The organism is Microbacterium sp. G2-16M (genome assembly GCF_055809115.1).
Map to the genome: position 1 here is coordinate 1130995 of NZ_CM147897.1, position 115343 is coordinate 1246337.

Below are 115343 nucleotides of genomic sequence, written 5' to 3' on the forward strand. Positions count from 1 at the left end.
CGGCGCGGTCACGAACGCGTACTACGACGCGATGCAGCAGCGCGAGCAGACGGTCTCGACCTACATGGGCAACGAGCTGGCCATTCCGCACGGCACGAACGAGACCAAGGACACCATCCTCGACTCGGCGCTGTCGTTCGTGCGCTACGACGGCGGCGTGGACTGGGGCGGCGAGCCGGTGACGTTCGTGGTGGGCATCGCCGGAAAGGGCGACGAGCACCTCGAGATCCTGTCGCAGATCGCGATCATGTTCTCCGACGACGACGAGGTCGCCAAGCTGAAGGCGGCCGGCACGCCCGAAGAGCTGTTCGCCCTGCTGTCCAGCGTCAACGAATCATGAAGGCCGTCCACTTCGGCGCCGGCAACATCGGGCGCGGCTTCGTCGGCCTGCTGCTGCACGAGGGCGGGTACGAGCTGGTCTTCTCGGATGTCGCGGCCGCCCTGGTCGACGCGATCAACGCGGCCGATTCCTACACCGTGCACGAGGTCGGCGCCGGGGGCCGGGATGTCACCGTGACCGGATTCCGCGCGATCAACAGCGCGGAGCATCCCGACGAGGTCGCCGACCAGGTCGCGACCGCCGAGGTCGCCACCACCGCGGTGGGCCCCACGATCCTGCGCTTCGTCGCACCGCTGATCCTCGAGGGGCTGCGCCGCCGGGCGGCCGACGCGGCGCCGCTGCAGGTGATGGCGTGCGAGAACGCCATCAACGCGACGGACGTGCTCCGCGACGAGATCGTGGCCGCCGCCGGCGACGAGTGGACGTCGCTGTCGGCGCGCGCGGTGTTCGCGAACACCGCCGTGGACCGCATCGTGCCCGGGCAGCCGGAGGGCGCCGGGGTGGATGTCACGGTCGAGCCGTTCTTCGAGTGGGCGATCGAGCGGCCGCCGTTCGGTGCGCACCCGCCGACCATCCCGGGTGCGCACTTCGTCGACGATCTCGCGCCCTACATCGAGCGGAAGCTGTTCACGGTCAACACCGGGCACGCGACCACCGCGTACTACGGCGCCGTGGCCGGGATCGAGCGGATCTCGGACGCCCTGGCCGAGCCGGGCATCGCCGCGCGGGTGGCGGCGACGCTCGAGGAGACCTCGGCGCTGCTGGCGGCCAAGCACGAGTTCGACCCGGCCGAGCTGGCCCAGTACCGGGCGACGATCCTCGACCGGTTCCGCAACCCCGCGCTGCCGGACACGGTCTGGCGCGTCGGCCGTCAGCCGCTGCGCAAGCTGTCGCGGCACGAGCGGTTCGTGGGCCCGGCGGCCGAGGCCGCCGAACGCGGGCTGCCGGTGGGCGCGCTGGTGCAGGCGATGGCCGCCGCGCTGCGGTTCGACTCCGCCGAGGATCCGCAGTCCGTCCAGCTGCAGCAGATGCTGCGCGACCTGGATGCAGATCAGTTCACGACCGAGGTCACCGGGCTCGCGGCATCCCACCCCCTGTATGGGCCCGTGCGCGAGATCGTCGCCGAGCAGCAGGTCGGCTTCTGAGGGACCGGAAGGGTGCTCGCCCGGCCGGCCTTCCCGGCCCGGGGCGTGCAGCCGGCCGGCCTTCCCAGTCCGGGCGTGCACAACTCCGGAACAACGCGCGCCCGAGTGGCCGATCTCCGGCGTGTCGGGCTGCCGGGGGCGAAAAGTCCGGAGTTCTGCGCGGCCACGCCAGGGCAGGGAGCCAGCCAGCTCTCCCGGCCCGGGGCGTGCCGCCGGCCGGCCTTCCCGGCCCGGGGCGTGCAGAACTCCGGAACAACGCGCGCCCGAGTGGCCGATCTCCGGCGTGTCGGGCTGCCCGGGGCGGAAAGTCCGGAGTTCTGCGCGGCCACGCCGGGGCGGGGAGCCACCCGGCTCTCCCGGTCCGGGGCGTGCTGTCGGTCGGCCTTCCCGGCCCGGGGCGTGCAGAACTCCGGAACAACGCGCGCCCGAGTGGCCGATCTTCGGCGTGTCGGGCTGCCCGGGGCGAAAAGTCCGGAGTTCTGCCCGGCCACGGCAAGGCGGGGAGCCAGCCGGCTCTCCCGGCGCGGGCCGTGCTGCCGGCCGGTCTTCTCGGCCCGGGGCGTGCAGAACTCCGGAACATCGCGCGCCTGAGTGGCCGATCTTCGGCGTGTCGGGCTGCCGGGGGCGAAAAGTCCGGAGTTCTGCCCGGCCACGCCAGGGCAGGGAGCCGGCCATCGTTTCCTCCCCAGGGCTGCGATGTGCGCGACATGTCCACAGATTGCCGATCCGCGCCCCACGGCGCGGAGCGGACCGGTGTCATGGGGTCATGGCAGCAGCGACGGCGAAGAAGACTCCGCGCGAGCTGGCCGCCGCCATCCTGCCGGCGACGTTCCTGGGACCGGCCGCGCTCGCCGAGCAGGGAATAGCCCGGCGTCAGGTCGCCGCCCTCGTCGTCGGTGAGCAGCTGATCCGCCTGCGCAACGGCCGCTATGTCGGCCCCGACACGCCGGCCGAGCTCGTCCGGGCCGGTCGCCTCGGGGGTCGGCTCGACTGCGTCTCGCTGCTGAGCTCGCTGGGGATCTTCGTGCACACGCACGACGCCCTGCATGTGCAGGTGCCGCCGAAGGCGAGCCGGCTGCCCGTTCCGGCGCAGGGCGTCATCCGGCACTGGCGGCCGAGTTCACGCCGACGCGGCGCCCTGGCCGCCGATGTCGTCGAGGCACTGGCCCAGGCCTGCCGGTGCCAGCAGCCCCGCCATGCCCTCGCAACGATGGACAGCGCCTGGCATCACGGGATCGTCGACGAGAAGAAGATCAACGCCGTCTTCGCGCGGCTGCCGCGGAGGTTCCGGCGGCTGCGCGGCCTGCTCGACAAGAAGGCCGAGTCCGGACCCGAGACGCTGGTGCGGCTGATGCTGCGCGGTCTGGGGTGTGATGCGGTCGTGCAGGTCAGGATCCCGCGTGTCGGTCGCGTCGACATCGTCGTCGACGGATGGCTCATCGTGGAATGCGACAGCGAGGAGTTCCACTCGGGCTGGACGGCGCAGAAGCGGGACCGGCGGCGAGACCTGGAAGCGGCCGCGCAGGGGTACACCACGATACGGCTGCTCGCCGAGGACATCCTGTACCATCCCGAGCGCGTCCTCGCCGCTCTGAAGGCCGTCCTGACGACCGCACCGCACCGCCGCTGAGCACGGCCGCGTCGCCCGCGGCGCCAGCCGCGGGCGTGCAGAACTCCGGAAATCTATGCCACCGAGCGAGAGTGCCCCGGCGTGTCGGCGGCCGACGCCTCGAATCTCCGGAGTTCTGCACACCGCCGCCGCCCAGACACCGCCGCCGGCCAGGGCGCCGGCGCGCAGAACGCCGGCGCCGGCCGCCCGCGTGCGGAAATCGGCGCCAGCCGCGGGCGTGCAGAACTCCGGAAACCTGTGCCACCGAGCGGGAGTGCCCCGGCGTGCCGGCGGTCGACGCCTCGAATCTCCGGAGTTCTGCGCGCCGCCGCCGCCCAGACCGCGCCGCCGCCGCCCCGACGCCGCCGCGGCCAGGGGCGCCGGCGCGCAGTGTGTCGACGCCGGAACCTCCCGCTCTCGCCGGGGCGGTGGGATGCCGCTAGTCGCCGAACCCGGTGGCGATCACGTCGATCAGCTCGGCGCGCTCCTCGACCGGCAGGAACGCCGCCGCGGCGGCGTTGAGCTGGAACGCCTGGATGTCTTCGAGGTCGTAGTCGAACGTCTCGGCCAGCAGCGCCAGCTCGCGGGTGAGCGAGGTGGCGCTCATCGTGCGGTTGTCGACGTTGACCGTGACCGCGAAGCCGAGCTGGTACAGCAGGTCGAACGGGTGGTCGGCCAGCTCGGTCCCCCAGGCGGCGATCGCGCCGGTCTGCAGGTTCGATGAGGGCGAGAGCTCGAGCGGGATCTCGCGGTCGCGGACCCAGCGCGACAGGTCGCCGAAGCGCACCTGCACGTCGTCGCCCTCGCGCCCGGCGAACTCGAGGTCGGCGGCGATGCGCACGCCGTGACCGAGCCGCAGCGCCCGCCCGTCCAGCAGCGCCGAGCGGATCGAATCCAGCCCGGCGGCCTCACCGGCGTGCACCGTGGCGGGGAAGAACTCGGATGCCAGGTAGTCGAACGCCTCGCGCAGCCGCGACGGCGGGAAACCGTCCTCGGGCCCGGCGATGTCGAACCCGACGGCCCCGCGGTCGCGCCACGACACGGCGAGTCGGGCGATCTCCAGCGCCCGATCGGTGTGCCGCATGGCGCTGATCAGCTGCCCGACCCGGATGTCGCTGCCGGCCGCGGCGGCCGCATCCTCGCCCTGCGCGATGCCCTCCTGCACCGCGGCGACCGCGTCGTCCAGGCTGAGCCCGGCGCTCAGGTGCTGCTCGGGCGCCCACCGCACCTCGCCGTAGACCACGCCGTCGGCGACCAGGTCCTCGACGAAATCACGCGCGACCCGGGTCAGCCCCTCCCGCGTCTGCATCACCGCGAGGGTGAGGTCGAACGTCTTCAGATACTCGACCAGCGAACCCGAGTCGCTCTGCCGGGCGAACCACGCGCCGAGCGCGGCGGCATCCGGTGCGGGCACGTCGATGCCGGCCGCCTCGGCGAGCTCGATGATCGTCGCCGGGCGGACGCCGCCGTCGAGGTGGTCATGCAGCGAGACCTTCGGCAGGCTGCGCAGCGAGACGCCGCCGATCAGTGTGTCGCCGTTCTGGTCGATGGGCATGATTCTCCTTGCCGGGTGTGGGGATGCCGCGGCCGCCGGCCGCGGCCGGTCACGCCGTGATGCGCTCGATGACGATCGGGCGGTGTGCGGGCGATGTCGCCGCAGCCTGCTCGGCGGTGCCGGGGGTGATGTCCCAGGCGCCCTCGAGCGACTGCAGAGCGCGCGGGATGCGCGCCGCATCGTCGGCGCCGAGCGTGAACAACGGCTGACCGGCCGCCACGATATCACCCGGTTTGACGTGCAGGTCGATCCCGGCCGCATGCACCACCGGATCCTGCGGTCGGGCGCGCCCGGCCCCCAACCGCCAGGCGGCCACACCGAAGTCCCAGGCATCCAGCCGACTCACGACTCCCGCGGCGTCCGCGGTGACCGTCTGCGTCTCTTGCGGGGTGGGCAGCGCGCCATCCGGATCGCCGTCCTGCGCGCGGATCATCCGCCGCCAGACATCCATGGCCCGGCCGTCCCGCAGGGCGGCCTCGACGTCGGCGTCCGGCTGCCCGGCCAGGGCGAGCATCTCGCGGGCGAGAGTGACGGTGAGCTCGACGACATCCGCCGGTCCCCCGCCCGCCAGCACCTCGACCGACTCGCGCACTTCGTTGGCGTTGCCGATCGCGCGGCCCAGCGGCGTGTCCATGTCGGTGATCAGCGCGGTGGTGGCCACCCCCGAGTCGCTGCCGAGCGCGACCATCGTCTGCGCGAGCTCCCGGGCCTTCGCGAGGTCGTGCATGAACGCGCCCGAGCCGACCTTGACGTCGAGCACGAGCGATTCGGTGCCCTCGGCGATCTTCTTCGACATGATGCTGGACGCGATCAGCGGCACCGCCTCGACCGTGCCGGTCACATCCCGCAGCGCGTACAGACGCTTGTCGGCGGGTGCCAGGCCCGAGCCGGCGGCGCAGATCACGGCGCCGATCCCGCGCAGCTGCGCGCGCATCTCGTCGTTCGACAGCGCCGCGCGCCAGCCGGGGATCGACTCGAGCTTGTCCAGCGTGCCGCCGGTATGTCCGAGCCCGCGACCGGACAGCTGCGGCACGGCGACGCCGAAAGAGGCGACCAGCGGTGCCAGCGGCAGGGTGATCTTGTCGCCCACGCCCCCGGTGGAGTGCTTGTCGACGGTGCGCTTGCCGAGACCGGCGAAGCTCATCCGCTCGCCCGAGGCGATCATCGCCTCGGTGAGCACCCGGATCTCGTCCCGCTCCATGCCGTTCAGCAGGACCGCCATCGCGAACGCCGCCATCTGGGCGTCGGTGACGTACTCGCGGGTGTAGGCGTCGACCAGCCACCGCAGGGCGTCCGGGGCGATCCCCGTCTTGTCGCGCTGGGCGCGGATGATGTCGACGGCGTCGAACGGCTCGGTCATCGTCGTCTCTCCCCTGTCGTTTCGTCTCGCTGGCGCTCGCTCAACGACCTACCTCCCGATGACTCTCCCCTGTCGTTTCGTCTCGCCGGCGCTCGCTCAACGACCCGCCTCCCGACCCCGCGCCGTCGTTCCGTCTCGCCGGCGCTCGCTCAACGACCCGCCCTCCGCGCTCAACGGCCGGCCCTCTCCAGGTCGCGCGGGCCGAACGCGTCCGGCAGGACCTCGTCGATGGTGCGGATGCCCGAGACGGTGTCCAGCAGCATCCCGGGGATCGCGTGCTCGAACAGGAGCTGCCGGCACCGGCCGCACGGCATGATCGTCTCGCCGTCGCCGTTCACGCAGACGAACGCGACCAGCTGGCCGCCGCCGGACATGTGCAGATCCGAGACGAGCCCGCATTCCGCGCAGAGGGTCACGCCGTACGACGCGTTCTCGACATTGCAGCCCTGGATGAGTCGGCCGTCCGTGACCAGTGCCGCGGCGCCCACGCGGTATCGCGAGTACGGCGCGTACGCGCGCTCGGACGCCTCGCGCGCGGCCGTGTGCAGCGCGTCCCAGTCGATGTCGGTCACGTTCTGCTCCTCGGGTGGCGGATGCCGCGCCCGCGGCTATCCCTTGACATACGGTTTGCCGTCGGCGGCCGGGGCGGTGATCTTGCCGGCGAACCCCGCGACCGCCAGGATCGTCACGATGTAGGGCAGCATCAGCATGAACTCGCTGGGGATCGGCGTCTTCAGCACGGTCAGCAGGTTCTGCAGGTTCGTGGCGAACCCGAACAGCAGCGCGGCCAGGGTGGCCTTGATCGGATCCCAGCCGCCGAAGATCACGGCGGCCAGCGCGATGAAGCCGAGGCCGGCGGTCATGTCCTTGGTGAAGTGCGGCACCGAGACCAAGGTGAAGTACGCGCCGCCGATGCCGGCGATCGCGCCGGCCAGCAGCACGTTCCAGAAACGGGTGGGGTTCACCTTGATGCCGACGGTGTCGGCCGCCTGCGGGTGTTCGCCGACCGCGCGCAGGCGCAGTCCCCAGCGGGTGCGGTACAGCCCCCAGGCGACGACGGCGACCACGATGTACATCAGGTACACGATGAAGGGCTGATTGAAGAACACCGGACCGATGACCGGGATGTCGCCGACCAGCGGGATCTTCCACTTGGGGAACGTCGCGGCGCTGTTCAGAGTCTGCTGGTTCGGGGCCAGCAGGGCGCCGTACAGGAACCCGGTCAGTCCCGAGACGAGGACGTTGAGCACGACGCCGACGATGATCTGGTCGACGAGGTACTTGATCGCGAACGCCGCGAGGATGAACGCGACGAACACGCCGCCGAACATGGCGCCCAGCAGTCCGACGAAGGGGTTGCCGGTCATGCTCGACAGCAGCACGGCGCTGAACGCGCCCAGCAGCAGCTGCCCCTCGATGGCGATGTTCACCACGCCGCCACGTTCGCCGATCACGCCCGCCAGCGCGCCGTAGACCAGCGGCACCGACAGCGACAGCGCACCGGCGAGCGTGCCCGCGACGGGGACGACTCCTCCGTCCTGGGCCGCCCAGGTCAGGAACCCGAACATGCCCAGCACGGCATACACGATCGGCAGCCAGAGCCCGGTGCGGCGGTAGCCGACGGCATCCCACCAGCTCCACGCGGTCAGGACGACGAGGATGACCCAGCTGATCCACACCGTGAGGGCGGACGGCACCGAGATGTCGGCGATCGAGAACGAGACGCCGTCCCCGATCCGGAACAGGCTCTGGCCGGTGACCGGCGAGAGCAGGAACAGCAGTCCCAGCAGCACGGTCACGAGCGTGAGGGTGATCGGCAGCTTGAGATTCCGGATGCGCACCACGCCCAGTTCGAGCGGCGGAACCGCGGCGGTCATCGCGGTCATGAGGCCACCGCCTTCGTCTGGGCCGCCGCCCGTTTGCGGGCGCGCCGGGCGCGTGCTCGCGGCGGGAGTTCGGAGTCGTCCTTCGGCAGGAAGAAGATGGCCCGCACCAGCGGCGGGGCGGCGATGAACAGCACGATCATCGACTCGACGACCAGCACGATGTCGACCGGGATGCCCTCGGCCGCCTGCATGGTGAACGATCCCGCCTTCAGCGCGCCGAACAGCAGTCCGGCCCAGAACGTGCCCCAGGCACGGCTGCGACCGAGCAGCGCCACGGTGATGGCGTCGAAGCCGATGCCGGCGTCGATGCCGCCGTCGAAGCCGCTGGTGACCGACCCGAGGATCTGGTTCATGCCGGCCAGACCCGCCAGCCCACCGGCCAGGAGCATGGCGTACACGTACATCCGCGGCACGCTGATGCCGGCCGCACGGGCGGCGTGCGGGTTCTCGCCGACGGCCCGCAGCCGGAACCCGAGGCTGGAGTGCTCGATGAGCCACCAGACGATCAGGGTCGCCAGGATGACCACCGGGAAGCCCCAGTTCAGCAGCGGGAACTGCGGTCCGAGCAGCGACGGGAACTGCGCCGATTCGGGCGTGGCGGCCGAGATCGGCTGGTTCTGCCCCGGCTTGCGCAGCAGGCCCGGGGTGCGCACCAGCCAGCTGACCAGGTACAGCGCCACGAAGTTGAGCATGATCGTGAGGATCACCTCGTGCGCGCCGGTGCGCGCCTTCAGCAGGCCGGCGATGCCGCCCCAGAGGGCGCCGCCGACGATGCCGGCCACCAGCGTCAGCGGCAGGTGGATCCACATCGGCAGGTCGAGGTTGAACGTCACCAGCGCGGCGACCGCGCAGGCGATGAGCATCTGGCCGCGCGCGCCGATGTTGAACAGGCCCGCACGGAAGGCGAGCGCGACGCCGAGGCCGGCCGCGATCAGCGGCGCGGCGAAGCCGAGCGTGTTCGTCAGCGGCCGGATGAACTTGATGAACGAGTTCGCCCCGGGGTTGACCACGGCGCCCTGGAACAGGGCGTAGTACGCGCCCGAGACCGACTGCCAGATCGCGACGAACGTGTCGCCGGGGCGGGAGAAGAAGTAGCCGAACGCCTTCTGCACGTTCTCGTCGGTGACGGCGATGAGGATCCCGCCGACGACCATCGCCGCCACGATGGCGAGGATGGTGGTCACCACTGATCCGCGCAGGATCTCGCGGATCAGCTGGTTCGAGCGCGGCGCGGGCGGGACCTCCTGCGGACCGGGTGCGGACTGTCCGGTGAGCGGTCCGGATGCCGTGGGCAGCTGTTCGGGGGGCAGGCCGACGTTCTCGGGTCCTGCGCCGGGGACTCGGTCGCTCATGCGGCGTCCTCCGTCGGGGTCTCGCCGGCCATCATCAGGCCCAGCACGTCGCGCGGGGTGTCGGCCGGGACGATCCCGACGATGCCGCCGCGGTACATCACCGCGATCCGGTCGGCGAGGGCGGCGACCTCGTCGAGCTCGGTGGACACGACGACCACCGGGACACCGGCATCCCGCGTCGCGACGATGCGCTTGTGGATGAATTCGATCGAGCCGACGTCGACGCCGCGGGTGGGCTGGGTGGCCAGCAGCAGCTTGAGGTCGCGGCTGAGCTCGCGGGCGATCACGACCTTCTGCTGGTTTCCGCCGGACAGCGATCCGGCCGGGCTCGCCGGCCCCTGGGTGCGGATGTCGAACTCGGCGATCTTGTCGCGGGCGAACGTGTCCAGGTCGCCGCGGCGGATCGTGGCGAAGGACTGGAAGGCACGGTCGCCGCTGCGGTCGAGGATGAGGTTCTCGGCCACCGAGAATGTGCCGACCAGCCCGTCCTCCTGCCGGTCCTCGGGCACGAACCCGACGCCCTCGTCGAGCACCTCGCGCACGCTCTGACCGACCAGCTCGGTGCCGTCGAGCACGATCGAGCCCTCGACGCGCTCCTGGAGGCCGACGATGGCCTCGCTCAGCTCGGTCTGGCCGTTGCCCTGGACGCCGGCGATGGCCAGCACCTCGCCCGGGCGCACGTCGAAGTCGACGCCGTCGACCACCACGGTGCCGTCGGCGCTGAGCACGCGCAGGCCCCGCACCTCAAGTCCTCCGGTGCCGATCTTCGGCGGATCCTTGTGCACGGTCAGCTCGACCGCCCGGCCGACCATCATCGAGGCCAGCTCGGTGTTGCTGGCGGTCGGACTGGCCTCGCCGATGACCTTGCCGAGCCGGATGACGGTGATGCGGTCGGCGACCTCGCGCACCTCGCGCAGCTTGTGCGTGATGAACACGATGGCCGTGCCCTCGTCGCGCAGCTGTCGCATGATCCGCATGAACTCGTCGGTCTCCTGCGGGGTCAGCACCGCGGTCGGCTCGTCGAAGATGAGGATCTTCGCGTCGCGGGCGAGCGCCTTGACGATCTCGACGCGCTGCTGCACGCCCACCGGAAGGTTCTCCACGAGCGCGTCCGGGTCGATGTGGAAGCCGAAGCGGTCGGACACCTCGCGCACGCGGCGGCGGGCGGCGGCGAGGTCGAGGATGCCGGGACCCTTCGTGTCCTCGTTGCCCAGCATCAGGTTCTCGGCGACCGTGAACACCGGGATGAGCATGAAGTGCTGGTGCACCATCCCGATCCCGGCGGCGATGGCGTCGCGCGGTCCGGTGAAGTGCTGCGGCACGCCGTCGAGGAGGATCTCGCCCTCTTCGGCCTGGTACAGCCCGTACAGCACGTTCATCAGCGTCGATTTGCCGGCGCCGTTCTCACCGAGGAGCGCATGGATCTCTCCGCTGCGCAGCTCGAGATCGATGTGATCGTTGGCCACCAGGCTTCCGAAGCGCTTCGTCACGCCTCGCAGCTCGAGCTTCATACTGTGCACCCTATCCGCATTGCCGGTCCCCACGAAGGAGGGCGGCCGGGCCGGATGCCAGGCATCCGATCCGACCGCCCGCGCCCATTCGACTACTTGGGCGAGTTCACCGAGGTGACCTTGAGGTCACCCGAGATGATCTGCTTCTTCAGCTCGTCCAGCTTGTCGGTCAGGCCGCTGGGCAGCTTGCTCTCGAAGTCGTGGAAGCTGGACAGGCCCACGCCGCCGTTCTCCAGGGTGCCGATGTAGGGCGCCACGTCGAACTTGCCGGTCGCCGCGGACTGCACGGTGTCGTACACGGCCTGGTTGATCTGCTTCATCACCGAGACCAGGGTGATGTCCGCCACCGACGGGTCGGCGACGGCCAGGTCGGAGTCGACGCCCATCATCATGGTGTCCTTGCCGCTGTCCTTGATCGCCGCTGCGGCGCTCTGGTAGATCGGGCCGCCGACCGGCAGGATCACATCGACGCCCTGGTCGAGGATGCCCTTCGCGGTCTGCTTGGCGGTGTCGTTGGCCGCGAAGCCGCCCGTGAACGAGCCCTTCTGCGAGTCGACGTCCCAGCCGTAGGTGGCGACCTTGGCGCTGTTGTCGTCGTTGAACTTCTTGACGCCGTCGATGAAGCCGTCCATGAAGATCGAGACCGACGGGATCTGCAGGCCGCCGAACGTTCCGACCTTGTCGACGCCGTCCTGGTGCGAGACCGCGGCGGCCGCGTAGCCGCCGAGGTAGGCCGCTTCGACCGTGTTGAACAGGATCGGCTTGATGTTCGGGGCGTCGGGCTTGCCGTCCGGGATGTCCTTGCCGTCCTTGTCCTTGGCACCCGTGTTGTCCGCGCCGTCGTCGATGATGGCGTAGTTGATGTCGGGGTTGGCCAGGGCCGACTTGACCGTGTCAGCCGACAGCTTGAAGCCGACCGAGATGATCAGCGTGCAGTTCTGGCCGACGAGGCTCTCGAGGTTGGGGGCGAAGTCGCTCGCCGAGTCCGACTCGACGTCGACGGACATGACGCCGAGCTCCTTGGCGGCCTTGTCGATGCCTTCCTTGGCCGACTGGTTGAACGAGCGGTCGTTCCAGCCGCCGTCGTCCGAGACGATGCAGGGCTTGAAGCCGGCGACGGCGGTCTGGCCGCCCTCGGTCGGGGTGTTGGCCTCGGGTGCCGTGCCGCAGCCGGCGAGCGCGAGGAGCAGGCCGGCGGCGGCGGTGACGCCGACGAGCTTGCGAGCAGAAGAGATGGTCAACTCGACCTCCACAGAACGGGCCGCAGGGTTACGGCGATTCTTCACAAGTTACCCACTGTGACGCTCGAATTGCGCATTCCGCCCCCGTGCGCGGGCGAATGGTTATCAACCCGCAACGATCGGAAGCTAGAGCACGTCGCCGCGACCGGTGAGCTTGAGCGCGTCCACGACGCCCTTGACCCGCTGCGCGTTCTCGCTGGTGGTCACCAGCAGCGCATCCGGGGTGTCCACGACGACGATGTCCTTCACGCCGATCAGCGAGATCACCCGCGTGGTCTGGCTGACCACGATGCCGCTGGCCGCGTCCGAGAGCACCCGCGCGTTCGGACCGAGGATCGCCAGATCGTTCTTGCGCCCGTGCGAGTTGAGCTTGGCGAGGCTGGCGAAATCTCCCACGTCGTCCCAGTCGAAGTGCCCGGGGATCACCGCGAGCCGGCCGCGCTCGGCGGCGGGCTCGGCCACCGAGTAGTCGATCGCGATCTTCTCCAGCGTCGGCCACACCCGGTCGACCACCGGACCCCGGGCATCCCGGTCGTCCCACGCCTCGGCGAGATCCATCAGCCCGGCGTACAGCTGCGGTCGGCTCTCGGCGATCTCGCCGAGCAGCACGTCGGCGCGGGAGATGAACATGCCCGCGTTCCACAGGTAAGAGCGATCCGCGAAGTACTGCTGCGCGGTCTCGAGGTCCGGCTTCTCCACGAACCGCTCCACCAGAGCCGCCTCGGGGGCGCCGTCGACGAGGAGCTCATCGGCCTTCTTGATGTAGCCGAATCCGATCGAGGCCTCGGTGGGCGGGATGCCGATGGTGCAGATGTATCCCTCGCGGGCGACCTGGATCGCCTGGCGCACCGCCCAGTCGAACAGGTGCGGCACCGCGATCACGTGGTCCGCGGCGAACGAGCCGACGATGACGTCCGGCTCACGCCGGGACAGCACCGCCGCGGCCAGGCCGATCGCGGCCGTCGAGTCGCGCGGCTCGGATTCCAGGAGCACGTTGCGGTCGGCGATCGCGGGCAGCTCCTTCTCCACCGCGGCGCGGTGGGCGCGACCGGTCACCACCGCGATCCGGTCCGGTCCGGTCAGCGGCTCCAGCCGGTCCCAGGTGTCGCGGAGCAGGGTGTGCCCGGAGCCGGTCAGGTCGTGCAGGAACTTCGGCGCGTCGGCACGGGAGAGCGGCCACAGCCGACTGCCGATGCCACCGGCGGGGATGATCGCGTAGAAGTCGGAGACGGGATCGGCCATGCCCCCAGAGTATCCGGGGCCAGTCCCCTGACACAGCCCGCGATGCACCTCCGGTTAGGCCCGCCTAAATCGCCCGACCCACAGCGGGGGAATAGGATGGGGGCGCGCCTGCGTGACGCCGAGGCCTTCCGGCCCCGAAGGGGCATCGACCCGCCCCACCTCGAGTTCGACCCAAGGAGGACGGACGTGTCTGCACCAGCACGCGTCACACCGACGGTGGCCGAGACGACATCCCGAACACCGCGGGGAACGCTGTACCGCGGTCGCGAGGGCATGTGGTCTTGGGTGCTGCATCGCATCACCGGCATCGGGATCTTCTTCTTCCTGCTGGTGCACGTGCTGGACACGGCGCTGATCCGGGTCGCCCCGGACGCATACGACGCCGTGATCGGGACCTACAAGAACCCGATCATGGGCGTGGGCGAGATCATCCTGGTCGCCGCCATCGCCTACCACGCGTACAACGGACTGCGGATCATCATCGTCGACTTCTCCGCCAAGGGCGCGAAGTACCAGCGCCAGCTGTGGTGGGGCGTGCTGGGCCTGTGGTTCATCACCATGGCCGGATTCGTCCCGCGCCAGCTCATGGTCATCGTCGCCGAGATCACCGGGGGGCACTGACATGACCAGCGACACCATCGCCGATCCGCGCACTCCGCTCGCGCCACGCCGCAAGGGCCTCAACCTCGAGAAGTGGGGCTGGGCGTACATGCGCGTCTCGGGCGTGCTGCTGGTGGTGCTGATCTTCGGCCACCTGTTCGTGAATCTCGTCATGGGCGAGGGCGTGCGTCAGATCGACTTCGCCTTCGTCGTGGGCAAGTACGCCACGCCGTTCTGGCAGTGGTGGGACGTGCTGATGCTCTGGCTCGGCCTGATCCACGGCACGAACGGCATGCGCACGATCGTGAACGACTACGTCACGCACAACGGCACCCGCCGCGTGCTCATCTGGGCGCTGTGGATCGTCGCGGGGCTGCTGATCCTGCTGGGGACCCTCGTGGTCTTCACCTTCGACCCCTGCATCCCGCCGGTGCCCAGCTCGCTGGCCGGCATCTGCCCCGCCTGACCCGCACGAACGGCCCGAGAGAAACGAAGGCAGCCCACACGTGAGTACCTCCACATCCGGCGACGTCGTCAAGGACGGCGTGCACTACCACCAGTTCGACATCGTCATCGTCGGCGCCGGCGGCGCCGGCATGCGAGCGGCGATCGAAGCCGGCCCCAACGCCAACGTGGCGGTCATCTCCAAGCTGTACCCCACCCGGTCGCACACCGGCGCGGCGCAGGGCGGCATGGCGGCGGCCCTGTCCAACGTCGAGGAGGACAACTGGGAGTGGCACACCTACGACACCGTCAAGGGCGGTGACTACCTGGTCGACCAGGACGCGGCCGAGATCCTGGCCAAGGAGGCCATCGACGCGGTCATCGACCTGGAGAACATGGGCCTGCCGTTCAACCGCACGCCCGAGGGCAAGATCGACCAGCGCCGGTTCGGCGGGCACACCCGCGACCACGGCAAGGCGGCGGTCCGCCGCGCCTGCTACGCGGCCGACCGCACCGGCCACATGATCCTGCAGACGCTGTACCAGAACTGCGTGCGGCTGGGCATCAACTTCTTCAACGAGTTCTACGTGCTCGATCTGATCACCGTGGACGATGCCGACGGCAGCACCCAGATCGCGGGAGTGGTCGCGTACGAGCTGGCCACCGGCGAGCTGCACGTGTTCCAGTCGAAGGCGATCATCTTCGCCACCGGCGGGTTCGGCAAGATCTTCAAGACCACCTCCAACGCGCACACGCTCACCGGCGACGGCGTCGGCATCATCTGGCGCAAGAAGCTGCCGCTGGAGGACATGGAGTTCTTCCAGTTCCACCCGACCGGCCTGTACGGCCTCGGCATCCTGCTCACCGAAGGCGCCCGCGGCGAAGGCGCGATCCTGCGCAACGCGTCGGGTGAGCGCTTCATGGAGCGCTACGCCCCCACCATCAAGGACCTCGCACCCCGCGACATCGTCGCCCGCAGCATGGTCCAGGAAGTGCTGGACGGCCGCGGTGCGGGCCCGCACAAGGACTACGTCTACCTGGACTGCACGCATCTGGGCGCCGAGGTGCTCGAGACCAAGCTGCCCGACATCACCGAGTTCGCCCGCACCTACCTGGGCGTGGACCCCGTGGTCGAGCCGGTGCCGGTCATGCCCACCGCGCACTACGCGATGGGCGGCATCCCGACCAACAACGATGCCGAGGTGCTGCGCACCAACACCGACGTCGTGCCCGGGCTGTATGCGGCCGGCGAATGCGCGTGCGTGTCGGTGCACGGATCGAATCGCCTGGGCACCAACTCGCTGCTGGACATCAACGTGTTCGGCAAGCGCGCGGGCAACAACGCGGTCGAGTACGTCAAGACGGCCGAGTTCGTGCCGCTGCCGGAGGACCCGGCCGCCGAGGTGCGCACGCTGATCGAGACGCTGCGCGACAACTCGGGCACCGAGCGGGTCGCCGCGCTGCGCAAGACGCTGCAGAACGACATGGACCTGAAGGCCCAGGTGTTCCGCACCGAGGAGTCGCTGACCGAGGTGCTGGGCACGATCGAGGAGCTGCGCGAGCGGTACAAGAACATCCACGTCGACGACAAGGGCAAGCGGTACAACACCGATCTGCTCGAGGCCGTCGAGCTGGGCTTCCTCCTGGACATCGCCGAGGTCGTCGTCTACGCCGCCCGCAACCGCAAGGAGAGCCGCGGCGGCCACATGCGCGACGACTACCCGAAGCGCGACGACGACACCTACATGAAGCACACGATGGCGTACCTGACCGGTGACCCGCACTCGTCGGACGCCACCGACCACATCACGCTGGACTGGAAACCCGTGGTCATCACGCGCTACCAGCCGATGGAGAGGAAGTACTGATGTCCGCCGCAGTCGTCGAGTCGGAACAGCCGGCACCGGCCGGCGAGGCGCCGATCCAGTCCTTCCTGGTCACGTTCATCATCCGCCGGTTCGATCCCGAGGTGGATGCCGAACCCCGCTGGGTGGACTACGACGTGGAGATGTACCCGACCGAGCGCGTGCTGGACGCCCTGCACAAGATCAAGTGGGAGCAGGACGGGTCGCTCACCTTCCGCCGGTCGTGCGCGCACGGCATCTGCGGTTCGGACGCGATGCGCATCAACGGCCGCAACCGGCTCGCCTGCAAGACGCTGATCAAGGACCTGGACATCTCCCAGCCGATCTACGTCGAGGCGATCAAGGGCCTGCCGCTGGAGAAGGACCTGATCGTGGACATGGACCCGTTCCTGGACGCGTACAAGGCGGTCCAGCCGTTCCTGGTCGCCCACTCCGCACCCCAGCCGGGTCGCGAGCGGCTGCAGTCCGCCGAGGACCGCGCCCGCTTCGACGACACCACCAAGTGCATCCTGTGCGCGGCGTGCACCTCGTCCTGCCCGGTGTTCTGGACCGACGGCCAGTACTTCGGCCCGGCGGCCATCGTCAACGCGCACCGGTTCATCTTCGACTCGCGCGACGACGCCGCCGACGTGCGCCTGGACATCCTCAACGACAAGGAGGGCGTGTGGCGGTGCCGCACGACCTTCAACTGCACCGAGGCGTGCCCCCGCGGCATCCAGGTCACCCGTGCCATCGCCGAGGTCAAGCAGGCCGTCCTGCGCGGCGGGCGCTGATCTTCATCCCCTCTGTGCGAGCGCTTGGCGGTTTCCGCCGGGCGCTCGCTAATGTGTGAGCTGTGAGTCAGACGCGGGCACGGGCGACGGCGGCAGACGCACGCAAGCGGGCGCTGCAGGAGCCCGGCACGCCCGACGAAGAGACGTTGCGCGAGCGGTGGGATGCCGCCGCCGCAGCGCTGCGGGAGCGGTTCGACGATCCGCTGACCCGTGCATCGGAGATCACCCGACGCACGCTGGCGTGGTTCCCCATCCGGGTATGGCGGCATTTCCTGCGCAACAACGGATTCCTGCTGGCGGCGAGCATCAGCTACCAGTCCCTGTTCGCGATCTTCGCGGTCGTGTACGTGGCGTTCGCGGCGGTCGGGATCTGGGTCGGGGGCAGCCCCGCGGCCGTCGACCGGATGATCCACCTCGTCAACAGCTATATTCCGAACCTGATCAGTCCCCCGCAGGACGGCGGGCTCATCGCGCCGGACGCGGTGACGGAGGTCACCCGCAACGCCAGCGGTGTTCTGGCGATCACCGGCGCCGTCGCCGTGATCGTCGCGATCTGGACGGCGATCGGATTCGTCACGTTCACCCGTCGCGCGGTGCGCGACATCTTCGGGCTGCCGTTCGACCCGCGCAGCTACGTGTTCCTGAAGGCGCGTGACTTCGTCGCCGGCGCCATGTTCGGTCTCGCGCTCATCGTCGGCGCGGTGGTCGGCAGCATCGCCAGTGGCGCACTGGACGCGCTGCTGCGGCTGGTGGGACTGGATGAGCGGTCCCTGTGGATTCAGGTCGCAGTCAAGCTGCTGTCGGGAGTCATCGGGTTCATCATCACCGGGGCGGCGCTGGCCGGACTCTTCCGCTTCCTGACCGGCACCTCGCTTCCCTGGCGACGGATCTGGCCCGGGGCGATGCTCGGCGGCGCGGCGATCGCCGTCCTTCAGCTGGGGGTCGGCCTCCTGTTCGCCTACACACCGTCGAATCCCCTGCTGACGACGTTCTCGGTCATCATCGCCCTTCTGCTGTGGTTCCGTCTGATCGGCATCGTGATCCTCGTCGCCGCGTCGTGGATCGCCGTCTCCGCGACGGATCGCGACATCCCGCTCGCGACGCCGAGCGAGGCCGACCGCGCCCTGGCCGAGCATGAAGCGCAGCTGCTGGCCGCGCATGTGCGGCTGCGTGATGCTCGCTCCGCGCAGGATTCGGCGCCGTGGTGGCATCGCCGGCGCGCAGCCCGCGATGTGCGCGAAGCGGAAGACGAGCTCGCCGAGATCGAGTCGTCCGCACCCCCGCCCGCTCGCTGAGCGTTGTCGCACGTCACGGTTATGGTGGAACGCGTGCCTGCTCCCGAACGTGTCCCCGACAGCCTCCGCATCGCCTCCATCAACGTCAACGGCATCCGCGCCGCCGTGCGCAACGGAATGCTCGACTGGCTCGAATCCGCCGACATCGACATCATGGCCCTTCAGGAGGTGCGCGCCACGGCCGAGCAGCTGCACGCGGTGCTGCCCGGCTGGGAGATCGTGAACGATGAGGCGGTCGCCAAGGGGCGAGCGGGCGTGGCGGTGGTATCGCGCGTGGCACCACAGGCGGTGCGCACCGAGCTGGGCGACGACAGCGTCGACTCGGCCGGTCGATGGCTCGAGACCGACTTCGACTTCGGCGGCAGCACCCTGACCGTCGTCAGCGCGTATGTGCACAGCGGCGCGGTCGGGACCCCGAAGCAGGACGCGAAGTGGGTCTTCCTGGACGCGATGGAGCAGCGGATGCCGCAGCTGGCCGCCGACGGCGCGCTGGCGCTGATCATGGGCGACCTGAACGTCGGGCACCGCGAGCTGGACATCCGCAATTGGCGCGGGAACGTGAAGAACGCGGGCTTCCTGCCGCGCGAGCGGGCGTACTTCGACCGGTTCCTCGGCGAGGCCGGTGCCCCCGTCGACGGCGTGGACGGATCCACCGGCACGGGCCTGGGCTGGGTCGACGTCGGCCGCCGGTTCCACGGCGAGGTCGATGGCCCGTACACCTGGTGGTCGAGCCGGGGCAAGGCGTTCGACAATGACACCGGGTGGCGCATCGACTACCACCTGGCCACGCCCGCGCTGGCCGAGCGGGTGCGCGGCTACTGGATCGGGCGCGCCGCATCCTGGGACACCCGGTGGAGCGACCACGCCCCCGTCGTGGCGGAGTACGCGGTCTGATCCCGCCGAGGCACGCGGCCGTGGTTCCTCCCCGCTCCGGCGTGCGGGAGTCAGGGCTGGAAGGCGCGCCGCATCATGTCGATCAGCGCATGCACGGCGTCCGCGAGGTCCCGTTCGCCGGATCGGCGCGTGATCAGCCACGTGTCCATCGCCTGCCCCATCCCCAGGGCGAGGGCGATCAGCAGCTCGTCGGGCAGGTCGGTGCGCACGGCGCCGATCCGCTGCCCCGCCGCCACGGCCTCCATCAGCCACGGGAGGGTCGCCTGCTCGGCCTCCTCCTCCGCGGCGCGCATCGACGGGGCGGGGCCGGTCAGCCAGTCGCGCAGCAGCGCACCGGTCGCGGGAACCTCCTCCAGCTCCAGCAGTCGCATCAGCCGCAGGTAGTACTCCTCGAGGCGGCCCCAGAACGCGTCCGCATCCACCCCGGCGAACGTCGGCGCGGGGCCGCCGTCGTGCACCAGCCGCTCCACCTGTCGACGGATGACGTCGGCGTACAGATCCTCCTTGCCGTCGAAGTAGTAGTAGAGCGACCCCTTGGACAGCTCCGCCGCGGCGATGATCCGGTTCAGCGACGCCCCGCCGAACCCGTGCGCGGCGAATTCGCGCAGCGCAGCATCCATGATCGCGTCCTGCCGGTCGGCGGGCAGTCGCTGGAAGCGGGGGCGGGCCATGTCCACCATTCAACCGCGATCCGCCGCCGGACAGGCGGAAGGACGCCCTTCTGACCGGGTGCGTCGGGGTGGTCTACTGTCGCGAGCCGATCTCGGCGATGGGCGCGCTGCGCATCGCCGTCCGCGTCGCGATCGCGAGCGATATCAGCCCGATCACGCTCAGCGAGCCGACGATGGCCGCACTCTCCACGAGCGAGATGTCCGGCAGAGGCCGACCCGCGATGCCGAAGCTGATGCCGATCAGCGGCGGCACCGCGATGGCCACCCCGAGCACCGCCGCCAGCACCACGACCATCACGGACTCCGTGCGCATCATCGCCCGCACCTGACGCCGGGTCGCCCCGACCAGCTGCATCAGCGCGAATTCACGCCGCCGCTCCCCCGTCGCCATCACCAGGGTGTTCACCACCGCGATGGCGATGTAGCCGAGGATGACCGCGAGCGCGATCAGGTTGACCAGCGAGTTCGCAGCGCGCGCACCGTCGCCCGCCGCGCGCAGTCCGCTGCGGTCCGCGACGGTGAAGCCGGCGGCATCCAGTGCCGTCTGCACGTGCGCCGTCTGCCCCGGCTGCGCGTCGACGAGTGCATAGTCGCTGAGGCCGGTCGTGGTGTGGGCGCGCAGCGCGGCATTGGTCATCGTCACATCGCCGAACCCCAGCCCCCGGGTGTAGATCGCGACGACCTTCGCTGTGACCGCCGACCCGTCGCCGAGACGCCCCTGCACCGTGTCGCCGAGGCCCACACTCGACGCAAGGGCGGCATCGGAGCTCAAGGCGACGGTGTGCGCGCCGGTCAGCGATTCGATCGATCCGGCCACCACGCCCAGATCCATCGTCGCCGACGTCGCGGCCGGATCGACCCCCTGGACCGAGTACTGCTCGGATGTCGGGTCGCCCAGCTGGACGAAACGGAAGATCATCTCGCTGAGCGCCACGGGGTTCGCGGCCGTCACACCCGACGTCCGCGAGATGGCCGCGAGCGCGTCGGCTCCCAGACCGGATCCGCCGCCGGTCACCATCAGATCGGCCGTCACGCCCGCGTGCGACTGGGTGGCGGCCTCGGCCGCGATGATCGACTGCGTGCCGGCTTGCACCAGGCCGAGGCCGATGCCGAGGGCCAAGGGGACGATCGCTGCGGCCAGTCGCCGCGAGTTGCTGCGCGCATTCGCGGCCGCGAGGAAGGCGGACGGCGACCTCAGGTGCCGCAGCGGCCCGCCGAAGAGCGTGACGGCACCGCGCACGAGGCGAGGACCGAGCAGGCCGACCGCGACGATGAGCAGCAGCGCGGCCGCCACGGGCCCGGCGACGGCGATGGTGCCGGGGACGAACAGCGGAACGGCGCTGAGGAGCACGCCGATGACGGCGAAGACGACGCCGGTGATCAGGCGACCGCGCCCGAGACGGGACGGGGTGGTGGATGCCTCCCGCAACGCTTCGATCGGATTGATGCGCGCCGGGCGCCGAGCCGCGACGGCGGCGGCGAGCTGGGATGCCGCGACCATCACCGCGACGGCGACCAGCGCCGGGAGCGGACCGAACGTCAGGGCGAAGTCCGAGGGGATGACGCCCGCCTGCGCGAAGCCGATCCGCATCGCGCCGGCCAGCAGGAACCCCGGGATCACGCCGGCGAGCGCGCCGGCGCCCGCGACGATCAGGACCTCCTGGGCGACGAGTCGATGGATCTGCAGGGGCGTCGACCCGACGGCGCGCATCAGGGCGAAGTCGCGCCGGCGGCGCTGGATCGACAGCGAGAGCGTGCCGGCGACCACGAACAGCGCGATGAGGATGGCCGTGCCGGCGAATGACGAGCCGATCTCCACCAAGGTTGCTCGTGCGGCACCGGCATCCAGGAACTCGGCGGCGCCGCGGTCGTCGCCCGTGTACGTGACGACGTCGGGCACTCGTGCGCGGATCTGGTCGGCCAGTGCGCGCGGTGGGACGCCCGGGCGGGCGAACACGCCGATGATCTGCACGGCCGCGGCGTTGGACGCCAGTGCCGATGCCGCCGCATCCGTGAGGAAGACGTGCTGGGCGCGCGACGGCTGATCGCCCGTGGTGGCCGCGGCGATCCCGACCACCCGATAGTCGCGGCCGATGCCGCCGTGGGCGAGGACGACCGTCGCCCCGAGCTTCGTGCGCGCCCCCCGGCTGCGGTCGAGGACCACTTCGTCCGCGGCGCGGGGAGCATGCCCCGCGCTGATCCGGTACGGGGTGAGCGCTGCGGCGCTCCAGCCGTGGCCTTCGACCCGAGATCCGGACCAGGTCAGCGGCACGGTCGCGTCCGCGACGACGTGCGCCGTGTCCGGAAGCGACCGAACAGCCCCGACCGCGTCGGCGGGAAGCGGCACGCGCTCGGGAAGCGCGTACGTCGACCCCTCGGGGGTCCGCCACGACTGCTCGGCCCCCACGATCACGTCGGCGGCGGTGTAGCGCTCCGGGACGACCCCGCCGCGTGCGCCGGACTCGATCAGGACGCCGAGCCCGGTCGCCAGCATCGTCGCGGTGAGAACCGCCACGAAGACGCCGGCGAGTGTCCCTCGCTGCTGCCGGATCATCGCCCGGATGAGCGCGTTCACCACGTCCCCCAGGCGGTCATGCGATCGGCGATCTGCTGCGTCGTCGCTCCGACTTCGGAGCCGACGAAGGCGCCGTCGGCGAGGAAGATGACGCGGTCGGCGCGTGCGGCGACGGCCGGGTCGTGCGTGACCATGATGATGGTCTGGTCCAATTCGCGGGTCATCTGCGCGAGCAGGTCGAGCACCTGTCGGCCGGTCCGCGAGTCGAGTGCGCCGGTCGGCTCGTCGGCGAAGACGGCATCCGGTCGTGTGATCAGCGCACGCGCGATCGCCACCCGCTGCTGCTGGCCGCCGGACAGCTCCGCGGGCCGACGCCGTCGAAGCTCGTCGAGGCCGACGGCGCGGATGATGCGGTCCAGCCAGGCGCGCTCCACGCGCCGGCCGGCCAGCAGCAGGGGCAGCGTCACGTTCTGCTCGACCGTCAGCGCGGGAAGGAGGTTGTAGGCCTGGAAGACGAACCCGACATGCGTGCGCCGGAACTTCGCGAGCCGGTTGGCCCGCATCCGCGAGATGTCGGTGTCGCCGATCCAGACCGAGCCGCTCGTGGGGGTGTCCAGGCCGGCGGCGGTGTGCAGGAAGGTGCTCTTGCCCGAGCCGGACGGTCCCATGATGGCGGTGAACGATCCCCGATCCAGGACGAGATCGATGCCGCGCAACGCCACCACCGCCGACGGGCCGGTGCCGTACTGCTTGACGACCGACTCGAGCCGCACGGCGCGGCCGTCGGAATCGGCTCGCGCCGCTGTCACTGTCATGATGACTTCCTTCGTAGCGGTGGTGCGCGGTTTGCGCCCACGTGGTCGATCGAGCACCAACATGAGGCACCCCTCCGACTGTCCGGGTCAAACCGGAGGGATGCCTCATGCATTCCCGAACCGAGGTAGATTTGGTCCATGAGCACGGTCGAAGGCACGCAGCGGCCGCGGCGCCGTGATGCGCAGGAGCGCCGAGACCGCCTCCTGGCCGCGGCCCGGCGCGAGTTCGCCGTGTCCGGAGTGGATGCCTCCCTGGAACGGATCGCTCGCGATGCCGGCGTCGCCATCGGGACCCTCTATCGCCACTTCCCGACCCGCCTGGACCTGCTCCTGGCCGCGCTCGAGCCTCGGCTTCGCGAGTTCGTCGACGGGTCCGAGCGGGCGCTGACGATCGAGGACCCGTGGGAAGGGTTCGCCGCGTATCTGGAGAACCTGTTCCGCGTGCAGGCGGGGGACCGCGGTTTCAACGACTTCCTCTCCCGTCGCTTCCCGGGCAACGCGCACACCGAGCGCATCCACGACGAGATGTGTCGGCAGATCGATGATGTGCTCACGCGGGCCCAGCAGGCAGGCCGGGTGCGCGCCGACCTCAGACGGGCCGACATCGTCACCCTGATCTGGTCGAACGGCCGGATGATCGATGCCACCCGCACCGGAGCGCCCCAGTCCTGGCGGCGTCAGCTGGCTCTCATGCTCGACGCCTATCGGGCCGAGCGGGCCCATCCGCTCCCCGAGCCGCCCCTGTCGGAGGAGCAGCTGTACGACGCGATGGTCCGGCTCAGCACTGAGGGCTGAGCCGCCCGGCTCACGCGGGCGGCGGCGGCAGCTCGATCGGATCGCGCAGGCTCCGGCCCATCACGAGTCCCGCGACGAACGGGATCCCCATGAAGCCGAGCACGGCGTTGCGCAGCATCAGCTGGAGCCGGCTGCGCGGGGCGAAAGCCGATCCCAGCCCGATGGCCGCATCCTGCTTGCCGCGGACGACCGGCGCCAGTCGCCGCTCGGTGGCTGCGAAGGCCGCGGCGTGGTCGCCGTCCGAGCGGGCGAGCTCGGCGGCCAGCACGTACGCCTCGATCATCGCCAGCGCCGATCCCTGCCCGGCCAGCAGCGACGGGCAGGCCGCCGCGTCGCCGATCAGCGCCACCCGGCCGCGGCTCCATGACGGCATCAGAATCTGGCTGGCCCGATCCAGGTAGAACGTGCGGGCGTTCGGCAGCTGGGCGAGGATCGCCGGCACCTCCCAGCCCACGTCGCGCAGCCGCATCCGCAGCAGTTCGTGCTGCGCGGGCAGGTCATCGACCGGCACGGCGCCGTCGTGGCGGAACATGAAGCAGAACATCGTGGTGTCGTCGCGCAGCGCCACCCGCAGCGATTGCACGCCGACTTCGGTGTGCGTGACGGCGACCAGCTCGTCCCGCGGCCGATAGCCGTGGACGTCGAACACGCCGACGGCGATGCCGAGGTCGCGCTCGTAGTCCTGCTCCGGTCCGAACGCCAGCGTGCGCACCCGGGAATGCAGTCCGTCCGCCCCCACCACGAGGTCGAAATCGCGGGTCCCGCCGCGCTCGAATCGGACGTGGACCCGGTCGCCGTCGTCGTCGAGGGCCCGCACGGTGTCGTCGAAGATGGTCTCCACCTGTCCGTCCAGCGCTTCGTGGATGGCTGACGCGAGGTCCGAGCGCGCGATGCTGACGTAGCGTCCTCCGGCCATGTCCACGAGGCGGAGCGGATCGAAGTGGGCGCGCCGTCTGCCGTCGGCGGAGACTTCGCGCATCTCCTCCATCCGGTAGCCCAGCTCCATCAGCCGGGGGACGATGCCCATCCGCTCGGCGACGTCGAAGCCGGATCCCCAGAAATCGAGCAGATAGCCGCCTTCCCGCGGTCGCGGCGCGCGCTCGAGCAGCGTCGGCTCGTGTCCGGACCTGCGCAGCCAGTAGGCCAGGGTGGGGCCGGCGATACCCGCTCCGACGATCAGCACCTTCACTCGGATCACCTCTTAGACCAACGGTTCGACCGATGGTCTAAGAATAGCTCCGCCCGGCGGCGAGCGCCACGGGGGGCCGGGCTCCGGACGCGTCCCGGACCGCATGGCAGAGGGCGCAGCATCCGCTCAATAGACTTGTGTGGTGAACAAGCCCCGTCTCTACTCAGGAATGCAGCCGTCGGCCGACTCCCTCCAGGCCGGAAACTACATCGGGGCCCTGCTGCAATGGCGCACCCTGCAGGACACCTACGACGCGTTCTTCTCGGTGGTCGACCTGCACGCCATCACCCAGCCGAACGACCCGGCCGAGCTGCGGGCCAAGACGCGGCGCACCGCCGCGCAGTACATCGCCGCCGGCATCGAGCCGTCGCGGTCGACGCTGTATGTGCAGTCGCACGTGCCCGCGCACGCCGAGCTGACCTGGATCCTGTCCACGATCACCGGGTTCGGCGAGGCCGGCCGGATGACCCAGTTCAAGGACAAGTCGCAGCGGTACGGGGCCGACCAGACCACGGTCGGACTCTTCACCTACCCGGTCCTGATGGCCGCCGACATCCTGCTGTACCAGACCGACATCGTGCCGGTCGGCGAGGATCAGAAGCAGCACGTCGAGCTCACCCGCGACCTCGCGGAGCGCTTCAACACGCGCTACGGCCGGGCGTTCGAGGTGCCGACGCCGGTGATCCAGAAGGACACCGCCCGCATCTACGACCTGCAGAACCCGACCGCGAAGATGTCGAAGTCCGCTGAATCGGATGCCGGGGTGCTGTGGCTGCTGGATGACCCGAGCGCCTCGGCCAAGAAGGTCATGCGCGCGGTGACCGACTCGGAGGGCTCGGTCCGCTACGACCGCGAGAACAAGCCGGGCGTCTCGAACCTGCTGGTGATCTATGCCGCCCTGACCGGCCGGCAGATCCCCGCGATCGAGGACGAGTACGCCGGCCGCGGCTACGGCGACTTCAAGAAGGGCCTGGCCGAGGTCGTGGTGGACGAGTTCGGGCCGGTGCGCGAGCGCGCGCTGGCGCTGCTGGACGACCCGGCCGAGCTCGACCGCGCACTGGCCGCCAACGCCGCGCGGGCGTCCGAGGTGGCCGAGCGCACCCTGGCCGACGTGTACGAGAAGGTCGGTCTGCTTCGTCGCGTCGTGCTCTGACCCCGGCATCCTGCCGCGCCTCGGCGTGGCGTCGGCGTGAGGTCGGCGTGGCGTCGGGCCGTTAGCCTGAATGGATGGAACCGATCGTCCTGCGCACCGCGCGCCTCGAACTCGCCCCGCCCTCCCTCGCCGACGCCGCGGCGATCACGGCGGCGGCGCAGGATCCCGAGGTGCCGCGCTGGACCACGCTGCCGTCGCCGTACACGCGCGAGCACGCGGAGGAGTTCATCGAGCATGCCGCGCACGGGTGGGATGCCGGAACCGAGCTGAACTGGGCGATCCGGCGCGACGGCGTCTGGATCGGGATGCTGGGGCTCGCGCACCTCGAGCGCGGTCAGGCCGCCGAGATCGGATACTGGATGGCAGCATCCGCTCGCGGCCAGGGGCTGCTGACCGAGGCCGCGCGCGCGGTCATCGACGTCGGCTTCGCTCAGCTGGAGCTGGCACGGATCGAATGGCGCGCGGTCGTGGGAAACGTCCCGTCGGCGCGCACGGCGCGCGGCCTCGGCTTCCGGTACGAGGGGATGCTGCGGCGGGGCCTGTCCGATGTGCGCGGTCGGCACGACGGCTGGATCGCCGCGCTGCTGTCCGGCGACGACCGGACCCCGGTCGACTGGCCCGTCCTGCCCTGACGTCTCTGCCCTGGCCTCTCGCCCGGGACGTCTCGCCCTGGAGGTCTGGCGCGGTGGCACCCGTCACCATCCGGTGAGCCGTCAGAAGTGGTCGGAATCGCCGCGAAGATTCCGACCGTTTCTGCCGAGTCATGCTTCGACGGGGATCGACGGCGAGGGGATGTCGGCCGCGCATGGCACGCTGGAGGGATGGCCGACGCACCCGACGACACCGCACTGCGGGCCGAGGCGCTGGAGGTGCTGCGCACCCTCGTCGGCGCGCCGACCGCCGACTTCCACGCTGGGCAGTTCGAGGCGATCGCCGCGCTGGTGCGCGACCGGCGCCGGACGCTGGTGGTGCAGCGCACCGGGTGGGGCAAGTCCGCCGTCTACTTCGTCGCCACCCTGCTGATGCGCCGACGCGGTGCCGGACCGACGATCATCGTCTCGCCGCTGCTCGCGCTGATGCGCGACCAGGTGCAGGCCGCCGCCCGCGCCGGAGTGCGCGCGGTGTCGATCAACTCGGCGAATCCGACCGAGTGGGCGCAGGTGAGGGCCGCGCTCGAGGCGGACGAGGTCGACGTCCTGCTGGTCTCGCCGGAGCGGCTGAACAACCCCGGCTTCCGCGACGAGCAGCTGCCGGCACTCGTGCGCCGGATGGGGATGCTGGTGATCGACGAGGCGCATTGCATCTCGGACTGGGGTCACGACTTCCGCCCTGACTACCGGCGCCTGCGCGAGCTGGCGGCGACGCTTCCGTCCGGCGTCCCGGTGCTGGCGACCACCGCCACGGCCAACGCCCGGGTCGTCACCGACGTCGCGGAGCAGCTGGGCGGTGCGGGGCACGAGGTGCTCACCATCCGCGGCACGCTGGCCCGGTCGTCGCTGCGGCTGGGCGTGCTGCGACTGCCCGCCGATGCCGCTCGCCTCGGCTGGCTGATCGCGCACCTGCGCGACCTGCCCGGCAGCGGCATCATCTACACCCTGACGGTGGCGGCCGCCGACGACACCGCCGCTGCGCTGCGCGAGGCGGGGTACGACGTCCGCGCGTACACCGGCCGGACCGAGACGGCCGAGCGCGAGGACGCCGAGAACGCCCTGAAGGCGAACACGGTCAAGGCGCTCGTGGCCACCAGCGCCCTGGGCATGGGGTTCGACAAGCCCGATCTCGGGTTCGTCGTGCATCTGGGGGCGCCCTCCTCCCCCGTCGCCTACTACCAGCAGGTCGGCCGCGCGGGGCGCGCCACCGAGAACGCCGACGTGCTGCTGCTGCCCGGCCGCGAGGATCCGGCGATCTGGAGCTATTTCGCGCACGCCTCGATGCCGACCCCGCAACGCGTCACGCAGGTGCTCGAGGCCCTGGCCGGCGCGGACAGGCCCCTGTCCACCGCGGCGCTGGAGACCCGCGCCGACCTGAAGCGGTCCACGCTCGAGGTGCTCCTGAAGGTGCTCGACGTCGACGGCGCGGTGCGCCGTGTGCAGGGCGGATGGGTCGCCACCGGCGCCGATTGGACGTACGACCACGCGCGCTACGACCGCATCGGCCAGGCGCGGCAGGACGAGGCCGCCGCGATGCTCGCGTACGAGACCACCGACGGATGCCGGATGCAGTTCCTGCAGTCCGCCCTCGACGACCCCGACGCCCAGCCCTGCGGACGCTGCGACCGCTGCGCCGGCGGCTGGTACCCGGTCGAGGTGCCGGCGGATGCGGCGACCGCGGCATCCGCCACCCTCGACCGCGTCGGGGTCGAGCTCGCACCCCGCTCGCTGTGGCCGACCGGGATGGCAGCTCTCGGCATCCCGGTGTCCGGCCGGATCGCGGCCGGACGCAACCTCTCGCCCGGTCGCTCGCTCGCCCGCCTCACCGACCTCGGCTGGGGCAACCGCATGCGCGAGCTGTTCGCGACCGGGGCACCGGACGCGCCGGTCGACTCGGCGCTCGTGCAGGCGTGCACGCGGGTGCTCGCCGAATGGGAGTGGGAGCTGCGGCCCGCCGCGGTCGTGTCGATGCCCTCCCGCAGCCGGCCCGCGCTCATCGCCTCGCTCGCACAGGCACTCGCCGGCATCGGCCGCCTGCCGTACCTGGGTGCGCTGGACGCGGTCGACGACGGGCCCCGCGGCGAACCCGGCGGCAACAGCGCCTATCGGCTCGCCGCCGTGTGGGGCCGCTTCGCGGTGCCGGATGCCGCGGCCACCGCGCTCGCCTCGCTCGGCGGACCCGTGCTGCTGGTGGACGACGTGGCCGACAGCCGCTGGTCGCTCACGGTCGCGGCCGGGGCGCTGCACGATGCCGGTGCGGCCGGCGTGCTGCCGTTCACCCTGGCGCAGCGCTGACGCCCGCCGAGCCGCCCCACCGGACGTCGGGCGCAGGTGGCAGGATGGCTCCATGCCGGAGATGCCCGAGGTGCAGGGTCTGGCCGATTTCCTCGACGGCCGCATCACCGGCGTGCGCATCGTCCGCGCCACGGTCGCCAACATCGCGGCGCTGAAGACCTACGACCCGCCGATCGAGGCGCTGCGCGAGGCATCCGTGACCGGCGTCAGCCGACATGGCAAGTTCATCGACATCGCCACGGACGCCGGCCATCTCGTCTTCCATCTCGCCAAGGCGGGCTGGCTGCGCTGGTACGACACCCTTCCGTCGACGATCATCCGGCCGGGACGGACGCCGATCGCGCTGCGGGTCGCGCTGTCGGACGGCTCGGGGTTCGACCTGACCGAGGCCGGCACGAAGAAGTCGCTCGCCGTCTACGTCGTCCGGGCACCGGAGGACGTGCCCGGGATCGCCCGGCTGGGTCCGGATCCGCTCGATCCGGCGTTCACCCGCGACGTGTTCACCGGCCTGCTGGCCGGCAAGCGCACCCAGATCAAGGGGCTGCTGCGCGACCAGGCCGTGATCGCCGGGATCGGCAACGCCTACTCGGACGAGATCCTGCATGCCGCGCGCATGTCGCCGTACGCCCTGGCGGCGGGTCTCGGCCCGGACGACGTCGATCGCCTGTATGGGGCGATGATCGAGACCCTGACGGATGCCGTGGCCACCGCATCCGGCAAGCCACCCGCCGATCTGAAGGACGCGAAGCGCCGCGGCATGCGCGTGCACGCGCGGCGCGGCGAGGCCTGCCCGGTCTGCGGTGACACGGTGCGCAGCGTGTTCTTCGCCGACCGCAGCCTGGAGTACTGCCCGACCTGCCAGACCGGCGGCAAGCCGCTCGCCGACCGACGGCTGTCGCGGCTGCTGAAATAGCCGCGACCGGGCGATCACGTGTCGTGCGTGCCCATCAGCGTGCGGGCATCGTCATCCACCCAGTCCAGCGACTTCGACACCGCCTTCTGCCACATCCGGTAGCGCCGCTCGCGCTCGTCGGCGTCCATCGTCGGCTCGAACCGGCGGTCCTCCTGCCAGAGCGCGCGCAGCTCGTCGAAGCCCGACCACACTCCGGTGGCCAGGCCCGCCGCGTACGCGGCGCCGAGCGCCGTGGTCTCGACCACCCGGGGGCGCACGACCGGCAGCCCGAGGATGTCGGCCTGGAACTGCATCAGCGTGTCGTTGCGGGTCATGCCGCCGTCCACCCGCAGATCCGGCAGTGTCTGCCCGGTGTCGCCGACCACCGCCTCGATCACGTCCCGCGTCTGGAACGCGGTGGATTCCAGCGCGGCCCGGGCGATGTGCGCCTTGTTCACGTACCGGGTGAGCCCCACCAGGGCTCCCCGCGCATCCGGCCGCCAGTACGGCGCGAACAGCCCCGAGAACGCGGGCACGAAGTAGGCGCCGCCGTTGTCGTCGACGGTGGCGGCGAGGGTCTCCACATCCTCGGAGCGCGAGATGATGCCGAGGTTGTCGCGCAGCCACTGCACCAGCGATCCGGTCACGGCGATCGACCCCTCCACCGCGTACCGGGCCGGCTCGTCGCCGCACCGGTAGGCGACCGTGGTGATCAGGCCGTGCTCGCTGCGCACCATCTCCTCACCGGTGTTCACGATCAGGAAGTTGCCGGTGCCGTACGTGTTCTTCGACTCGCCCACCTCGAACGCGGCCTGCCCGAACGTGGCCGCCTGCTGATCCCCGAGGATCCCGGCGATCGGGATGCCGCGGGCCACGCTGGGCAGCTGCGCCTCGCCGACGACCTGGGACGACGAGCGGATGTCGGGGAGCATGGCGCGCGGGATGTCCCAGACCTGCAGCATCCGATCGGACCAGTCGAGGCGCTCGAGGTCCATCAGCAGGGTGCGTGAGGCGTTCGTGACATCGGTGACGTGCACGCCGCCGCGCGCGCCGCCGGTGAGGTTCCAGATCACCCACGTGTCCGGGGTGCCGAAGAGCAGGTCGCCGGCCTCGGCCGCCTCGCGCGCGCCGGGCACGGTGCGCAGGATCCAGGCGATCTTGGAGGCCGAGAAGTAGGTCGCCAGCGGAAGCCCGGTCACGTCGGCGAACCGCTGGGTGCCGGCCGGGTCGTCGGCGGCGAGCGCGTCGATGCGCTCCTGCGTGCGGGTGTCCTGCCAGACGATCGCGTTGCAGATCGGGCGGCCGGTGCGACGGTCCCAGACGATCGCGGTCTCGCGCTGGTTGGTGACCCCGATGCCGGCGACCTCGCGGGCGGTCAGCCGGGCGCGGCTGAGCGCGTGCGAGACGACCCACTCGGTGTTCGTCCAGATCTCGACCGGGTCGTGCTCCACCCATCCCGCGTGCGGGAAGATCTGCTCGTGCTCGCGCTGGGCGACCGCGACGATCTGCCCCTGCGCGTCGAACACGATCGCCCGGGTCGAGGTCGTCCCCTGGTCGATCGCCAGGACATGTCCGGCCACGCTGCCTCCTTCGCCGATCCGTCAGGTCAGGCTATCGCGGGCTCGCCCTCCGCCCCGGCGCCGGTGGCCGGCGACGGCGTGGCCGCGTGCACGGCCGCGACGGCCCGGGCCACCTCGGCATCGCAGGCCGCGGCATCCCACCCCAGCACCGGCGCGACGGCGTCGGCCACCTCGCGCGCGGCGTCCTCGCTCGCCTGCCCGGTGAACGCGATGCTCGTGCGGCGCATCAGCAGGTCCTCGAGGTGGTGCACGGCCTCGGTGCGGGCCAGGTGGCGCAGCTCGCCGGTGCTGTACTCGGCGACGGCGCGCAGCGCGTCGTCGTCGGGGTCGCCGCCGATCGCGGCGATCACGTCGGCCGCGATCGTCCCGTAACGCGACAGCAGCACCCCGGCCCGCACCGGGCCCACCGCCGTCCCGTGGTCGGCGATCCACTGCTGCCGGGCGCGCTCGGTGACCGGGAACCCGCGGCCGCCGCCGATCGGCAGCCCCCGGGTCGACCGTCGGCGCGGCCACCCGAGCGCCTGCAGCGTGCGATCGGTCAGGTGCTCCGCGGATGCCCGGAAGGTGGTCCACTTTCCGCCGACGAGACTCAGGATCGCAGCATCCGCCCGGCCGGGCAGCCGCTCCTGCTCGATCCGGTAGTCGCGCGAGACGAACCCGGGGGCCAGGTCGCCATGGCCGGGCAGCGGGCGCACGCCGGCATAGCGGTAGACGATCTGGTCGCGGGCGACCGGGATGCCGGGCAGCACGTGCGCGATCAGCCCGAGGAAGTAGTCGACCTCGGCGTCGGTGCACACGATCGGGTCGGCCATGTCGTGCTCGAGATCGGTGGTGCCCACCAGCACCCGCCCCTTCAGCGGGTAGATGAGCACGATCCGTCCGTCGCGGTGCTCGAAGAACAGCTCCCGGCCGCCGGTGGCCGCGAGCAGATCGGGGTGGTCCAGGACGATGTGCGAGCCCTTCGTGCCGCCCATGTAGCGGGTGGGCTCACGCAGCTCGGCGTTGGTCAGGTCGACCCACGGGCCGGTCGCATTGACGACGACGGATGCCGTGAACCGCACCTCGTCGCCGGTGTCGGCATCGCGCAGCACGACGCGGCCGTCGTCGAGGCCGACCGCCGCGGTGTAGTTGGCCGCGCGGGCGCGGTCCGCCCCGCCCTCCGCCGCGCGGGCCGAGGCCACGCCGTCGCGCAGCACGTCCAGCGCGAGCCGCTCGGGGTCGCGCAGCGACGCATCCCAGTACGTCGCCGTGTACTTCACCTCGGGGTTCAGGTGCGGCATCCGCCGCAGCGAGCCCCTCCGCCCGTGGAACGCGTGCCGCGGCACCCGGCCGCCGCCGCGCGAGAACGAGTCGTAGATCACGAGGCCGATCTTGATCAGCACGGCACCGCGCTCGCGCGGCGCCCCCACGCCATGGCGCAGGAACCTCAACGGTGCGGAGAGCACGCCGGAGAACGTGGAGAAGATCGGGATCGTGGTCTGCAGCGGCCGCACGTAGTGCGGCGCGGTGCGCAGCAGCATGTTGCGCTCGGTGACCGCCTCGTGCACGAGCCGGAACTCGCCGTTCTCCAGGTAGCGGATGCCGCCGTGGATCATGTGGCTGGAGGCCGCAGAGGCGCCCCCGGCGAAGTCCCCACGCTCGACCAGGGCGACATCCACACCCTGCAGGGCGAGGTCGCGGAAGGTCGCGATGCCGTTGATGCCGCCGCCGACCACCAGCACGTCCGCGTACGGCCGCGCCCGCAACCGCGCGAACCCGTCCCGATCCAGCGTTCCCGTGCCGTCGTCCATGCGTCCCCCTGCCTCCAGGCTATGTCGGTCTGAGGCGGGAATGATCCAGGTGCACGCGCGTTGGGTAGACTCGGAGCGTTAACGTGCTCCGGGGTCGGTGAGAATCCGAACCGGCGGTGACAGTCCGCGAGCCGCGGACGCGCATCCTCGAGATGCCGACGCGGTTGACCCGGTGCAATTCCGGGACCGACGGTGATGCGATGGTCCGCCATCGCGAGTCCGGATGGGAGGCAGCACGCGCAGCGCATCATTCGATGTGCTGCCGCCGCCCGTCCCCGGAGCCACCAGGCCAATCGGGAGTGCGGATGCCGGCGAGCAGGATCGAGCAGGACGCCATGCGTCGTGCGCTCGAACTCGCCCGGCGCGGCCCCCGCGGCGTGAACCCGCAGGTGGGTGCGGTCATCCTCTCCCCGGACGGGCGGATCCTCGCCGAAGGCTGGCATCACGGCGCCGGCACCCCGCACGCCGAGGTCGACGCGCTGTCCCACCTGCAGCCCGGACAATCCCGCGGGGCCACCGCGGTGGTCACCCTCGAGCCGTGCAACCACACCGGCCGCACCGGCCCGTGTGCGCTCGCCCTGATCGAGGCCGGCGTCGCCCGCGTCGTGTTCAGCGCCGAGGATCCCGGCCTCCGCTCCGGCGGCGGTGCCGCCCGGCTGCGCGCCGCGGGGGTGGATGTCTCCGGCGGCGTGCTCGTCGACGACGGCGTCGCCCTGATCGAGGACTGGCTGATCGCGACCCGGCTGGGCCGTCCGTTCATCACGGTGAAGTGGGCGCAGAGCCTGGACGGCCGGGCCGCGGCATCCGACGGCACGAGCCGGTGGATCACCGGACCGGCCGCGCGCGCCGACGTGCACGAGCGGCGCGGCGCCTCCGACGCGATCCTCGTCGGCACCGGCACCGTGCTGGCCGACGACCCCGCCCTCACCGCCCGCACCCGTGACGGCCGACTGACCGACGACCAGCCCGTCCCGGTCGTGCTGGGCACGCGCCCGATCCCGGCGGACGCGGCCGTGCACCGGCATCCGCACCCCCCGCTGTTCTACGACGACCTGCGCGCCGCCGTCGACGACCTGCACGCCCGCGGCATGCACCGGCTGTTCGTGGAGGGCGGCCCCACGGTCGCCAGCGCGTTCCTGCGCGCCGGACTGGCCGACGAGGTCCTCGCGTACACCGCACCGGTCCTGCTCGGCGGCGACCGGATGGCGATCACCGACGTCGGCGTGGACACCATCGCGGCGGCACGCCGATTGCGCGTGACGTCGATCGAGAAGCTCGGCGACGACCTGCTGATCGTCGCGCACCCCCGCCCGGACGCGCCCCGGGCCGAAAGGAGATCGTAGATGTTCACCGGAATCATCGAGGAGATCGGGCAGATCACCGCCGTCGAACCGGCCGGTGACGGCACCCGTCTCACGGTGCACGCCCCGACCGCCGTCACCGACGCGGGGCACGGCGACTCCATCGCGGTGTCGGGGGTGTGTCTGACGGTCGTCGACCGCGGCACGGACTGGTTCACCGCCGACGTGATGCGCCAGACGCTGGACATGTCGACCCTGGACGAGGCGGCCACCGGCCGGCGGGTGAACATCGAGCGCGCCCTCACCGCCGACGACCGCCTCGGCGGCCACATCGTGCAGGGCCACATCGACGGCACCGGCGAGATCCTCGACGTGCGACCGGGCGAGGGGTGGCGGGTGCTGCGGATCGGGATGCCGGCGGCCCTGGCCGACCTCGTCGTCGACAAGGGGTCGATCGCGGTGGACGGCGTCTCGCTCACGGTGAGCGCGGCGAGCCCCGCCACGGCCGCCGAGCCCTGGTTCGAGGTGTCACTGATCCCCGAGACCCTCGAGGCGACCACCCTCGGCGAGCGCGCACCCGGCGAGCGCGTGAACCTCGAGACCGACATCCTGGCCCGGCACGTGCGACGCCTGCTGGCCTTCTCCCCGACCGCGGCCGTCCCCGCCGCATCCGCATCGACCGAAGGGGTCGCATGATGAGCCTGTCCACCATCCCCGAAGCGCTGGAGAGCCTGCGCGCGGGCCGCCCGGTGCTCGTCGCCGACGACGAGAACCGCGAGAACGAGGGCGACGTCATCCTGTCGGCCCAGCTGGCGACGCCCGAATGGCTCGCCTGGACGATCCGCTACTCCAGCGGCTACCTGTGCGCACCGATGCCCGCCGAGTGGGCCGACCGGCTCGATCTGCCGCCGATGGTCGCGCACAACGAGGACTCGCGCGGCACCGCCTACACGGTGAGCGTGGACGCCGCCGACCGCATCTCGACCGGGATCAGCGCCGCCGACCGCGCGCACACGCTGAACGTGCTCGCCAACGCGGAGGCCACGCCCGCGTCGGTGATCCGCCCCGGGCACGTGCTGCCGCTGCGCGCGGTGGACGGCGGCGTGCGCGAGCGCAGCGGCCACACCGAGGCGGCCGTCGACCTGATGCGGCTGGCGGGGCTGACCCCGGTCGGCGCGATCGCCGAGGTCGTCGCCGACGACGGCGGCATGATGCGACTGCCCGGACTCATCGAGATGGGCGAGCGCGAGAACATCCCGGTGATCACCATCGAGCAGCTGATCGCGTACCTGGACGAGCACGAGCCGCGCACCGAGCCGCCGGCGCACAAGCGCCGCGTGAGCCTGCGGGCCGAGGCATCCGTCCCCACCGCGCACGGACGGTTCCGGTTCCTGGCGTACAAGGACCGGATCACCGGCACCGACCACCTGGCTCTGGTCTCGGGCGACCTGTCCGACGAGGCGCCGCTGGTGCGGGTGCATTCGGAGTGCCTGACCGGCGAGGCGTTCGGATCGCTGAAGTGCGAGTGCGGCCCGCAGCTGCAGGCGGCCCTGGATGCCGTCGCCGCCGAGGGCGGAGTGGTCGTCTACATGCGCGGCCACGAGGGACGCGGCATCGGACTGATCAACAAGCTGCGCGCGTACAGCCTGCAGGAGGGCGGACTGGACACGGTCGACGCGAACCTGGCCCTGGGCCTGCCCGCCGACGCCCGCGACTATGCCGCCGCGGCGGGCATCCTCGCCGACCTGGGCGTGCAGCGGGTGCGGCTGCTGACCAACAATACCGACAAGGTGACGCAGCTGCGCGCGCTGGGCCTGGACATCGTCGAGCAGGTGCCGCTGCTGGTCGGCGTCGGGCCGAACAACCACCAGTACTTGGAGACCAAGCGCGACCGGATGGGCCACATCATCGACGCGGACGACCTGGCCGAGGCGCTGGCCGGGATGCATGGGTCGGACGGCGATGCGCCGCAGCACGAGGGAGCGAACGCGTGAGCGGAACGGGAGCGCCCTCGGCGCGGCCGGTGGACGGGACCGGGCTGGACGTCGTGGTGATCGCGGCGGCCTGGCACGAGACGATCATGGACGGGCTCATCGCCGGGGCGCAGCGCACGCTGGATGCGGCCGGCGCCGCGCACCGGCTGGTGCGCGTGCCGGGATCGTTCGAGCTCGCGGTGGCGGCGCAGGCCGCGTTCGCCGGCGGTGCGGATGCGGCGGTCGCGCTGGGCGTGATCATCCGCGGCGGCACCCCGCACTTCGAGTACGTCTCGGCGGCGACCACGGACGGCTTGAATCGCGTCGCGCTGGATGCCGGCCGTCCGGTCGGCTTCGGGGTGCTGACGTGCGACGACGAGCAGCAGGGGCTGGACCGCGCCGGCCTCCCCGGATCACAGGAGGACAAGGGCGCCGAGGCCGCCGAGGCCGCGATGCGGATGGTCGGTGTGCTGCGCGGGCTGCGCGGCTGAGCCTGCCTGGTTGATCCTGCATGGTTGAGCCTGTGCAGTCGAGGTCTCATCGGTCGAGGTCTCATCGCCGGTCGAGGCCATCCGGCCGCGCCCGGTCGAGAATCGCCGAGACCGGGGATCCTCCGCCAGACCAAGGGCATCCCCGTCGGTCTGACGAGGATGCCCCGGTCTCAGCGTCCGGCGGCGCCGGTGCCGCGCGTCAGGGCTTCCAGATCATCAGCACGACCACCACGAGCAGCAGCAGCGTGGCGATGCCGCTGCTGCCGGCGATCGCGCCGTAGCCGGCCGGCTTGGCCGCAGCATCCGCGCCCGCGGCCTCGGCCTGGTCCGCCGCCTTGTTCATCTGGGGCACCACGACGAAGACGGTGAGCACGAACGCGATCACGTAGGCGATGATCGACCACAGGATCCACGGGGTGGTGAAGCTCAGGTTGTACTCCTTGGGCGCCATCCCCATCGCGCCGAAGCCGAAGATGAAGGTCAGCAGCGACAGCCAGGAGAAGAGCACGGTCGACTTGGCCAGCGACCGCGCCTGGCCGGCGTTCCCGGAGCGGAGCGTACGCAGCCCGGTCATCGGGATGATCGCCATCGGACCGACGATGAAGACGGCGCTGGCGACGTGCAGGATGCTCATGACAGTGTCCATGCCCCAAGCTTACGTCACACTGAAGGTGCCCGCCGCCCCTCCCGTCTCCCGTCCCCGTCTCCCGTCCCCGTCTCCCGTCCCTATTCCCGTCCCGTCCCTATTCCCGTCCCGTCCCTATTCCCGTCCCGTCCCTATTCCCGTCCCGTCCGTGAGCCGTCAGAAGTGGTCGGAATCACACGCGGGATTCCGACCGGTTCTGACGAGTCACATCCGGGGGCGGATGCCGGCGGCCGGCGCTGTGGATAACTTCGACGCGGGTGAGGGGCGACGCGACATGCTGGGGGGATGCCCCGGCGTCCCGCTCCTCTTCCCGATCCCTTCCCCGGGCGGTCGTTCTCGGTCGCGACCGCACGTGCCCACGGCATCCCGCGCGGCCGCACGCGGGCGCAGGATCTCACCCGCCCGCACCGCGGCGTCCGGTCGCCCGCCGGCGTGGCGCTGCCCTTCGGGCACGAATGCGCGGCGCTGCAGACGCGGCTGCCGGCATCGGCCGCGTTCAGCCACGTGACGGCCGCCCGGCTGCACGATCTGCCGCTGCCGCTCGCGCTGGAGAGCGCGGATGTCTTCGACGTGATGGTGCCTCGCGGGCGGGCGCCGCGCGGCAAGCGGGTGCGCGGCCACGAGTCGGCGTTCGACGAGAAGGACGCCGACACGCGGACGCGCGTGCCCGCCACCACACCGGAGCGCACGTTCTGCGACCTCGCATCGATGCTCACCCTCGCCCAGCTCGTTGCCGTCGGCGATGTGATCGTGCGCCGGGACGGGTCGTCCGCGCGCACACGACTGACGGCGGCGGTCGCGTCCCATCCGCGCCGCACGTACCGGCGACGGCTCCTTCGGGCTCTGCAGCTGCTCGACCCGAAGTCCGAATCGCCGAAGGAGTCCGAGCTGCGCGTATTGATCATCGAGGCCGGTTTCGCTCCGCCCGCGGTGAACCGGGACGTGGTCGACGGCGATGCGGCGTTCGTCGCCCGCGTCGACCTCGCATATCCCGACCTGAAGATCGCGATCGAGTACGAGGGCGACCAGCACCGCGAAGACCGGACCCAGTGGCGGAAGGACCTGGCGCGCCGCCGCCGTCTGGAGGCGCTCGGATGGGTCTATCTCGCCGTCACCCAGGCCGACCTCGACGATCCCGAGGACTTCCTCGCCGACCTGCGCACCGCCCTGGCCCGCCGGTCGTGACTGCCCTGTCGTAACTCGTCAGAAACGGTCGGTATCGCCGCACGAATTCCGACCACAACTGACGAGTCACGGACGGGGATGCCGGGGTGAGGGCACCGCGGGGGCGCGGGGGTGAGGGCACCCCGGGGGCGCTGGGGTGAGGGCACCCCGGGGGCGCGGGGGTGAGGGCCCACGGGGCCAGGGGGTCGGGATGCCGGGGGCCCGTCAGTCCAGGAAGAGGGCGCGCAGGCGCTTGGTCGTGAAGACCAGGCCGACCGCGATCATCACGAGGTAGTAGAGGACGTGCCAGATCATCGCCGTCGTGAACGCGCCCGTCGTCAGAGCCCGGATCAGCTCGACGCCGTGCCACAGCGGGAACGCCATGATCACGCCCTGGATCCAGTCCGGGTAGATCGAGATCGGGTACAGGGTCGCCGAGAACAGGAACATCGGCAGCAGCACGATGTTCACCCAGTCCATGTGCTGGAACGTCTTCATGTAGCTGGTCACGGCCATGCCCAGGCTCGCGAACCCGAACGCCACCAGCAGCACTGCCGGGATCGCGAGGATCGCCGTCGCCGCCAGGTTCAGCCCGAACGCCTGCATGATGATCATGAATCCGCATGCGTACAGCAGTCCGCGCAGCAGCGCATACAGGATCTCGCCGAACGCGACATCCAGCGGGCCGAGCGAGGTCGCCAGCATCCCCTCGTAGAGCTTGCCGTAGTTCAGCTTGAAGAACACGTTCCAGGTCGAGTCGTAGATCGCGCCGTTCATCGCCGAGACCGCCAGCAGTGCGGGCGCGATGTAGGCGGCGTACGACACGGATCCGCCGCCGGGCACGTCCACGTCGCCGATGAAGGTGCCCAGCCCGAGGCCCATGGATGCCAGGTAGAAGACCGGCTCGAAGAAGCCGGACAGGATGACCACCCAGCTCGAGGAGCGCGCCGCGATCAGCCCGCGCTGCACGACGGCGCCGGGGTTGCCCGCCCACAGGGCGCGCACGCCGCCGCGCCGCGAGCTCACCTCGGGCCGCAGGTCCTGCGCCACATCCGTCATTTCGCCAGCCTCCGGGTGAACGCACGACGCACCAGCAGGTAGCCGCCGACGGTGAGCACGAGCAGGTAGGCCAGGTGCACCACGAGCATCAGCGCATCGACCGGCCCGCCGAACGTGGCCATCCGCCCGAGCTCGGTGGCGTGCCACAGCGGCGAGACCCAGCCGATCCACTGCAGCCAGACCGGCAGCACCTGAAGCGGGTAGAACGTGCCCGAGAACAGGAACATCGGCATGAAGACGAAGCGCTGCACGAGCGCGAACTGGCCCTTGTCCTCTTCGAGGGATGCTGCGTATGCCATCAGCGGCATACCGAAGGACAGACCGGCCAGCATGCCCACCGGGATGGAGATCCAGCCCGTCGCGGGGGCCGGCACGGTCATCAGGGGGAAGACGGCTCCGAACACCCAGATGAACAGGTAGTAGGCGGCCGCCGCGAACAGCATCCGCGCCGAGGCCGCGAGGGTGACGCCGTTCGCGATCTGCGGCGACGACAGCGGCGAGGCGTTGAATCCATAGAAGTAGCGCCGCCACTTGAACCCGGCCATCACCGGGTAGGTGAACTCCTCCGACGCCACCGAGATGGTGGCCGTCATCAGCAGCGCAGGCGCCACGAACACCAGGTACGACACGCTTCGGCCGTCGCCGACCGGAATGTCCTGCTGGATGAGCGCGGCCAGTCCGATCGCGAGGCCGAACAGGTAGACCAGCGGCTGCCCGAGCGCGCCGACCACGATCGTCCAGCCGTACGCGCGCATGGCGCGGAGCATGTGCTCGGTGGCGTACCAGGAGCCGAACCGTCGCGGCAGGCGGCCGCGCTCCAGCGCCTCGGCCCGCAGCTCGTCCAGCGACGGATGCACGCGGGCGACAGCATCCGATCCCCCCTGAGCCGGCCGCAGGGTCATTCGATCAGCGACCTTCCGGTCAGCCGGAGGAACACGTCCTCGAGGCTCGAGCGGCGCACCAGGCTCGTCAGCGGCTGCAGGCCCAGCGCCGTGACGCGGTCCAGCGCCGCCTCGCCGTCGCGGGCGTAGATGAGGATGCGGTCCGGCAGCACCTCGATGCGTTCGCCGATGCCGTCCAGCGTCGCGGCGACCTCGCTGTTGCGGCTGGCGCCGAAGCGCAGCTCGAGCACCTCGCGGCTGGAGTGCTCGCGGATCAGCGACGACGGCGTGCCCTGGGCCATGATCCGCCCGTGGTCGACCACGATCAGCCGATCGCACAGCTGCTCGGCCTCGTCCATGTAGTGGGTGGTCAGCACGAGCGTGGTGCCGCGCTCCTTCAGCCGGAACAGGCGGTCCCACAGGATGTGCCGCGCCTGCGGGTCCAGGCCTGTCGTGGGCTCGTCGAGCAGGAGGATGCGCGGGTCGTTGATCAGGCCGCGCGCGATGGTGAGGCGCCGCTTCATGCCGCCGGAGAGCTGATCGACCTTGCTCTTGGCCTTGTCTGCCAGCTGGGCGAACTCGAGCAGCTCGTCGGCCTTCTGCGCGCACACCTTGCCGGGCAGGCCGAAATACCGCCCGTAGACGTAGAGGTTCTCGCGGGCGTTCAGCTCGCCGTCGAGGTTGTCCTCCTGCGGGACGACGCCCAGCCGCGAGCGGATCTCGGGGCCGTACCGGTCGGGATCCAGACCCAGGATCTCCAGCTCGCCGGAGGTGCGGGTCGACACCGCGCCGACCATCTTCATGGTGGTGGACTTGCCGGCGCCGTTCGGGCCGAGCAGACCGAACGACTCGCCCGGCGCGACCTCGAAGTCGAGGCCGTCGACGGCGAGGAAGCCCGCCTTGCCCTTCACCTTGTAGGCCTTGACGAGGTGGGCAGCGCGGATCACGGGGGCGGGCACCGCACTACTCTAACCAAGACCGCCGACACGGATCGGCCGTCGTGCATGACGCCGGATGACACGCGGATGCCGCGGCCGGCGCGGCGCCGTTCTACCATCGCACGGTGACCACTCCCCCGTATCGTGCCGACATCGTCGGAAGCTTCCTGCGCCCCGCCTCCCTGAAGACCGCCCGCCGCCGCCACGCTGACGGCCAGCTCGACGATGCCGGGCTGCGCGCGGTGGAGGACGCCGCGATCGACGACCTGGTGCGCGCCCAGCGCGACGCCGGCCTGCAGCCGGCCACCGACGGCGAGTTCCGGCGGTCGTGGTGGCACTTCGACTTCCTCGGGTTCCTCGGCGGCGTCGACATCGTCGAGCTGGACCACGGCATCCAGTTCCAGGGCGTGCAGACCAAGCCGCGCGGCGTGGAGGTCTCGGGCCCCATCCGGTTCGACGCGCAGCATCCGTTCCTCGACCACTTCCGGTACGTGCGGGATGCCGCGGCCCGCACCGGAGCGACGCCGAAGTTCAGCATCCCGGCCCCGACCGTGCTCGACTTCCGCCTCGAGCCGGGGCATATCGCCGAATCGGCATATGACGGACGGGACGCCATCGTCGACGACCTGGTGCAGGCGTATCGCGACGCGCTGGGGGCCTTCTACGACGCGGGAGCGCGGTACCTGCAGCTGGATGACACCGCGTGGGCCTATCTGTGCTCGGACGCCGAGCTGGCCAAGGCCCGCGAGCGCGGCATCGACACCGACGGCATCGCCGAGCGCTACGCCGACATCCTCAACCGGGTGCTGGCCGGCAAGCCCGACGACCTCACCGTCACCACGCACGTGTGTCGCGGCAACTTCCGCTCCACCTGGATCTCGTCCGGCGGGTACGAGCCGATCGCCGAGCAGCTGCTGGACGTGGTGCAGTACGACGGCTACTTCCTCGAGTACGACAGCGACCGCGCCGGCGGGTTCGAGCCGCTGCGGTTCCTGCCGGCCGGCGACAAGACCGTGGTGCTGGGCCTGGTCACGACCAAGACCGGGCAGCTGGAGGACCCGGACGACATCACGCGCCGCATCGACGAGGCGACCGCGTACGCGCCGCTGGAGCAGCTGGCGCTGAGCCCGCAGTGCGGGTTCGCCTCGACCGAAGAGGGCAACGAGCTGTCCGAGGACGAGCAGTGGGCCAAGATCCGCTCGGTGGTCGACATCGCGGCGGATGTCTGGCGCTGATCGCGCGCACGACCCGGGGCTGGATAAGCTGACGACAGTCTCACGACGTCGTCAGGAGTGATCAGATGGCCGGCAACACGGAATACGACCCGAGCGAGCTGCAGCGGGTCTTCGAGAGCAGCTTCACCTGGGCGGCCGCGTTCGCGCGGAACACGCACCGCTACGCGCGTCGCCCTGCCCTCACCGATCCGCCGACGGGCCGGTCGTGGACGTACGCCGAGCTCGGCGCCGTCACCGGGCGCCTCGTCGCAGGGCTGCGATCCCGGGGCGTCGGCGTGGGCGACATCGTCTGCCACCAGCTGAAGAACACCCCCGAGTTCGCGTTCCTGTACATCGCCGCGCAGGGCCTGCGCGCGGTGAGCTCGCCGATGAACTTCCGGCTGGCGCCGGCCGAGACCGCGCACATCCTCGACGGCGCGAAGCCCGCGGTGTTCGTCTACGACGGAACGGATGCCGCGAACGTCACGGCCGCGCTCGAGATCGCCGCGCACCGACCCCGCATCCTCGCGGCCGTCGGCGGCGGATCCGACGGGCTCGTCGAGGGTGCGATCCCGTTCGAGGACCTGATCGCCGCGGACGCGGCATCCTTCCACGCCCCCGAGGGCGCGAGCACCTGGGACGAGACCAGCCGGCTGTACACCAGCGGGACCACCGGCATGCCCAAGGCGGTGCCGCTGACGAGCCTGAACGAGATGCTCACCGCGCACGACGTGACGATGCACTTCCCGCTCGGACCGAGTGACAAGACCATGAACATGTCGCCCTGGTTCCACCGCGGCGGCAACTACTGCGCCGGTCCGAACACCGCGTTCTTCGTCGGTGCCGAGGTCGTCACGCTCCCCCAGTTCGACCCCGAGATCGTGCTCGATGCCGTCCAGGAGCACCGCCTCACCTATGTGGTCGGGGCACCGACCAACCTGGAGCGCCTGGCGGACGCGCAGGAGGCACGGCCCCGCGACCTGTCCAGCCTGCACGGCATCGTCACCATGGGCGCCCCGCTCAGCCACGATGCGGCGCTGCGCTACCAGCGCGTGCTGACCCCGCGGATCGCCAACGGGTACGGCACCACCGAGGCGTTCTGGAACACGTATCTGCGACCGGACGACCTGCCCGCGGCCGCCGGTGCCGCCGGCCGCGCCTGCCTGGACGACGACGTCGCCGTGGTGCGGGTCCAGACCGACCGGATCTCGGCCCCCGACGAGCTGGCGCGCAAGGACGGGCACGAGATCGGCGAGATCATCATGCGGTCGGTGAAGTCCGGCTACGCGTACCTGGGCAACCCCGACGAGCAGGCGGAGAAGTTCCGCGACGGCTGGGTCTACCCCGGCGACCTGGCCAGCTGGGACGAGGACGAGATCGTCACCATCGTCGGCCGCAAGGACGACATGATCATCTCCGGCGGCGAGAACGTGCACCCGGTCCAGGTGGAAGAGGTGCTCGCCTCGCATCCGTCGGTGGCCGACTCGATCGTCGTCGGACTGCCCGACCCGGAATGGGGCGAGCTGGTCGTCGCGTACGTGCAGCCGCGGGATGGTGCGCTGACGGATGCCGCGGCCGCGGCATCCGAGCTGGACGCCCACCTGCGCGCCAGCGTGAAGCTGGCCGACTACAAGCGGCCGCGACGGTACACGTTCGTGTCAGAGCTGCCGTACACGGCGACCGGCAAGAAGCAGCACTTCAAGCTCAAGGAGCAGGCGTCCGCCGACGCCCAGGAGGGTCGGTTCGTCTCGCCGTAGCGCGGATAGCGCGGGTGGCGTCGAGGATGTCAACCTGAGTTGACATCCTCGAAAGGTGTCAACTATGGTTGACAGCATGAGTGACGAAGCACGCACGGCGATCGGCGCAGCCGAGGGCGGTGAGCCGCTGGCCGAACTGCGGCGACTGCGGGCAGCACGGGCCGAGCTGGCCCGCGCCGAGGCCGAGCAGGTGCGGCGCGCGCGCAACCAGGGCTACTCCTGGGTGGCGATCGCCGATGCCCTCGCCGTGACGCGCCAGGCCGCTCATAAGAAATTCGGACGAAGATAGACCCGGCGCCATCGCTGTCGTCCGATTCGTCATCGTCGCATCCGCTGTCACATCCTCTGCCACATCCCCTGGAGACATCCATGTCCGCCACCACGCAGGCTCCCGCACGCCGCTCCCCCTTCCGTCGTGGCAAGCCGGACGGCCCGCGCGCCAGCATCAGCCAGCTGCTGCCGTACATATTCGAGCAGCGGGGCGTGATCACGATCGTGATCGTCCTGAGCATCGTCGGCGCGGCCGCGAGCCTCGGGCAGCCGCTGGTGGTCGGCCAGGTGATCGCCCGCGTCCAGTCCGGCAGTCCGCTGGGATCGCTGGTGTGGATCCTCGTCGCGCTGGTGGTCGCGGCATCCATCGTCTCGGGCTACCAGCACTATCTGCTGCAGCGGACGGGTACTGCGGTCGTGTATTCGAGTCGACGGCGCCTGATCGCCCGCATCCTGCACCTGCCGATCAGCGAGTTCGATGCGCGCCGCACCGGCGACATCGTCTCGCGCGTGGGCACCGACACGACGCTGCTGTACGCGGTGCTCACGCAGGGGCTGGCGGATGCCGTGGGCAATTCGCTCATCTTCGTGGGGGCCATGATCGCCATGGCCGTCATCGATCCGCTGCTGCTCGTGCTGATCCTCATCGTGATCGGGGCATCCGTCGCGGTGGTCGGCACGCTGTCCGGCCGCATCCGCCGGCACACCCGGGTGCAGCAGGAGAAGGTCGGCGAGCTGGCCTCGGGGGTCGAGCGGGCGGTCGGGTCGATCCGCACCATCCGCGCCGCGGGCGCCGCCGAGCGCGAGCAGACGGCGATCACGACGGTGGCGCGCGAGACGTACGACGTCGGCGTGCGGATCGCCAAGGCGTCGGCGCTGGTCGTGCCGATCGCCGGGATCGCGCTGCAGGTGTCGCTGCTGGTGGTGCTGGGCGTGGGCGGGTACCGGGTGGCCGCAGGCGCGATCTCGATCGCGTCGCTGGTCACGTTCGTGATGTTCCTGTTCATGCTGATCCAGCCGCTGGGCACTTTCTTCGGCGCGATCATGTCGGTGAACCAGGCCCTGGGTGCGCTCGGCCGCATCCAGGAGGTGCTGGAGCTGCCCACCGAGACCGCCGACGATGCCGCGATCGCGGCGAGGGTCGCCGGCTCGCCCGCCCACGAGGTGCGGAGATCTCACGAAATGAGGACCGGCTCGGGCGAGAACGTCCTCGTCTCGTCAGATCTCCGCATCTCGGAGCGCGATGCGGCCCAGGGTGCGGCATCCTTCCCCGCGATCGAGTTCCGCGACGTCCGCTTCGCGTACCCCGCCGCGGTGGTCGAGGCGCGCCGCAAGACCGAGTCCGAGGCGCTGGCGCTGCTCGAGTCGGCGCGGGTGGACACCTCGGGCCTGGACGCGGTCGAGCGGGCGACGGATGCCGGGGGTGAGGTGCTGCACGGCGTCTCGTTCACGGTGCCGCACGGCACTCGCGTGGCCCTGGTCGGGCCGTCCGGGGCCGGCAAGTCGACCACGCTCGCCCTGATCGAGCGGTTCTACGACCCGACCGGGGGCGCGATCCTCGTCGGCGGGCAGGATGTGCGCGCCCTGGATCGCGACGCCCTGCGCGCCCAGCTCGGATATGTAGAGCAGGATGCTCCGACGCTGGCCGGCACCATCGCCGACAATCTGCGGCTGGCCTCACCCGAGGCATCCGATGCCGACTGCGAGCGCGTGCTGCGGGCGGTCAACCTCGGGGAGGTGATCGAGCGCAGCCGGCTCGGCATCGACGCGCAGGTCGGCGAGGCGGGGGTCATGCTCTCCGGAGGCGAGCGGCAGCGGCTGGCCATCGCGCGGGCGCTGCTGGCCGCTCCCCCGATCCTGCTGCTGGACGAGTCGACCTCGTCACTGGACGGCCTGAACGAGCAGCGGATGCGGGAGGCCATCGACGCGGTGGCCACGGGGCGCACGCTGATCGTGATCGCGCACAGGCTGTCGACCGTGGTCGATTCGGACCGCATCGTGGTGATGGACCACGGGCGGGTGGTCGGTCAGGGCACGCACTCCGAGCTGGTCGAGTCCACGCCCCTGTACCGCGACCTGGCCAAGCACCAGCTGCTGGTGTAGCGCGGGTCGGGGCGCGGGTCGGGGCGACCCCGCGGCCTGCGCCACCGCGCCCGCGCCCGGGGCGCCCGGCGCGCGTTGCGCCCGACGCGCGCCGCGCCCGACCCGCGCCGCGACTGCACATCAAATCGCCGAGTGCACACCAATCTCGGTCAAGACTGATGTGCACTCGGCCAAATCGTACGATCTCGAGGAGAGATCAGGACGTGGGGGCGGCGGAGGCCTGGTTCAGGCGGTAGCGCAGGGCCGACAGCTCGGCCTGCAGCGCCGGCGGGACGCGACCGTCGAACTTCGCGTAGAACTCCTCGGTGAGATCGGCCTCCTGCGCCCAGGTCGACGGGTCGACCGCGAACAGCTCCGCGAGGTCGTCGGCGGAGACATCCAGTCCGTCCAGGTTGAGGTCCTCGGTGCGCGGCAGCCGACCGATCGCGCTGTCGACGGCCGGGACGGCACCGTCGACACGGCGGACGATCCACTCGATCACGCGGGAATTGTCACCGAAGCCCGGCCACAGGAACCGGCCGTCGGCGCCCTTGCGGAACCAGTTCACCTGGAAGATGCGCGGCGCCTTGTCGAACCGCATCTTCTGCCCGACCTTGAGCCAGTGGCCGAAGTAGTCGGCCATGTTGTATCCGCAGAACGGCAGCATCGCGAACGGATCGCGGCGCAGCTCGCCGACCGTCCCCTCGGCGGCGGCGGTGCGCTCGCTGGAGATGGTCGAGCCGAGGAACACTCCATGCGTCCAGTCGGTGGCCTCGACCACGAGCGGGACGTTCGTGGCACGGCGGCCGCCGAACAGGATCGCGTCCAGCGGGACGGCCTCTTCCCAGTCGTCGGCGATCTGCGGGCACTGGGCGGCGCTGACCGTGAAGCGCGAGTTGGGGTGGGCGGCGGGGCGCCCCGAGTCGGGCGACCAGGCGTTGCCCTCCCAGTCGGTGAGACCCTCGGGCACGATGTCGGTCAGCCCCTCCCACCACACATCGCCGTCGGCGCGCAGCGCGACGTTCGTGAAGATCGTGTTTCCCCAGAGCGTCTCGACCGCGGTGACGTTGGTCGACTCGCCGGTCCCGGGCGCGACGCCGAAGAAACCCGCTTCGGGGTTGATCGCCCACAGCCGTCCGTCCTCGCCGGGCCGCAGCCAGGCGATGTCGTCGCCGAGGGTCTCGACCCGCCAGCCAGGGATCGTCGGCCGCAGCATCGCGAGGTTCGTCTTGCCGCACGCGGACGGGAACGCCGCCGCCAGGTGGTACTTCTTGCCCTCGGGCGAGATGACGCGGATCAGCAGCATGTGCTCGGCGAGCCATCCCTCATTCCGGCCGATGACCGAGGCGATCCGCAGTGCGAAGCACTTCTTCGCGAGGATCGCGTTGCCGCCGTAGCCGGAGCCGTAGGAGTAGACCTCGAGCGTGTCGGGGAAGTGCACGATGTACTTCTCGTCATTGCACGGCCACGCGACATCCGGCTGCCCGGACTCGAGCGGAGCGCCGACCGAGTGCACCGTCTTCACCCACGGCGCACCCTCGGCGATCAGCTGCGTGACGCTCTCGCCCACCCGGGTCATGATGCCGATGGATGCCACGGCATAGGCGCTGTCGGTGATCTGAACGCCGATGTGTGAGAGCGGGCCGCCCACCGCGCCCATCGAGAACGGGATCACGAACATGGTGCGGCCGCGCATCGAGCCGGCGAACACCCCGTTCAGGGTCTCGCGCATCTGCGCGGGATCGGCCCAGTTGTTGGTGGGCCCGGCGTCGTCGGCCGTGGCCGAGCAGATGAACGTGCGCGCCTCGGTGCGCGCCACATCCTTCGCATCGGAGCGGGCCAGGTACGAGCCCGGCCGCCACTCGGGGTTGAGCTTGATCAGCTTGCCCTCGTCGGTCATCTGGCGCAGCAGGGCGTCGTTCTCGGCCCGAGACCCGTCGATCCAGTGGACGCGGTCGGGCTGGGTGAGCGCGGCGATCTCGTCGACCCAGTCGACGAGCTCCTGCATCCCCGGACCGGTGATGTCCGGGCGGCTGCCGAACTCGCGCACGTCACGCAGGGCTCGGATGCCGTTCGAGGCGGTGCGGGTGAACGATTCGGCAAGGGCCATGTCTGCTCCCAAAAGTCGACAGGTGGATCGGATCGGACGATCAGATCTTCGCTGCCTCCACTCTCGCAAGGTCATCGCGGGTCTTTCCCGGGAAATGCGCGCAAAGAAGCCGGGTTCTTTCGCTATCCTCAAGGAATGGCGTCCTCCGTCCAGCTCAGCACTCTGGGCCACCGCATCCGTCACCATCGCGTCACCCTCGGGCTCACGCTCGACGAGCTCGGCGCCCAGGTCGGCGTGGCCGGCAGCCACCTCAGCCTGATCGAGAACGGCAAGCGCGAGCCCAAGCTCTCGCTGCTGCAGGAGATCGCCCGGGTGACGGGGACGGATGTCACGGACCTGCTGTCGGCCGAGCCGCCCAATCACCGGGCCGCCCTGGAGATCGAGCTGGACCGCGCGCAGACCAGCCCGGTCTTCCGGCGCCTCGGCATCCCGCCGATCAAGGTCACCAAGAGCACCAGCGACGAGATGATCGAGTCCGTGCTCGGGCTGCATCGTGAACTGCAGCGTCGGGAGCACGAGGCGATCGCCACGCCGGAAGAGGCGCGCCGGGCCAACACCGAGCTGCGGCTGCAGATGAGGACGCAGGACAACTACCTGGCCGAGATCGAGCAGCTCGCCGAGAAGCAGCTGAAGGCGGCCGGGCACACCTCGGGCGCGCTGACGCACCGCTCCGTGAGCATCATGGCCTCCCAGCTCGGGTTCGAGCTGATCTATGTGAGCGACCTGCCGCACTCGGCGCGGTCGGTGACCGACCTGGACAACGGGCGGATCTATCTGCCGCCGGCCTCGATCCCGGGCGGCCACGGCTTGCGCTCGATGGCCCTGCAGGCGATGGCGCATCGACTCCTCGGGCACACCCCGCCGACCGATTACGCCGACTTCCTGCGACAGCGACTGGAGATCAACTACTACGCCGCGTGCTGTCTGATGCCCGAAACCGCCTCGGTGGGCTTCCTGCAGCAGGCCAAGAAAGACCGCAATCTCGCGGTCGAGGACTTCCGCGATGCGTTCGGGGTGACCCACGAGGCGGCCGGCATGCGGATGACGAACCTGCTCACGCGACACCTCGGCATCCGGCTGCACTTCCTGCGGGTGGACGGTTCGGGCGCGATCTCACGGGTGTACGAGAACGACGACCTGCCACTGCCGATGGATGTCACGGGTGCCGTCGAGGGGCAGACCGTGTGCCGGAAGTTCTCGGCCCGCTCGGCGTTCGACGAACAGAATCGCACCGTCGAGCACTACCAGTACACCGACACGCCCGCCGGCACGTTCTGGTGCGCGACCCAGACCGGCACGAGCGCGTCCGGCGAGTTCTCGATCACCGTGGGCGTGCCGTTCGACGATGCGAAGTGGTTCCGCGGGCGGGGAACGGCCGTGCGGTCGGTCTCGACCTGCCCGGACGAGAACTGCTGCCGGAGGCCGTCGATCGAGCTGGCCGCCCGCTGGGAGGGACGGGCCTGGCCGAGCGCCCGGGTGCACATGCAGATGTTCAGTCCACTGCCCAGCGGACTGTTCCCCGGGGTGGACGACGGCGAGGTCTACGCGTTCCTGGACAAGCACGCGCCCGCCTGAGCCGGTGCACCCGGTGCCACCCCGCTCGGCCGTCCCGTGATGCCTGCTGTCCGGATGCCCCGGCCGGGATGCCTCAGCCCGTGATGAATCGGGCGTAGCGCTCCAGCGCCGCAGCGACCTCGGCGTCGGTCGCGGCATCCGGGACGAGCAGCTCCGGCACCGGGTCGTCCGCGTGTCGGCCGACCGCCTTGGAGTGCGCCCAGACCCCCGCGACCGCACCGCGGGCGAGCACGATCGGGCGCACCATGCCGTTCTTGGCGGGCCCGACGACCGCCGCAACGTCGGGAGCGCACACCCGAGAGCGATCGAGGTAGGAGAGGTAGTACTCGTCGAACGACGGCAGCGCCAGCACGCTCGGCGCGCGCGGCCGGCTGCGCGGCAGGTCGCGCGCGACGAACACGTCCTCGTCGACCTCGACGAGGCGACCGGCGGATGCTGCAGCCGCCTGCCGCGCGACGGACAGTGGCAGTCCCGACCACCATGCGAAGTCGCCCGCGTCGGCCGGGCCGTGCCCGTCGATGTAGCGGACGAACAGCTCGACCAGCGGATCCGGCGGGGTCACGGCATCCGTCACCCACTCGTCGACGAGGACGAAGCACTGCTCGCGCGCGATGGCGCCCTCGCGGCGCACCACCGGACCCTGGCACAGCACGCCCCGCACGCCGAGTGCATACAGCAGGTGGTAGCCCCGCTGCCCGCCCGGATCGACCCCGGCTGCGGAGAAGACCTCGAACAGCTCGGCGCGGTTCAGACGCCCGCCACCGCGCAGCGCCGCCACCGCGGCGGTCTCGGCGCGCCGCATGCTCTCTTCGTCCAGGCCGAGCTGGCGCTGACGGCCGGCCGCGGCGCGCAGCTGCCGGGCACCGGTGACCGACAGCATCCACGGCAGATCCCGCGCCGGGACGATATGGATGGTGCCGCGCATCGTCCAGGAGCGCACCAGCTGGCCCGCGTCGAACAGAGCGTCCACGTCGGCGAGGGTGGGAGCGCCGCGGGTGCGGGCGGCCAGCGCCCAGCGCCCGCCCCAGAACTCCTGCGCCTGCACCGCCAGCATGTGGTCGGCGGCCTCCGCGACCGTGGCGGCCGGCGCCGACAGCCGGTGGGACCGGAGGCGCTGGGCGAGCAGGCGGGTGCGGGATGCGGGGGCCCGGCGCGTGATCGTCACTCTGACATCCTCGCGCCGGGCACCGACGTCGCCGGCGACGTCACGCACGCTGGCGCCGCCCGTCGGAGCACGGTGCGGGCCGGTCTCACCACGGGCGCCACAGCGTGAACAGCAGGATCAGCGCCGCGACGCAGATGACGGCGACCGCCGCGGCCACCAGCGCCGGCAGCCGCCCGCCCGAGACCAGCGTCTGGTTGCGGACGAGTCCGATGTGCACCCGCCGATAGCGCACCGTGCACAGCACCCAGGCGATCCCCGCCAGCGCGATCCCCGCCACACCCAGCAGCGCCGCCCATCCCCCGAGCGCATCGATCAGGTACTTGATCGCGACGGCGTTGCCCACCACGAGCGCGAGACACGTGCGCCGCCAGGCCAGCAGCGTCCGCTCGGTCTGCAGACCGGGGTCGAACGGGCGCTCGTGCGCGGCATCCGTCATAGGAACAGGCCGACCACCAGCAGCAGGACGGCCAGCACCACCCCGATCACGATCACCGGTCCGGTCGAGGGCCCCGGCAGCGCGCGACCGAGCCGCATCGCGCGCTCGTGCCGGGCCCACGACAGCCAGGAGTGGATCGCGGCGAGAACGGCCAGCAGCACGAACACGACGGCGGCGATGAAGCGCAGGACCGGCTGGATGTCGAGCTTCAGCGCCTCGATCGCGACCCCGACGGCCAGCAGCGCGAGCGAGGTGCGGATCCAAGCCAGGAACGTGCGCTCGTTGGCGAGACTGAAGCGCGGATCCGGCTCGTCGCCCACGGAATAGACACTCTGCGGATGGCGCTTCTCGGTCACACCGTCGATCCTACGGCGGCGATCAGACGACGTCATCCGCCCCCAGGCGCGCCGCCTGCTCCTGCTCGGTGCCGTGCCCGATCTGGCGGTACACCGAGGGTCGCGCCTTGCGCAGCCACATTCCCCAGAACACCGCGGCGATGGACGGCACCAGCAGCACGGCGGGCAGGATGAACGTGGTCGGCGTGGACTCGGTCTGCCCGAGCATGACGTTCCAGTTCGCCAGGATCAGCACCCACACCGCCCCCAGGGCGATCACGGCGATGATCGGCGCCACCAGGCGGCTGCCCACGCCGACGTCCCGCGCGTCGCGCCGGAAGTATCCGATCACTGCGATCGAGACGAGCACCATCAGCAGGACCAGGCCGAACGCACCCAGGTTCGTCAGCCAGGTGAACAGCGTGAGCACCGCGAAGGGTCCGCTGGCCGGGTCCCAGCTCAGCTCGCCGATCGCGAACCCGACGATCACGATCACGGCCACCACGCTCTGGGTCAGCGAGCCCGCCCAGGGCGCGCCGCTGCGCACCCGGACGGTGCCCAGCACGGCCGGCAGCACGCCTTCGCGGCCGAGCGAGAACGAGTAGCGCGCGACGGCGTTGTGGAAGCTGACCAGGGCCGCGAACAGGCTGGTGATGAACAGCACCGACATGATGTCGACCCAGATCACACCCAGGTGCGCGGCGACGAAGTCGAAGAACAGCGGCGGACCGGCCTCTTCGGCGGTGATGCCGGCGGGGTCTGAGATCTTGTCGGGTCCGACCGCGAGCGTCAGCGCCCAGGACGAGAGCGCGTAGAAGACACCGATCACGCAGACGGCCAGGAACGTCGCGCGCGGGATCGTGCGCTTGGGGTCCTTCGACTCCTCGCCGTAGATCGCGGCGGACTCGAACCCCATGAACGCCGCGATGCCGAAGGCGAGCGCGGCGCCCACACCCGGGACGAACAGCGCCGACGGCGTCAGCGGCGCCGCGGTGAACCCCTCCGCCGGGTTCCCGAAAGCGATCACGTCGAACACGATCACGACGACGAACTCCAGTGCGACCAGGACTCCCAGCACCTTCGCCGACAGGTCGACGCGGTTCACGCCCATGATGCCGACGATGACAATGCCGATCAGCACCCACAGCCACCACGGGCTGGCCCAGCCGGTCTTCTGCTCGATGAACGAGGACACCTGGAACCCGAGCATCCCCCAGATGCCGATCTGCATCGCGTTGTACGCGATCAGCGCGAGCACCGACGCCCCGACGCCGATCGGACGACCCGTGCCCTGCGCGACGTAGGAGTAGAACGCGCCCGCGTTCGTGATGAAGCGGCTCATCGCGGCGTAGCCGATCGCGAAGATCCCCAGCACGACCGCCAGGAGGATGTATCCGAACGGGATGCCGACGACATGCGTGACCGACAGCGAACTCGTCACTCCGCCGGCGACCACGGTCAGCGGGGCCGAGGCCGCGACGATCATGAAGGCGACCGCGATCACGCCCAGGCGGCGGTGCGCGGCGGTGCGCGTGGTGGATGTCGTGGGTGCAGACATGGGCAGCTCCTTCGGTGCCGGGGCGGACTCGGGTGACCCCGCCAGGACCAGCATGGCTCGAACGGCCTGGTCGTGCATGACCGGGCGAGCACGGTCCTTGTCCGCGCGGGCACGCCGCACCCCTGGGCAGGGCGCACCGAATCGTATACAATGCCAGGAACGCTCAGAGTGCGAGGTGATGATGCCCGTGTCGGCGACCACGAAGGCCGGTCCGGTCGCGACCAATGTCGCGCGCGATGTGACCGCGTTCCGCGCTGCGGTGAACGAATCCTTCGTCCCGCTGCTGGTGACGGCATCCCGTGCACAGCGCTTCGGCGGAGTGATCCGCGCCGCCGGGGCCGACGATGTGCACCTCACCGAGGTGCAGGCCACACCGCATGTGGTCGAACGGACGCCGCAGCTGATCGCCCGGGACGAGCGCGCGTTCTTCAAGGTGAACCTCATGCTGGCCGGGCGAGGTCTGCTCGTCCAAGACGGCCGCGAGGCAGTGCTCGAGCCGGGCAGCCTGGCGGTCTACGACACCAGCCGCCCGTACTCCCTCGTGTTCGACGACGAGTTCCGCACCCTGGTGGCGATGTTCCCCCGCCACCTGCTCCGTCTCCCGACCGACCTGGTCGGCGAGCTCACGGCCGTCCGCGTCTCGGGCAGCGAGGGTGTGGGTGCGGTCGTCGGCCCCTATCTGGCGCAGCTGGCCGCCAACCTCGAGCAGTTCACCGGTGCCGTCGGCGCACGCCTGGCCCACAGCGCGCTCGACCTGATCGCGACGGTCTTCTCCCAGGAGCTCGGGCTGGACGATGCCGCCGATCCGCACCGCGCCCTGATGCAGCGCATCCGCACCCACATCGACGGCAACCTCGCCGCCGAGCTGACCCCGGCATCCATCGCGGCCGCGCACTTCATCTCCACCCGGCACCTGCACGGGCTGTTCCAGGAGCAGGGCACCACGGTCTCGACCTGGATCCGGTCGCGGCGACTGGAGCAGTGCCGACGCGACTTGACCGACCCGCTGCTCGCCGACCGGCCGGTCGCCGCGATCGCGGCCGGATGGGGGTTCGCCGACCCCGCGCACTTCAGCCGCACGTTCAAGGCGGAATACGGCGTCGCGCCCAGCGAGTTCCGGGCGTCGCTGGCCACGTGATCCCTGCGTCGGCAGATGGAGTTCACCGACACCGAGCTGGTCAACCGCGCGCTGCGCGACTGAACCTGGGGGCAGGCCGGCTCCACCCGCCGGAGCCCTCAGCGGGGCGGGCGCAGGCCCACAACGCCGATGACCGCGATCGCGGCGGTGATCACGGCGAGCACGCCGAAGCCGGCGGCGAGGGATGCCGCGGTCCCGACGGCGCCGACGAGCAGAGGTCCGCCCGCGTCGCCCACTTCGCGGCCGAAACCAGCGCGAGCACAGCGACCGGCGCGGCGCTGAGCACGGCATCGAGGCCGAGCCGTGTGCCCAGCAGTGGAAGGGAGCCCACCGCGACCCCGAGCATCCCGGTCGTCGCCGCAAGCACCAGCACCGGCACGACGAACCCGCGCTCGGTGGTCTGGCGCGCGAGGTCAGCCAGCGTGTAGCGCGGGCGCGGCAGCACGGGTGGGGCCGGCAGCGCCAGCGCGATCCACACCGCGGCGCGAGCACGCGCGAGGGCGCCTCCGATCGGGCTCTGCCGAGTCCCGTCACCAGACCGTTCTACCGCATCAGCGCCGCGGCGCTCACGGCCCGTCAGTGGGCGCGCTGCCGCTGCGTTCGGTGTGACGCGCATGATGTCGTGCCCGATGCAGTCGGTACTCGCGCAGGGTGAGCGCGACGATGAACACGTCGAACACCGTGATCCCCAGCATCCCCCACGTGAAGTGCACGATCATGTCGTAGATCTGGTAACCGATGAACACGACGAGAAATCCGATCAGCCACGGGTACGCCCAGAGCCGATCGCGCAGCACCGCGACCACGAGCACGACTTTCACCGCCCCGTGCAGCAGCAGATAGATCGCGCCGAACAGCGCGGCCGACACGTCGAGGGATGCCGCGAACCGCACGAGTGCGTTCGCGATGAGGTCGTGGGGATCCTCTGAGAGCTCGTGCTGCGTGAGCACCTGGACGATCTGCGAGATCTGCGACGGGGTCAGCACGAGGAACAGGACGCCGCCGATCAGTTCGAGCACGCCGTCCAGGCCCTTCAGGATCAGCCCGATCCAGAAGAGGCGGTCGAGCAGCCACTGCCGTCGCGCGCGCGACATCCTCATGCAGCGCAGGTTACCGCCGATGTCGATGGGGCCTGTGGGAACGACCCGGCCGCGCGGGCGTCACACGCCGGCGTGCTCGAACGCGAGGGTGGGCACGTCGCCTCCCACGCCTCGGGCTGCCGCGGTATCGGCCGCATCGGCGGTGATCGCGGCCGCGCCGGCGCCGCCGACGATGATCGCTGTCGTCGTCATGTTCTTCCTCGCTCAGCCGTTGATGATCTGCGGGACGGCGACCGACTTCAGGCCCTCGACGCCGAACTCCAGTCCGTAGCCGGAGCCCTTGACGCCGCCGAACGGGATCATCGGGTGGACGCCGCCGTGCGAGTTGATCCAGACAGTGCCGGCCTGCACGCGTGCGGCGACCTCGCGTGCCTGTTCGCGGTCACCCCACACCGAGGCGCCCAGCCCCACGTTCAGGCGGTTCGCGCTGGCGACGGCATCCTCGACGTCGGAGTAGCGGATGATCGGCAGCGCCGGCCCGAACTGCTCCTCATCGACGAGCGCGTCACCGTCCTTGACATCGGCCACCAGCGTGATCGGGTAGAACAGCTCGCCGAGCTCGGTGGCCGGGGCGCCGCCGGTGACGATGCGTCCGCCGTTCGCCCTCGCGTCCTCGACGAGACGGCTGACGATGTCGAACTGCTGCCGATTCTGCAGCGGGCCCAGCACGTTGGCCTCGTCGAGCCCGTCACCCATCGGGGTCTGCTCGGCGATGCCCTTGAGCGCGTCCACGACGTCGTCGTAGATCGAGTCATGCACGTACAGGCGCTTCAGCGCCGCGCAGGTCTGCCCGGTGTTGATGAACGCACCCCAGAACAGGTCCTGCGCGATCGCCTGCGGGTCGGTGCCGGGCAGGACGATTCCGGCGTCGTTGCCGCCGAGCTCGAGCGTGAGCCGGGCGAGGTTCCCGGCCGAGCTCTCGATGATCTTGCGGCCGGTCGCGGTCGACCCGGTGAACATGACTTTGTCGATGTCGGGGTGGGCGGCCAGCCGGGCCCCGACCTCGCGGCCGCCCGAGATCGCGATCAGGACATCGGCGGGCAGCACCTCGTTCATCACCGCGACCATCGCGAGCACGCTCAGCGGCGTGTACTCGCTGGGCTTGATCACGACCGTGTTGCCCATGCGCAGCGAGGGCGCGATCTGCCAGATCGCGATCATCATCGGCCAGTTCCACGGACCGATCGCCCCGACCACGCCGATCGCGCGGTAATGCAGCTCGGCGTGCGTCTCGCCGTCGTCCACGATCACCTCGGGCTCGAGGACCGTGGATGCCGCGGTGCGCAGCCACGCGGAGCACGCGCCGACCTCGAACCGGGCGTTGGGACCGTTCAGCGGCTTGCCCTGCTCCCGCGACAGGATGCGGGCGAGCGGCTCGGCGTTCGCATCGATCGCGTCCGCGACCTTGAGCAGCAGCGCGCTGCGCTGCGCGTGCCCGAGCGCCTCCCAGCCGGGCTGCGCGGCCTTGGCGCGTGCGATCGCGTCGTCCAGGTCGGCGACCGACAGCTCCGGCGCCCGCCCGATGATCTCCCGGGTCGCAGCATCCGGGATCTCGCGACCCTGACCCGCGGGGGCCTGGACCCGGTTCAGCAGCGCGGTCTCTTCCGGCGTGAGCTCAGACATCGGTGTCTCCTTCGTCAAGTCGATGGGGCGCGGCATCCGACCGCGCTCTGCTCCCATTGTCGGCCGCCGCGAAGCACGGAGGGTTGACTGCCAGTGCAGAGGTCTCGTCTGCCCGCGTAGGGCCGTGCTGCACGCCGGGCGGGCGGTGGTCCTCCCCGGCATCCCGTCGCGGCCGCGCTCGCGGATCCGGCCACCGGCACTAGAATCGGGATGTCGGGCGGCCCGCGCCGCCGGTGCTCGGAAAAGGGGCACGCAGCCACCGCGATGACCGCGGCGCGCGAGACACATACGGCATCCGCATCCGTCCCTGTCTCGAAAGGCTTCGCCATGCCCTCCGTCTCCGCCCACGTCGCCACCACCCTCGCCACGCACATCGAGCACGTGTTCGGGGTGATGGGCAACGGCAACGCGTACTTCCTCGACGCCCTGGTGCGGGGCACCGGCGCCACCTACACCGCCATGCGCCACGAGGCCGGCGGCGTGGTCGCCGCCGACGCGCACTTCCGCGCCTCCGGGCGCATCGCCGCGGCCACGGCCACCTACGGCGCCGGCTTCACCAACACGCTGACCGCCCTGGCCGAGGCCGTGCAGGCGCACATCCCGCTCATCCTCGTGGTCGGCGACGAGCCCACCAGCGGGCCGCGCCCGTGGGACGTGGACCAGATCGCAATGGCCTCGGCGGTCGGCGCGCGCACCTACACCGTGGGACGAGCGGATGCCGCGGCCACGACGGTCATCGCGATCGAGCATGCGCTGGCCTACCGGGTGCCGACGGTCCTGGCGATCCCCTACGACGTCGCGGCGCTCGAGGCCGGCCCGGTCCCGGATGCGCCCGCTCCGGTCCTGCCCGCGCCGCTCGCGCCGACCGCGTTCGGCCGGGCCGAGATCGCCGAACTGGCGCAGGAGCTCGCAGGAGCGGAGCGTCCGTTCCTGCTCGCCGGCCGCGGAGCCTGGCTGTCCGGGGCGAGCGGGCCGCTGGGCGCGCTGGCCGACCGCACCGGTGCGGTCACGGCCTCGACCGCACTGGGCCGTGGCGTCTTCCCCGACGCCCGCTATGACCTGGGGGTGGCGGGCGGGTTCGGCGCAGAAGGGGCCATGGCGCTCGTGCACGATGCGGATGTCGCGGTCGTGTTCGGCGCCTCGCTGAACCAGTTCACGATGCGCTTCGGCGAGCTGTTCGCCCCCGGCACGCGCGTGGTGCAGGTGGATGTCGCGCCCGCGGCCACGCACGCGCACGTGGGCGGCTTCATCCGCGGCGACGCGGCGGCCGTGGCATCCGCCCTCGTCGCCGAGCTCGACTCGATCGGGGCCGTGCCGCGCGGCTGGCGCGAGCAGATCGATCTGCCGGCGCTGACCGCCCGCGAGCAGGGCGAGGAGTACGCCGCCGACGGCCGGCTCGACCCGCGGGCGGTCGCCGTGCGCATCGGGGCGCTGCTGCCGGAGGATCGCGTCGTCGTCTCGGACGGCGGCCACTTCATCGGCTGGGCGAACATGTACTGGCCGGTCGCCTCCCCCGACCGAATGCTCATGGTGGGCACGGCGTTCCAGTCGATCGGCCTCGGCTTCCCGTCGGTGCCCGGCGCCGCGCTCGCGCAGCCCGACGCGACCATCGTGCTGACCACGGGCGACGGCGGCGGGCTGATGGCGATCGCCGATCTGGAGAGCGCCGTGCGCACCGCCGGCGGCCGTGGTCTGGCGGTGGTGTGGAACGACGGCGCCTACGGTGCCGAAGTGAACCTCTACGGGCTGAAGGGGCTGGCCACCGCGCCGATGCTGATCCCCGACGTCGACTTCGCCGGACTCGCCGCAGCGGTCGGCGCCGAGGGCGTCGTGGTCCACACGCTGCGCGACCTCGACCGGCTCGCCGCGTGGGCCGCGCAGCCGGCCGCAGAACGCCCGTTCCTGCTGCTGGACTGCCGCATCTCGTCGAGCGTGATCGCGCCGTACCAGCGGGAGATCATCCGCGTGAACTCCTGACCGCGGCGAACCGCGTGCGATCGAGAGTCGGGTTCACGATCGGACCGCTCACGCCATCCGGTAGTCGGGCACGGTCCGGTCGGTCGCGAACCGCTCCGTCATCCACATCATGGTGCCCAGCATCGCGCGGTTCGTGAAGGTCCTGTTCCGGCGTCGGATCGCACGATCTGACCCGGGCGCGAGGAAGCGCCCGGCGTTTCCGCTGCGCGCGACCTTCGTCAGCGGCCGCATGCGCCGGTCGTACGCCGCGAACGCGGCGGCATGGTCGCCGCGGGCCGCCGTCAGCTCGCCCGCCAGGATGTACGCGCCGACCAGGGCCAGCCCGGTGCCGAAGCCGCCGAGCGTGTTGGCGTAGCCGGCGTCGCCCACCAGCGCCACGCGTCCCCGCGTGAACGAGTGCATCCGGGTGCGCGTGAGCGCATCCAGATAGAAGTCGGATGCCTCGACCGCCGCCGCGATCATCTCCGGCACGCGCCAGCCGACCCCCTCGAATGCGGCACGCAGCAGACGGCGCTGGGCGTCGACATCCCGCCGGTCGTAGTCGCCGGGATCCGCCGCGAAGACGAACAGGCTGGGGGCCTTCTGCCCACCGGCCAGCGCCAGGCGGCCCGGTCGGCTGTACCCGTATGCGACGGCGCGACCGTCCGGCAGGGACGTCTCCAGCCCGGACAGATCGACCGCGCCGCCCGCGACCGCGTACACATAGCCCAGCGGGTGCACATGATCCGACTCGGGGCCGAAGGCGGCGCGGCGCACTGCCGAGTGCACGCCGTCCGCGCCGATCACCAGATCGAACCGCGCGGCGGGGCGTCCCGCGAATCCGACCTCGACGCCCGACGTGCTCTCGGTCAGGGCCGTGATCTCGTCGCCGAACACGTAGTTCGCGTCCGCCGCGCTGCGCAGGTGCAGGATGCCGGCGAGGTCGCCGCGCAGGATCTCCAGATCCCCGCCGATGAACTCGCCCGGGATCACCGCCTGGACCCGATCGCTCTCGTCGACGATGCGCCAATCGGTCCGACTGGTCTGCTGTGCGCGGATGTCGTCGTACACGCCCATCCGCTCCAGCACGGTGCGATGCGTGCGCCCCTTGAAGTCCACCGCCTGGCCGCCGGGCCGGATGCTCGACGCCTTCTCCACCACCGTCACGTCGCACCCGTTGCGGCCGAGCCAGCCGGCCAGTGCCGCGCCGGCGATGCCGGCCCCCGAGATCAGGATCCTCATGATGTGCTCTCCCAAAATTAATTGCGTCTCCCAGACACAATACTTATCGCGTACGCTAGACGCAATTATTTTCTCGAGGAGAGCCGATGAGCACACCGGATGCCGCGCCCCTCGTCGCGCTGCTGTGGGGATCGGACCCGCGCCCCCGCCGTGGACCCAAGCCGCGACTGTCGGTGCCGACGATCGCAGATGCCGCGATCGCGATCGCCGACGAAGGCGGTCTGGATGCCGTCACCATGCAGGTCGTCGCCGACCGGCTGGACGCCGCGAAGATGGCGCTGTATCGCTACGTCCCGGGGCGCACCGAGCTCGACGCGATCATGCTCGACCGCGCCCTCGACGGGGCGCCGGACCCGATCGAGGGGCCATCGTGGCGCGCCCGTCTGGCCGCGTGGGGCACCCAGCTGCACGACCGGATGGCACCGCACCCGTGGGCGGTCGAGTTGGCCCAGCGTCCCCATCCCCCCGGCCCGTCCGAGCTGGCCTGGTACGAGGCCGGCTTGGCGGCGATGACGAAGCTGCCGCTGGCCGGTGCCGAGAAGCTCGACGTGCTCGTGCTCCTGGTCGGCCACGTGCTCGGCCTGGTGCGGCAGGAACGCGCCCGGCCCGCGCCCGAGCAGGAGCTGGCCGACACCATCGGCAGCATCCCGGACGACCGCGCGGCCGCGTACCCGCTCACCCTGGCCGCGTTCGCCGACGCGGGCGCGCGCCGCGACGACGCGCTGCGCTTCGGGATCGACCGCATCCTGGACGGCGTGGCCGCCCTCACCGCCGGTCGCTGAGGGTTTCGTGCATTCTGCGCGGGGTCGACTCCCGGTCCGCGCCCGTCCCGAAGTGGGACAATGACACCCGCACCCGTATCCGCCCCCTCGAATCCGCACCCGCACCCGCGAAGAAGCAGGAGCACCGATGGCCCGCAGCAGCCGCCTGTCCACCAGCATCCTGCGCACCCAGGTGGCGATGCTGGTGGCGGCCCTGCTCGTGGGCTTCGCCCTGTCGCTGTGGCAGGCGCACGAGATGCTCGTGCACCAGTTCGAGCAGCGCGCCCTCGCGATCGCCAACACGGTGACGGTCGAGCCGGGGATCGCCGACGCCGTGCTGGCGCACGATCCCCAGGGCGTCGTGCAGACCCGCGCCGAGGCGGCGCGGCGATCCACCGGGGCGCTGTTCGTCGTCGTCACCGACGACCAGGGCGTGCGCTACTCGCATCCGGTGCCCGACCGCATCGGGCAGCGGGTGTCCACCGACCCGAGCTCGGCGCTGTCGGGCAAGACCGCCGTCAATGTCGAGCGCGGGACCCTCGGCCTGTCGGCGCGCGCCAAGGTGCCGCTGCGTGCCGAGTCCGGCCGGATCGTCGGCGAGGTCTCGGTGGGCATCGACGCCGAAGAGATCGAATCCGGCCTGTGGCGCTGGATGCCCTCGATCGCCCTGTACTCGGGCATCGCGCTGGCCGTCGGGGTGCTCGGCTCGTTCCTGCTGGCCCGCCGCCTGAAGCGCCAGACGTTCGGGCTTGAACTCAGCGAGATCGCCACCCTGCTGCAGGAGCGCGAAGCCATGCTGCACGGCGTCGCCGAGGGCGTGATCGGCCTGGACCCCGACGACCGGGTGGCACTCATCAACGACGAGGCGCGTCGGCTGCTGAGCATCCCGCGCGCCGAACTCGGGATGCGCGTGGGCGACGTCGTCCCAGCCGGGCGGGTCCGCGACATCCTCAGCGGCGACGTGACCGGTGCCGACCTCGTGCTGCTCACCGACGAGCACGTCCTGGTGCTGAACCGGATGCCGGTGCACCTGCAGGGCCGCGACCTCGGCCATGTGATCACCGTGTCGGACCGCACCGAGCAGGAGGGCCTGCTGCGCGAGCTGGACAACGTGCGCGGCCTCACCGATGCGCTCCGCGCCCAGCAGCACGAGTACGCGAACCGGATGCATGCGCTGTCCGGGATGCTGGAGCTCGGCAGCGTCGCCGAGGCGACCGCCTACGTGGCCGAGCTCTCGGCGACCGCCTCGGACCTGGCCGCGCGCCTGCAGCAGCAGATCGCCAGCCCGCAGCTGGTCGGCCTGCTGGTCGCCAAGTCGGTGGTGGCGGCCGAACGCGGAGTGACGCTCACGCTGTCCGATCGGTCCGAGCTGGGCACGGCCGAGGCCGACCCGCGGGTGCTGCTGACGGTGCTCGGAAACCTCGTCGACAACGCCATCGACGCCGCCGTCGCCGGCCCCCAGCCCGGGCGGATCGAGGTGGAGATCCTGGCGGACGGCGACCGGGTGCGGGTGCAGGTCAGCGACAGCGGGCCGGGAATCGCACCGGATGCCGCAGCCCGCCTGTTCGACGACGGATTCACCACGAAGCCGAACGCCGGCGAGCGGCGCCGCGGGCTCGGCCTCGCGCTCGTGCACCGGGTGGTCGTCCAGCACGGCGGCCGGATCGACGTCTCGGAGGGACCCGGCGCCGTCTTCACCGTCGAGGTGCCGCGGCGCACCGCACCGCAGACCGCGGCGGTGCTGCGGTGACCGAGGACCTGCCCGCCGTGCGCACACTGATCGTCGACGACGACTTCCGGGTGGCGGACCTGCACGCGCAATTCGTCGCGAAGGTGCCGGGGTTCACGGTGAGCGGGATCGCCCACACCGCCGCCGAAGCGCTCGAGCAGGTGCGCGCGGACCGTCCCGACCTGATGCTGCTGGACCTGTACCTGCCCGACCAGTCGGGGCTGGAGATCATGCGCCGACTCGGCGAGGCGCCGACGCAGCCGGGGGTGATCGTCATCACCGCCGCGCGCGATCTCGCGCACATCCGGGCCGCGATCACCCAGGGCGCGGTGCACTACCTGGTCAAGCCGTTCCGGTTCGCCACGCTCGCCGAGCGCCTGAACGCGTTCCGCGACCTGCACTTCCGGCTCGCAGAGCTGGATTCGGACAGCGGCGAGGCCGATCAGCAAGAGGTCGACGGCCTGTTCCAGCTCATGCGCACCGGCAGCATCACCACCCCTCCCAAGGGGCAGTCAGCCGAGACGCTGCGGCTGGTGCGCGCCGCGGTGCGGCACGCCGACCACGACGTCTCGGCGGCCGACGTCGCCGAGGCGATCGGGGTCAGCCGGCCGACCGCCCAGCGCTACCTGTCGGCACTGGCGCAGCAGGGGCTGGTCGAGCTGCGCCTGCGGTACGGGGCGACGGGCCGGCCCGAGCACCGCTACCGCGAGGTGCGCGGCAGCTGAGCCGGCCGCCTCACACCGCGACCAGGTTCTGCGCGAAGAACGCCGCCAGCTCGTCGGTCGCGGTCAGCGGCAGCACCGCCGCGACGTACTGATCGGGCCGGACGACGACCACGACGCCGTCGCGCGACAGCCCGCGCTCGGCGAAGATGTCGATGCCGTCGCCGGCGGCGAACACGCGCTCCCAGTTCATCAGCTGCAGCGATCCGCAGCGGGGGCGGAACACGTCGGGCGCCGCCACGACATCCACCGCGTCGAAGTGCTGCTGGTAGACGACCTTGACGTCGAACACCGCGTCCTCGTCCCCCCCGGCCGGTGTGTACTGCACGATCGGCGAATCGGGTGAGGTCCGCATCCACTCCGCCCAGTCGGCGAGGGCGGATGCCTCGCCCTGACCGGGACGGTCGGCGAACGCGTAGATCCGCCAGCGTCCGTCGGCCTGATGCTGATGCCCGATGTGCGTGACGTTGCCGTCGCACACCTGCACCGCCTCGGCGGACTTGAACCGCTTGCCGATCGGGTAGCCGGTGGCCAGCTCCTGATGCGTCGCGTCGCCGGTGATGATCGACGGCGAGTACTGGGTCATGAAGCCGGACGGGAACTCGCTGGTGGCCAGATAGAAGTCGGCGAGCTCCTGCGGGTCGGAGATCTCCTCGGGCTTGCGCGCCATCAGCGAGGACCACTGCCGGTCGAAGTCGATGAGCTCCTGGGCGACCGGCTGACGCTCGGCCGAGTACGTGGACAGCAGCTCCTCGGGACTGCGGCCGGTGAGCACGAGCCCGAGCTTCCAGCCCAGGTTGAACCCATCCTGCATCGAGACGTTCATGCCCTGCCCCGCCTTGGCCGAGTGCGTGTGACAGGCGTCCCCCATGAGGAACACGCGCGGGGCGCGGTCCGAGCCGACCTCGACGTCGTCGAACTTGTCGGTGACCCGGTGCCCGACCTCGTACACGCTGTACCAGCCGGCCTGCTTCACCTCGATCGTGTACGGGTGCAGGATCTCGTTGGCCTTGGCGACGGTCTTCTCCAGCGGCGTCTGCCGCACGTGGTGGTGGTCGCCCTCGGGCACCTCGCCCAGGTCGACGTAGACCCGGCACAGGTATCCGCCCTCGCGCGGGATGTGCAGGATGTTGCCGGCCTCGGAGTTGATCGCGCACTTGGTGCGCCAGTCCGGGAAGTCGGTCTCCACCGTGACATCCATCACCCCCCACGCATGCGCGGCGAACGCCCCCACGTGCTTGCGCCCGATGGCCTCGCGCACCTGGCTGCGGGCGCCGTCGGCGCCCCCGACGTACTTGGCCCGGATGGTGCGCTCCTGCCCCTCGCGCGCCCCCGCGACGTAGCGGACCCGCACCTCGACCGGGTACTCGCCCTCGTCGTGCACGGTCAGGCCGACGAACTCGATGCCGAAGTCGGGGGTGATCCGGCCGGGGCCGCGCACCGCAGCCTCGGCGAAGTAGTCGAGCACCCGGGCCTGGTTGACGATCAGGTGCGGGAACTCGCTGATGTCCTGCGCGTAGTCGGCCTGGCGCGTGGTGCGGATGATGTTCTCGGGATGCTCCGGGTCGGGGGTCCAGTAGTTCATCCACGCGATGTTGTACGCCTCGGCGACGATGTGCGGCGCGAAGCCGAACGCCTGGAACGTCTCCACGCTGCGGGGCTGGATGCCGTCGGCCTGGCCGAGGGCGAGCCGGCCCGGCCGGCGCTCGATCATGCGCGTGGTGATCTCGGGGAACTGCGACATCTGGGCGGCCAGGAGCATCCCCGCCGGGCCCGAGCCGACGATGAGCACGTCGACCTCATCGGGGAGTTCGGTCGGGCGGTCGATCCCGGTTCCGGCCGCGGGCAGGACGCGGGGCTCACCGGACACGTAACCGTTGTGATGGAACTGCATGGATTCTCCTCGGCATCGAGGGTGTCGCTTCTCACGGCATTGTTCTATATTGGAACGCGACACTCTACTATTGAACAGAATCGTATACGACAGGCGGCCGACGATCAAGGCCCGCGAGCGGAGGACTGTGACCGAGACGAGCGATGCGCCCGCCAGCCAGACGCTGAGCCGCGGCATCCGGATCCTCGAGATCCTCAGCGATGCCGCCGAGCCGCTCGCGATCGACGAGGTCTCCCGGCGCCTCGGCGTGCACCGCTCGGTGGCCTACCGGCTCGTGCGCACGCTCGAGCACCACGGCCTCACCGGCCGCACCGACGGCGGGCGGATCGAGCTCGGCGCGCGTCTGGCCGCACTGGCCGCCGGCGTCGCGCGGGATCTGCAGTCCGAGGCCCTGCCCGAGCTGACCGCGGTCGCGAACGACGTGGGGCTCACCTGCTTTCTGGTGGTGCTCGACCGCGACGAGTGCGTGACCCTGGTGAGCGTCGAGCCGCGGCATGCCGGCGCGTCGGTGGCGCAGCGGCCGGGCTCGCGGCATCCCCTCGGCATCGGCGCCCCCGGACGCGCCGTGCTCAGCCTGCTCCCCCGGTCGCAGTGGCCCGCCACGATCTCGGCGCAGATCGAGGAGCAGCTGCGCGCGGCTGAGCCGCACGGGTTCATGGTCAGCCACGACGAGGTCATCCCCCACCTGCACGCCGTGGCCGTCCCCCTGCCGCTGCGCGGGCGCGCCCCGGCCGCGATCGCGGTGGTGTCGCTGGGCGACCAGCGTCGGGCCGGCGAGCTCGCCGCGCGCCTGCAGCGGGCCGCCGACGTGATCCGCGCCTCGATCGGCGGCTGACCCGGGCGGGCGGCGCGGGCCTGGGTTCGGAGCGGGGGCGGCCCGGGTCGGGGCGGGGATGCCGCGGTCAGGCCGTGCGGAACTCGTCGATCAGGCCGCGCGCGGTCGTGATGCCCGACTCGATCGCGCCGTCGACGACCACGCCGTTCCAGCCCTTCGCCCAGTCGGCGCCGGCGAAGCGCAGGCGCGTATCGGTGCCGCGGAACAGGCTCCACCCCTCGAGGAACTGCCCCGACCGCGGCGTCGCCCACGTCTGCCCGGTCCATCGGTCGCCGCCCCAGTCGTGACTGGTGGCCTCGATCACCTCGAGGTCGGGACGCCAGCGGCTGACGATCTCCTGGATCTGGTCGCGGTCATCCCAGTCGATCTTCGTGCGGTCCGGACCGAACCCGACCAAGATCGTCGTGTCGTCGTCGAGGAAGTACTCGCTGCGCGCCATCGCGATCGGGTGGCCGGTCGGCGCGGTCGCGATGAACGAGTGATGCCCGCGGATCTTGATCCAGATCTTGAATCCCGTGCAGTTCCAGCCCGCATCGATGACCTCCTGCGCCTTCGCCGGAAGCGCGGGCGTGAACGAGAGGTTCGAGAGCGCTCCGAGCGGTGCCGTCAGGATCACAGCATCCGCTCGCTCGATGCCGCCGTCGGCCAGCGTGACCTGCGCGCCCTGCGCGTCGTGGGCGATCGCCGCGACGGGAGTGTTCAGCCGGATGTCGGTGTGCAGGTCGGCGGCGATGGACTCGTAGATCCCGCGCATGCCGTTCGTGAGCTTGTAGCGCAGCGTCTGGTCGTCGAGCAGGGGCAGCCGGTGGTCACTGAGGGACGCCCAGTGCTTGGCCATCAGCGGCGACCCGCTGGAGCCGTACCCGTTGTAGCCGGCGTTCCAGTAGGCATCGGCGAGGTCGATCTCCTCCTGGGTGAAGGTGCCGTCGCGCAGGGCATCCAGGACGCCGCCCTGGTCGGCCGCGCGGAAGCGGGCGATCAGGTCGTCGTCGCCGGAGTCGAGGATGTGCAGGGGCTCGTGCGGGTACGGGAAGAACTCGCGCGACCCCTCGAAGATCCGCTCCTGCGGCCGGCTGAGCTTGGCATCCATCTCGGATTCCGGCCCGGAATGCACGTCGCCGGCCGTGAGCCAGTACGCCTGCTCGTGGTACGGGCTGGGGTAGATCGACTGGCCGTAGCGGGTGATCTCGGTCCAGACGAAGGGCTGGAACCAGTGCACCCAGGTGGCGCCCATCTCCAGGGCGTGCCCCATCCGCTCGTCGGTCCAGGCGCGTCCTCCGATGCGGTCGCGCGCCTCCAGGACGGTCACCCGGATGCCGGCGCCCTCGAGTTCGCGCGCGGCGACGAGGCCGGAGAAGCCGGCGCCGACGACGATGACGTGGCGTGTGGACAGGTCGGTGCTCATGCGTTCCGCCTTCGGTCGCTGTGGTCTCCGCCGTCCTCGGCGGTGCCCACACTGTATGACTATCCAAATGGATAGTCAACCCGCCCTCCCCGCGCCTCCCCGTCCCCCGCCGAGGTTGTCCTCCGTCCCGCGAGATTGTCCTCCGTCCCGCGAGGTTGTCCTCCGTCCCGCGAGATTGTCCTCGAAGTTCGGAGAACAATCTCGGCGAACAGAGCACAACCTCGACGCACCGACGACAACCTCGGCGAACAAAGCACAACCTCGACGCACCGAAGACAACCTCGGCGAACAAAGCACAACCTCGGCGGACCGAGGACAACCTCGGCGGAGGGCGGGTCAGGCGGGGGATGCCGCGGCCCGGACGAGCGCGCGGATGCGGTCGAGCACCGGCCCGACGTCCTCCGGGAGCACGACCTGGCGGAACACGAGCCCGTCCAGGGCGAACCAGATCGCGTCGATCAGCGCCTCGTCGCGCACCCCGATCCGCCGCAGCGCAGCCGCATTCGCGTCGCGATACGCGGCGTAGTAGCGCTGCGCGTGCGGCCGCAGCTCGGGCCGGCGCCGCGCCTCCAACAGCAGCTCGTACTGGAACGCCTGCATATCGCCGTCCCGCTGCGCGAGCGTCTCGATCCCGGCGGCGAAGGCCGCGGCATCCGTCACTTCGTCGAACATGCTCGACGCGCGCAGACTCTCGGTCACCGCGTAGTCGAGGGATGCCGCGATGAGCTGGTCGCGGGTGCCGAAATGGTGCCGGACCAGGCCGTGCGACACCCCCGCCTCCGCCGCCACGGCCCGATAGGTCAGCGACCGCAGCCCGCCCTGCGCCACGACCGCGATGGTCGCGCGCAGCAGCGCCAGCCGGCCGGGGGTCGCACTCTCGCTCACACCGGCAGACTACCCAGGCCGCAGCATCCACCCGGCACCGTCGCGGCCGTCAGTTCGCGCGATAGTCGGTGCGCGCCTCCACCGTGAGCGGCGCCGGCTGCACGGTCGCGCGGATCTTGACCTGCACGTGCTCCTCGACCTGCGCCTTCGACGACACCGGGTCCTCGCCCCAGACCACCTCGACCTCGGTGCCCGGCTCGGCGAACTCCGACTCGACGACGGCCAGCGACAGCATCCGCCGCTCGTTCGCCGAGTATCCGGTCCACGTCGACAGTCCGACCAGGCGCCCGTCGACCTCGACCCGGTCGAAGTGGAACGTGTCGTACAGCGCCATCGGCAGGTTGAAGAACTTCGCCCCCACGCCGTCCTGGAACATCGACGCGAACGCCGCACCGGTGTCCTCGCCGTTCCACACCAGCGTGACCTTGCGGCGGGTGTCGGTCCTGCCCTCGGCGACCATGCGCTCCAGCGCCTCGCGCCCGATGAAGTCGTGGTCGAACTTGACGATCTTGCCGTAGCCGAGCTCGAACGGCGTGACGTAGTAGTCCTCGATGTTCTCGGAGTAGAAGCTGCCGCCCAGCGGTGCGGTCCGCTCGTACCCGCGGGCCTTGTCTGTGAGCCAGCGCCGATAGTCCGCCAGGCTGTCGTCGGTGTAGATCGCCGGCAGCGGCCGCGGGAGCCACCCGGACTCCAGGGCATTCGTGTGATACGCACGGCCGCCGACCGGCGTGAGTCCGGTCGTCTCCCCCGCCTTCATGAGCGCGGCGCGCACCACCGCGTTGTCTTCCCACGGCCCCCACAGCTCGAGGCCGGGCTCGCCGGCCATTCCGTGGCGCAACGCGCGCACCGGCTTGCCGGCGATCGTGAGCGTGGTCATGTGAAAGAACTTCAGCTGCGGCGGCTCGCCGCCGATCGCCTCGCGGATGACCTCCATCGCCCCGGGGCCCTGGATCTCGTACCGATACAGCACCGGGTCGCCGTCACGATAGCCCGAGTGGTCATCCCGCCAGACCTCGACGTCGTAGCCTCCGGTCTCGGCGTGGTAGTGCATCCAGTTGATCGACGGCGGGATGCCGACGGCCTGGTACTCGTCGTCGCTGAGGTGGAACAGGATGTTGTCGCCGATGACGTGACCGTCGGGGCTGACCGCCACGAACTGCTTCGCCACATCGACGGGGAAGTTCGCGACGCTGTTGACCGCGAGGTCGCTGATCAGCTTGAGCGCATCCGGCCCCTTGATGTTCAGATCGGACATATGGTGCGACTGGTCGTAGAGCACTGCGGTGCGCTGCCACGCGCGCTGCTCATCGCGCCAGTTCGTGAACTCGGGCACCACCCGGGGCACGATCGACGGCGGGGTCTGCGACTCCCACAGCAGCTTCTGCGGGCTGCCGGCCTCGGCGATGGCGTCTTCGAGATTGTCTGACATGGCGTTTTCTCCCGTCGTTCGGTTCGGCATCATCGCCGCCCCTCCAGTGTGGGCGACGAGCTTGACATGCAAAAGCGGTTTGTGTCTGGGTGAAACCCAAGCAGAATCTACGTATGGATGCTCCAGACCTTCCGGACTTCACCCTCCGACAGCTGTCGTACCTCACCGCGGCGGCGGATGCCGGCACCATCGCCGCGGCGGCTGCACAGCTGCACATCACGGCGTCCGCCGTCTCGGATGCGATCACCGAGCTGGAACGGGTGATGGGGACGCGCCTGTGCGTACGGCGGCGTGCGCACGGCCTCACCCTGACCAGCGCGGGCGCGCATGCCGTGGCACAGGCGCGGCCCCTGCTGGCCGCGGCGCGGGAGCTCACGACGTCGCTGCGCAGCAGCGGCGGCGAACTGGTGGGCCCGATCACGATCGGCTGCTACCCGACGCTGGCCCCGACCGTCCTGCCGCCGCTGCTGCACGACTTCGGCGAGGCGCATCCGCGCGTGCAGCTGCACATCTTCGAGGCCACCCAGGATCAGATGGAGGGCCGGATCGAGTCCGGCGAGGTGGATGTCGCGTTCGTCTACGACACGCTCGTTCCGGGGATGCCGCGGCGAGAGCAGCTGTTCGCCCTAGCTGCGCACGTGCTCGTCGCCGGATCCGACCCGCTCGCGGAGGCCGCCGCGGTCCGGCTCGAGGACGTCGCGGACCGCGACCTGATCCTCCTCGATGCGCCGCCGTCCAGCGCCCACACGCTGTCGCTGTTCGCCGCGCGCGGGCTGGTCCCCCGCATCCGGCACCGCACCAGCAGCTATGAGGTCGTGCGCACCCTCGTCGGACGCGGGCTGGGCTACGGCATCCTCGTCCAGCGCCCCGCGAACCCGGCGAGCTACGAAGGCTACCCGGTGGTCATGAAGCAGATCGATCCGCCGGTGGCGCCGGTGGGCATCGACGTGATCTGGTCGGCGCAGACCGAGCCGCCGGAGCGGGTGCGGGCGCTGATCGCGTTCGCCCGCTCGATCCGGTGGACGGATGCGGCATCCCCCCACGGCAGCGGCGAGACACGGGAATCCCGTCGAGACCGATGACGATGTCGTCGGTCTCGACGGGAATCCCCGGTCTCGGCAATCTGAGCGCTGCGAGCCCAGCGCTGCAAGCCCAGCGCTGCGCGCGCGCGCGAGAGAGCGCGCCGCGCGCTCAGGCCTGCTTCATGCCGTAGAGCTGACCGCGGGCCTGCTGATCCTCGTGCTCCGGGTCGAGCGGGATGCCGGTGCGGTCGCGCAGCAGCAGCGTCGCGAGGAACGCGATCACGACCACGCCCGCGAGGTACCAGGTGATCCACGTCGTCGACCCTGTCGCCTGGAAGATCGCCTGTGCGATCAGCGGCGAGAACGCACCGCCCAGCACTGCACCGATCGCGTACGAGATCGACACGCCCGAGAAGCGGATCGAGGCCGGGAACAGCTCCGAGTACAGCGCCGCCTGTGGGCCGTAGGTGAACCCCAGTCCCACGGTGAGGATGACCAGCGCGATCAGCATCGACCAGATGGTGCCGACGTTGACCAGGGGGAACAGCACGGCGATGCCGATGAGCATGCAGACCCAGCCGATGATGTACATGTTGCGGCGGCCGATCTTGTCGGAGAGCCATCCACCGAGCCAGGTGAACACGAGCCAGGTCACGCCCGACAGGGCGACGACCCAGAACACGGGGCCGGCGTCGAGGCCGATCGGCCCCTTCGGGTCGGTGGCGTAATGCTGCACATATCCGCCCGTGGTCATGTAGCCGACGGCGTTGTTGCCGGCGAACACGAGCGCGGCGACGATCACCAGCAGCAGGTGGTGGCGCAGCAGCTTCACGATGGGCATCCGCGTCTCGGCCTTGCGCTCGGCGATCTCCTCGAACACCGGGCTCTCCTCGACGCGGCGTCGCACCCAGTAGCCCACGCCGATCAGCACGATCGACAGCAGGAACGGGATGCGCCAGCCCCACTGGCCGAACGGAGTGTCGGCCAGCGCGATGTCGGAGCCGGCCGGCACGCCCGGGAAGATCGCCTCGACGACCGCGAGAACCATCGATGCCAGGAGCAGGCCGATCGGCACCCCGATCTGCGGTGACGCGCCGAACAGACCGCGCTTCTTCTTCGGGGCGTGCTCGACGGCCATGAGCACCGCGCCGCCCCACTCGCCGCCGGCCGAGATGCCCTGCACGACGCGCAGGAAGATCAGCAGGATCGGCCCCCAGACGCCGATGACCGCCGTCGTGGGCAGGACGCCGACCAGGGTGGTGGCCGCACCCATCAGCAGCAGGGTGATCACGAGCATCGGACGACGTCCGATCTTGTCGCCGTAGTGACCGGCGAGGAAGGCGCCCAGCGGACGGAACAGGAAGCTCACGCCGACGCTGAAGAACGACACGATCTGCGCGAAGTCCTCGCCCATCGGCTCGAAGAACAGGGCCGCGAACACGGTGGCCGCGGCGAACGCGTAGATGAAGAAGTCGTACCACTCGACGGTGGTTCCGATGACCGTGGCGAACACGACCCGCCGGCGATCCTTGGGCGACGCGATGGTGCCGGTCGGGGTGAGGATGTCCTCGTCCGGGCCGTCCGCTGCCGGTGTACTCATGTGTCGACTCCTCTGTCTGTGGTGACTGCGCTGTCCCCGGCCCGAGGCTAGTGCCATTCCGGGAGAACCGGAACGCTTGCCGGATTCCGATTGATCATATACGATTTCAGATACAACACAAGGGCGAGGGGGCTCATGAGCACTGACAGCACATCGACGACGGATGCCGCCGACCCGCGCTTCGCGGGGCTTCCCGGTCGCCCGGGCAAGATCATCGCCGTGCATCTGAGCTATGCCTCGCGTGCCGACCAGCGCGGCCGGCGCCCGGCATCCCCGTCGTACTTCTTCAAGCCGTCCAGCTCGGTCGCCGCCTCCGGCGCGAGCATCGAGCGGCCCGCGGGCACCGAGCTGCTCGCATTCGAGGGCGAGATCGCCGTGGTGATCGGCACGGCCGCCCGCCGGGTCCCGCTCGAGACCGCATGGGACCACGTCGGCTGGGTCACCGCCGCGAACGACTTCGGCGTGTACGACCTGCGCGCGAACGACAAGGGGTCCAACGTCCGCTCCAAAGGCGGCGACGGCTACACGCCGATCGGCGCGCACCTGATCGACGCCCGCACCGTCGACCCCGCGGCCCTGCGGCTGCGCACCTGGGTGAACGGCGCACTCGTGCAGGACGACACCTCGGCCGGTCTGATCTTCCCGCTCGCGCAGTTCGTCGCCGACCTGTCGCAGCACTTCACCCTCGAGCCGGGCGACGTCATCCTCACCGGAACGCCGGCCGGCTCCTCCGTCGTCGTCCCCGGGGATGTCGTCGAGGTCGAGCTCGACGCGCCCACCGCCCCCGGCGCACCGACCTCGGGCCGCCTGCTGACCACCGTGGTCCAGGGCGCCGACGGCTTCGACGCCGCGATCGGCTCGCTGCCCGCGGTCGACGACGCGCAGCGGGCGGATGCCTGGGGCACGCGCGCCGCCGCGGGACTGGCCGACCCGCAGCCGGCGCTGAGCGCGCAGCTGCGCGCCAAGCTCGAGCGCGCCCCCGTCGCCGGCCTGTCGGCGCAGCTGCGCAAGCGCGGCCTGAACAACGTCGCCATCGACGGCCTGGTCCCGATGCACCCCGACGCCAAGCTGATCGGCACCGCCAAGACCCTGCGGTTCGTGCCCAACCGCGAAGACCTGTTCCGCGCGCACGGCGGCGGCTACAACCCGCAGAAGCAGGCGTTCGACGCCGTAGGCCCGGGCGAGGTCATCGTGATCGAGGCGCGCGGCGACGCGGGCGCCGGCACGCTCGGCGACATCCTCGCGATCCGCGCGCACGCCGCCGGCGCGGCCGGCATCGTCACCGACGGCGCGGTGCGCGATTACGACGCGGTCGCGGCCGTCGGCATCCCGGTCTTCTCGCAGGGTTCGCACCCGGCGGTGCTCGGACGCAAGCACGTCGCCTGGGACCACGACCTCACCGTCGCCTGCGGCGGCGCCACCGTACAGCCCGGCGACGTCATCGTCGGCGACAGCGACGGCGTGATCGTCATCCCGACGGCCATGGTCGAAGAGGTCGTGGACGCCGCCCTCGCCCAGGAGGACGAGGACGGCTGGGTTGCCGCGCAGGTCGCGGCCGGACACCGCATCGACGGGCTGTTCCCGATGAACGCGCAGTGGCGTGCTCGGTACGAGGCCGAGCACGCGCGGGAGGACCGATGAGCAGCACCGTCGCCGCCGCGCTGAGCAAATCCGAGCAGGCCTACGCGTTCATCCACGAACGCATCACGCAGCACCGGTACACACCCGGCTACCGGCTGGTGCTCGGCACCATCGCCGACGAGCTGGGGATGAGCGTCGTGCCGGTGCGGGAGGCGATCCGACGTCTGGAGGCCGAGGGCATGGTCACGTTCGAGCGGAACGTCGGCGCCCGGGTCTCGGTGGTCGATGAGAGCGAGTACGTCTTCACGATGCAGACCCTCGGCCTCGTCGAGGGGTCGGCGATCTCGCTGGCCGCGCCGCGGATCACGCCGGAGCAGCTCGCGCAGGCCCGCGCGGTGAACGAGCGGATGCGGCTGCTGCTGGACCACTTCGACCCGCACGAGTTCACCCGCCTGAACCAGCGGTTCCACACCATCCTGTTCGAGCAGTGCCCGAATCCGCACATCCTGGACCTCGTGCACCGGGGCTGGCGGCGCCTGCCGGGAGTGCGCGACTCGACCTTCGCGATCGTCCCCGACCGCGCCGCGCACTCGGTCGCCGAGCACGAGCAGCTCCTGCGGCTGATCGAGGACGGCGCCGACGCGCTGCAGATCGAACTGGCCGCGCGCAACCACCGCTGGCGGACGCTGGACGCGTTCCTGCTCGCCCGCCACCACGACTCCCCTTCCCCGAACTCCCCGATGGAGGAATCATGACCGACACCGCCCCCGCCCTCGATCGGCGCCACGTTCCCGCCGACCTGCCCCCGCGCATCCAGCACTACATCGACGGCGCCTTCGTCGACTCGCTGGACGGCGACACGTTCGACGTGCTCGAACCGGTCTCCAACGAGGTGTACGTGCAGGCCGCAGCCGGCAAGAAGGCCGACATCGACCGGGCCGTCGCCGCCGCCACGCGCGCGTTCACCGAGGGCCCGTGGCCGCGGATGCTGCCGCGCGAGCGCTCCCGGGTGCTGCACCGGATCGCCGACATCGTCGAGTCCCGCGACGCGCGGCTGGCCGAGCTGGAGAGCTTCGACTCGGGCCTGCCGATCACGCAGGCGCTCGGGCAGGCCCGCCGCGCGGCGGAGAACTTCCGCTTCTTCGCCGACCTGATCGTCGCCCAGGCCGATGACACCTTCAAGGTGCCCGGCCGGCAGATCAACTACGTCAACCGCAAGCCGATCGGCGTGGCCGGACTGATCACGCCGTGGAACACGCCGTTCATGCTCGAGTCGTGGAAGCTGGGCCCGGCCCTGGCCACCGGCAACACCGTCGTGCTCAAGCCGGCCGAGTTCACCCCGCTGTCGGCGTCGCTGTGGGCGGGCATCTTCGAAGAGGCCGGCCTGCCGCAGGGCGTGTTCAACCTGGTCAACGGACTCGGCGAGGACGCCGGCGACGCGCTGGTGAAGCATCCCGACGTCCCGCTCATCTCGTTCACCGGCGAGAGCAGCACCGGTCAGCTGATCTTCGGGAACGCCGCGCCGTTCCTGAAGGGCCTGTCGATGGAGCTGGGCGGCAAGTCGCCGGCCGTCGTGTTCGCCGACGCCGACCTGGACGCCGCCATCGACGCCACCATCTTCGGCGTCTTCTCGCTGAACGGCGAGCGCTGCACGGCCGGCTCGCGGATCCTCGTCGAGCGGTCGATCTACGACGAGTTCGTGCAGCGCTACGCCGCCCAGGCGCAGCGGGTCAAGGTCGGCTACCCGCACGACCCCGACACCGAGGTGGGGGCGCTGGTGCACCCCGAGCACTACGCGAAGGTGATGAGCTACGTCGAGCTCGGCAAGACCGAGGGGCGCCTGGTCGCCGGCGGCGGCCAGCCGAAGGACTTCGCCTTCGGCAACTTCATCGCCCCGACCGTGTTCGCCGACGTCTCCCCCGACGCGCGGATCTTCCAGGAGGAGATCTTCGGGCCGGTCGTGGCGATCACCCCCTTCGACTCCGACGAGGAGGCGCTCGCCCTGGCCAACAACACGAAGTACGGCCTGGCCGCGTACGTCTGGACGAACGACCTGAAGCGCGCGCACAACTTCGCCCAGTCCGTCGAGGCGGGCATGGTCTGGCTGAACTCGAACAACGTGCGCGATCTGCGCACCCCGTTCGGCGGGGTCAAGGCCTCGGGCCTCGGCCACGAGGGCGGCTACCGCTCGATCGACTTCTACACCGACCAGCAGGCCGTGCACATCACGCTCGGCGCGGTGCACAACCCGACCTTCGGCAAGCAGGACCACTTCGCCGAGGTCGACCTGGACGACCCGGACCCCCGCTGAACCCCCATCCCCACCCCACAGGTCGCTGAGCGAGCGCAGCGAGACGAAGCGCCCGGGCCCTTCGTCTCATCGCTTCGCTCCTCGCTCCTCGCTCAGGGACCTGAGATCACACGCAAGGACGCTGACATGACCGACCGCAAAGACATGACGATGACCTCCTCGGGCTTCTACGTATCCCAGGAGGCGCCGATCGTGACCGCCAACCCGGTGCCGACCCCGACCGCACCGGCCCCCGACATCCTGCGCTGCGCGTACATGGAGCTCGTGGTCACCGATCTGAAGCGCTCACGCGACTTCTACGTCGACGTGCTGGGGCTGACCGTGACCGAAGAGGACGAGACCACCGTCTACCTGCGCTCGCTCGAGGAGTTCATCCACCACAACCTGGTGCTGCGCCAGGGGCCGGTGGCCGCGGTCGCCGCCTTCAGCTACCGGGTGCGCGCCGCCGAAGACCTCGACCGCGCCGTGGCCTTCTTCACCGAGCTCGGATGCCGCGTCGAGCGCCGCGCCGAGGGGTATGTCAAGGGCATCGGCGACTCGGTGCGCGTCACCGACCCGCTCGGCTTCCCGTACGAGTTCTTCCACGACGTGGAGCACGTGGAGCGCCTCGCCTGGCGCTACGACCTGTACACCCCGGGGTCGCTGGTGCGGCTGGACCACTTCAACCAGGTCACCCCCGACGTCCCGCGCGCGACGCGGTACATGCAGGACCTCGGGTTCCGCGTGACCGAGGACATCCAGGACGAGCAGGGCACCGTCTACGCCGCGTGGATGCGGCGCAAGCCCACCGTGCACGACACCGCGATGACCGGCGGCGACGGGCCGCGCATGCACCACATCGCGTTCTCGACGCACGAGAAGCACAACATCCTCGCGATCTGCGACAAGCTCGGCGCGCTGCGGCAGTCGGACTGCATCGAGCGCGGCCCCGGCCGCCACGGCGTCTCGAACGCGTTCTACCTGTACCTGCGCGACCCGGACGGGCACCGGGTGGAGATCTACACCCAGGACTACTACACCGGCGACCCCGACAACCCGGTGGTCACCTGGGACGTGCACGACAACCAGCGCCGCGACTGGTGGGGCAACCCCGTCGTCCCCTCCTGGTACACGGATGCCTCGCTCGTCCTGGATCTGGACGGCACCCCGCAGCCGGTGGTGGCGCGCACCGAGGCGACCGAGCTGGAGGCGACCATCGGCGCCGACGGCTTCTCGTACACGCGCTCCGCGGACGAGGGCGAGATGCCGGAGTGGAAGCAGGGCGAGTACAAGCTCGGCCACCAGCTGTAGGTCGTCACCGGCCCTTCGTCTCGTCGCTGCGCTCCTCGCTCAGGGACCTGCGCGAACACCGGTCCCTGAGCGAGCGAACTCGCTTCCCCAGGTCCCTGAGCGAGCGGACTCGCTTCCCCAGGTCCCTGAGCGAGCGGACGCGCGCTTTACAGGTCCCTGAGCGAGCGGACGCGCGCTCTACAGGTCCCTGAGCGAGCGAAGCGAGACGAAGGGCCGGTAACCTCGAACAGCCGAAGAAGGAGAACAGGATGCTGGACCCCGACACCATCGCGCAGATCGCCGACGAGCTGGCCGAGGCCGACCGTGCCAAGACCGTCATCCCCCGGATCACCGCACGGTATCCGGACGCCACGATCGAGGACTCGTACGCGATCCAGGGCGTGTGGCGCGACAAGAACCTGGCGGCAGGTCGGCGCCTGGTGGGGCGGAAGATCGGCCTCACCTCCAAGGCGATGCAGGCGGCCACCGGGATCACCGAGCCGGACTACGGCGTGATGTTCGACGACACGGTGTGGCAGAACGGCGCGGTCATCCCGTTCGACGACTTCTCGAACGTGCGGATCGAGGTCGAGCTGGCATTCGTGCTGAGCCGCCCGCTGGAGGGGCCGGACTGCTCGCTGTTCGACGTGCTGCGGGCCACCGAGTACGTGACCCCGGCGCTGGAGGTGCTCAACTCGCACATCGAGCTGGAGGGGCGCACGATCGTCGACACGATCAGCGACAACGCCGCCTACGGCGGGATGGTGCTCGGCGGCATCCCGATGCGCCCCGACCAGATCGACCTGCGCTGGGTGGCCGCGATGCTGTATCGCAACGAGACGATCGAAGAGACCGGCGTGGCCGCCGGCGTCCTGAACCACCCGGCCACCGGCGTGGCGTGGCTCGCCAACAAGTTCCACCAGCACGGCGCACGGCTGGAGGCCGGCGAGATCATCCTGGCGGGGTCGTTCACCCGGCCGATGTGGGTGCATCGCGGCGACAGCGTGCTGTGCGACTACGGACCGATGGGAACCATCACATGTCGCTTCGCCTGACCTCGACCTTCCGCGACCGGCTGGCCGCGGCATCCCGCCCCCTCATCGGCATGTGGGCCTGCACGGGCAGCCCGGTGCTGGCCGAGGTGGATGCCGGCTCGGGCCTGGACTGGCTGCTGATCGACATGGAGCACGGGCCCAACTCGCTTCAGTCGGTGCTGGTGCAGCTGCAGGTGGTGGCGGCGTATCCGATCGCGCCGCTGGTGCGCGTGCCCGCCAACGACACGGTCGCGATCAAGCAGGTGCTCGACCTCGGCGCCCAGAACATCATCGTGCCGATGGTCGCATCGGCCGACGAGGCCCGCGCCGCGGTCGCGGCCACCCGCTATCCGCCCGCGGGCGTGCGCGGGGTCGGCTCGGCGCTGGCCCGATCGGCCCGGTGGAACCGGGTCGACGGCTACCTCGGCGATGGTGCGAGGCACGTGTCGCTGACGGTGCAGATCGAGAACGGCGCGGGGGTGGATGCCGCGGCCGAGATCGCGGCGGTCGACGGCGTCGACCAGGTCTTCGTGGGTCCGTCGGATCTGGCCGCCTCGCTCGGCCGGCTCGGGCAGCAGACGCACCCGGAGGTGGTGGATGCCGTGCACCGCACGTTCGCGGCGGTGCGGGCCGCGGGCAAGAAGGTCGGCGTGAACGCGTTCGACCCGGCCGCCGCGCAGGCCTACATCGACCGGGGCGCCGACTTCGTCGCCGTCGGCGCCGACGTGGCGATGCTCGCCCGCGCCTCCGAGGCGCTGGCGGCCCGGTTCCTTCCGGCCGCCGACCGCGCCGAGCGCGCCTCGTACTGACCCGAGGCGGCCGGTCGTGGCATCCTGAATCCATGAAGAAGTGGGTCGTGCGGTTCTGCTCGCTGCTGGTGTTCAACATCGTCGTGCTGCTGGTCATCGGCTGGCTGACGCCCGCGCACGTCGGATGGGCGGCGTTGTGGGCCGGCATCGTGATGACGGCGCTGGTGATCTGGGTCAAGCCCCTCGTCACGAAGTGGTTCCGCTCGATGGCGGCGCGGTCGGCCGCAGAGCGCACGAAGCTCGGCGAGAAGCTGGTGCAGGGCCTGCTGGCGGTGGCGGTCGCGTTCCTGGTCTGGATCGCGACGGTACTGCTGTCCGGCGTCCAGATCAGCGGATGGGTGTGGGGGTACGTGCTGCCGCCGATCATCCTGCTGATCGGCTGGTGGATCTACGACCTGATCGACGACAAGGTCGAGGCCCAGGCATCCGCTCTCTATGACAAGGCCGGTGGCGGGCGCTCGGCCGGCGCGGATGCGGCGGGGTCGACGCCGTCGGAGGCCGAGCAGCTCGGACGGGATGAACTGGCCGGCGGTCCCGGCGACGGCCTGACCCCGGAGCAGCGCAGGATGCTCGACGATCTCGGCAAGGACTGATCCGCCGGCGCGGTGTCGATGACCAGGTGTCGATGACCAGGTGTCGATCGGCGGCGTGCTGTCGATCTGGGGCGTGCTCGTTCGTCATCATCACGTCAACACCCCTGAGGAAGGACGGATCATGCGTTACACCCTTCTCCTGCAGTACCCCGAGATGACCGCCGCCGAGCTGGGCGCCGAGGCGCTCGCCGACGGCATGCGGGCCTTCGCCGCCTACGCCGAAGCGCTGGACGCGGCCGGTGTGCTGCGCAGCGCCGAGGTGCTGCATCCCTCGTCGATGACCACGACGGTGCGGCGGCGCGACGGCGAGCTCCTCGTCCAGGACGGGCCGTTCGCCGACACCAAGGAGCAGCTCGGCGGCACGTTCGTGATCGAGGTCGATGACCTCGACGCCGCGATCGACTGGGCCGGAAAGGCACCGGCGGCACCGTGGGGCGCGGTGGAGATCCGTCCCACCGCGACCCGCTTCGTGGACGGCGCATGGTCGGGCACGACACCCGTGCAGTGAACCGGGCCGCCGAGGCGCGGGCGGTCGCCGAGCGCACCGCCCGCGCCTCGTACGGCCGACTCGTCGCGCTGCTGGCCGCCGGCACAAGAGATCTGGCGCTCGCCGAGGACAGTCTCGCCGACGCCTTCGAGCGGGCGCTGCGCACATGGCCCGCCACCGGCGTGCCGGACAATCCGGAAGGATGGCTGCTCTCCGTGGCCCGCAACCGAAGCCGCGATGCGCTCGGGTCCGCCGCACATCGCACCAGCATCCCACTGGACGACGCCGTCGCGTCGGTCCTGCGGGACGGGACCGACGTGGCGGGCATGGTCGAGCGCACCGAGGCCATCCCGGACCGGCGGCTGGAGCTGCTGTTCGCCTGCGCGCATCCGGCCATCGCCCCCGACATCCGCACCCCGCTGATGCTGCAGGTGGTGCTGGGATTCGACGCCGCGCAGGTCGCCGGTGCGTTCGGCGTGGAGCCCGCGACCATGTCCCAGCGCCTGGTGCGGGCCAAACGCAAGATCCGGGACAGCGGCATCCCGTTCTCCGTGCCCAGCCGCACCGATATGCCCGCCCGCACCGACGCCGTGCTCGAGGCGATCTACGGAGCGTATGCCATCGACTGGCTCGATCAGGGCGAGCGGATCCGTGAGTCCATCGCCGACGAGGCGCGCTGGCTCGCGGTGCTGACCGCGACGCTGCTGGACACGGATGCCGAGGCCTGGGGGCTCGCCGCATTGCTGACCCTCGCCCAGTCGCGGGCGCCCGCGCGGGTCGGCGACCCCTGGCCGCCGTTGGACGAGCAGGACACGACGCTGTGGTCGCCGGAGCTGATCTCGGAGGGCGAAGCGCTCCTGCGGCGGGCCGCCGCGCTGAGTCGGCCGCTCGGACGGTTCCAGCTCGAGGCGGCCATCCAGTCGGTGCACTGCGACCGCGCCCGCACGGGTGTGCTCGACCGGGCGACGCTGGTCTCGCTGTACCGGGGCCTGGTCACCGTGGCTCCGACCGCCGGGGCCCGCGCCGCGCTGTCCGCGGCCCTCGCCGCCGGCGGCGAGTGACGCGTCGTCGTCCCGGGAGGCGGGTCGCGGCACTGTCCGGCGCCGTATTCTCCCCGGCGATCAGGGACAGTCAGCCCCGATCGGGACGGCCACTTCATACGGCTCACTGCCCGCCGGTGTCACGGCCAGCGTGACGCAGCCGAGGCCGGGAACGAGGACGACCGAAGGGTAGGCGCCGATCGCGTCGCAGGCCGGTTGGCCAGCCAGGTCCGTGATCCGGACGGCTGACGGCCGTTCAGATCGCAGGAAGGCCTCGCAGTCCCGGGCACGTCGCACGGCGTGTCGCCGGGTCTGTGCCAGATCTTCCTGCGATCCGAACGGCGGGCGCGGCCGGGCAGCGGAGAAGTCTCAGGCGGACCGCTCGGCCGCCTCGACCACGTTGGTCATCAGCAGCGCGACGGTCATCGGCCCGACCCCGCCGGGGTTCGGCGAGAGGAAGCCGGCCACCTCGGCCACGGCCGGGTCGACGTCGCCGAACACGGTCGACTTGCCGGTGTCCGGGTCGGTCTCGCGGGTGACGCCGACGTCGAGCACCGCGGCGCCGGGCTTGACATCCTCGGCCCGCACGATGTGCTTGACCCCGGCGGCGGCCACGATCACATCCGCCTGACGCAGGTACGACGGCAGGTCGACCGTGCCGGTGTGGGTCAGCGTCACCGTCGCGTTGATCTCACGGCGCGTCAGCAGCAGCCCGATCGACCGGCCGATCGTCACGCCGCGGCCGACGACGACCACGTGCTTGCCCTTCAGGTCGTAGTCATTGCGCAGCAGCAGCTCGATCACGCCGCGCGGCGTGCACGGCAGGGGCGTGGAGATCGGGCCGTTCACATTGAGCACCAGCCGACCGAGGTTCGTCGGATGCAGGCCATCGGCATCCTTCGCCGGATCGATCCGCTCCAGGATCGCGTCCGTGTCCAGGTGCCCCGGCAGCGGCAGCTGCACGATGTAGCCGTGGCAGGCGGGGTCGGCGTTGAGCCGGTCGATCTCGGCCTCGACGTCGGTCTGGGTGGCATCGGCGGGCAGCTCGACCTGGATGGAGTTCATCCCGATCGCCTCGGACTGCCGGTGCTTCATCCCCACGTACAGCTGCGAGCCCGGGTCGGCCCCGACCAGCACCGTCGCGATCCCGGGGGTGATGCCGCGGGCCTTGAGCGCGGCGACGCGCTCGGTCAGCTCCGCCTTGATCTCCGCCGCTGCGGCCTTGCCGTCCAGCTTCTGCGCTGTCATCGATCTTCTCCTCGTCGATCTCGTGTGGTCCCGGTGAGAAACGCCGGCTCGGTTCAGAAACGCTGCAATGCGCCGTTTCTCAGCCGGAGTGTCGTTTCTCGCCGTCAGTCCCGGGTGTCACCGCGGCCGCAAGGGCCAGGCGGATACCTATGTTGATAGTGATATTACGGGGCGGATGCTGTGGACGCCAGGCCCGGCCTACTGCTGCAGGTCGGGATACAGCGGGAACGCCGCGGCCAGCGCCGCGACGCGGCCGCGCAGCGCGGCGACGTCGGGATTCGGCAGCAGCGCCTGGGCGATCACGTCGGCGACCTCAGTGAACTCGACGTCGCCGAACCCGCGGGTGGCCAGCGCCGGTGTGCCGATGCGCAGACCCGATGTCACCATCGGCGGGCGCGGGTCGTTCGGGACCGCGTTGCGGTTCACCGTGATGTGGATGTCGTGCAGCAGGTCCTCGGCCTGCTTGCCGTCGATCTGCGCCTCGCGCAGGTCGACGAGCACCAGGTGCACGTCGGTCCCGCCCGATCGCACGGCGATCCCGGCGGCCGCGACATCCGGCTGCGACAGTCGGTCGGCGATGATCCGCGCGCCCGACAGCACGCGCTGCTGGCGCTCGGCGAACTCGGGACTCGCCGCGAGCTTGAAGGCCGTGGCCTTCGCGGCGATCACGTGCATGAGCGGGCCGCCCTGCTGGCCGGGGAACACGGCCGTGTCGATCTTCTTCGCCAGGGCGGCGTCGTTGGTCAGGATGAACCCCGATCGGGGGCCGCCGATCGTCTTGTGCACGGTGGACGAGACCACGTGCGCGTGCGGGACGGGCGAGGGGTGCAGGCCGGCGGCGACCAGACCGGCGAAGTGCGCCATGTCGACCCACAGGATCGCCCCGACCTCGTCGGCGATCGCCCGGAACGCGGCGAAGTCCAGCTGCCGCGGGTAGGCCGACCAGCCCGCGATGATCACCTTCGGCTTGTGCTCGATGGCCAGACGCCGCACCTCATCCATGTCGATGAGCGAGGTCTCGGGGTCCACCCCATAGGCGACGATGTCGTAGAGCCGGCCGGAGAAGTTGATCTTCATGCCGTGCGTGAGGTGGCCGCCCTGGTCCAGCGACAGGCCGAGCAGGGTGTCGCCGGGGCGGGCGATGGCATGCAGCACGGCGGCGTTGGCGGTCGCGCCCGAGTGCGGCTGGACGTTCGCGTAGGCCGCGCCGAACAGGTCCTTGGCGCGCTGGATCGCCAGCTCCTCGGCGACGTCCACCACTTCGCAGCCGCCATAGTAGCGCCGCCCGGGGTATCCCTCGGCGTACTTGTTGGTCAGCACCGAGCCCTGCGACTGCAGCACCGAGACGGGCACGAAGTTCTCGGATGCGATCATCTCGAGGTACGAGCGCTGGCGGTCGAGCTCGCGGTCCAGCACTTCGGCGATTTCGGGGTCGACCTCGGCGAGCGGGGCGTTGAAATAGCGATCGGTCATAGCAGTCTCCTCGACTCGGCAGTCACCGGAACAGCACGGAATTGAGTTCCACATCGGCCCAGGCGTGCGGTCGAATGCCGGTCGGTCGCTCCCCGGTGGTTGCCCACCTCAACGCCAGTTGCGACATCCCGAGCATAACGGATGTCGCGGTCGGCACGCGTGCCTTGTCGGCGCAATCGGCATTTGTTAGTGTTCCTTACATGACTGCCCTGGTGCGCATGACAGCCCTGGTGCCGATTCCGGCCGCGCAGACGACGGATGCCGCGGCCGACCCGTTCGTCCTGACCGACGCCACTCGCCTGGTGGCGGTGCCCGCCACTCGCGGGACGGCCGAGCTCGCGGCCTCGGCGCTCGCACCACATGTCGGCCGCACGCTCGAGATCGTCGCGGACCGCGACACCCGCCGCGGTGACATCGTCCTGGCGCAGCTCGCCCAGGGAGCGCCCGAGACATACACCCTCATCGTCGACGCCGACGGCGTGCGCATCACGGGCGGCGATGAGGCCGGGCTGTTCTACGGCGTGCAGACGCTGGTCCAGCTGCTCGCGACGTCCGCCGCGACATCCGCGCAGGCATCCACGGCGACGTCTCCCACGGCATCCACCGCGACATCCGCCGCAGCATTCGCGCAGGCATTTACCGCAGCATCCACCGGCACGTCCGTCACGATCCCGGCCACCCGGATCGAGGATGCGCCCCGGTACGCGTACCGCGGCGTGATGCTGGACGTGGCCCGTCATTTCTTCCCCGTCGAGGTGGTGTGCGGCTACATCGACCGCGCCGCCGCCCTGAAGTTCAACGCGCTGCACCTGCACCTCACCGACGACCAGGGCTGGCGGATCCAGGTGCCGTCCCGGCCGGAGCTGACCGAGCGCGCGTCCGGCTCGGCGGCGAGCGGCGACCCCGGCGGCTTCTACACGACCGAGGACTATGCCCGGATCGTCGCGCATGCGGCCGCGCGCCACATGGTCGTCGTGCCCGAGATCGACGGCCCGAGCCACACACATGCCATCGGCCTGGCCCACCCCGAGCTGATGGAGCCGGTCGTGATCACCGACCAGGTCACCGAGGTGGTGGACGCGTTCGGGGGCGGCATCCCCATCCAGGGAGAGCCCTACACCGGCTTCGCCGTCGGATTCTCGTCGCTGAAGACCCGCTCCGAGCAGACGTATGCGCTGCTCGCGGACGTCTGCCGCGACCTGGCGGCGATGACCCCGGGGCCGTACCTGCACGTGGGCGGAGACGAGGCCCTCGGCACCAGCGACGCGGACTTCGCCGAATACATGCGGCGGGTCACGGCGATCGCCGCCGACCTCGGCAAGACCCCGATCGCCTGGCACGAGGCGGGCGCAGCGGCGGGACTGGCCCCCGGCACGATCGGCCAGTACTGGGGATACGTCTCCCCCACCGACGGCATGGACGACAAGGCGCGCGCGTTCCCCGCCGGTGGCGGACGGGTGATCCTCTCCCCCGCCGACGCGGTCTACCTGGACATGAAGTACGACGCCGACAGCCCGCTCGGCCTGACCTGGGCGAACGGCCCGACCAGCGTGCGGCGGGCATACGACTGGGAGCCGACCGCGGTGATCGCGGGGCTGGCAGACAGCGACATCCTCGGGGTCGAGGCACCGCTGTGGACCGAGACGCTCCGCACCGCCGCCCACCTCGACGCCCAGGCGTTCCCGCGCATCGCGGCGGCCGCCGAGATCGCGTGGTCGCCGGCCGCTGCCCCGGAGCGCGCATGGGCGTCCTTCCGGGAGCGGGTGGGGATGCTGGGGCCGCTGTGGACGGCTGCGGGGATCGGGTTCTTCGCCTCGCCCGAGATCGAGTGGTCGGCGTCCCGGTGAGCGTGGACCGCGTCATCCACTCCGCTCGTCTGATCGACGAGGGGCAGATCACGGACGACGCGTGGGTCGCGATCCGCGACGGACGGGTTGCCGGATGCGGCACCGGCGACGGCTGGCGCGACCTCGCGCCGCACGAGGCCGACGACGCGGGCGGCGGATGGCTGACCCCGGGCTTCGTCGACATCCATGGGCACGGCGGCGGCGGGGCGGCGTTCGACGACGGACCGGCCGCGATCGCGACCGCGCGTGCCGTGCACCGTGCGCACGGCACGACCCGTGCGGTCATCTCGCTGGTGACCGCGTCGATCGAGGCGATGGCCGAGCGGGCGGCCATGGTGGCCCGATTGGCGGCCGAGGACTCGACGATCCTCGGCTCACACCTGGAGGGTCCGTTCCTGGATGTCGGGCACAAGGGCGCGCACACCCCGTCGCTGCTGCAGGCGCCGGATGCGGCATCCCTCGACCGTCTGCTGGATGCGGGCGTCGGCACGATCCGGCAGCTCACGCTGGCACCGGAGCTGGCCGGTGGCATGGCCGCCATCGGGCGCCTGCGGGCGGCGGGGGTGGCGGTCGCGATCGGGCACACGGACGCCGACGAGACGACCGCGGCGGCCGCGTTCGACGCCGGGGCGACGATCCTCACGCACGCGTTCAACACCATGCGCGGCATCCATCACCGCGCCCCCGGACCCGTGGTGGCCGCGCTGAACGACGAGCGGGTGACGCTGGAGGTGATCGCCGACGGGACGCACGTGCACCCGGACGTGATCCGCCTGCTGACCGCGCGCGCGCCGGGGCGCGTGGCCCTGATCACCGACGCGATGGCGGCGGCCGGCGCCGCCGACGGGCACTACACGCTCGGCGGGCTGACCGTCTCGGTCGTCGGCGGGCGGGCCCGGCTGGCCGGCGACGGCGCGATCGCCGGGTCCACGCTCACGCAGGATGCCGCGGTCCGGCTCATGGTGCAGGAGTGCGGGATGCCGCTGCCCGACGCCGTGGCCGCGGCCACGATCGTGCCGGCCCGCGCGATCGGCGTGTCGGACCGGTTCGGGTCGCTGCGGCCGGAATCGGCCGCCGACGCGGTGCTGCTCGACGACGGCCTGGGCGTGCGGCGCGTGTGGGTGGACGGCCGGCCGGTCTGACGCGGCCCGGGCGGGCCTGACGCGGGGCCCGGGCGGGCCTGACGCGGGCCGGGCGGGCCTGACGCGGGCCGGGCGGGCGGGGCCCGGGCGACGCGCGCCCCGGCTGGTGGAGCGGCCCTGGGCGTGACGGGCCCGGCGGTGACGCGCCTCGGGATCGTACGATCTGGCCGACTGAACATCATCCTGGGCCGAAATTGATGTGCACTCGGCCAGATCGTACGATTTCGACGAAGGTGTGGAGGGGGTGGGCGGGGCCCGCGCTCCCGCCCCCAGGGGCGCGCGGACCCCGACCCTGCCGGGCACCGAGGCGCCCGGCACCTGGCTCCGTTCCCCAGCCGGACACAGGCCGAGGGGTGAAAGCGCCGCCCCCGGCGCCATCACCCCTCGTCGGCTGCCTTCGAGGAGCAGCCCCGCTCGTCCTCCGCCCCCCGGTGGAGAACAAGCCGTCACTTCATGAGACGGACGGATGCCGGATTCATGACGCGACTCCCGGAGAAATCTCGACGAACCTCCGAAACCTCTGGTAAAGCGTGAAAAAGCCCTCCCCCGGATGGCGCGCGAGGGGCGCCCCCAACAGAATGGGAGACGCGCCGACCGCCCGAGCCGGTGCAGCATGCTCCGTCTTTCTGGGGGGACGATGAGAGGTCGACGCGCCGCGGACGCCGCACGCGCCCTGCCGGAGACGGCGGATGCCGACCTGGTCGAGCTGTCCCGCCTCGGCGACGGCGACGCCTTCGCCGAACTGTGGCGCCGACACCATGTGTCCGGCCTGGCGGTCGCCCGCTCGGTGACCTCGTCGCTGGATCCGGAAGACCTCGTCCAGGAGGCGTTCACCCGGATCTTCCGCACCGTCCAGCGCGGCGGCGGGCCCACCGGCTCATTCCGCGCCTACCTGTTCGCCAGCATCCGCAACACCGCCGCCGGCTGGGGCCGCGCCCGGCACGAGACCCCGTTCGACGAACTGGACGAGTTCGCCGATCCGGCGACCGGCGACGAGGCCGCGAACGATGCCCTCGATCGCGGGCTCACCCATCAGGCGTTCCGCAGCCTGCCGACTCGGTGGCAGGAAGTGCTCTGGTACGCCGAGATCGAGCAGATGAAGCCGGCCGAGATCGCGCCGCTGCTCGGGATGAAGGCCAACGCCGTCGCCCAGCTGGCCGTCCGCGCCCGCGGCGGGCTGCGCGAGGCGTGGGTGCAGGCGCACCTGCGGTCGGCGGCGGAGGGCTCGGACTGCCAGTGGACGATCGCCCGCCTCGGCGCGTACGCCCGCGGGACGCTCGGCACCCGCGATCGCGGCAAGGTCGACGCGCACCTGCACGACTGCGCGCGGTGCGCGATCGTGGCCGCCGAGGCGAAGGAGGTCTCGCACCGGCTCGCCCTCGTGCTGCTGCCGTTGACACTGGGCGCCGGAGCCACCGGCTACGCGGCCTGGCTGCAGCTGGGCTCGCCGGTGGCCGCCGTCGCCGCGATGCCGTCGGCCGTCGTCAAGGGTGCCGTGATCGCCGGCGGAGCCGCCGGGTCCGGAGCCGGGTCCGGAGCCGGGTCCAGCACCGCCGGGTCCGGGGCAGGCGGTGGCGCGGTATCGGGCTCCGGCGCGACGTCGGGCGCTGCCGGTATCGGCGCGGGAGCGATCGCGGGACTGGCCGCCGCCGGCGTCCTGGTGGCTGCGGCCGTCGCCGTGGGCGCGATCCTCGTGCCGCGCGTGCTCTTCCCGCAGCCCGGGGAGCAGCCGGCTGCAGCAGAGGCGATCGATCCGGCCGCGGCATCCGACACCGCCGCCGAGACGCCGGATGCCGCGACTCGCGTGCCCGCATCGACCGAGAGTGCGCCGGTCAGCGGGACGGAGCAGGTCCGCCCTCCGGCATCCGCGCCGGCGCCCGCTGACCAGCCGATCGCTCCGCCCGCACCGCGCGAACCCTCCCCGGCCGCGACGGATTCGTCGTCCACCGCGAGCCCCACGCCGACACCGCGCCCCACGCCGACACCCACCCCCACCCCGACTCCGACACCCACCCCCACGCCGACACCGACCCCGACCCCGACTCCGACTCCGACCCCGACTCCGACGCCCACTCCCACCCCTGGCCTCCCGGATGGCGTCCCCGTGGTCGGGCAGATCACGCGCAGCAGCGACGTCCAGTCGACCCCGCGCCTGTACACGCTGATCGTCCCGCTGACCGGCGTGACCGGGTCCACCGTGCGTGCGACGCTCGACAACGGGGTTACGAAGGATGTCGTCCTCGTCGGCGGATCCGGGACCATCACTGTGACCTCCGAGACGAGCTTCGACACCTCCGCGCCGTTCGCCGGCGTCACGCTGACGCTGCGCTACGCCGCCGGCGACGAGACCGGCGAGCCGCTTCCACTCGACCTCGGCGCCGAATGGGACGCCGCCCCGGACACCAGCACTGTCCCCGACGCCGGCACCGCCCCCACCGGCGCCGCACCCACCGGCACCGCTCCCACTGGCACCGGCCCCGCCGACGTCACGGCCGGCTGACCCGCTCCGACGACAGCCGCCGCCCCGCGGCATCCGCCCTCAGAGCCCCGCGTAGACTGAAGACATGTCCTCCCCCGACCACGCCGAGCCGGCCCCCGGGACCCGCGCCCCGCTGTCGGCGGTGGATGTCCTGGCCTTCGTGTGCGAGCTGTTCGCGTTCTTCACCCTGGCCTTCTGGGGTTTCGCCGGCTGGCCGTTCCCATGGAACATCGCGATGGGGCTGGGCCTGCCGATCGTCGCGATCCTGCTCTGGGCGTTCTTCGTCTCGCCCCGGGCGGTGCTGCGCGTGCACCCGTTCGTGCGCGCGGTGATCGAGCTGCTCGTCTACGCCGGCGCGACCATCGCCTGGTGGAGCATGGGCCAGGCCTGGGTCGGCCTCGTGTTCGCCGTCGTCGCCGTCACCACGGGCGTGGTCGCCGGCCGTCGCCGGTTCGCATGAGCCCGGATCGCGCGAGCTCCGAGGTCGTCGACCGGCTGCGCGCGGTCCTGGGCGATCGCGTCGACGTCACCGAGGCCGGCCGCTCCGCCGTCCGTGCGGACAAGTCGGGCCATGCGGCGGACGGCACTCCGCTGGCGGTCGTGCACGCGGCATCCGTCGAGGATGTGCAGCAGACGATGCGGATCGCCTCGGCCACCGGCACCCCGGTGGTCCCCCGCGGCGCCGGCACCGGCCTGGCCGGCGGCGCCAACACCGGCGCGGGCGAGATCTCGCTGTCGCTGCGCGGCATGGACCGCATCCTGGAGGTGCGCCCCGACGACCTGCTCGCCGTCGTCGAGCCGGGCATCCTCAACGCCGATCTCAACGACGCCCTCGCCGCGCAGGGGGTGTGGTGGGCGCCGGATCCGGCCAGCCGGTCGATCTCGACCGTGGGCGGCAACATCGCCACCGGCGCCGGCGGCCTGCTGTGCGCGAAATACGGCGTCGTGCGCGACGCCGTCCTCGCCCTGGACGTAGTGCTGGCCGACGGACGGATGCTGCACCTCGGTCACCGCAGCGTGAAGGGCGTGACCGGCCTCGACCTCACGTCGCTGTTCATCGGCTCCGAGGGCGTGCTCGGCGTCGTCGTCGGTGCGACGCTGAAGCTGCGCCGGCTCGTACCCGGCACCGTGCACACGATCGCGGCCACGTTCCCGGATGTGCGCGCGGCGGCCGCGGCATCCTCCGCAGTGACCGCGGCCGGCCTGCAGCCCTCGATCATGGAGCTGATGGATGCCACGTGCCTGGCCGCCGCACGCCGGCTGCTCGGACTCGACCCGGGCACGGACGACGCGCTGCTGACGATCCAGACCGACGGGGCGACATCCGCCGCCGAGGCTGACGCGATCGCGGAGGTGCTGCGGACCGCCGGCGGTGCCGTCGAGGTCTCCGGCGACCCGCACGAGGGCGAGCGGCTGCTCGCGCTGCGCCGGGCGATGCACCCGGCGATGGAGTCGCTCGGAACCACCCTGATCGAAGACGTGTCGGTGCCGCGCACCCGCCTGGCCGAGATGTTCGACGAGATCGCGCGGGTGGAGCGCGAGCACGGCGTCACGATCCCCACGGTCGCACATGCCGGCGACGGCAATCTGCACCCGAACTTCATCTTCGACGGCCCCGAGGTGCCGGCGCCGATCTGGGATGCTGCCGACGACCTCTTCCGCGCCGCGCTGCGGCTGGGCGGCACGCTCACCGGCGAGCACGGCATCGGCGTGCTCAAGCGACGCTGGCTGGCCGACGAGCTCGGGCACGATCAGTGGGACCTGCAGCGGCAGATCAAGGCCGTCTTCGACCCGCACGGGATTCTGAACCCCGGAAAGGTGTTCGCCCCGTGACTGCGACGATCCGCGTCAGTGCCGCCGTTGTGATGGATGCCGCGGGCCGGGCCCTGGTGGTGCGCAAGCGCGGCACCGCCTCGTTCATGCAGCCGGGCGGCAAGCCCGAGCCCGGCGAGTCGGCTGCCGCCGCGCTCGTGCGCGAGCTCGAGGAAGAACTGGGCGTGACGACGGATGCCGCGGCCCTGCGCGCGCTCGGAACCTTCACCGCCGCCGCGGCCAACGAGCCCGGCCACGACGTCGTGGCCGACGCGTTCGCCCTCACGCTGGATCCCGCCCAGGTCCGGGCCGCCGCCGAGATCGCCGAGCTGCGCTGGATCACGCCGGGCGACGCCGGGCATGTGCGACTCGCGCCGCTCAGCCGCGACATCCTGCTCCCCCTCGCCTGGGCCTCCCCGGTCGCCTGACCCACCCGCCCAGTCCGCCCGCCCAGTCCGCCCGGCCCGGTCCGCCCGGCCGGGCGATCCGCGTCCGCCCGGGCCGATCGTCCCGTCAGACGATCGCCGAAACATGGGATCCTTCGCGAAACCCAGTGGCAAGTCCCCGGTTTCGCGGCGTATCCCCGGTCTCGGCGATCTCGCGCAGCGCCGGGCCGTTCCGCGGGCGGCGAGGCGGGTTACAGGCCCTGCCAGGCGGGCTTGTTCTCCCAGGCGTGACGGTAGTAGTCGGCCAGGCGCAGGCGGGATGCCGCGGCCTCATCGACCACGACGCTCACCCGCGGGTGCAGCTGGATCGCCGAACCCGGCAGTGAGGCCGTCAGGGGCCCCTCGACGGCCCCGGCCACCGCCTCGGCCTTACGCTCGCCGAACGCCAGCAGAACCAGATGGCGCGCGCGCAGGATCGTGCCCAGTCCCTGGGTGATGCAGTGCATCGGCACCTGATCGATCGAATCGAAGAAGCGCGCGTTGTCGCGCCGCGTCTGCTCGGTGAGCGTCTTGACCCGCGTAACCGAGGCGAACGACGAGCCGGGCTCGTTGAAGCCGATGTGCCCGTCGGTGCCGATGCCGAGGATCTGCAGCTCGACGCCCCCGGCATCCGCGATCGCCCGCTCGTAATCCGCACCGGCGTGCTCGGCGCCGTCGACCGCGCCGTCGGGCGTGTGGATGCGCCGCGGATCGAGCCCGAGCGGTTCCACCACCTCGCGCAGGATCACGTTGCGGTAGCTCTGCGGATGCGTCGGGTCGATGCCGACGTACTCGTCCAGGGCGAATCCGCGCACCCGCGACACGTCCATGCCCGCCAGCCGCGCGGGCAGCGCCTGGTACACCGGCAGCGGGGTGGACCCGGTCGCCAGGCCGAGGACCACCTCCGGGTCCGCCTGGATCAGCGATGCGATCTCGTCGGCGACCAGCGCACCGGCGGCGGCTCGATCGGGGACGATGACGACTTCAGCCATGGGTGACGGCCTCCTGTGCTCTCGGGTCGAGATCCGGGGCGGCGCCGACCAGTGCGGCGCCGATCGCCGCTGCCGCGGAGCCCGCCGGCAGCAGCTCGATGCGCTCCCGCAGCCGCAGCGACCGCAGGAATTCGGATGCCTCGGCGCTGGCATCCAGCTCGGCGGCCACCCCGTCTCTGAGCCTTTGGGCCAGCGCGGTCAGTCCGCCGCCGAGCACCACCACGTCGACATCCGCAGTGAGCACGAGGATGCGCACCGCGGCGGCCACGCCGGCCATGAGGTCGGCGCGCAGCGCCCGGGCGGTGGGGTCGCCGGCATCTGCGGCATCCATCATGTCCCGCACCGGGATGCGACCCGGATGCCCCCACCGACGCGCGATCGACGCACCACCGGCGAGCGCCTCGATGCAGCCGCGCTGTCCGCAGCGGCACAGTGGTCCGTGCGGGTCGACCGAGATGTGCCCGACCTCGCCGGCGGTGCCGTGGCCGCCGCGCCACAGCCGGCCGTCGCGGACGATTCCCGCGGCGATGCCGGTGCCGAGGTTGAGGTAGGCCATCGTCTCACCGCGGGGTCCGTGGCGCAGAGCGTGGGCGCCGCGCGTGGCGGCCTTCACGTCGTTCTCCACCGCCACCGGGATCCCGAGCAGCGGCTCGACCGCGGCGGCCAGGTCGAGCTCGGTGACGCCGAGGTTGACCGCATGCACGACGTGGGTCGACCCGGGCAGCACCTGCCCCGGCATCCCCACCCCGACCGACTCGAACGTCGCCGGGTCCACCCCCTGCAGGCCGAGGCGGCGCACCGCCTCCACCACCGTGCGCACGACGCCGCCCGGCCCCCATTCGGTGGCCAGCCGGAGGCGCGCGGCGATCTGGCCGTCCGCTCCGATGGCCACGGCATCCGTCTTCGTCCCGCCGACGTCCAGCCCGACTCTCATCGGCCGCACTCCCGACGGGAGGCGGCTCTCGCCCACACGCCCATCAGCCCTTGACCGCCCCCGCCGACATCCCGGTCACGAGGTTGCGCTGGATGATGAGGAAGAAGATCACGGCCGGCAGCGAGAAGATGACGGACGCGGCCATCTGGGCGGCGTAGTCGATCGGCTGGTTCGGCACCGCGAACGAGGCCAGCCACACCGGCAGGGTGTACATCGTCTGGTCCTTCATGAACACGTAGGCGACCAGATAGTCGTTCCACGCGGCGATGAAGGAGAACACGCTGGAGGCGATCACGCCCGGGGCCACGAGCGGGAACAGCACGCGCCACATGATCGTCCAGGTGTTCGCACCGTCGACCTGGGCGGCCTCTTCGATCTCGCGCGGGATCGCCAGGAAGAATCCGCGCATGACCCAGATCGAGAACGGCAGCGTCAGGGCCACATAGGCGAGGATCAGCCCGATGTAGTGGTTGAGCAGCCCCAGCTGGTTGAACACGAGGAACTGCGGGATCAGCAGCGCCGTGCCGGGCAGCATCTGGACGGCGAGGATGAGCACCAGGATCAGCCGGCGACCGCGGAAGCGGAACCGCGAGAGCGCCGCCGAGGCGAACATCGCGAGCACGATGGCGAAGATCAGCGTCAGCGCGACGACGATCACCGAGTTCTTCAGGTTCGTGAAGAACGTGGTCTGCGTGAGCGCGTTGACGTAGTTCTGCAGGCTGGGATCGCGCGGCAGGAACTCCGGTGTCGCGTTGAGCACGTTCCAGGGCTGCTTGAAGGATGTCAGGACCATCCAGTAGACCGGGAAGATCCAGATCACCGAGACCACGAGGGCCAGGATGTTGCTGCCGGTGCGGCGCCGGCGCCGACGACGGCGGCGCACGACCGGCGTCGGGGTGGATGTCATGGTGCCGACGGGCTCGTCGGTGGTGATGCCGGTCACAGGTCCTCCCCGGAGCGCAGAAGCCGGCGGATGTAGAAACCGGTGATGATGAGAAGGATCAGCGTGGTCACGACCGAGATCGCGGCGCCCGTGCCGATCTTGAAGCTCACGAAGGCCTGCTTGAAGGTGAACACCCCGAGCGTGGCGGTGGTGTTGTCCGGTCCACCCTGGGTGACCAGCCAGATCTGGTTGAAGACGTTGAAGTCCCAGATCACCGACAGGATCGTGATGAGGATGAGGCTGGGTGCGATGAACGGCAGGGTGACGTTGCGGTAGATCCGCCACTCGCTCGCGCCGTCCAGGCGCGCCGCCTCGTAGTAGGCCGGATCGACCTGCGTCTGGGCCGCGTAGACGGTCAGCGCGATGAACGGCACGGCCTGCCACACGATCAGCAGCCAGATGCACAGGAAGCCGAGCCACGTGTTGGCGGCCCAGTTCGTCTGGGTCAGATCGCCGAAGATGCGCAGCTGGGTGAGCAGCCAGTTGATCACGCCGTAGCCCGGCTGGAAGAGCCAGTTCCACACCTGCGACGATGCCACGGTGGGCATGGCCCAGGCGAAGATCAGCGCGATGGTCAGGACGTACCGCATGACCGTGCCGAGCCGGGTGAGCAGGTTCGCCAGCACCAGGCCGATGACGACCGAGCCGAAGACCATGGCGGCGGTGAACCACAGCGTGCGCCACAGCGACGCCCAGAACTCCGGATCGGTGAAGATCTTGGTGTAGTTGCCGATGCCCACCGAGTCGTAGGCGCCGGTGATCACCGTGCGCGCGTTGGCGTCGGTGAACGAGAACAGCACGAGCAGGGCGATCGGCACGACGGTCAGCGCGATCATCACGAGCCCGGCCGGGGTGAGCATCACCCAGGGTGCGATCTGCCGGCGTGGCCGCCGGCGAGGGCCGCGTGGCCGCCGCGGCGCGTCGAGCGTCGCGGCGGCCACGCCCTCGTCTGCGGTCAGGGCCGCAGTCGGGGTGTTCATCGGTGTTCCTCCTGGGTTCCGAGGGAACCGAATCGGGGTGGAGCGGGAATCAGCCGTTCAGGGTGCTGTCCAGCGTGGCATCCATGTCCTTCGCGGCATCCGCGACCGACTTGCTGCCGCTGGCGACCGATGAGAAGAACTGCTCCATGTTCTTGTTGCCCTCGATGGTGCCCCAGCCGGCGGCACCCGGGGTGGCGCGGGTCACGCCGGACGCGTCGTAGAAGCCCTGCGTGAGGGTGGTCGCCTTCTTGGCCCACTCGGCGCCGAGCTCCTCGGTGTTCGGGATCCACGGCTGCGCCGCGAGCGCGTTCTGGATGTCGGGGCTCGCCGCGATCTTCGTCCACACCAGGGCGAGGTCCTGGTTGGGCGACTTCTGCGCGATGCCCCAGACCTCGCCGCCGCCGAAGTTGTGGGCGGCACCGGATTCGCCCGCCGTGTTGGGCAGCGCGAACGTGCCCAGGTCATCCTCGGCGATCTTGCCGTTGGAGCCGGATACGACCAGGCCGGCGTCCCACAGTGCGCCGATGATGGTCGCCGTCTTGCCGTCGGCCATGATCTGGTCCTCGTTCGGCTTGTCGGTGTTCAGCGTCTGGCTGGCCTTGCTCGAGTAGGCGTTCTGGAACGACTTGAACTCGTCCAGTCCCTTCTGCGATTCGGCGCTGGAGAACGAGCCCTTCCAGGTGCCGCCGTCGCTGGTGGCGATGTCTCCGCCGGCATCCCAGACCCAGCTCATTCCGGCGTACCAGAACTGGCCGGGCAGGTAGAACGGCGAGAAATCGCTCGCCGGGTTCTTCGCCTTGATCTTGTCGAGGTCGCTCTTGAGCTCGTCGTAGCTGGTCGGGGCCGAGGTGACCCCGGCATCCGCCCACATCTTCTTGTTGTAGATGACCGCGCGGTTGCCGACGAACGACGGGACCGCATACAGCTTGCCGTCGAAGGTGGCCGGGCCGGCGAGGGACTCCACCCAGGTGCCGCCCTGCTGCAGCTCGTCCTTGTACGCGCTCAGGTCCATGAGCCCGCCGGTGTTGGCGTAGCCGGCGACCTGCGTGTTGCCGATGTCGACGACATCCGGCGGCGTGGTGGTGCCCAGCGCCGTGGTCAGCTTCGTGGTGATGCCGTCCCAGGCCTGCACCTGGACGTCGACCTTGGCACCGGTCTGCTTCTCGAACTCGTCGTTGATCTTCTTCATCACCTCGTCCGAATAGTCGCCGGTCATGGCCCAGACGGTGAGCGTCTTGCCCGCGCCGTCGACCGTGCCGATGGTCTTGCTGGTGTCGGGCGTGGTGTTGTCGCCGCCGGTCCCGCCGTTGCCGGCGCTCGAGCAGGCGCTGAGCGCCAGCGCGGCCGCGATGCCGGCGGCACCGACCGCAACAATGCGTGATGTGCGCATTCTGTCTCCTTGTGCTTTCTCTTGGTGTGGACAGGCCGGGTGACCTATCCGGGGGGGGTATTGGAAGGGGTGTTCAGGACACCCCGAGCTGTTCGGACAGGACCATGACCGCCGCACCGCGCAGGACGATGTCCTGCCCCTGATCGGTCATGCGCACCCGGATGCCCTCGTGCACGACGGCGAGGGTCCGGGTCCGGAGAGTCTCGACGGCGGCCGCAGCCAGCGGCCCGTCGAGCAGTTCGGTGGGGCCGGACAGGACCACCTCCGACAGGTCGAGTGCGCCCACGACCGGCGCCAGGGCGATGCCCAGTCGCTCGCCCGCGTCGCGCAGCACGCCCTCCCGCGCGGCGTCGTCGGATGCCGCGGCCAGCCGCGCGGTCAGCGAGGGCGCCGAGATCCATGCCTCGAGGCATCCCACCTTGCCGCACGAGCAGACCGGACCGCCATCGGTCGCGACGGTCACGTGCCCGATCTCGCCGGCCGCGAAGCGGCTGCCGAGCATGGGGCGCCCGCCGGAGAGCAGGCCGGATCCGACGCCGCGCCCGACCTTGACGAGGATGACGTCATCGCCCGCTCCGCCGAACGTGTACTCGGCCAGCACCGCTGCGTTCGCGTCGTTGGCGACCACGACCGGCAGGCTCAGCGCCTCATGCAGCGCGCCCTCCAGATCGAAGCCGGTCAGCCCGAGGTTCGGCGCGGTCAGCACCACCCCGGCCGCGTCCACGACGCCCGGCGTGCCGACACCGACGCCGAGCACGGGCTCGTGCGAGTCCGCCACGAGCTCGCGGGCGAAGTCGACGATCGCCTGGACCACCGCCCCGCCGGCGCCCGGGTGCGGGATCTCCCGGCGCACGACGATGGTGCCGTCGAGGGTGAGGATGCCGCCGATGAAGCTCGTCGGCCCGGACAGGTCGAGGCTGACGATGCGGTGGCCGGTGTGGTCGAGGTCGACGAGCATGGCCGGCTTGCCGGGGCGCGAGACCTCGCGCACACCCTTCTCGGCGACCAGTCCGTCGGCGATCAGCTCGGCGACGAGGTCCGAGATGGTGACTCGGGTCAGTCCGGTCTCGCGGGACAGGTCGGCGCGGCTCATCGCCCCGCTGTGGAACAGGGTCTGCAGCACGAGCGCGCGATTGTGCGTGCGGGCGTGCTCGGGCAGGACCTTGACGCCGTGGCGCGGATGCCGCACCCCGGCGCCGAGTGCGTACGGCGCATTCGCGGACGGCGCGGCCGCCGGTGTGGGGGAAGCGCCACGTCGCGGCTCCGGTGCAGACATGTTTGTTAGTACACCTTACGAACAGCAGCCGCGCAACCCCGCCGGGTGATCTGCATAGGGAGTTTACAAAAATGTTATCTTCTCGTTGCACTCCGAGCCCGCCAGAGCACCTCGCGGTCTGGTCGCGCCGAAGCGGTCGACTATCATAAGACGCAGGGGTAACACAACCGGGGGGCCAGGTGAGCGAGACTCCGCGAGAGCCGGACGCGACCACGACGTCCGGCGACACCGCGTACGAGTGGGCGCCGACGACGCAGCGGCGCAAGCGCCATGTCGGCCTGTGGATCGGCACTCCGGTCGCCGTGGCCCTGGTCGGCGTGATCGCGGCATCCCTCGTCCTCATCGCACCCGGCACCGCGATCGCGGGCGTCCAGGTGGGCGGCATGACCCCGGGGGCCGCGGCCGCCGCCATCCAGTCGCAGCTGGAGAACACCACGGTCGAGCTGCACGGCGCGGGCGTCGACGCCACGCTGACCGGCGCCGACCTGGGCGCGAAGGTGGATGCCCGATCCCTGGCCGAGGCGGCCTACAGCGAGAATCCGATGTGGAAGATCGGCGCCTGGTTCTCCGGCGCCCGGCGCGCACCGGTCACGGTCGACGCGGCCACCGCGGACGCCGCGCTGCGCGCGGTGGCGCCCTCACTGTTCGAGGACCCGACCGACGCGACCGTCACGTTCGATGCGGACGCCGCGAAGTACGTCACCTCGCCGGAAGCCGATGGCACCGGCGCCGACCTGGACGCGCTCGCCACCGCTCTGCAGGACGGGTTCGCCGAGGGCCTGGCCACCGTCTCGGTGACCGCTGCGCCGGTGCCGGTGGCCGCGGCGATCTCCACCGACACCGCGAAGAAGACCGCATCCGCACTGAACACGATGCTCGGGAAGGTCGGCTTCTACGTCGGCGACGAGCGGACCGTGCCCGTCGACCGCGCGGTCGCGGCATCCTGGCTCACTGTCGCCCCGAAGGACGGCGCGTTCACGATCACCGCCGACGCGGCGGCCATCCAGAAGTCGGTCGACACGCTGGCGAAGAAGGTCGACCGCAAGCCGCAGAACGGCACCGAGATCACCGACACCGCCGGCAAGGTGCTGCGCGTTGACACCGAACAGCTCGATGGACGCACGCTCGGCGACACGAAGGGGGTCGCTGCGGCCTTCGCCGCCCAGCTGGCCGCCGGCAACGGCGTGTACAAGCTGCCGGTCGCCGTCGACAAGGCGAGCATGACGAAGATCTCGCGCAGCGCGGTCGTCGACCTCAGCGAGCAGCGCGCGTACTTCTATCAGAACGGCAAGCTGTGGCGCAGCTACCTGGTCTCGACCGGTGCGGCCGGGCACGCCACCCCGACCGGGTACTTCCGGGTGTTCGCGAAGGTGCCGATGCAGGACATGGGCTGCTTCGAGGGCGCCTCGTACTGCACGAAGAACGTGCCCTGGGTGACCTACTTCGCCCCGAACGTGGGCTTCCACGGCACCTACTGGCACCACAACTTCGGTCACGTGATGAGCCACGGCTGCGTGAACATGACCATCGACGTGGCCAAGTACATCTACGACTGGGCGCCGTACGGCATGGAGGTCACGGTCCAGCCGTAGGGCGACCGGCCGCCCGCACGCAGCCGGCCGGGCGCACACCGAACGTCAGAGGGGCGGATGCCGCAGCATCCGCCCCCTTCTCACACCTCGATCAGCTCAGGCCGTCGATGATCCGGTTCAGCGTCGGCGACGGGCGCATGACCTTCGCGACCAGTGCGCCGTCCGGACGGTAGTAGCCGCCGATGTCGACCGGCTCGCCCTGCACCGCCAGCAGCTCGTCGACGATCGTCTGCTCCTTCGCGGCGAGCTCCTCGGCCACCGGCGCGAACACGGCCGCGAGATCAGCGTCCACCGTCTGCCGGGCCAGCTCCTGCGCCCAGTACAGGGCCAGGTAGAAGTGGCTGCCGCGGTTGTCGGTGGTGCCGAGCTTGCGCCCCGGCGACTTGTCGTTCTCCAGGAACGTGCCGGTCGCGGCATCCAGCGTGTCGGCCAGCACCTGCGCGTGCGCATTGCCGGTGACCTGAGCGTAGTGCTCGAACGACGCCGCCAGGGCGAAGAACTCGCCGAGCGAGTCCCATCGCAGGTAGTCCTCGCTCAGCAGCTGCTGCACGTGCTTCGGGGCCGATCCGCCGGCTCCCGTCTCGAACAGTCCGCCACCGGCCAGCAGCGGGACGATCGAGAGCATCTTGGCGCTCGTGCCGACCTCGAGGATCGGGAACAGGTCGGTGAGGTAGTCGCGCAGCACGTTGCCGGTCACCGAGATCGTGTCCAGGCCCTGGCGCAGCCGCGCCAGCGAGTACCGGGTCGCCTCGGCCGGCGGCAGGATCGTGGTGGTCACGCCGCTCGTGTCCAGCTTGCCGAGACAGGTGGCGACCTTCGCGATCAGCTGCGCGTCGTGCGCGCGGTTCGCGTCCAGCCAGAACACCGCCGGGTCGCCGGTGGCGCGGGCGCGGGTGACGGCCAGGCGCACCCAGTCGCGGATCGGGATGTCCTTGGTCTGGGTCGCGCGCCAGATGTCGCCGGCGTGGACCTCGTGCTCGATGAGCACCTCGCCCTCGCCGCCCACGATCTGCACGCGGCCGTCCGCGGCGATCTCGAACGTCTTGTCGTGGCTGCCGTACTCTTCGGCGGCCTGCGCCATCAGCCCCACGTTGGGCACGCTGCCGATGGTGGCCGGGTCGAGCGGGCCGTTGGCGATCACGTCGTCGATCGCGGCCTGGTAGACCCCCGCGTACGACGAGTCCGGGATCACCGCGAGTGTGTCGTCCTCGCCGCCGTCCGCGCCCCAGAGCTTGCCGCCGTTGCGGATCAGCGCGGGCATCGAGGCATCCACGATCACATCGGACGGGACGTGCAGGTTCGTGATCCCCTTGTCGCTGTTCACGTACGACAGACGGGATCCGGCCGCCAGATCCGCGGTGATCGCCGCGGCGATCTCGTCGCCGCCCTCGACCGCGCCGAGTCCGGCCAGGATCGCGCCCAGCCCGTTGTTCGGGGTGAGGCCGGCGGCGGCGAGCCGGTCGCCGTACTTCGAGAACACGTCGGCGAAGTAGGCCTTCACGACGTGGGCGAAGATGATCGGGTCCGAGACCTTCATCATCGTGGCCTTCAGGTGCACCGAGTACAGCACGTCCTCGGCCTTCGCCTCGTCCAGGGTCTGCACCAGGAACGCGTCCAACGCCTGCGCGGACAGGAACGTGGCGTCCACGACCTCGCCGTCCAGCACCTTCAGGCCATCCTTCAGCGTGGTGACCGTGCCGTCCGCGGCGACGTGCTGGATCGACAGCACGTCGTCGCCGGCGATCACCACCGACTTCTCGTTCGAGCGGAAGTCGTCGCCGCTCATGGTCGCGACCCGGGTCTTCGAACCGGGGGCGAACGGCTTGTTCAGGTGCGGGTGCTTGCGGGCGTAGTTCTTCACCGCCAGCGGCGCACGACGATCGCTGTTGCCCTGGCGCAGCACCGGGTTGACCGCCGACCCCTTGATCCGGTCGTAGCGGGCCCGGACATCCTTCTGCTCCACCGTGGTCGGCTCGTCCGGATAGTCGGGGATGTCGTAGCCCTGCGACTGCAGCTCGGCGACGGCGGCCTTCAGCTGCGGGATCGACGCGGAGATGTTCGGCAGCTTGATGATGTTCGCCTCGGGCAGGGTGGCCAGTCCCCCGAGCTCGGCCAGCGCGTCGCCGACCTGCTGCTCCGGGGTCAGGTTCTGCGGGAACGCCGCCAGGATGCGCCCGGCCAGCGAGATGTCGCGGGTCGTGACGTCGACGCCGGCAGAGCCCGCGAAGGCCTGGATGATCGGCAGGAAGGATGCCGTGGCCAGCGCCGGGGCCTCGTCCGTGTAGGTGTAGATGATGGTGGATTCGGTCACCGCTCGCCTCTTCGTTCCGTTGCTCGACAGATTGCTCGTCAGGGTCGATCCAGCCTACCGTGCACGGCAATATATCTTGATATCGAGATATCTCGGATGCCGCGGCCCACGTCATCCGACGTCTCGGGAGTGTGCGTGTCGTGCTTTGCGGATACCCTGGCCGTATGGGTGACCTGCGACTGGTGGAACTGTCCGCATCGACGATCGTTGCGGTCAACAATTTCTCACTGAAGCCCGGCCAGGAGGAATTCCTGTCCCCGGTCAGCTACGGGATCGCCGCGACCGTCGTCAATCCGCAGACCTCGTGGCAGCGCGTCGGGGTCGACGGCGACGAGGTCGTCGGCTTCATCAGCGCGAACTTCGACGCCGACTTCCCGCAGGAGCATTTCCGCTCCGTGCTGTGGCGGATCAACGTCGACGCGGACGAGCAGGGGCGTGGGGTCGGCCGATTCCTCGTCGACGGGCTCCTGGACGAGGCGCGCGAGCGCGGCATGGACCACGTGGATGTCATCTACGAGGCCGGCAGCGGCGGCCCCGAGCAGTTCTTCCAGCGCGTCGGGTTCACCCCGGTCGGCGAGACGGAGTACGGCGAGGTCATCGCCGAGATCTCCGTCTAGCCTCGGTCCGTTTCGTCTCGTCGCCGCGCGCCCTTCGTCTCGCTTCGCTCGCTCAGAGACCGCGCAGCGAGCCGACACTCAAAGACCGCGCAGCGAGCCGACACGACGCCCGACTACACGAGTGACTCGCGCCAGGCCGCGTGCAGCTGCGCGAACTTGCCGTCGCCGCCGATCAGCCGGTCGGGTGCGTCATCCTCGATGATCCGCCCGTGCTCCATCACCAGCACCCGGTCGGCGATGGCCACGGTCGAGAGCCGATGCGCGATGATGATCGCGGTGCGGTCGGCCAGCAGCGTCTGCAGCGCCTCCTGCACCTGCCGCTCGCTGGGCATGTCCAGCGACGCCGTCGCCTCGTCCAGGATCAGCACGGCCGGGTTCGCCAGGAACGCGCGCGCGAACGAGATCAGCTGCCGCTGCCCGGCCGAGACGCGACCGCCGCGCTTGTTCACGTCGGTGTCGTAGCCGTCCGGAAGCGACATGACGAAGGCATCCGCCCCCACCGCTCGCGCAGCCGCCCGGATCTCGTCCATCGACGCGTCGGGCTTGCCGAGCGCGATGTTGTCAGCCACGGTGCCGCTGAACAGGTACGCCTCCTGCGTGACCATGACGATCGCACGGCGCAGGTCCTTGGGATGCAGTTCGCGCAGGTCGACGCCGTCCAGGCGCACGGCGCCGCGCGTCGGGTCGTAGAAGCGCGACACGAGCTTGGCGAGCGTCGACTTGCCCGCGCCGGTCGTGCCCACGAGCGCGACCGTCTGACCGGCCGGGATGTCGAGGGTGAAGTCGGGCAGAATCGTCTTGCCCGACCCGTACGCGAACTCGACGTCGTCGAAGCGGAGGCCGCCGTGCGACTCCCACAGGTCGACCGGCCGTGCCGGATCCGGTACGGAGGGCTCCTCCTCCAGCACGCCGGACACCTTCTCCAGGGCGGCGGTCGCCGACTGGTACGAGTTCAGGAACATCGCCACCTCCTCCAGCGGGCTGAAGAAGTTGCGGATGTACAGCACGGCGGCCAGCAGCGAGCCGATCAGCAGGCCGCCGTCGACGACGCGGAACGCACCCCACAGCAGCACGACCGCCATCGTCACGTTCGACAGCAGGATCAGCGCCGGCTCGAACACCCCGAACAGCTTGACCAGCTTGAGGTTCACGTTGCGGTACTCGGCCGAGATCTCGCCGAACTCGGCGTCGTTGCGCTTCTCTTTGCGGAACGCCTTGACCGCGCGCACGCCGGTCATCGTCTCGACGAACTGCACGATCAGCCGGGCGCTGACCACGCGCGACGCGCGGTACCCCTTCTGCGACTCGCGGTAGAACCAGCGCATCAGGATGGCCAGCGGGATGCCCATGGCGATGAGCACGACGCCGCTGCGCCAGTCCAGCAGGAACAGCATGATCAGGGTGAACACGCCGTACAGGGCACCCGAGACCAGCTGGTTCAGCCCGCCGTCCAGCAGCTCGCGGATCGACTCCAGGTCGCTGGTCTGCCGTGAGATGATCCGCCCGGACGTGTACGTCTCGTGGAACTCGAGGCTGAGTCGCTGCGTGTGCCGGAAGATCCGGGTGCGCAGGTCGAGCAGGATCGTCTGGGTGATCTTGGCCGACAGCACCACGAACCAGCCCATCAGCAGCGCACCGATGCCCCCGGTGACGATGTAGACGATCGTCACGCCGAACGCCGGCATCCAATCGGCCGCCTCGATCGCCCGGGGCAGCGCCGTGTTGATGCCGTAGGCGATCAGCGTCGGGCCGATCACGCGCAGCAGCGTGGAGATCACGATGACGAACGCCCCGAGCACCACCAGCCGCGTCATGGGCTTCATCAGCGACCCGAGCAGCCGCACCGAGCGGCGCCGGATGGCGCGGCTCTCGGCCTTCGTGTAGTCGTCGCGGTCTTCGCCGCGGGTTCCGACGACGGAGCTCACAGGTTCACCTCCATCTCTCGCTGGCGGATATCGTCCGCCTCCAGACTCGAGATCACGAACCGGTAGTGCTCGCTGGTGCGCAGCAGCTCGGCGTGCGTGCCGACCGCGGTGATCCGGCCGTCCTCCAGCACGGCGACCCGGTCGGCGAGCGCGACCGTGGACGGCCGGTGCGCGACGATCAGGGCGGTGGTGGTGGCCAGCACGCGCCGCAGCGCGGCCTCGACGAGCGCCTCGGTGTCCACGTCCAGCGCCGACAGCGGGTCATCCAGCACGAGCACGGCGGGCTTGGCCGCCACTGCCCGGGCCAGCGCGAGTCGCTGACGCTGGCCGCCGGACAGGCTCAGCCCCTCCTCGCCGACGGTGGTGTCCACGCCGTCGGGCAGCTCGTAGGTGAACTGCGCCTGGGCGATCTCGAGGGCCTCATCGAGCACGGCCTGCGCCTCGGGGCTGTGCAGGTCGAGGTCGTCCCGGCCGAGCAGCACGTTCTCGCGGACGGAGGCCGAGAACAGCGTCGCGTCTTCGAACGCCATCGAGATGTGCCGGCGCAGCTCGGCCAGTCGCAGATCGCGCACGTCCACGCCGTCCAGCTCGACGGACCCGCCGGTCACGTCGTACAGGCGGGTCGGCAGCGTGGTCAGGGTCGTCTTGCCCGACCCGGTCAATCCCACCAGGGCCATCGTCTCGCCCGGGCGCAGCACCAGGTCGATGCCGTCCAGCAGATCGCGTTCGGAGGCCGCGGCATCCTGGTAGCGGAAGCGGGCGCCGCGGAACGCGAGCTCGCCGCGCGGCTCGGCGATCGTGGCCGGGTGCTCCGGGTCGACGATCGTGTTCTCCTCGTCCAGCACCTCGTAGATGCGGTCGGTGGCGGTGCGGGCGTCGACCAGGAACGAGAACAGGAACCCGAGGGACTCCAGCGGCCAGCGCAGCGCGGTGGCCATCGCGAAGAACGCGAACAGCTCGCCCACCGTGAGCTGCCCGAGGCTTGCCAGCCAGATGCCCAGGATGAGGCATCCGGCGAACGCGACCACCGGGATGGTGTCGAGCCAGAACCACAGCTCGCCCACCTCGCGGGCCTTGCGCAGCTCGGTGCCGCGCAGACTCTCGGCCTGCCGGGTGAACTTCTGCAGGGCGTGCTTGCCGCGGCCGAACGCCTTCAGCACGCGGATGCCGTGCACGCTCTCCTCGACCGCGGTGGCCAGGTCGCCGGCCTTGTCCTGGCTCTGTCTGGCCAGCACGCCGTAGTTGCGCTCGAATCGGTAGCCGAAGAACCACAGCGGGATCGAGACGACGATGAACGCGGTGCCCAGCGCCCAGTGCCAGCGGAACAGCAGCACCGCCCCGATGACGATGGTGAGCATGTTCACCACGAGCAGGATCAGTCCGAACACGAGCCAGCGGCGGACGATGTTGATGTCCTGCATCATCCGGCTCAGCAGCTGCCCGGACTGCCAGCGGTCGTGGAACGCGACCGGAAGGCGCTGCAGGCGCTGGTAGAAGTTCTGCCGGATCTCGTACTCCACCTTCGTGCCCGGGGTGAGCACGAACGCACGGCGCAGAAACACGAACAGCGCCTCGAGGATGCCGAGCACGAGCACACCCAGGCAGGCCCAGGCGATCATCGGGATGTCGCCGGCCGCGATCGGGCCGTCGACGGTCGCCTGCAGCACCAGCGGGATGATCAGGGTCATCACCGCGGCGCCGAGGGCGGTCAGCAGACCGCCGATCATGCGCGGCAGCACGGGTTTGACGAAGGGGAAGAGCCGCGCGAGGGCGCGCGGAGTGGACAGTCGCGGTGAGGACGTGGAGGTCATGATCCTTGCAGGGGGTGATGCAGCCAGAGGTGGCCCGGAACCGGGCGGGGGCGCGCGGACGATGCCGCGGGGAGGGTCAGGCGGGATGGTCGACGAGATCGACGACGTCGGCAGAAGCGGAAGCGCTACCCTGCGACGCGAAGCCCGGCGGCGATCGGACGGAGGACGACCGGCGTGACGTCGTAGACGGCCTGGTACATGGCATCCTCCTTGGATCGTGCGGGGCGCCGGCGCGCTCATGGCGCGGCAGCCCTTCAGCCTATGCCCGCGCCCTCGCCCCGCGCAACACCGCGCCCCTCCCTCCCGCTCCCGCCCCGGGCGGGACGCGGTCAGGCGGCGGCCTCGCGGGCGAGGAGGCTGCGCTTCACCCCGGTCCCCCAGGCGAAGCCGCCCAGCGAGCCGTCGCCGCGCAGCACCCGATGGCACGGCACGAACAGCGCCGGTGCGTTGCGGGCGCAGATGGATGCCGCAGCCCGCACGGCCGAGGGACGCCCGAGCACCGCGGCGAACTCCGCATACGCGAGCGGATGCCCCGGTTCGATGCCGCGCAGGGCGCTCCAGCCGTCATGCTGCAGCGCCGTGCCATGCTGACGCACCGGGACGGCCTCGATCGCGGTGAGATCGCCCTCGTAATATGCGCGGACGGCGGCCGCGGCATCCGTCCGCCCCGGCACGACGTCGACAGGCCGGATGCCGGGGTGTATCCGGCCGCGGGCGGCCTCGATGTCGCCGGTCCAGCCGGATGCGAGCACCCGCCCGTCCTCATCGACGATGATCGTGAACGGCCCGTCCGGGGTGGTGATGGTCTCGACCAGAGCGGTCATGGGGTTTCCTCCTTCTCGGGCAGGGGTGCGGTCAGCACCCGCCAGAAATGCGCGGTCAGGTAGCTGCGCCACGGCGCGACCCGCGCCGCCCACTCGGTGAGCGGTCGCGGCTCGCCGGGCAGCCCGAGCCGCGCCGCGCCGGCGCGCGCGGCCACGTCGCCGGGCAGGAACACGTCCGGGTCGGCTGTGGTCCGCATCCGGACGTAGTCGGCGGTCCAGGGGCCGATGCCCGGCATCGCCAGCAGCGCCTCGCGCTGCCGCACGGGATCGTCCGCGGCCGACAGCGTGAGATCGCCGGCCGCCAGCGCGGCCGCCGCACCCGTGATCGCGCGGATCCGCGCGCCCGGCCCGCGCAGCACCTCGGGCCCGCGCTCGGCGATCACGGCCATGGTGGGGAACAGGATGCCGCCGCCGGGCAGACGCTCGCCGAGCGCGTCGACGAGCCGGCCGAGCGCGGTGCGGGCGGCGGCGACCGAGACCTGCTGGCCGATCATGGCGCGCACCAGCATCTCGTCCGGATCCACGGCGCCGGGCACGCGGATGCCGGGGGTCAGCGCGAGCGCGGGACGCAGCTGCAGGTGCCGGTCGAGTGCGGCGTCGATGCCGATCGGGTCGGCGTCCAGATCGAACAGCCGTCGGGCCCGGGCGATGAGCGCGGGCAGGTCGGCGAGCTTCGTCAGCTGGGCATCCAGGCGGATCCGGTCGCCCTCGGTCCACAGGCGCATCCAGGCCGGCCCGTGCGGCAATGCGAGCGTGCGCGCGTACGCGTCCGCGCTCGCCTCTTCCATCCCCGGAACGGCCCGCGCGCGCATCCACGCGAACAGCCCGGCCGCGTCGATCGGCCTGCGGTGGGCGAGCACGAGCCGGATGCGGCCGCCGTCCTGCGCTCCGGGCACCGCGCGGCGGCGGGCGCGCAGCTGGAGCGGCGTCATCCCGAACACCTCCCGAACGGTGTCGTTGAACTGGCGGATGCTGGCGAAGCCGGCCGAGAATGCGACGTCCGATGCCGGCAGCTCGGTGCCGACCAGCAGCATCCGGGCGGTGTGCGCGCGGTGCGCGCGGGCCAAGGCGAGTGGTCCGGCGCCGAGTTCGGCGGTGAGGATGCGATCGAGCTGGCGCGGCGAGTAGCCCAGGCGCGCAGCGAGCCCGGGCACGCCCTCGCGCTCGATGACGCCGTCCTGGATGAGCCGCATGGCTCGGCCCGCGGCATCCGTCCGCAGATTCCACTCCGGCGAGCCGGGCGCGGCGTCGGGCAGGCAGCGTTTGCAGGCGCGGTAGCCGGCCTCGTGCGCGGCCGCCGCCGTCGGGTAGAACGTCACGTTCGCCGGCTTCGGGGTGCGGGCGGGACAGCTGGGTCGGCAGTAGATGCCGGTCGAGCGGACGGCGGTGATGAACTGGCCGTCGAAGCGCGAATCCCGCGAGTCGATCGCGCGGTAGCGCTCGTCGAAGGTCATGCTCGGGATGCTCATGCATCCAGCCTGACACGCTGCGCCGACGTCGGCTCGCGGAAATCGGACATGACCGTGGGGCGGCCCGGGGCCGCCGGGTCACGCCGCCCGCCCTCGCGAGCCGCCCACCTTCGCGAGCCGCCCACCTTCGCGAGCCGCCCGCCCTCGCGAGCCGCCCACCTTCGCGAGCCGCCCAGGGTCGCCGGCCGGCGCGACGCCGCGGCCCGCGCGGCGCCGCGAACCGCGCGGCCTGGCGCGCCCGCGCGGCGTCGCGAACCGCGCGGCGTGGCGCGCCGCGGCATCCCGGCCTAGCCTGGGCGCATGGACACCTATGACCTCATCGTGATCGGCGCGGGCCCCGTCGGCGAGAACGTCGCCGACCGTGCAGTGCAGGGCGGGCTGTCGGCCGTGATCGTGGAGAGCGAACTGGTCGGCGGCGAATGCTCATACTGGGCGTGCATGCCGTCGAAGGGACTCCTGCGGCCCGGTGCCGCCCTGCGCGGCGCGCGCGACGTCGACGGCGCGTGGCAGGCGGTCACCGGCGACATCGACCCGCAGGGTGTGTTCCGGCGTCGCGACCGGCTCACCCACGACTGGAACGATGACGGCCAGGTCTCGTGGCTGCGCAGCGCGAACATCGACCTCGTGCGCGGGCAGGGGCGACTCACCGGCGAGCGCGAGGTGACGGTGACTCCGGCCGACGGCCCCGAGGTGACACTGCACGCCCGCCAGGCGGTGGCGGTGTGCACCGGCAGCGAGGCGACGGTCCCCGACATCCCGGGCCTGCGCGATGCCCGCCCATGGACGAGCCGCGAGGCCACCTCGGCGCACGAGGTGCCGGCGTCGCTGGCGATCATCGGCGGCGGAGTCGTGGCGTGCGAGATGGCCACCGCCTACGCGAGCCTCGGCAGCGGCGTGACGATGATCGTGCGCTCGGGGCTGCTGGGCCGGGTCGAGCCGTTCGCACAGGAGCTCGTGCGAGACGCGCTCACCGCGGCGGGCGTGAAGATCCTCACCGGCGAGACGACGGCGGTGCGCCGCGACCCGGACGGCACCGTCGAGCTGACCCTGGACGACGGACGGATGCTGCGCGCACACGAGGTGCTCGCGGCGACCGGTCGCGGACCGCGCACCCGCGACATCGGGCTCGAGACCGTCGGGATCTCCGGGCTCGAGCCGGGCGGCTGGATCGACGTCGACGACACCCTGCGCGTACCCGGGACCGAATGGCTCTACGCGGTGGGCGACGTGAACCACCGGGTGCTGCTGACCCACCAGGGCAAGTACCAGGCCCGCGCGGCCGGAGACGTGATCGCCGCCCGAGCCCGGGCGGAGGAACCGGATGCCGCGCCCTGGGGTCGCCACGTCGCGACGGCCGACCACGACGCGGTGCCGCAGGTCGTGTTCACAGATCCGGAGGTCGCGTCGGTCGGGGTCACCGCGGCGGAGGCGCGGGCGGCGGGCCGCAGCATCCGGGTCCTGGACTGCGACCTCGCCCAGATCGCCGGCGCCGCCGCGCACGCCGACGACTATCGGGGCCGCGCGCAGGCGATCGTGGACGAGGAGCGCGGAGTGCTGGTCGGCGCGACGTTCGTCGGGGCGGACGTCGCCGAGATGCTGCAGTCCGCGACCATCGCCATCGTCGGCGAGGTGCCGGTGCACCGGCTGTGGCACGCGGTGCCGGCCTACCCGACGATCAGCGAGGTCTGGCTGCGCTGGCTCGAGCAGTACGGCCGCGACGCGGCGTGAGCGCGGGCGGCGGGCGCCCGCGCAGCATCCCGCACGCGCCTCGCGCAGCATCCCGCACGCGCCCCGCGCAGCATCCCGCACGCGCCCCGCGCAGCGTCCTGCACGCGCCCCGCGCAACATCCCGCCCACTCCCCCCGCGCAGCATCCCGCACGCGCCCCGCGCAAGCATCCCGCGCACTCCCCCCGCGCAGCATCCCGCCCACTCCCCCCGCGCAGCATCCTGCGCCGCGCATCCCGCGCCGCGCATCCCGCGCCGCGCATCCTGCACGCGCATCCCGCGCACTCCCCCGCGAGTGCACATCAAATTCGCGACTGCACATCAAACCCGGCCCAGAATGATGTGCACTCGGCCAAATCGTACGATTTCGGCGAGGAGAGGGGGTCAGGGGAGCCAGGTCAGGGTCGACACGCAGAGGTCGAACAGCATCCGCATCTGCACCATCGGCTCGTCGTCGGCCGGCACGTCCTGGGGGCGCACGATCACCAGCGTCAGCTGCAGCGCACGACGGCGGCTGCTGCCCGGGATGGGCGTCAGGTACACCACGGTCGTGAGCGTTCCGGACTCGCCGTCCAGCGTCTGCGTCTGCTCGCGCTCCGCGCGCAGGAACCGCTTGTCGCCCAGCAGCGGCGTGGCCCCCTCACGGGCCACCGCCTCGCGCACCAGATCGTCGAGCGAGCCCCCGGCCGGTGCGTGCAGGATGCTGGCGGTCAGCGACGCCGGCAGGTACAGCGCCTCCGGCGCGGCCTCGTCCGGGAGGAACATCGCGACGACGTTCGTCTTCTCCATCTGGGCGAACGCCTCGTGCAGCAGCTGGCGCATCCGCGCGTACAGGTCCGGCCGGTGCACCTGCATCAGCCGGGTCCGCATGGCGGCCGTCATCCGCTCCTGCTCCTCGGGCGTGGCGTCCCGGCGGTTCCACCCCGGCGGCAGGGCCAGGGTGAAGTCGGGATCGGGCGCGCCGCCGAGCTCCTCGCGCAGGCTGACCCGCGCGGGCGTGCCGGCCTCGTCGGGTGTGCGGGGCGTGGCGGGTTCGGTCACGGTCATCCTTCCCGGATCGGGTCGAGCGTGAACAGCGTGCCGAGGTCGGTCCCCAGTGCGCGCTGCAGCGTGGCGTCGTCGATGAGGCCACGACCGGCGAGGATGCGCAGCGCGTCGTCGCGGTCCGCCTGAAGCGCGCCCTGCTCGCCCGCGGGCAGCGCGCGCACCAGCGTCCGTGCGCGCTCGCTGTCGGACACGGCGGGCGCGGCGGGCGCGGCGGTCGCAGCAGTCGACGTCGGCTCGGGGGTGCGGACGCGCACGCGCAGCAGGATGCCGATGGCCAGCACGCCGCCGAGCACCAGCGTGACCCACACCGGCACGATCCACGCGCCGAATGCGAAGTCGTCGCGGGCGGAGACCCGCGGGATGCCGGCGGTCGCGAAGCCGGCGAGCACGGCGGCGATCACGGCCAGCCCCAGCAGCAGCGGCGACCAGCGCGCACCCCCGCGCAGCCAGACGATCCACAGCGCGACCTGGGTCAGCGCCGCGATCAGGAAGCACACGCCGGCGATCGGCACGGCGACCTGGGCCGGCAGCGGGCCGGCACTGGGGGCGATGTAGGCCGCCGCGGTGCCGTAGATCGCCACGCCGAGGATCGGCGCGAGCACCATCACGATGCCGAGTACCGCCACCAGCACGTTCTTGGCGGTCCGCTCCGGCGTGCGCCGATGCTCCGCGGTGAAGCGCGCCATGGCGGCGCCGTCCGCCCCGAACGAGGCGACGATCTCGGGGTGGGCCTGGAACGCGAAGCCCTCCAGTCGCGCCAGACGCGGCACGTCGGCGAGGGAGTGCTCCTGCGCCCAGGTGCGGGCATCGGGGTACGGGGTGCTCATGTCGCTGTCAGGCTATCAATCCACGTCTCGGCCGGGTCGGCCTCCCGCAGGGCGGGCGGGTCGGCGCGGAACGCGGTGCCGTCGGGCGCGGTCGGGCGCAGTGACTGCACGAATCCGTGGATCTGCGGCATCAGGATGCCGATCAGCTCGGGCAGCGTCGGCTCGACGACGACCGAGACCGCACGGGTGGCCGAGGCGAACACGAACTGGGCGCCCAGCGTCTGGACGCCGCCGACCTCCTCGGCGATCGGCAGCTGGACGCCGAGGCCGAGTCCCTCGGCGTCGCACAGGATGCCGTCGCCGGGCTGCGGCATCCGCGTGCCGTCGGGGAAGGTGCCCACGGCCGCGTGCACGAAGATGCACACCGGGGCGTCGGTGGGCCAGACCTGGAACGCGAGCGCGTCCTCGGGCCGGCGGTGGTCCAGCGCGGCCTGCAGCAGCGCGGGCACGAGCCGGTCGTGCACCGGCTCCCACCGGTCGCCCCAGGCCTCGCGCAGCGCCGTCGCGTTCTGCGCGATCCACGGCTGAGCGGCATCCGTCCCGGCCAGCGCCGGGATCGGCATCCACCCGGGGGCGAAGCTCGTGGCGGTCAGCTCCCCGTCGAGGCCCTCTGCGGACCCCGAGCCGCCCTCGCTCACAGGGCCGCCCTCGCTCACAGGGCCGCCCTCGCTCACAGGGCCGCCCAGGCTCACAGTGCCGCCCCGATCCAGGGCAGCTTCGAGCCGGGCGACTGGTCGCCGTGGCCGGTCCAGGTGGCGATGTTGTTGACCATCTTCCACGGGCCCGACAGCATCCCGTGCGCGAACTCCCAGCCGGCCGCGATCGTGGTCGAGCGGCAGTAGCCGTTGGTCGCGCCGGTCATCGCGGTGATGGTGTCCTCCATGCCCGACACGCTCTTGCCGAACATGAGGCGCATCATCACGTCGCCGACGCCGTTCGGATTGTTCATCGAGAACAGCCCGCGCGACATGGCGGAGAACCCGCGCCACCCGCCGCCGGCCAGGCCCCCCAGCAGGCTCAGCGAGCGTCCCTGGCTGATCGCGGCCGACCAGCTGGAGGGCTTGAACGCGGTGACCATCTCGCCGAGGAACGCCAGTCGGCCGGCGCCGCCCTGGAACAGCTTGCCCAGACTGCCGATCGGGATCACGCCGATCACCGCGAAGATCAGCTGGGTCAGCCCGGTGTCGCCGCGGATGTACTGGTAGGCGGTCAGCGCCAGGGTGAGCACCCCGACGACCGCGCCGATGAGCGCGACGATCGGCCCGCCGATGATGATCGCGGCGATCGCGACGATGATGCCGACGACCTGGAGCACCTTCAGCACGCCGCCGACGAAGCCGTCGACGTTGTCCCAGAAGCCATCCTTGATCTTGCCG

Annotated in this window: 99 protein-coding genes and 2 riboswitches (2 of these 101 only partly in view); of the genes, 49 read left to right on the plus strand and 50 right to left on the minus strand. The window is 71.1% G+C overall.

The genetic code is table 11. From position 1 onward, the window contains the following. The 3 genes from AC0L6F_RS05500 to AC0L6F_RS05510 form a co-directional block, all read left to right on the plus strand. Positions 1–340, plus strand: the 3' portion of a protein-coding gene (locus AC0L6F_RS05500) for a PTS mannitol transporter subunit IIA (protein ID WP_473539473.1). It extends 101 nt beyond the left edge of the window; only the last 340 of its 441 coding nucleotides appear in the window; its start codon lies beyond the left edge, outside the window; its stop codon occupies positions 338–340. Then, positions 337–1485, plus strand: a complete 1149-nt coding sequence (locus AC0L6F_RS05505) for a mannitol-1-phosphate 5-dehydrogenase (RefSeq protein ID WP_473539474.1) — start codon at positions 337–339, stop codon at positions 1483–1485. The genes AC0L6F_RS05500 and AC0L6F_RS05505 overlap by 4 nt, the downstream gene beginning before the upstream one ends. A 766-nt stretch (positions 1486–2251) precedes the next feature. Further along, a complete protein-coding gene (locus tag AC0L6F_RS05510; RefSeq protein ID WP_473539475.1) occupies positions 2252–3115 on the plus strand; it encodes an endonuclease domain-containing protein in 864 nt (287 codons plus the stop codon). 418 nt (positions 3116–3533) lie between these two features. Here the strand turns inward: AC0L6F_RS05510 and AC0L6F_RS05515 are convergent, their stop codons facing one another. The 8 genes from AC0L6F_RS05515 to AC0L6F_RS05550 all read right to left on the minus strand — a co-directional run bounded on the left by AC0L6F_RS05515 (position 3534) and on the right by AC0L6F_RS05550 (position 13241). Beyond that, positions 3534–4649: an adenosine deaminase gene (locus tag AC0L6F_RS05515; RefSeq protein ID WP_274637794.1), complete on the minus strand. Its 1116-nt coding sequence runs from the start codon at positions 4647–4649 to the stop codon at positions 3534–3536. 49 nt (positions 4650–4698) lie between these two features. Further along, positions 4699–6009: a thymidine phosphorylase gene (locus AC0L6F_RS05520; RefSeq protein WP_274637793.1), complete on the minus strand. Its 1311-nt coding sequence runs from the start codon at positions 6007–6009 to the stop codon at positions 4699–4701. Between the two features lie 170 nt (positions 6010–6179). Continuing rightward, positions 6180–6581, minus strand: a complete 402-nt coding sequence (locus AC0L6F_RS05525; protein WP_274637792.1) for a cytidine deaminase — start codon at positions 6579–6581, stop codon at positions 6180–6182. 36 nt (positions 6582–6617) lie between these two features. Beyond that, the gene (locus AC0L6F_RS05530) at positions 6618–7895 is read right to left on the minus strand and encodes an ABC transporter permease (RefSeq protein WP_473539476.1); all 1278 of its coding nucleotides are present in this window, start codon (positions 7893–7895) and stop codon (positions 6618–6620) included. Beyond that, entirely contained in the window at positions 7892–9247 is a 1356-nt protein-coding gene (locus AC0L6F_RS05535) for an ABC transporter permease (protein WP_473539477.1), read from the minus strand. The genes AC0L6F_RS05530 and AC0L6F_RS05535 overlap by 4 nt, the downstream gene beginning before the upstream one ends. Then, positions 9244–10758: an ABC transporter ATP-binding protein gene (locus AC0L6F_RS05540; protein WP_473539479.1), complete on the minus strand. Its 1515-nt coding sequence runs from the start codon at positions 10756–10758 to the stop codon at positions 9244–9246. Before AC0L6F_RS05540 ends, AC0L6F_RS05535 begins: the two co-directional genes overlap by 4 nt. 92 nt (positions 10759–10850) lie before the next feature. After that, on the minus strand, positions 10851–11999 hold the full coding sequence (locus AC0L6F_RS05545; RefSeq protein ID WP_473539480.1) for a BMP family lipoprotein: 1149 nt from the start codon (positions 11997–11999) through the stop codon (positions 10851–10853). Positions 12000–12125: 126 nt separating this feature from the next. Next, the gene (locus tag AC0L6F_RS05550; protein ID WP_274637788.1) at positions 12126–13241 is read right to left on the minus strand and encodes a mannose-1-phosphate guanylyltransferase; all 1116 of its coding nucleotides are present in this window, start codon (positions 13239–13241) and stop codon (positions 12126–12128) included. Between the two features lie 186 nt (positions 13242–13427). On the opposite strand from AC0L6F_RS05550, the gene sdhC reads away from it, so the two are divergent. The 6 genes from sdhC (at position 13428) to AC0L6F_RS05580 (ending at position 19112) form a co-directional block, all read left to right on the plus strand. Beyond that, positions 13428–13862, plus strand: coding sequence for a succinate dehydrogenase, cytochrome b556 subunit (sdhC, locus tag AC0L6F_RS05555; RefSeq protein WP_259612392.1), 435 nt, complete (start codon positions 13428–13430; stop codon positions 13860–13862). A gap of 1 nt (position 13863) precedes the next feature. After that, positions 13864–14307, plus strand: coding sequence for a succinate dehydrogenase hydrophobic membrane anchor subunit (locus tag AC0L6F_RS05560; protein ID WP_259612393.1), 444 nt, complete (start codon positions 13864–13866; stop codon positions 14305–14307). A 40-nt stretch (positions 14308–14347) separates the two neighbouring features. After that, positions 14348–16153, plus strand: a complete 1806-nt coding sequence (gene sdhA / locus AC0L6F_RS05565) for a succinate dehydrogenase flavoprotein subunit (RefSeq protein ID WP_473539481.1) — start codon at positions 14348–14350, stop codon at positions 16151–16153. Further along, positions 16153–16923, plus strand: a complete 771-nt coding sequence (locus AC0L6F_RS05570) for a succinate dehydrogenase iron-sulfur subunit (protein WP_259612395.1) — start codon at positions 16153–16155, stop codon at positions 16921–16923. The genes sdhA and AC0L6F_RS05570 overlap by 1 nt, the downstream gene beginning before the upstream one ends. Before the next feature lie 62 nt (positions 16924–16985). Then, positions 16986–18218: a YihY/virulence factor BrkB family protein gene (locus AC0L6F_RS05575; protein ID WP_274637785.1), complete on the plus strand. Its 1233-nt coding sequence runs from the start codon at positions 16986–16988 to the stop codon at positions 18216–18218. A gap of 21 nt (positions 18219–18239) precedes the next feature. Beyond that, positions 18240–19112 carry an exodeoxyribonuclease III gene (locus AC0L6F_RS05580; protein ID WP_473539482.1) on the plus strand — a complete coding sequence of 291 codons (873 nt, stop codon included), beginning with the start codon at positions 18240–18242 and terminating at the stop codon, positions 19110–19112. A 50-nt stretch (positions 19113–19162) separates the two neighbouring features. Here the strand turns inward: AC0L6F_RS05580 and AC0L6F_RS05585 are convergent, their stop codons facing one another. The 3 genes from AC0L6F_RS05585 to AC0L6F_RS05595 all read right to left on the minus strand — a co-directional run bounded on the left by AC0L6F_RS05585 (position 19163) and on the right by AC0L6F_RS05595 (position 23113). Further along, positions 19163–19783: a TetR/AcrR family transcriptional regulator gene (locus AC0L6F_RS05585; RefSeq protein ID WP_473539483.1), complete on the minus strand. Its 621-nt coding sequence runs from the start codon at positions 19781–19783 to the stop codon at positions 19163–19165. Positions 19784–19856: 73 nt separating this feature from the next. Next, complete coding sequence (locus AC0L6F_RS05590) at positions 19857–22358, minus strand: FtsX-like permease family protein (protein ID WP_473539484.1); 2502 nt, start codon at positions 22356–22358, stop codon at positions 19857–19859. Then, positions 22355–23113, minus strand: coding sequence for an ABC transporter ATP-binding protein (locus AC0L6F_RS05595; RefSeq protein ID WP_274637781.1), 759 nt, complete (start codon positions 23111–23113; stop codon positions 22355–22357). Before AC0L6F_RS05595 ends, AC0L6F_RS05590 begins: the two co-directional genes overlap by 4 nt. 138 nt (positions 23114–23251) lie before the next feature. Here AC0L6F_RS05595 and AC0L6F_RS05600 point away from each other — a divergent pair, with 138 nt between their 5' ends. After that, a complete protein-coding gene (locus AC0L6F_RS05600) occupies positions 23252–23908 on the plus strand; it encodes a TetR/AcrR family transcriptional regulator (RefSeq protein ID WP_473539485.1) in 657 nt (218 codons plus the stop codon). Positions 23909–23918: 10 nt separating this feature from the next. Here AC0L6F_RS05600 and AC0L6F_RS05605 read toward each other — a convergent pair whose 3' ends face one another. After that, a complete protein-coding gene (locus AC0L6F_RS05605; protein WP_473539486.1) occupies positions 23919–25097 on the minus strand; it encodes an FAD-binding domain in 1179 nt (392 codons plus the stop codon). 142 nt (positions 25098–25239) lie between these two features. Between AC0L6F_RS05605 and trpS the strand changes: the two genes are divergently transcribed. The 4 genes from trpS to AC0L6F_RS05625 all read left to right on the plus strand — a co-directional run bounded on the left by trpS (position 25240) and on the right by AC0L6F_RS05625 (position 30108). Next, the gene (trpS, locus tag AC0L6F_RS05610; protein WP_473539487.1) at positions 25240–26250 is read left to right on the plus strand and encodes a tryptophan--tRNA ligase; all 1011 of its coding nucleotides are present in this window, start codon (positions 25240–25242) and stop codon (positions 26248–26250) included. A gap of 74 nt (positions 26251–26324) precedes the next feature. Beyond that, positions 26325–26882 carry a GNAT family N-acetyltransferase gene (locus tag AC0L6F_RS05615; protein WP_473539488.1) on the plus strand — a complete coding sequence of 186 codons (558 nt, stop codon included), beginning with the start codon at positions 26325–26327 and terminating at the stop codon, positions 26880–26882. A gap of 189 nt (positions 26883–27071) precedes the next feature. Further along, positions 27072–29195, plus strand: a complete 2124-nt coding sequence (locus AC0L6F_RS05620) for a RecQ family ATP-dependent DNA helicase (RefSeq protein WP_473539489.1) — start codon at positions 27072–27074, stop codon at positions 29193–29195. Positions 29196–29247: 52 nt separating this feature from the next. Beyond that, the gene (locus AC0L6F_RS05625; RefSeq protein ID WP_473539490.1) at positions 29248–30108 is read left to right on the plus strand and encodes an Fpg/Nei family DNA glycosylase; all 861 of its coding nucleotides are present in this window, start codon (positions 29248–29250) and stop codon (positions 30106–30108) included. A gap of 14 nt (positions 30109–30122) precedes the next feature. Here AC0L6F_RS05625 and glpK read toward each other — a convergent pair whose 3' ends face one another. Then, a complete protein-coding gene (gene glpK, locus AC0L6F_RS05630) occupies positions 30123–31667 on the minus strand; it encodes a glycerol kinase GlpK (protein WP_473539492.1) in 1545 nt (514 codons plus the stop codon). A 26-nt stretch (positions 31668–31693) separates the two neighbouring features. Next, positions 31694–33457 carry a glycerol-3-phosphate dehydrogenase/oxidase gene (locus tag AC0L6F_RS05635; RefSeq protein ID WP_473539493.1) on the minus strand — a complete coding sequence of 588 codons (1764 nt, stop codon included), beginning with the start codon at positions 33455–33457 and terminating at the stop codon, positions 31694–31696. 80 nt (positions 33458–33537) lie between these two features. Further along, positions 33538–33697: riboswitch (FMN riboswitch) on the plus strand. A 65-nt stretch (positions 33698–33762) separates the two neighbouring features. Here AC0L6F_RS05635 and ribD point away from each other — a divergent pair. Genes ribD through ribH form a run of 4 tightly spaced genes read left to right on the plus strand, consistent with a single transcriptional unit; the run spans position 33763 to position 37222 of the window. Then, positions 33763–34800, plus strand: a complete 1038-nt coding sequence (gene ribD / locus AC0L6F_RS05640; protein WP_473539494.1) for a bifunctional diaminohydroxyphosphoribosylaminopyrimidine deaminase/5-amino-6-(5-phosphoribosylamino)uracil reductase RibD — start codon at positions 33763–33765, stop codon at positions 34798–34800. Then, positions 34801–35454 (plus strand): riboflavin synthase, encoded by a 654-nt coding sequence (locus AC0L6F_RS05645; protein ID WP_473539496.1) that lies wholly within the window; start codon positions 34801–34803, stop codon positions 35452–35454. After that, entirely contained in the window at positions 35454–36752 is a 1299-nt protein-coding gene (ribA, locus tag AC0L6F_RS05650) for a GTP cyclohydrolase II (RefSeq protein ID WP_473539497.1), read from the plus strand. Before AC0L6F_RS05645 ends, ribA begins: the two co-directional genes overlap by 1 nt. Next, entirely contained in the window at positions 36749–37222 is a 474-nt protein-coding gene (gene ribH, locus AC0L6F_RS05655; protein ID WP_473539498.1) for a 6,7-dimethyl-8-ribityllumazine synthase, read from the plus strand. Before ribA ends, ribH begins: the two co-directional genes overlap by 4 nt. A gap of 199 nt (positions 37223–37421) precedes the next feature. Here the strand turns inward: ribH and AC0L6F_RS05660 are convergent, their stop codons facing one another. Continuing rightward, positions 37422–37868 (minus strand): DUF2269 family protein, encoded by a 447-nt coding sequence (locus tag AC0L6F_RS05660; protein WP_473539499.1) that lies wholly within the window; start codon positions 37866–37868, stop codon positions 37422–37424. A 285-nt stretch (positions 37869–38153) separates the two neighbouring features. Between AC0L6F_RS05660 and AC0L6F_RS05665 the strand changes: the two genes are divergently transcribed. Next, the gene (locus AC0L6F_RS05665) at positions 38154–39053 is read left to right on the plus strand and encodes a hypothetical protein (RefSeq protein WP_473539500.1); all 900 of its coding nucleotides are present in this window, start codon (positions 38154–38156) and stop codon (positions 39051–39053) included. A 204-nt stretch (positions 39054–39257) separates the two neighbouring features. Here AC0L6F_RS05665 and AC0L6F_RS05670 read toward each other — a convergent pair whose 3' ends face one another. The 3 genes from AC0L6F_RS05670 to AC0L6F_RS05680 are packed head-to-tail and all read right to left on the minus strand — an operon-like array spanning position 39258 to position 41931. Beyond that, positions 39258–40091, minus strand: coding sequence for an ABC transporter permease (locus tag AC0L6F_RS05670; protein ID WP_259612409.1), 834 nt, complete (start codon positions 40089–40091; stop codon positions 39258–39260). Next, on the minus strand, positions 40088–40993 hold the full coding sequence (locus AC0L6F_RS05675) for an ABC transporter permease (RefSeq protein WP_473539501.1): 906 nt from the start codon (positions 40991–40993) through the stop codon (positions 40088–40090). Before AC0L6F_RS05675 ends, AC0L6F_RS05670 begins: the two co-directional genes overlap by 4 nt. Then, positions 40990–41931, minus strand: coding sequence for an ABC transporter ATP-binding protein (locus AC0L6F_RS05680; RefSeq protein WP_473539502.1), 942 nt, complete (start codon positions 41929–41931; stop codon positions 40990–40992). The genes AC0L6F_RS05675 and AC0L6F_RS05680 overlap by 4 nt, the downstream gene beginning before the upstream one ends. A gap of 104 nt (positions 41932–42035) precedes the next feature. Here AC0L6F_RS05680 and AC0L6F_RS05685 point away from each other — a divergent pair, with 104 nt between their 5' ends. The 4 genes from AC0L6F_RS05685 to AC0L6F_RS05700 all read left to right on the plus strand — a co-directional run bounded on the left by AC0L6F_RS05685 (position 42036) and on the right by AC0L6F_RS05700 (position 47254). Continuing rightward, positions 42036–43145 (plus strand): 5-methyltetrahydropteroyltriglutamate--homocysteine S-methyltransferase, encoded by a 1110-nt coding sequence (locus tag AC0L6F_RS05685; RefSeq protein WP_473539503.1) that lies wholly within the window; start codon positions 42036–42038, stop codon positions 43143–43145. 65 nt (positions 43146–43210) lie between these two features. Next, positions 43211–44881, plus strand: coding sequence for a class I adenylate-forming enzyme family protein (locus AC0L6F_RS05690; protein WP_473539504.1), 1671 nt, complete (start codon positions 43211–43213; stop codon positions 44879–44881). 76 nt (positions 44882–44957) lie between these two features. Beyond that, positions 44958–45170, plus strand: coding sequence for an AsnC family protein (locus AC0L6F_RS05695; RefSeq protein WP_259612412.1), 213 nt, complete (start codon positions 44958–44960; stop codon positions 45168–45170). 80 nt (positions 45171–45250) lie between these two features. Next, the gene (locus tag AC0L6F_RS05700; RefSeq protein WP_473539505.1) at positions 45251–47254 is read left to right on the plus strand and encodes an ABC transporter ATP-binding protein; all 2004 of its coding nucleotides are present in this window, start codon (positions 45251–45253) and stop codon (positions 47252–47254) included. Between the two features lie 196 nt (positions 47255–47450). Here the strand turns inward: AC0L6F_RS05700 and AC0L6F_RS05705 are convergent, their stop codons facing one another. Continuing rightward, the gene (locus AC0L6F_RS05705; RefSeq protein WP_473539506.1) at positions 47451–49343 is read right to left on the minus strand and encodes a phosphoenolpyruvate carboxykinase (GTP); all 1893 of its coding nucleotides are present in this window, start codon (positions 49341–49343) and stop codon (positions 47451–47453) included. Between the two features lie 135 nt (positions 49344–49478). Between AC0L6F_RS05705 and AC0L6F_RS05710 the strand changes: the two genes are divergently transcribed. After that, a complete protein-coding gene (locus tag AC0L6F_RS05710; protein ID WP_473539507.1) occupies positions 49479–50918 on the plus strand; it encodes a helix-turn-helix domain-containing protein in 1440 nt (479 codons plus the stop codon). Between the two features lie 73 nt (positions 50919–50991). Here AC0L6F_RS05710 and AC0L6F_RS05715 read toward each other — a convergent pair whose 3' ends face one another. The 4 genes from AC0L6F_RS05715 to AC0L6F_RS05730 all read right to left on the minus strand — a co-directional run bounded on the left by AC0L6F_RS05715 (position 50992) and on the right by AC0L6F_RS05730 (position 54412). Next, positions 50992–52083: a winged helix DNA-binding domain-containing protein gene (locus AC0L6F_RS05715; RefSeq protein WP_473539508.1), complete on the minus strand. Its 1092-nt coding sequence runs from the start codon at positions 52081–52083 to the stop codon at positions 50992–50994. 85 nt (positions 52084–52168) lie between these two features. Next, the gene (locus AC0L6F_RS05720; protein ID WP_473539509.1) at positions 52169–52519 is read right to left on the minus strand and encodes a DUF202 domain-containing protein; all 351 of its coding nucleotides are present in this window, start codon (positions 52517–52519) and stop codon (positions 52169–52171) included. Next, positions 52516–52875, minus strand: a complete 360-nt coding sequence (locus tag AC0L6F_RS05725; protein ID WP_259612414.1) for a YidH family protein — start codon at positions 52873–52875, stop codon at positions 52516–52518. Before AC0L6F_RS05725 ends, AC0L6F_RS05720 begins: the two co-directional genes overlap by 4 nt. A gap of 22 nt (positions 52876–52897) precedes the next feature. Beyond that, positions 52898–54412, minus strand: coding sequence for an APC family permease (locus AC0L6F_RS05730; RefSeq protein WP_259612415.1), 1515 nt, complete (start codon positions 54410–54412; stop codon positions 52898–52900). A gap of 181 nt (positions 54413–54593) precedes the next feature. Here AC0L6F_RS05730 and AC0L6F_RS05735 point away from each other — a divergent pair, with 181 nt between their 5' ends. Next, on the plus strand, positions 54594–55550 hold the full coding sequence (locus AC0L6F_RS05735; RefSeq protein ID WP_473539966.1) for an AraC-like ligand-binding domain-containing protein: 957 nt from the start codon (positions 54594–54596) through the stop codon (positions 55548–55550). Positions 55551–55701: 151 nt separating this feature from the next. Here AC0L6F_RS05735 and AC0L6F_RS05740 read toward each other — a convergent pair whose 3' ends face one another. The 4 genes from AC0L6F_RS05740 to AC0L6F_RS05755 form a co-directional block, all read right to left on the minus strand. Then, entirely contained in the window at positions 55702–56028 is a 327-nt protein-coding gene (locus tag AC0L6F_RS05740) for a hypothetical protein (protein ID WP_274637755.1), read from the minus strand. An 88-nt stretch (positions 56029–56116) separates the two neighbouring features. Beyond that, positions 56117–56650 carry a DUF2127 domain-containing protein gene (locus AC0L6F_RS05745; RefSeq protein ID WP_473539510.1) on the minus strand — a complete coding sequence of 178 codons (534 nt, stop codon included), beginning with the start codon at positions 56648–56650 and terminating at the stop codon, positions 56117–56119. A 60-nt stretch (positions 56651–56710) separates the two neighbouring features. Continuing rightward, positions 56711–56842, minus strand: coding sequence for a hypothetical protein (locus AC0L6F_RS05750; RefSeq protein WP_259612418.1), 132 nt, complete (start codon positions 56840–56842; stop codon positions 56711–56713). A gap of 12 nt (positions 56843–56854) precedes the next feature. Further along, the gene (locus AC0L6F_RS05755; RefSeq protein ID WP_473539511.1) at positions 56855–58273 is read right to left on the minus strand and encodes an aldehyde dehydrogenase family protein; all 1419 of its coding nucleotides are present in this window, start codon (positions 58271–58273) and stop codon (positions 56855–56857) included. Positions 58274–58600: 327 nt separating this feature from the next. Here AC0L6F_RS05755 and AC0L6F_RS05760 point away from each other — a divergent pair, with 327 nt between their 5' ends. Further along, complete coding sequence (locus AC0L6F_RS05760) at positions 58601–60250, plus strand: thiamine pyrophosphate-binding protein (protein ID WP_473539512.1); 1650 nt, start codon at positions 58601–58603, stop codon at positions 60248–60250. A 48-nt stretch (positions 60251–60298) separates the two neighbouring features. Here AC0L6F_RS05760 and AC0L6F_RS05765 read toward each other — a convergent pair whose 3' ends face one another. Further along, positions 60299–61471, minus strand: coding sequence for an FAD-dependent monooxygenase (locus AC0L6F_RS05765; RefSeq protein WP_473539513.1), 1173 nt, complete (start codon positions 61469–61471; stop codon positions 60299–60301). A gap of 86 nt (positions 61472–61557) precedes the next feature. On the opposite strand from AC0L6F_RS05765, the gene AC0L6F_RS05770 reads away from it, so the two are divergent. From AC0L6F_RS05770 to AC0L6F_RS05780, 3 genes are all read left to right on the plus strand, one after another. Beyond that, a complete protein-coding gene (locus AC0L6F_RS05770) occupies positions 61558–62253 on the plus strand; it encodes a TetR/AcrR family transcriptional regulator C-terminal domain-containing protein (protein ID WP_274637750.1) in 696 nt (231 codons plus the stop codon). Between the two features lie 127 nt (positions 62254–62380). Beyond that, entirely contained in the window at positions 62381–63982 is a 1602-nt protein-coding gene (locus AC0L6F_RS05775) for an ATP-binding protein (protein ID WP_473539514.1), read from the plus strand. Next, complete coding sequence (locus AC0L6F_RS05780; protein WP_259612424.1) at positions 63979–64686, plus strand: response regulator; 708 nt, start codon at positions 63979–63981, stop codon at positions 64684–64686. Before AC0L6F_RS05775 ends, AC0L6F_RS05780 begins: the two co-directional genes overlap by 4 nt. A 10-nt stretch (positions 64687–64696) precedes the next feature. On the opposite strand, the gene AC0L6F_RS05785 is transcribed toward AC0L6F_RS05780, so the two are convergent. Further along, positions 64697–66577, minus strand: a complete 1881-nt coding sequence (locus AC0L6F_RS05785) for an FAD-dependent monooxygenase (RefSeq protein ID WP_473539515.1) — start codon at positions 66575–66577, stop codon at positions 64697–64699. A 127-nt stretch (positions 66578–66704) separates the two neighbouring features. Here AC0L6F_RS05785 and AC0L6F_RS05790 point away from each other — a divergent pair, with 127 nt between their 5' ends. Continuing rightward, the gene (locus tag AC0L6F_RS05790; RefSeq protein WP_274637746.1) at positions 66705–67412 is read left to right on the plus strand and encodes an IclR family transcriptional regulator; all 708 of its coding nucleotides are present in this window, start codon (positions 66705–66707) and stop codon (positions 67410–67412) included. Positions 67413–67479: 67 nt separating this feature from the next. Here the strand turns inward: AC0L6F_RS05790 and AC0L6F_RS05795 are convergent, their stop codons facing one another. From AC0L6F_RS05795 to AC0L6F_RS05805, 3 genes are all read right to left on the minus strand, one after another. Beyond that, on the minus strand, positions 67480–68817 hold the full coding sequence (locus tag AC0L6F_RS05795; RefSeq protein WP_473539517.1) for an NAD(P)/FAD-dependent oxidoreductase: 1338 nt from the start codon (positions 68815–68817) through the stop codon (positions 67480–67482). A 336-nt stretch (positions 68818–69153) separates the two neighbouring features. After that, on the minus strand, positions 69154–69702 hold the full coding sequence (locus AC0L6F_RS05800) for a TetR/AcrR family transcriptional regulator (RefSeq protein ID WP_473539518.1): 549 nt from the start codon (positions 69700–69702) through the stop codon (positions 69154–69156). Positions 69703–69751: 49 nt separating this feature from the next. Next, positions 69752–71131, minus strand: a complete 1380-nt coding sequence (locus AC0L6F_RS05805) for an aminomethyl transferase family protein (RefSeq protein WP_473539519.1) — start codon at positions 71129–71131, stop codon at positions 69752–69754. A 113-nt stretch (positions 71132–71244) separates the two neighbouring features. Here AC0L6F_RS05805 and AC0L6F_RS05810 point away from each other — a divergent pair, with 113 nt between their 5' ends. Beyond that, a complete protein-coding gene (locus tag AC0L6F_RS05810; RefSeq protein WP_274637742.1) occupies positions 71245–72213 on the plus strand; it encodes a LysR substrate-binding domain-containing protein in 969 nt (322 codons plus the stop codon). 109 nt (positions 72214–72322) lie between these two features. On the opposite strand, the gene AC0L6F_RS05815 is transcribed toward AC0L6F_RS05810, so the two are convergent. Further along, positions 72323–73753 (minus strand): MFS transporter, encoded by a 1431-nt coding sequence (locus AC0L6F_RS05815; RefSeq protein ID WP_473539521.1) that lies wholly within the window; start codon positions 73751–73753, stop codon positions 72323–72325. A 135-nt stretch (positions 73754–73888) separates the two neighbouring features. Between AC0L6F_RS05815 and AC0L6F_RS05820 the strand changes: the two genes are divergently transcribed. The 9 genes from AC0L6F_RS05820 (at position 73889) to AC0L6F_RS05860 (ending at position 82898) form a co-directional block, all read left to right on the plus strand. Continuing rightward, positions 73889–75394, plus strand: a complete 1506-nt coding sequence (locus AC0L6F_RS05820; protein WP_274637740.1) for a fumarylacetoacetate hydrolase family protein — start codon at positions 73889–73891, stop codon at positions 75392–75394. Beyond that, entirely contained in the window at positions 75391–76089 is a 699-nt protein-coding gene (locus AC0L6F_RS05825) for a GntR family transcriptional regulator (protein WP_274637739.1), read from the plus strand. Before AC0L6F_RS05820 ends, AC0L6F_RS05825 begins: the two co-directional genes overlap by 4 nt. Continuing rightward, positions 76086–77645 carry a 5-carboxymethyl-2-hydroxymuconate semialdehyde dehydrogenase gene (hpaE, locus tag AC0L6F_RS05830; RefSeq protein WP_473539522.1) on the plus strand — a complete coding sequence of 520 codons (1560 nt, stop codon included), beginning with the start codon at positions 76086–76088 and terminating at the stop codon, positions 77643–77645. Before AC0L6F_RS05825 ends, hpaE begins: the two co-directional genes overlap by 4 nt. 126 nt (positions 77646–77771) lie before the next feature. After that, positions 77772–78935, plus strand: coding sequence for a 3,4-dihydroxyphenylacetate 2,3-dioxygenase (gene hpaD, locus AC0L6F_RS05835; RefSeq protein WP_259612429.1), 1164 nt, complete (start codon positions 77772–77774; stop codon positions 78933–78935). Positions 78936–79183: 248 nt separating this feature from the next. Next, positions 79184–79969 carry a 2-oxo-hept-4-ene-1,7-dioate hydratase gene (gene hpaH, locus AC0L6F_RS05840; RefSeq protein ID WP_259612430.1) on the plus strand — a complete coding sequence of 262 codons (786 nt, stop codon included), beginning with the start codon at positions 79184–79186 and terminating at the stop codon, positions 79967–79969. Beyond that, positions 79954–80757 carry an HpcH/HpaI aldolase family protein gene (locus AC0L6F_RS05845; protein ID WP_274637738.1) on the plus strand — a complete coding sequence of 268 codons (804 nt, stop codon included), beginning with the start codon at positions 79954–79956 and terminating at the stop codon, positions 80755–80757. Before hpaH ends, AC0L6F_RS05845 begins: the two co-directional genes overlap by 16 nt. 32 nt (positions 80758–80789) lie before the next feature. Further along, a complete protein-coding gene (locus AC0L6F_RS05850) occupies positions 80790–81350 on the plus strand; it encodes a hypothetical protein (RefSeq protein ID WP_274637737.1) in 561 nt (186 codons plus the stop codon). A gap of 121 nt (positions 81351–81471) precedes the next feature. Beyond that, complete coding sequence (locus AC0L6F_RS05855; RefSeq protein WP_274637736.1) at positions 81472–81858, plus strand: YciI family protein; 387 nt, start codon at positions 81472–81474, stop codon at positions 81856–81858. Then, entirely contained in the window at positions 81831–82898 is a 1068-nt protein-coding gene (locus tag AC0L6F_RS05860) for an RNA polymerase sigma factor (protein ID WP_473539523.1), read from the plus strand. Before AC0L6F_RS05855 ends, AC0L6F_RS05860 begins: the two co-directional genes overlap by 28 nt. Before the next feature lie 348 nt (positions 82899–83246). Here AC0L6F_RS05860 and AC0L6F_RS05865 read toward each other — a convergent pair whose 3' ends face one another. Both AC0L6F_RS05865 and glyA read right to left on the minus strand, forming a co-directional pair. Continuing rightward, positions 83247–84125, minus strand: coding sequence for a bifunctional methylenetetrahydrofolate dehydrogenase/methenyltetrahydrofolate cyclohydrolase (locus AC0L6F_RS05865; RefSeq protein ID WP_259612433.1), 879 nt, complete (start codon positions 84123–84125; stop codon positions 83247–83249). Between the two features lie 198 nt (positions 84126–84323). Further along, positions 84324–85598, minus strand: a complete 1275-nt coding sequence (gene glyA, locus AC0L6F_RS05870; RefSeq protein WP_473539524.1) for a serine hydroxymethyltransferase — start codon at positions 85596–85598, stop codon at positions 84324–84326. A gap of 49 nt (positions 85599–85647) precedes the next feature. Continuing rightward, positions 85648–85730, minus strand: a riboswitch (ZMP/ZTP riboswitch). 68 nt (positions 85731–85798) lie between these two features. Between glyA and AC0L6F_RS05875 the strand changes: the two genes are divergently transcribed. The 6 genes from AC0L6F_RS05875 to AC0L6F_RS05900 all read left to right on the plus strand — a co-directional run bounded on the left by AC0L6F_RS05875 (position 85799) and on the right by AC0L6F_RS05900 (position 93306). Continuing rightward, entirely contained in the window at positions 85799–87445 is a 1647-nt protein-coding gene (locus AC0L6F_RS05875) for a family 20 glycosylhydrolase (RefSeq protein ID WP_473539525.1), read from the plus strand. A 2-nt stretch (positions 87446–87447) separates the two neighbouring features. Further along, positions 87448–88587: an N-acetylglucosamine-6-phosphate deacetylase gene (gene nagA, locus AC0L6F_RS05880; protein ID WP_473539967.1), complete on the plus strand. Its 1140-nt coding sequence runs from the start codon at positions 87448–87450 to the stop codon at positions 88585–88587. A 637-nt stretch (positions 88588–89224) separates the two neighbouring features. Continuing rightward, on the plus strand, positions 89225–91087 hold the full coding sequence (locus AC0L6F_RS05885; protein ID WP_473539526.1) for a sigma-70 family RNA polymerase sigma factor: 1863 nt from the start codon (positions 89225–89227) through the stop codon (positions 91085–91087). Positions 91088–91151: 64 nt separating this feature from the next. Then, entirely contained in the window at positions 91152–91526 is a 375-nt protein-coding gene (locus tag AC0L6F_RS05890; RefSeq protein WP_473539527.1) for a YrdB family protein, read from the plus strand. Further along, positions 91523–92899 carry an FAD-binding oxidoreductase gene (locus tag AC0L6F_RS05895; protein WP_473539528.1) on the plus strand — a complete coding sequence of 459 codons (1377 nt, stop codon included), beginning with the start codon at positions 91523–91525 and terminating at the stop codon, positions 92897–92899. Before AC0L6F_RS05890 ends, AC0L6F_RS05895 begins: the two co-directional genes overlap by 4 nt. Continuing rightward, the gene (locus tag AC0L6F_RS05900; protein ID WP_473539529.1) at positions 92896–93306 is read left to right on the plus strand and encodes an NUDIX hydrolase; all 411 of its coding nucleotides are present in this window, start codon (positions 92896–92898) and stop codon (positions 93304–93306) included. The genes AC0L6F_RS05895 and AC0L6F_RS05900 overlap by 4 nt, the downstream gene beginning before the upstream one ends. A 209-nt stretch (positions 93307–93515) precedes the next feature. Here the strand turns inward: AC0L6F_RS05900 and AC0L6F_RS05905 are convergent, their stop codons facing one another. From AC0L6F_RS05905 to AC0L6F_RS05930, 6 genes are all read right to left on the minus strand, one after another. Further along, positions 93516–94295 carry a glucosamine-6-phosphate deaminase gene (locus AC0L6F_RS05905; protein WP_473539530.1) on the minus strand — a complete coding sequence of 260 codons (780 nt, stop codon included), beginning with the start codon at positions 94293–94295 and terminating at the stop codon, positions 93516–93518. Further along, on the minus strand, positions 94288–95229 hold the full coding sequence (locus AC0L6F_RS05910) for an ROK family protein (RefSeq protein WP_473539531.1): 942 nt from the start codon (positions 95227–95229) through the stop codon (positions 94288–94290). Before AC0L6F_RS05910 ends, AC0L6F_RS05905 begins: the two co-directional genes overlap by 8 nt. 43 nt (positions 95230–95272) lie before the next feature. Beyond that, complete coding sequence (locus tag AC0L6F_RS05915; protein ID WP_259612441.1) at positions 95273–96172, minus strand: carbohydrate ABC transporter permease; 900 nt, start codon at positions 96170–96172, stop codon at positions 95273–95275. Next, complete coding sequence (locus AC0L6F_RS05920) at positions 96169–97152, minus strand: carbohydrate ABC transporter permease (protein ID WP_473539533.1); 984 nt, start codon at positions 97150–97152, stop codon at positions 96169–96171. The genes AC0L6F_RS05915 and AC0L6F_RS05920 overlap by 4 nt, the downstream gene beginning before the upstream one ends. 49 nt (positions 97153–97201) lie before the next feature. Continuing rightward, positions 97202–98542: an extracellular solute-binding protein gene (locus tag AC0L6F_RS05925; protein ID WP_274637724.1), complete on the minus strand. Its 1341-nt coding sequence runs from the start codon at positions 98540–98542 to the stop codon at positions 97202–97204. A gap of 73 nt (positions 98543–98615) precedes the next feature. Further along, positions 98616–99818, minus strand: coding sequence for an ROK family transcriptional regulator (locus AC0L6F_RS05930; RefSeq protein ID WP_259612445.1), 1203 nt, complete (start codon positions 99816–99818; stop codon positions 98616–98618). Between the two features lie 179 nt (positions 99819–99997). Between AC0L6F_RS05930 and AC0L6F_RS05935 the strand changes: the two genes are divergently transcribed. Then, positions 99998–101410, plus strand: coding sequence for a L,D-transpeptidase (locus AC0L6F_RS05935; protein ID WP_473539534.1), 1413 nt, complete (start codon positions 99998–100000; stop codon positions 101408–101410). Positions 101411–101501: 91 nt separating this feature from the next. On the opposite strand, the gene AC0L6F_RS05940 is transcribed toward AC0L6F_RS05935, so the two are convergent. Further along, positions 101502–103721 carry an NADP-dependent isocitrate dehydrogenase gene (locus AC0L6F_RS05940; protein WP_473539535.1) on the minus strand — a complete coding sequence of 740 codons (2220 nt, stop codon included), beginning with the start codon at positions 103719–103721 and terminating at the stop codon, positions 101502–101504. Between the two features lie 164 nt (positions 103722–103885). On the opposite strand from AC0L6F_RS05940, the gene AC0L6F_RS05945 reads away from it, so the two are divergent. Next, positions 103886–104338: a GNAT family N-acetyltransferase gene (locus tag AC0L6F_RS05945; protein ID WP_259612448.1), complete on the plus strand. Its 453-nt coding sequence runs from the start codon at positions 103886–103888 to the stop codon at positions 104336–104338. A 113-nt stretch (positions 104339–104451) separates the two neighbouring features. On the opposite strand, the gene AC0L6F_RS05950 is transcribed toward AC0L6F_RS05945, so the two are convergent. The 4 genes from AC0L6F_RS05950 to AC0L6F_RS05965 form a co-directional block, all read right to left on the minus strand. After that, entirely contained in the window at positions 104452–106263 is a 1812-nt protein-coding gene (locus AC0L6F_RS05950) for an ABC transporter ATP-binding protein (RefSeq protein ID WP_274637721.1), read from the minus strand. Then, the gene (locus AC0L6F_RS05955) at positions 106260–108074 is read right to left on the minus strand and encodes an ABC transporter ATP-binding protein (RefSeq protein ID WP_473539536.1); all 1815 of its coding nucleotides are present in this window, start codon (positions 108072–108074) and stop codon (positions 106260–106262) included. Before AC0L6F_RS05955 ends, AC0L6F_RS05950 begins: the two co-directional genes overlap by 4 nt. A gap of 329 nt (positions 108075–108403) precedes the next feature. After that, positions 108404–108898, minus strand: a complete 495-nt coding sequence (locus AC0L6F_RS05960) for a methylated-DNA--[protein]-cysteine S-methyltransferase (RefSeq protein ID WP_473539537.1) — start codon at positions 108896–108898, stop codon at positions 108404–108406. Beyond that, on the minus strand, positions 108895–110367 hold the full coding sequence (locus AC0L6F_RS05965) for an Ada metal-binding domain-containing protein (protein ID WP_473539538.1): 1473 nt from the start codon (positions 110365–110367) through the stop codon (positions 108895–108897). The genes AC0L6F_RS05960 and AC0L6F_RS05965 overlap by 4 nt, the downstream gene beginning before the upstream one ends. Before the next feature lie 300 nt (positions 110368–110667). Here AC0L6F_RS05965 and AC0L6F_RS05970 point away from each other — a divergent pair, with 300 nt between their 5' ends. Further along, on the plus strand, positions 110668–112095 hold the full coding sequence (locus AC0L6F_RS05970; RefSeq protein WP_473539539.1) for a dihydrolipoyl dehydrogenase family protein: 1428 nt from the start codon (positions 110668–110670) through the stop codon (positions 112093–112095). Between the two features lie 382 nt (positions 112096–112477). On the opposite strand, the gene AC0L6F_RS05975 is transcribed toward AC0L6F_RS05970, so the two are convergent. The 4 genes in view from AC0L6F_RS05975 to AC0L6F_RS05990 are tightly spaced (at most 50 nt apart) and all read right to left on the minus strand, a layout consistent with a single transcriptional unit that may run on beyond the window. Then, positions 112478–113134, minus strand: coding sequence for a hypothetical protein (locus AC0L6F_RS05975; protein ID WP_473539541.1), 657 nt, complete (start codon positions 113132–113134; stop codon positions 112478–112480). 2 nt (positions 113135–113136) lie between these two features. After that, positions 113137–113967 carry a hypothetical protein gene (locus AC0L6F_RS05980; protein WP_473539542.1) on the minus strand — a complete coding sequence of 277 codons (831 nt, stop codon included), beginning with the start codon at positions 113965–113967 and terminating at the stop codon, positions 113137–113139. After that, on the minus strand, positions 113964–114605 hold the full coding sequence (locus AC0L6F_RS05985) for a hypothetical protein (protein ID WP_473539543.1): 642 nt from the start codon (positions 114603–114605) through the stop codon (positions 113964–113966). The genes AC0L6F_RS05980 and AC0L6F_RS05985 overlap by 4 nt, the downstream gene beginning before the upstream one ends. 50 nt (positions 114606–114655) lie before the next feature. Further along, on the minus strand, positions 114656–115343 hold the 3' portion of the coding sequence (locus AC0L6F_RS05990) for a hypothetical protein (protein WP_473539545.1). Its footprint extends 554 nt past the window's final position; 688 of the gene's 1242 nt are visible here — the last part of the coding sequence; its start codon lies beyond the right edge, outside the window; the stop codon is at positions 114656–114658.

What these genes read in the sequence shown, in the direction of transcription:
- AC0L6F_RS05960 (WP_473539537.1), bottom strand. Translation starts at nt 108,898, where the DNA reads ATGACCGCTCTGGTCGAGACCATCACCACCCCGGACGGGCCGTTCACG.
- AC0L6F_RS05600 (WP_473539485.1), top strand. Translation starts at nt 23,252, where the DNA reads ATGAGCACGGTCGAAGGCACGCAGCGGCCGCGGCGCCGTGATGCGCAG.
- AC0L6F_RS05855 (WP_274637736.1), top strand. Translation starts at nt 81,472, where the DNA reads ATGCGTTACACCCTTCTCCTGCAGTACCCCGAGATGACCGCCGCCGAG.
- AC0L6F_RS05750 (WP_259612418.1), bottom strand. Translation starts at nt 56,842, where the DNA reads ATGACGACGACAGCGATCATCGTCGGCGGCGCCGGCGCGGCCGCGATC.
- AC0L6F_RS05730 (WP_259612415.1), bottom strand. Translation starts at nt 54,412, where the DNA reads ATGTCTGCACCCACGACATCCACCACGCGCACCGCCGCGCACCGCCGC.
- AC0L6F_RS05560 (WP_259612393.1), top strand. Translation starts at nt 13,864, where the DNA reads ATGACCAGCGACACCATCGCCGATCCGCGCACTCCGCTCGCGCCACGC.
- AC0L6F_RS05970 (WP_473539539.1), top strand. Translation starts at nt 110,668, where the DNA reads ATGGACACCTATGACCTCATCGTGATCGGCGCGGGCCCCGTCGGCGAG.
- AC0L6F_RS05820 (WP_274637740.1), top strand. Translation starts at nt 73,889, where the DNA reads ATGAGCACTGACAGCACATCGACGACGGATGCCGCCGACCCGCGCTTC.
- AC0L6F_RS05665 (WP_473539500.1), top strand. Translation starts at nt 38,154, where the DNA reads ATGCCCCGGCGTCCCGCTCCTCTTCCCGATCCCTTCCCCGGGCGGTCG.
- AC0L6F_RS05675 (WP_473539501.1), bottom strand. Translation starts at nt 40,993, where the DNA reads ATGACCCTGCGGCCGGCTCAGGGGGGATCGGATGCTGTCGCCCGCGTG.
- AC0L6F_RS05690 (WP_473539504.1), top strand. Translation starts at nt 43,211, where the DNA reads ATGGCCGGCAACACGGAATACGACCCGAGCGAGCTGCAGCGGGTCTTC.
- AC0L6F_RS05875 (WP_473539525.1), top strand. Translation starts at nt 85,799, where the DNA reads ATGACTGCCCTGGTGCGCATGACAGCCCTGGTGCCGATTCCGGCCGCG.
- AC0L6F_RS05785 (WP_473539515.1), bottom strand. Translation starts at nt 66,577, where the DNA reads ATGCAGTTCCATCACAACGGTTACGTGTCCGGTGAGCCCCGCGTCCTG.
- AC0L6F_RS05910 (WP_473539531.1), bottom strand. Translation starts at nt 95,229, where the DNA reads ATGAGAGTCGGGCTGGACGTCGGCGGGACGAAGACGGATGCCGTGGCC.
- hpaH (WP_259612430.1), top strand. Translation starts at nt 79,184, where the DNA reads ATGCTGGACCCCGACACCATCGCGCAGATCGCCGACGAGCTGGCCGAG.
- AC0L6F_RS05620 (WP_473539489.1), top strand. Translation starts at nt 27,072, where the DNA reads ATGGCCGACGCACCCGACGACACCGCACTGCGGGCCGAGGCGCTGGAG.
- AC0L6F_RS05850 (WP_274637737.1), top strand. Translation starts at nt 80,790, where the DNA reads ATGAAGAAGTGGGTCGTGCGGTTCTGCTCGCTGCTGGTGTTCAACATC.
- AC0L6F_RS05540 (WP_473539479.1), bottom strand. Translation starts at nt 10,758, where the DNA reads ATGAAGCTCGAGCTGCGAGGCGTGACGAAGCGCTTCGGAAGCCTGGTG.
- ribA (WP_473539497.1), top strand. Translation starts at nt 35,454, where the DNA reads ATGAGCCTGTCCACCATCCCCGAAGCGCTGGAGAGCCTGCGCGCGGGC.
- AC0L6F_RS05860 (WP_473539523.1), top strand. Translation starts at nt 81,831, where the DNA reads ATGGTCGGGCACGACACCCGTGCAGTGAACCGGGCCGCCGAGGCGCGG.
- AC0L6F_RS05615 (WP_473539488.1), top strand. Translation starts at nt 26,325, where the DNA reads ATGGAACCGATCGTCCTGCGCACCGCGCGCCTCGAACTCGCCCCGCCC.
- AC0L6F_RS05955 (WP_473539536.1), bottom strand. Translation starts at nt 108,074, where the DNA reads ATGACCTCCACGTCCTCACCGCGACTGTCCACTCCGCGCGCCCTCGCG.
- AC0L6F_RS05660 (WP_473539499.1), bottom strand. Translation starts at nt 37,868, where the DNA reads ATGGACACTGTCATGAGCATCCTGCACGTCGCCAGCGCCGTCTTCATC.
- AC0L6F_RS05760 (WP_473539512.1), top strand. Translation starts at nt 58,601, where the DNA reads ATGCCCTCCGTCTCCGCCCACGTCGCCACCACCCTCGCCACGCACATC.
- AC0L6F_RS05695 (WP_259612412.1), top strand. Translation starts at nt 44,958, where the DNA reads ATGAGTGACGAAGCACGCACGGCGATCGGCGCAGCCGAGGGCGGTGAG.
- AC0L6F_RS05520 (WP_274637793.1), bottom strand. Translation starts at nt 6,009, where the DNA reads ATGACCGAGCCGTTCGACGCCGTCGACATCATCCGCGCCCAGCGCGAC.
- ribD (WP_473539494.1), top strand. Translation starts at nt 33,763, where the DNA reads ATGCCGGCGAGCAGGATCGAGCAGGACGCCATGCGTCGTGCGCTCGAA.
- AC0L6F_RS05755 (WP_473539511.1), bottom strand. Translation starts at nt 58,273, where the DNA reads ATGTCTGAGCTCACGCCGGAAGAGACCGCGCTGCTGAACCGGGTCCAG.
- AC0L6F_RS05670 (WP_259612409.1), bottom strand. Translation starts at nt 40,091, where the DNA reads ATGACGGATGTGGCGCAGGACCTGCGGCCCGAGGTGAGCTCGCGGCGC.
- AC0L6F_RS05965 (WP_473539538.1), bottom strand. Translation starts at nt 110,367, where the DNA reads ATGAGCATCCCGAGCATGACCTTCGACGAGCGCTACCGCGCGATCGAC.
- AC0L6F_RS05530 (WP_473539476.1), bottom strand. Translation starts at nt 7,895, where the DNA reads ATGACCGCGATGACCGCCGCGGTTCCGCCGCTCGAACTGGGCGTGGTG.
- glyA (WP_473539524.1), bottom strand. Translation starts at nt 85,598, where the DNA reads ATGACCGATCGCTATTTCAACGCCCCGCTCGCCGAGGTCGACCCCGAA.
- AC0L6F_RS05550 (WP_274637788.1), bottom strand. Translation starts at nt 13,241, where the DNA reads ATGGCCGATCCCGTCTCCGACTTCTACGCGATCATCCCCGCCGGTGGC.
- AC0L6F_RS05625 (WP_473539490.1), top strand. Translation starts at nt 29,248, where the DNA reads ATGCCGGAGATGCCCGAGGTGCAGGGTCTGGCCGATTTCCTCGACGGC.
- AC0L6F_RS05775 (WP_473539514.1), top strand. Translation starts at nt 62,381, where the DNA reads ATGGCCCGCAGCAGCCGCCTGTCCACCAGCATCCTGCGCACCCAGGTG.
- AC0L6F_RS05705 (WP_473539506.1), bottom strand. Translation starts at nt 49,343, where the DNA reads ATGGCCCTTGCCGAATCGTTCACCCGCACCGCCTCGAACGGCATCCGA.
- AC0L6F_RS05645 (WP_473539496.1), top strand. Translation starts at nt 34,801, where the DNA reads ATGTTCACCGGAATCATCGAGGAGATCGGGCAGATCACCGCCGTCGAA.
- AC0L6F_RS05825 (WP_274637739.1), top strand. Translation starts at nt 75,391, where the DNA reads ATGAGCAGCACCGTCGCCGCCGCGCTGAGCAAATCCGAGCAGGCCTAC.
- AC0L6F_RS05795 (WP_473539517.1), bottom strand. Translation starts at nt 68,817, where the DNA reads ATGAGCACCGACCTGTCCACACGCCACGTCATCGTCGTCGGCGCCGGC.
- AC0L6F_RS05815 (WP_473539521.1), bottom strand. Translation starts at nt 73,753, where the DNA reads ATGAGTACACCGGCAGCGGACGGCCCGGACGAGGACATCCTCACCCCG.
- AC0L6F_RS05980 (WP_473539542.1), bottom strand. Translation starts at nt 113,967, where the DNA reads ATGAGCACCCCGTACCCCGATGCCCGCACCTGGGCGCAGGAGCACTCC.
- AC0L6F_RS05845 (WP_274637738.1), top strand. Translation starts at nt 79,954, where the DNA reads ATGTCGCTTCGCCTGACCTCGACCTTCCGCGACCGGCTGGCCGCGGCA.
- AC0L6F_RS05720 (WP_473539509.1), bottom strand. Translation starts at nt 52,519, where the DNA reads ATGACGGATGCCGCGCACGAGCGCCCGTTCGACCCCGGTCTGCAGACC.
- AC0L6F_RS05710 (WP_473539507.1), top strand. Translation starts at nt 49,479, where the DNA reads ATGGCGTCCTCCGTCCAGCTCAGCACTCTGGGCCACCGCATCCGTCAC.
- AC0L6F_RS05895 (WP_473539528.1), top strand. Translation starts at nt 91,523, where the DNA reads ATGAGCCCGGATCGCGCGAGCTCCGAGGTCGTCGACCGGCTGCGCGCG.
- AC0L6F_RS05745 (WP_473539510.1), bottom strand. Translation starts at nt 56,650, where the DNA reads ATGAGGATGTCGCGCGCGCGACGGCAGTGGCTGCTCGACCGCCTCTTC.
- AC0L6F_RS05570 (WP_259612395.1), top strand. Translation starts at nt 16,153, where the DNA reads ATGTCCGCCGCAGTCGTCGAGTCGGAACAGCCGGCACCGGCCGGCGAG.
- AC0L6F_RS05905 (WP_473539530.1), bottom strand. Translation starts at nt 94,295, where the DNA reads ATGGCTGAAGTCGTCATCGTCCCCGATCGAGCCGCCGCCGGTGCGCTG.
- AC0L6F_RS05765 (WP_473539513.1), bottom strand. Translation starts at nt 61,471, where the DNA reads ATGAGGATCCTGATCTCGGGGGCCGGCATCGCCGGCGCGGCACTGGCC.
- hpaE (WP_473539522.1), top strand. Translation starts at nt 76,086, where the DNA reads ATGACCGACACCGCCCCCGCCCTCGATCGGCGCCACGTTCCCGCCGAC.
- hpaD (WP_259612429.1), top strand. Translation starts at nt 77,772, where the DNA reads ATGACCGACCGCAAAGACATGACGATGACCTCCTCGGGCTTCTACGTA.
- AC0L6F_RS05930 (WP_259612445.1), bottom strand. Translation starts at nt 99,818, where the DNA reads ATGTCTGCACCGGAGCCGCGACGTGGCGCTTCCCCCACACCGGCGGCC.
- AC0L6F_RS05810 (WP_274637742.1), top strand. Translation starts at nt 71,245, where the DNA reads ATGGATGCTCCAGACCTTCCGGACTTCACCCTCCGACAGCTGTCGTAC.
- AC0L6F_RS05735 (WP_473539966.1), top strand. Translation starts at nt 54,594, where the DNA reads ATGCCCGTGTCGGCGACCACGAAGGCCGGTCCGGTCGCGACCAATGTC.
- AC0L6F_RS05510 (WP_473539475.1), top strand. Translation starts at nt 2,252, where the DNA reads ATGGCAGCAGCGACGGCGAAGAAGACTCCGCGCGAGCTGGCCGCCGCC.
- AC0L6F_RS05595 (WP_274637781.1), bottom strand. Translation starts at nt 23,113, where the DNA reads ATGACAGTGACAGCGGCGCGAGCCGATTCCGACGGCCGCGCCGTGCGG.
- AC0L6F_RS05805 (WP_473539519.1), bottom strand. Translation starts at nt 71,131, where the DNA reads ATGTCAGACAATCTCGAAGACGCCATCGCCGAGGCCGGCAGCCCGCAG.
- AC0L6F_RS05505 (WP_473539474.1), top strand. Translation starts at nt 337, where the DNA reads ATGAAGGCCGTCCACTTCGGCGCCGGCAACATCGGGCGCGGCTTCGTC.
- AC0L6F_RS05585 (WP_473539483.1), bottom strand. Translation starts at nt 19,783, where the DNA reads ATGGCCCGCCCCCGCTTCCAGCGACTGCCCGCCGACCGGCAGGACGCG.
- AC0L6F_RS05925 (WP_274637724.1), bottom strand. Translation starts at nt 98,542, where the DNA reads ATGCGCACATCACGCATTGTTGCGGTCGGTGCCGCCGGCATCGCGGCC.
- AC0L6F_RS05580 (WP_473539482.1), top strand. Translation starts at nt 18,240, where the DNA reads ATGGTGGAACGCGTGCCTGCTCCCGAACGTGTCCCCGACAGCCTCCGC.
- AC0L6F_RS05635 (WP_473539493.1), bottom strand. Translation starts at nt 33,457, where the DNA reads ATGGACGACGGCACGGGAACGCTGGATCGGGACGGGTTCGCGCGGTTG.
- AC0L6F_RS05885 (WP_473539526.1), top strand. Translation starts at nt 89,225, where the DNA reads ATGAGAGGTCGACGCGCCGCGGACGCCGCACGCGCCCTGCCGGAGACG.
- AC0L6F_RS05515 (WP_274637794.1), bottom strand. Translation starts at nt 4,649, where the DNA reads ATGCCCATCGACCAGAACGGCGACACACTGATCGGCGGCGTCTCGCTG.
- AC0L6F_RS05920 (WP_473539533.1), bottom strand. Translation starts at nt 97,152, where the DNA reads ATGAACACCCCGACTGCGGCCCTGACCGCAGACGAGGGCGTGGCCGCC.
- AC0L6F_RS05700 (WP_473539505.1), top strand. Translation starts at nt 45,251, where the DNA reads ATGTCCGCCACCACGCAGGCTCCCGCACGCCGCTCCCCCTTCCGTCGT.
- AC0L6F_RS05865 (WP_259612433.1), bottom strand. Translation starts at nt 84,125, where the DNA reads ATGACAGCGCAGAAGCTGGACGGCAAGGCCGCAGCGGCGGAGATCAAG.
- AC0L6F_RS05890 (WP_473539527.1), top strand. Translation starts at nt 91,152, where the DNA reads ATGTCCTCCCCCGACCACGCCGAGCCGGCCCCCGGGACCCGCGCCCCG.
- AC0L6F_RS05945 (WP_259612448.1), top strand. Translation starts at nt 103,886, where the DNA reads ATGGGTGACCTGCGACTGGTGGAACTGTCCGCATCGACGATCGTTGCG.
- AC0L6F_RS05535 (WP_473539477.1), bottom strand. Translation starts at nt 9,247, where the DNA reads ATGAGCGACCGAGTCCCCGGCGCAGGACCCGAGAACGTCGGCCTGCCC.
- AC0L6F_RS05770 (WP_274637750.1), top strand. Translation starts at nt 61,558, where the DNA reads ATGAGCACACCGGATGCCGCGCCCCTCGTCGCGCTGCTGTGGGGATCG.